This window comes from Brevundimonas sp., assembly GCF_035627055.1.
GTDB lineage: Bacteria > Pseudomonadota > Alphaproteobacteria > Caulobacterales > Caulobacteraceae > Brevundimonas.
Genome location: NZ_DASPMM010000014.1, coordinates 1 through 112348 on the forward strand (window position 1 = coordinate 1; position 112348 = coordinate 112348).

108 protein-coding genes and 1 tRNA gene (1 of these 109 cut by a window edge) are annotated in these 112348 nt (G+C 70.0%); 56 read left to right on the top strand and 53 right to left on the bottom strand.

Annotation, left to right across the window (positions count from 1 at the left end):
• Positions 1-223: 223 nt before the first annotated feature.
• Positions 224-315 (bottom strand) — tRNA-Ser (locus VEA98_RS06055).
• Positions 316-460: 145 nt separating this feature from the next.
• Here VEA98_RS06055 and VEA98_RS06060 point away from each other — a divergent pair.
• From VEA98_RS06060 to VEA98_RS06075, 4 genes are read left to right on the top strand one after another with little or no spacing between them, the layout of a single operon-like run.
• Complete coding sequence (locus VEA98_RS06060; protein ID WP_324811774.1) at positions 461-2029, top strand: exopolysaccharide biosynthesis polyprenyl glycosylphosphotransferase; 1569 nt, start codon at positions 461-463, stop codon at positions 2027-2029.
• A 13-nt stretch (positions 2030-2042) separates the two neighbouring features.
• Positions 2043-3494, top strand: a complete 1452-nt coding sequence (locus VEA98_RS06065; RefSeq protein WP_324811776.1) for a lipopolysaccharide biosynthesis protein — start codon at positions 2043-2045, stop codon at positions 3492-3494.
• Positions 3491-4429, top strand: coding sequence for a glycosyltransferase family A protein (locus tag VEA98_RS06070; RefSeq protein WP_324811778.1), 939 nt, complete (start codon positions 3491-3493; stop codon positions 4427-4429). Before VEA98_RS06065 ends, VEA98_RS06070 begins: the two co-directional genes overlap by 4 nt.
• Positions 4429-5370 carry a glycosyltransferase family 2 protein gene (locus VEA98_RS06075; protein WP_324811780.1) on the top strand — a complete coding sequence of 314 codons (942 nt, stop codon included), beginning with the start codon at positions 4429-4431 and terminating at the stop codon, positions 5368-5370. Before VEA98_RS06070 ends, VEA98_RS06075 begins: the two co-directional genes overlap by 1 nt.
• A 78-nt stretch (positions 5371-5448) precedes the next feature.
• Here VEA98_RS06075 and VEA98_RS06080 read toward each other — a convergent pair whose 3' ends face one another.
• Positions 5449-6150, bottom strand: a complete 702-nt coding sequence (locus VEA98_RS06080) for a hfsB (protein ID WP_324811785.1) — start codon at positions 6148-6150, stop codon at positions 5449-5451.
• A 61-nt stretch (positions 6151-6211) separates the two neighbouring features.
• Positions 6212-7654, bottom strand: coding sequence for a chain-length determining protein (locus VEA98_RS06085; RefSeq protein ID WP_324811787.1), 1443 nt, complete (start codon positions 7652-7654; stop codon positions 6212-6214).
• 123 nt (positions 7655-7777) lie between these two features.
• Between VEA98_RS06085 and VEA98_RS06090 the strand changes: the two genes are divergently transcribed.
• Positions 7778-8536, top strand: a complete 759-nt coding sequence (locus tag VEA98_RS06090) for a polysaccharide biosynthesis/export family protein (protein ID WP_324811790.1) — start codon at positions 7778-7780, stop codon at positions 8534-8536.
• On the opposite strand, the gene VEA98_RS06095 is transcribed toward VEA98_RS06090, so the two are convergent.
• On the bottom strand, positions 8533-8835 hold the full coding sequence (locus tag VEA98_RS06095; protein WP_324811793.1) for a sel1 repeat family protein: 303 nt from the start codon (positions 8833-8835) through the stop codon (positions 8533-8535). The two genes, VEA98_RS06090 and VEA98_RS06095, sit on opposite strands and share 4 nt — an antisense overlap.
• Before the next feature lie 379 nt (positions 8836-9214).
• Here VEA98_RS06095 and VEA98_RS06100 point away from each other — a divergent pair, with 379 nt between their 5' ends.
• From VEA98_RS06100 to VEA98_RS06115, 4 genes are all read left to right on the top strand, one after another.
• Entirely contained in the window at positions 9215-9838 is a 624-nt protein-coding gene (locus VEA98_RS06100) for an RcnB family protein (protein WP_324811797.1), read from the top strand.
• Between the two features lie 162 nt (positions 9839-10000).
• On the top strand, positions 10001-10906 hold the full coding sequence (locus VEA98_RS06105) for an RcnB family protein (RefSeq protein WP_324811800.1): 906 nt from the start codon (positions 10001-10003) through the stop codon (positions 10904-10906).
• Positions 10907-11011: 105 nt separating this feature from the next.
• Entirely contained in the window at positions 11012-13234 is a 2223-nt protein-coding gene (locus tag VEA98_RS06110; RefSeq protein WP_324811803.1) for an RNA degradosome polyphosphate kinase, read from the top strand.
• On the top strand, positions 13234-14742 hold the full coding sequence (locus VEA98_RS06115; protein WP_324811806.1) for a Ppx/GppA phosphatase family protein: 1509 nt from the start codon (positions 13234-13236) through the stop codon (positions 14740-14742). The genes VEA98_RS06110 and VEA98_RS06115 overlap by 1 nt, the downstream gene beginning before the upstream one ends.
• 4 nt (positions 14743-14746) lie before the next feature.
• On the opposite strand, the gene VEA98_RS06120 is transcribed toward VEA98_RS06115, so the two are convergent.
• Positions 14747-15304: a hypothetical protein gene (locus tag VEA98_RS06120; RefSeq protein ID WP_324811808.1), complete on the bottom strand. Its 558-nt coding sequence runs from the start codon at positions 15302-15304 to the stop codon at positions 14747-14749.
• A 22-nt stretch (positions 15305-15326) separates the two neighbouring features.
• Complete coding sequence (locus tag VEA98_RS06125; protein WP_324811810.1) at positions 15327-16286, bottom strand: M28 family peptidase; 960 nt, start codon at positions 16284-16286, stop codon at positions 15327-15329.
• Positions 16287-16437: 151 nt separating this feature from the next.
• Here VEA98_RS06125 and ligA point away from each other — a divergent pair, with 151 nt between their 5' ends.
• Complete coding sequence (ligA, locus tag VEA98_RS06130; protein WP_324811813.1) at positions 16438-18777, top strand: NAD-dependent DNA ligase LigA; 2340 nt, start codon at positions 16438-16440, stop codon at positions 18775-18777.
• Here ligA and VEA98_RS06135 read toward each other — a convergent pair whose 3' ends face one another.
• From VEA98_RS06135 to VEA98_RS06160, 6 genes are all read right to left on the bottom strand, one after another.
• Positions 18778-20583 (bottom strand): aspartyl protease family protein, encoded by a 1806-nt coding sequence (locus VEA98_RS06135; protein ID WP_324811815.1) that lies wholly within the window; start codon positions 20581-20583, stop codon positions 18778-18780.
• Positions 20580-21446 carry a TrmB family transcriptional regulator gene (locus VEA98_RS06140; protein WP_324811817.1) on the bottom strand — a complete coding sequence of 289 codons (867 nt, stop codon included), beginning with the start codon at positions 21444-21446 and terminating at the stop codon, positions 20580-20582. The genes VEA98_RS06135 and VEA98_RS06140 overlap by 4 nt, the downstream gene beginning before the upstream one ends.
• A gap of 54 nt (positions 21447-21500) precedes the next feature.
• A complete protein-coding gene (locus tag VEA98_RS06145) occupies positions 21501-22490 on the bottom strand; it encodes an aldo/keto reductase (RefSeq protein ID WP_324811820.1) in 990 nt (329 codons plus the stop codon).
• Positions 22491-22554: 64 nt separating this feature from the next.
• The gene (locus tag VEA98_RS06150; protein ID WP_324811822.1) at positions 22555-24366 is read right to left on the bottom strand and encodes an aminopeptidase P family protein; all 1812 of its coding nucleotides are present in this window, start codon (positions 24364-24366) and stop codon (positions 22555-22557) included.
• Positions 24367-24580: 214 nt separating this feature from the next.
• Positions 24581-25087 (bottom strand): hypothetical protein, encoded by a 507-nt coding sequence (locus VEA98_RS06155; protein WP_324811825.1) that lies wholly within the window; start codon positions 25085-25087, stop codon positions 24581-24583.
• Positions 25088-25142: 55 nt separating this feature from the next.
• The gene (locus VEA98_RS06160) at positions 25143-26012 is read right to left on the bottom strand and encodes a 50S ribosomal protein L11 methyltransferase (RefSeq protein ID WP_324811827.1); all 870 of its coding nucleotides are present in this window, start codon (positions 26010-26012) and stop codon (positions 25143-25145) included.
• A gap of 94 nt (positions 26013-26106) precedes the next feature.
• Here VEA98_RS06160 and VEA98_RS06165 point away from each other — a divergent pair, with 94 nt between their 5' ends.
• Positions 26107-26577 (top strand): hypothetical protein, encoded by a 471-nt coding sequence (locus tag VEA98_RS06165; protein ID WP_324811830.1) that lies wholly within the window; start codon positions 26107-26109, stop codon positions 26575-26577.
• Between the two features lie 88 nt (positions 26578-26665).
• On the opposite strand, the gene VEA98_RS06170 is transcribed toward VEA98_RS06165, so the two are convergent.
• The 3 genes from VEA98_RS06170 to VEA98_RS06180 form a co-directional block, all read right to left on the bottom strand.
• Positions 26666-26878 (bottom strand): DUF3126 family protein, encoded by a 213-nt coding sequence (locus tag VEA98_RS06170; RefSeq protein ID WP_324777196.1) that lies wholly within the window; start codon positions 26876-26878, stop codon positions 26666-26668.
• Between the two features lie 75 nt (positions 26879-26953).
• Positions 26954-27775 carry a serine O-acetyltransferase gene (gene cysE / locus VEA98_RS06175; RefSeq protein ID WP_324811831.1) on the bottom strand — a complete coding sequence of 274 codons (822 nt, stop codon included), beginning with the start codon at positions 27773-27775 and terminating at the stop codon, positions 26954-26956.
• Between the two features lie 20 nt (positions 27776-27795).
• Positions 27796-28446, bottom strand: coding sequence for an NUDIX hydrolase (locus VEA98_RS06180; protein WP_324811833.1), 651 nt, complete (start codon positions 28444-28446; stop codon positions 27796-27798).
• A 45-nt stretch (positions 28447-28491) separates the two neighbouring features.
• Between VEA98_RS06180 and VEA98_RS06185 the strand changes: the two genes are divergently transcribed.
• On the top strand, positions 28492-29094 hold the full coding sequence (locus VEA98_RS06185; RefSeq protein WP_324811836.1) for a nitroreductase: 603 nt from the start codon (positions 28492-28494) through the stop codon (positions 29092-29094).
• A 3-nt stretch (positions 29095-29097) separates the two neighbouring features.
• Here the strand turns inward: VEA98_RS06185 and hutI are convergent, their stop codons facing one another.
• Positions 29098-30300, bottom strand: a complete 1203-nt coding sequence (gene hutI / locus VEA98_RS06190) for an imidazolonepropionase (protein ID WP_324811838.1) — start codon at positions 30298-30300, stop codon at positions 29098-29100.
• A complete protein-coding gene (locus tag VEA98_RS06195; protein ID WP_324811840.1) occupies positions 30297-31184 on the bottom strand; it encodes an agmatinase family protein in 888 nt (295 codons plus the stop codon). The genes hutI and VEA98_RS06195 overlap by 4 nt, the downstream gene beginning before the upstream one ends.
• Positions 31185-31365: 181 nt before the next feature.
• Here VEA98_RS06195 and hutU point away from each other — a divergent pair, with 181 nt between their 5' ends.
• Together hutU and hutH are read left to right on the top strand one after the other, a co-directional pair.
• Positions 31366-33033: a urocanate hydratase gene (hutU, locus tag VEA98_RS06200; protein WP_324811841.1), complete on the top strand. Its 1668-nt coding sequence runs from the start codon at positions 31366-31368 to the stop codon at positions 33031-33033.
• Positions 33034-33035: 2 nt separating this feature from the next.
• Positions 33036-34562 (top strand): histidine ammonia-lyase, encoded by a 1527-nt coding sequence (gene hutH, locus VEA98_RS06205; protein ID WP_324811844.1) that lies wholly within the window; start codon positions 33036-33038, stop codon positions 34560-34562.
• 177 nt (positions 34563-34739) lie between these two features.
• On the opposite strand, the gene fni is transcribed toward hutH, so the two are convergent.
• Together fni and VEA98_RS06215 are read right to left on the bottom strand one after the other, a co-directional pair.
• Positions 34740-35762 (bottom strand): type 2 isopentenyl-diphosphate Delta-isomerase, encoded by a 1023-nt coding sequence (gene fni / locus VEA98_RS06210; RefSeq protein WP_324811847.1) that lies wholly within the window; start codon positions 35760-35762, stop codon positions 34740-34742.
• Between the two features lie 26 nt (positions 35763-35788).
• Entirely contained in the window at positions 35789-37624 is a 1836-nt protein-coding gene (locus tag VEA98_RS06215; RefSeq protein WP_324811850.1) for a PPC domain-containing protein, read from the bottom strand.
• A 95-nt stretch (positions 37625-37719) separates the two neighbouring features.
• On the opposite strand from VEA98_RS06215, the gene folD reads away from it, so the two are divergent.
• The 5 genes from folD to VEA98_RS06240 all read left to right on the top strand — a co-directional run bounded on the left by folD (position 37720) and on the right by VEA98_RS06240 (position 41709).
• On the top strand, positions 37720-38643 hold the full coding sequence (gene folD, locus VEA98_RS06220; RefSeq protein WP_324811852.1) for a bifunctional methylenetetrahydrofolate dehydrogenase/methenyltetrahydrofolate cyclohydrolase FolD: 924 nt from the start codon (positions 37720-37722) through the stop codon (positions 38641-38643).
• A 61-nt stretch (positions 38644-38704) separates the two neighbouring features.
• Complete coding sequence (locus VEA98_RS06225) at positions 38705-39376, top strand: LemA family protein (RefSeq protein ID WP_324811854.1); 672 nt, start codon at positions 38705-38707, stop codon at positions 39374-39376.
• Complete coding sequence (locus VEA98_RS06230) at positions 39373-40194, top strand: TPM domain-containing protein (protein ID WP_324811856.1); 822 nt, start codon at positions 39373-39375, stop codon at positions 40192-40194. Before VEA98_RS06225 ends, VEA98_RS06230 begins: the two co-directional genes overlap by 4 nt.
• Positions 40194-40880, top strand: coding sequence for a TPM domain-containing protein (locus tag VEA98_RS06235; RefSeq protein ID WP_324811858.1), 687 nt, complete (start codon positions 40194-40196; stop codon positions 40878-40880). The genes VEA98_RS06230 and VEA98_RS06235 overlap by 1 nt, the downstream gene beginning before the upstream one ends.
• Positions 40881-40974: 94 nt before the next feature.
• Positions 40975-41709, top strand: a complete 735-nt coding sequence (locus tag VEA98_RS06240; RefSeq protein WP_324811861.1) for an endonuclease/exonuclease/phosphatase family protein — start codon at positions 40975-40977, stop codon at positions 41707-41709.
• On the opposite strand, the gene VEA98_RS06245 is transcribed toward VEA98_RS06240, so the two are convergent.
• Complete coding sequence (locus VEA98_RS06245; RefSeq protein ID WP_324811864.1) at positions 41699-43162, bottom strand: phospholipase D-like domain-containing protein; 1464 nt, start codon at positions 43160-43162, stop codon at positions 41699-41701. The genes VEA98_RS06240 and VEA98_RS06245 overlap by 11 nt on opposite strands.
• Positions 43163-43370: 208 nt before the next feature.
• Between VEA98_RS06245 and VEA98_RS06250 the strand changes: the two genes are divergently transcribed.
• A complete protein-coding gene (locus tag VEA98_RS06250) occupies positions 43371-43556 on the top strand; it encodes a hypothetical protein (RefSeq protein WP_324811866.1) in 186 nt (61 codons plus the stop codon).
• A 116-nt stretch (positions 43557-43672) separates the two neighbouring features.
• Positions 43673-46213, top strand: coding sequence for a tipN (locus VEA98_RS06255; RefSeq protein ID WP_324811869.1), 2541 nt, complete (start codon positions 43673-43675; stop codon positions 46211-46213).
• Positions 46214-46226: 13 nt separating this feature from the next.
• Here the strand turns inward: VEA98_RS06255 and VEA98_RS06260 are convergent, their stop codons facing one another.
• Positions 46227-47384, bottom strand: a complete 1158-nt coding sequence (locus tag VEA98_RS06260; protein ID WP_324811872.1) for an MFS transporter — start codon at positions 47382-47384, stop codon at positions 46227-46229.
• Positions 47385-47433: 49 nt separating this feature from the next.
• Between VEA98_RS06260 and VEA98_RS06265 the strand changes: the two genes are divergently transcribed.
• On the top strand, positions 47434-47805 hold the full coding sequence (locus VEA98_RS06265) for a DUF423 domain-containing protein (protein ID WP_324811876.1): 372 nt from the start codon (positions 47434-47436) through the stop codon (positions 47803-47805).
• Between the two features lie 29 nt (positions 47806-47834).
• On the top strand, positions 47835-48809 hold the full coding sequence (pip, locus tag VEA98_RS06270; protein WP_324811878.1) for a prolyl aminopeptidase: 975 nt from the start codon (positions 47835-47837) through the stop codon (positions 48807-48809).
• A 101-nt stretch (positions 48810-48910) separates the two neighbouring features.
• Here pip and VEA98_RS06275 read toward each other — a convergent pair whose 3' ends face one another.
• The 7 genes from VEA98_RS06275 to VEA98_RS06305 all read right to left on the bottom strand — a co-directional run bounded on the left by VEA98_RS06275 (position 48911) and on the right by VEA98_RS06305 (position 56346).
• Positions 48911-49375: a DUF6173 family protein gene (locus VEA98_RS06275; protein WP_324811880.1), complete on the bottom strand. Its 465-nt coding sequence runs from the start codon at positions 49373-49375 to the stop codon at positions 48911-48913.
• 29 nt (positions 49376-49404) lie between these two features.
• Positions 49405-50556: a rod shape-determining protein RodA gene (rodA, locus tag VEA98_RS06280; RefSeq protein ID WP_324811883.1), complete on the bottom strand. Its 1152-nt coding sequence runs from the start codon at positions 50554-50556 to the stop codon at positions 49405-49407.
• Positions 50553-52619 carry a penicillin-binding protein 2 gene (gene mrdA / locus VEA98_RS06285; protein ID WP_324811886.1) on the bottom strand — a complete coding sequence of 689 codons (2067 nt, stop codon included), beginning with the start codon at positions 52617-52619 and terminating at the stop codon, positions 50553-50555. The genes rodA and mrdA overlap by 4 nt, the downstream gene beginning before the upstream one ends.
• Complete coding sequence (locus VEA98_RS06290) at positions 52616-53134, bottom strand: hypothetical protein (RefSeq protein WP_324811889.1); 519 nt, start codon at positions 53132-53134, stop codon at positions 52616-52618. Before VEA98_RS06290 ends, mrdA begins: the two co-directional genes overlap by 4 nt.
• Positions 53131-54201, bottom strand: a complete 1071-nt coding sequence (gene mreC, locus VEA98_RS06295) for a rod shape-determining protein MreC (RefSeq protein ID WP_324811892.1) — start codon at positions 54199-54201, stop codon at positions 53131-53133. Before mreC ends, VEA98_RS06290 begins: the two co-directional genes overlap by 4 nt.
• A 149-nt stretch (positions 54202-54350) precedes the next feature.
• On the bottom strand, positions 54351-55391 hold the full coding sequence (locus tag VEA98_RS06300; RefSeq protein WP_168048822.1) for a rod shape-determining protein: 1041 nt from the start codon (positions 55389-55391) through the stop codon (positions 54351-54353).
• Positions 55392-55626: 235 nt separating this feature from the next.
• Positions 55627-56346 carry a TVP38/TMEM64 family protein gene (locus VEA98_RS06305; RefSeq protein ID WP_324811897.1) on the bottom strand — a complete coding sequence of 240 codons (720 nt, stop codon included), beginning with the start codon at positions 56344-56346 and terminating at the stop codon, positions 55627-55629.
• A 144-nt stretch (positions 56347-56490) separates the two neighbouring features.
• On the opposite strand from VEA98_RS06305, the gene VEA98_RS06310 reads away from it, so the two are divergent.
• The 6 genes from VEA98_RS06310 (at position 56491) to VEA98_RS06335 (ending at position 61843) form a co-directional block, all read left to right on the top strand.
• The gene (locus VEA98_RS06310) at positions 56491-57174 is read left to right on the top strand and encodes a hypothetical protein (protein WP_324811900.1); all 684 of its coding nucleotides are present in this window, start codon (positions 56491-56493) and stop codon (positions 57172-57174) included.
• Positions 57167-57376, top strand: coding sequence for a helix-turn-helix transcriptional regulator (locus tag VEA98_RS06315; RefSeq protein ID WP_324811902.1), 210 nt, complete (start codon positions 57167-57169; stop codon positions 57374-57376). The genes VEA98_RS06310 and VEA98_RS06315 overlap by 8 nt, the downstream gene beginning before the upstream one ends.
• Before the next feature lie 112 nt (positions 57377-57488).
• Complete coding sequence (locus VEA98_RS06320) at positions 57489-58112, top strand: DUF305 domain-containing protein (RefSeq protein WP_324811904.1); 624 nt, start codon at positions 57489-57491, stop codon at positions 58110-58112.
• 25 nt (positions 58113-58137) lie between these two features.
• Positions 58138-59994, top strand: coding sequence for a hypothetical protein (locus tag VEA98_RS06325; RefSeq protein ID WP_324811907.1), 1857 nt, complete (start codon positions 58138-58140; stop codon positions 59992-59994).
• Positions 59995-60004: 10 nt separating this feature from the next.
• Positions 60005-60565 carry a hypothetical protein gene (locus tag VEA98_RS06330; RefSeq protein WP_324811909.1) on the top strand — a complete coding sequence of 187 codons (561 nt, stop codon included), beginning with the start codon at positions 60005-60007 and terminating at the stop codon, positions 60563-60565.
• A gap of 72 nt (positions 60566-60637) precedes the next feature.
• Positions 60638-61843, top strand: coding sequence for a pyridoxal phosphate-dependent aminotransferase (locus VEA98_RS06335; RefSeq protein WP_324811912.1), 1206 nt, complete (start codon positions 60638-60640; stop codon positions 61841-61843).
• Here the strand turns inward: VEA98_RS06335 and VEA98_RS06340 are convergent.
• Positions 61840-62856, bottom strand: coding sequence for a polyprenyl synthetase family protein (locus tag VEA98_RS06340; RefSeq protein ID WP_414642152.1), 1017 nt, complete (start codon positions 62854-62856; stop codon positions 61840-61842). The two genes, VEA98_RS06335 and VEA98_RS06340, sit on opposite strands and share 4 nt — an antisense overlap.
• 114 nt (positions 62857-62970) lie before the next feature.
• On the opposite strand from VEA98_RS06340, the gene VEA98_RS06345 reads away from it, so the two are divergent.
• The 6 genes from VEA98_RS06345 to VEA98_RS06370 all read left to right on the top strand — a co-directional run bounded on the left by VEA98_RS06345 (position 62971) and on the right by VEA98_RS06370 (position 68632).
• Positions 62971-63729: a tRNA1(Val) (adenine(37)-N6)-methyltransferase gene (locus tag VEA98_RS06345; protein WP_324811914.1), complete on the top strand. Its 759-nt coding sequence runs from the start codon at positions 62971-62973 to the stop codon at positions 63727-63729.
• A 29-nt stretch (positions 63730-63758) separates the two neighbouring features.
• Positions 63759-64370 (top strand): TIGR02466 family protein, encoded by a 612-nt coding sequence (locus VEA98_RS06350; protein WP_324811916.1) that lies wholly within the window; start codon positions 63759-63761, stop codon positions 64368-64370.
• Between the two features lie 100 nt (positions 64371-64470).
• Complete coding sequence (locus tag VEA98_RS06355) at positions 64471-64812, top strand: hypothetical protein (protein WP_324811919.1); 342 nt, start codon at positions 64471-64473, stop codon at positions 64810-64812.
• 113 nt (positions 64813-64925) lie between these two features.
• Entirely contained in the window at positions 64926-66593 is a 1668-nt protein-coding gene (ettA, locus tag VEA98_RS06360; RefSeq protein ID WP_324811922.1) for an energy-dependent translational throttle protein EttA, read from the top strand.
• A 141-nt stretch (positions 66594-66734) separates the two neighbouring features.
• Positions 66735-67670 (top strand): 2-hydroxyacid dehydrogenase, encoded by a 936-nt coding sequence (locus VEA98_RS06365; protein ID WP_324811925.1) that lies wholly within the window; start codon positions 66735-66737, stop codon positions 67668-67670.
• Between the two features lie 125 nt (positions 67671-67795).
• Positions 67796-68632 carry a DUF6065 family protein gene (locus tag VEA98_RS06370; RefSeq protein WP_324812039.1) on the top strand — a complete coding sequence of 279 codons (837 nt, stop codon included), beginning with the start codon at positions 67796-67798 and terminating at the stop codon, positions 68630-68632.
• On the opposite strand, the gene VEA98_RS06375 is transcribed toward VEA98_RS06370, so the two are convergent.
• Positions 68633-69109 carry a hypothetical protein gene (locus VEA98_RS06375; RefSeq protein WP_324811927.1) on the bottom strand — a complete coding sequence of 159 codons (477 nt, stop codon included), beginning with the start codon at positions 69107-69109 and terminating at the stop codon, positions 68633-68635.
• A gap of 110 nt (positions 69110-69219) precedes the next feature.
• On the opposite strand from VEA98_RS06375, the gene VEA98_RS06380 reads away from it, so the two are divergent.
• From VEA98_RS06380 to metH, 5 genes are read left to right on the top strand one after another with little or no spacing between them, the layout of a single operon-like run.
• Positions 69220-70182 (top strand): metalloregulator ArsR/SmtB family transcription factor, encoded by a 963-nt coding sequence (locus VEA98_RS06380; protein ID WP_324811929.1) that lies wholly within the window; start codon positions 69220-69222, stop codon positions 70180-70182.
• A 35-nt stretch (positions 70183-70217) separates the two neighbouring features.
• Complete coding sequence (metF, locus tag VEA98_RS06385; RefSeq protein ID WP_324812042.1) at positions 70218-71132, top strand: methylenetetrahydrofolate reductase [NAD(P)H]; 915 nt, start codon at positions 70218-70220, stop codon at positions 71130-71132.
• Positions 71129-72196 carry a homocysteine S-methyltransferase family protein gene (locus tag VEA98_RS06390; RefSeq protein WP_324811931.1) on the top strand — a complete coding sequence of 356 codons (1068 nt, stop codon included), beginning with the start codon at positions 71129-71131 and terminating at the stop codon, positions 72194-72196. Before metF ends, VEA98_RS06390 begins: the two co-directional genes overlap by 4 nt.
• Complete coding sequence (locus VEA98_RS06395; RefSeq protein ID WP_324811934.1) at positions 72193-72882, top strand: class I SAM-dependent methyltransferase; 690 nt, start codon at positions 72193-72195, stop codon at positions 72880-72882. Before VEA98_RS06390 ends, VEA98_RS06395 begins: the two co-directional genes overlap by 4 nt.
• On the top strand, positions 72879-75536 hold the full coding sequence (gene metH, locus VEA98_RS06400) for a methionine synthase (protein WP_324811938.1): 2658 nt from the start codon (positions 72879-72881) through the stop codon (positions 75534-75536). The genes VEA98_RS06395 and metH overlap by 4 nt, the downstream gene beginning before the upstream one ends.
• A 137-nt stretch (positions 75537-75673) precedes the next feature.
• Here the strand turns inward: metH and VEA98_RS06405 are convergent, their stop codons facing one another.
• Complete coding sequence (locus VEA98_RS06405; RefSeq protein WP_324811940.1) at positions 75674-76243, bottom strand: hypothetical protein; 570 nt, start codon at positions 76241-76243, stop codon at positions 75674-75676.
• A 164-nt stretch (positions 76244-76407) separates the two neighbouring features.
• Positions 76408-79551 carry a TonB-dependent receptor gene (locus VEA98_RS06410; RefSeq protein WP_324811943.1) on the bottom strand — a complete coding sequence of 1048 codons (3144 nt, stop codon included), beginning with the start codon at positions 79549-79551 and terminating at the stop codon, positions 76408-76410.
• 211 nt (positions 79552-79762) lie between these two features.
• Between VEA98_RS06410 and VEA98_RS06415 the strand changes: the two genes are divergently transcribed.
• Positions 79763-80185, top strand: coding sequence for a TIGR01244 family sulfur transferase (locus VEA98_RS06415; protein WP_324811945.1), 423 nt, complete (start codon positions 79763-79765; stop codon positions 80183-80185).
• Positions 80186-80189: 4 nt separating this feature from the next.
• On the opposite strand, the gene VEA98_RS06420 is transcribed toward VEA98_RS06415, so the two are convergent.
• Positions 80190-80336, bottom strand: coding sequence for a hypothetical protein (locus VEA98_RS06420; RefSeq protein ID WP_324811948.1), 147 nt, complete (start codon positions 80334-80336; stop codon positions 80190-80192).
• A gap of 69 nt (positions 80337-80405) precedes the next feature.
• On the opposite strand from VEA98_RS06420, the gene VEA98_RS06425 reads away from it, so the two are divergent.
• Positions 80406-81308 carry an MBL fold metallo-hydrolase gene (locus VEA98_RS06425; protein WP_324811951.1) on the top strand — a complete coding sequence of 301 codons (903 nt, stop codon included), beginning with the start codon at positions 80406-80408 and terminating at the stop codon, positions 81306-81308.
• Positions 81309-81310: 2 nt separating this feature from the next.
• Here VEA98_RS06425 and VEA98_RS06430 read toward each other — a convergent pair whose 3' ends face one another.
• Both VEA98_RS06430 and VEA98_RS06435 read right to left on the bottom strand, forming a co-directional pair.
• Positions 81311-81967 (bottom strand): DUF1499 domain-containing protein, encoded by a 657-nt coding sequence (locus VEA98_RS06430; RefSeq protein ID WP_324811953.1) that lies wholly within the window; start codon positions 81965-81967, stop codon positions 81311-81313.
• 41 nt (positions 81968-82008) lie between these two features.
• On the bottom strand, positions 82009-83640 hold the full coding sequence (locus VEA98_RS06435; RefSeq protein WP_324811955.1) for a long-chain-fatty-acid--CoA ligase: 1632 nt from the start codon (positions 83638-83640) through the stop codon (positions 82009-82011).
• A gap of 134 nt (positions 83641-83774) precedes the next feature.
• On the opposite strand from VEA98_RS06435, the gene udk reads away from it, so the two are divergent.
• The gene (udk, locus tag VEA98_RS06440; RefSeq protein ID WP_324811958.1) at positions 83775-84422 is read left to right on the top strand and encodes a uridine kinase; all 648 of its coding nucleotides are present in this window, start codon (positions 83775-83777) and stop codon (positions 84420-84422) included.
• Positions 84423-84501: 79 nt separating this feature from the next.
• Positions 84502-85128, top strand: a complete 627-nt coding sequence (locus VEA98_RS06445) for a TetR/AcrR family transcriptional regulator (protein WP_324811961.1) — start codon at positions 84502-84504, stop codon at positions 85126-85128.
• 3 nt (positions 85129-85131) lie between these two features.
• On the opposite strand, the gene pdxH is transcribed toward VEA98_RS06445, so the two are convergent.
• Positions 85132-85806, bottom strand: a complete 675-nt coding sequence (pdxH, locus tag VEA98_RS06450) for a pyridoxamine 5'-phosphate oxidase (protein WP_324811964.1) — start codon at positions 85804-85806, stop codon at positions 85132-85134.
• Between the two features lie 86 nt (positions 85807-85892).
• Here pdxH and VEA98_RS06455 point away from each other — a divergent pair, with 86 nt between their 5' ends.
• From VEA98_RS06455 to VEA98_RS06470, 4 genes are all read left to right on the top strand, one after another.
• Positions 85893-86621, top strand: a complete 729-nt coding sequence (locus tag VEA98_RS06455; RefSeq protein WP_324811966.1) for a DnaJ C-terminal domain-containing protein — start codon at positions 85893-85895, stop codon at positions 86619-86621.
• 12 nt (positions 86622-86633) lie between these two features.
• On the top strand, positions 86634-87719 hold the full coding sequence (aroC, locus tag VEA98_RS06460; RefSeq protein ID WP_324811969.1) for a chorismate synthase: 1086 nt from the start codon (positions 86634-86636) through the stop codon (positions 87717-87719).
• Positions 87716-88111 carry a hypothetical protein gene (locus tag VEA98_RS06465; RefSeq protein WP_324811971.1) on the top strand — a complete coding sequence of 132 codons (396 nt, stop codon included), beginning with the start codon at positions 87716-87718 and terminating at the stop codon, positions 88109-88111. Before aroC ends, VEA98_RS06465 begins: the two co-directional genes overlap by 4 nt.
• A gap of 66 nt (positions 88112-88177) precedes the next feature.
• On the top strand, positions 88178-88873 hold the full coding sequence (locus VEA98_RS06470) for a pirin family protein (protein ID WP_324811973.1): 696 nt from the start codon (positions 88178-88180) through the stop codon (positions 88871-88873).
• A 72-nt stretch (positions 88874-88945) separates the two neighbouring features.
• Here the strand turns inward: VEA98_RS06470 and lon are convergent, their stop codons facing one another.
• Together lon and clpX are read right to left on the bottom strand one after the other, a co-directional pair.
• Positions 88946-91342, bottom strand: coding sequence for an endopeptidase La (lon, locus tag VEA98_RS06475; RefSeq protein ID WP_324811976.1), 2397 nt, complete (start codon positions 91340-91342; stop codon positions 88946-88948).
• 357 nt (positions 91343-91699) lie between these two features.
• The gene (gene clpX / locus VEA98_RS06480; protein WP_324811978.1) at positions 91700-92968 is read right to left on the bottom strand and encodes an ATP-dependent Clp protease ATP-binding subunit ClpX; all 1269 of its coding nucleotides are present in this window, start codon (positions 92966-92968) and stop codon (positions 91700-91702) included.
• 188 nt (positions 92969-93156) lie between these two features.
• Here clpX and VEA98_RS06485 point away from each other — a divergent pair, with 188 nt between their 5' ends.
• Positions 93157-93810: an HAD-IB family hydrolase gene (locus tag VEA98_RS06485; RefSeq protein WP_414642153.1), complete on the top strand. Its 654-nt coding sequence runs from the start codon at positions 93157-93159 to the stop codon at positions 93808-93810.
• 1 nt (position 93811) lies between these two features.
• On the opposite strand, the gene VEA98_RS06490 is transcribed toward VEA98_RS06485, so the two are convergent.
• The 6 genes from VEA98_RS06490 to tig all read right to left on the bottom strand — a co-directional run bounded on the left by VEA98_RS06490 (position 93812) and on the right by tig (position 99400).
• Complete coding sequence (locus VEA98_RS06490; protein ID WP_324811982.1) at positions 93812-94729, bottom strand: hypothetical protein; 918 nt, start codon at positions 94727-94729, stop codon at positions 93812-93814.
• 83 nt (positions 94730-94812) lie between these two features.
• Positions 94813-95130 carry a hypothetical protein gene (locus VEA98_RS06495; RefSeq protein ID WP_324811984.1) on the bottom strand — a complete coding sequence of 106 codons (318 nt, stop codon included), beginning with the start codon at positions 95128-95130 and terminating at the stop codon, positions 94813-94815.
• A 75-nt stretch (positions 95131-95205) separates the two neighbouring features.
• Positions 95206-95853 carry an ATP-dependent Clp protease proteolytic subunit gene (locus VEA98_RS06500; protein WP_324811987.1) on the bottom strand — a complete coding sequence of 216 codons (648 nt, stop codon included), beginning with the start codon at positions 95851-95853 and terminating at the stop codon, positions 95206-95208.
• Between the two features lie 197 nt (positions 95854-96050).
• A complete protein-coding gene (locus tag VEA98_RS06505; RefSeq protein WP_324811989.1) occupies positions 96051-97010 on the bottom strand; it encodes a hypothetical protein in 960 nt (319 codons plus the stop codon).
• Entirely contained in the window at positions 97007-97912 is a 906-nt protein-coding gene (locus tag VEA98_RS06510) for a hypothetical protein (RefSeq protein ID WP_324811991.1), read from the bottom strand. Before VEA98_RS06510 ends, VEA98_RS06505 begins: the two co-directional genes overlap by 4 nt.
• A gap of 144 nt (positions 97913-98056) precedes the next feature.
• Positions 98057-99400, bottom strand: coding sequence for a trigger factor (gene tig / locus VEA98_RS06515; RefSeq protein WP_324811994.1), 1344 nt, complete (start codon positions 99398-99400; stop codon positions 98057-98059).
• A 192-nt stretch (positions 99401-99592) separates the two neighbouring features.
• Between tig and VEA98_RS06520 the strand changes: the two genes are divergently transcribed.
• Positions 99593-100294 (top strand): MBL fold metallo-hydrolase, encoded by a 702-nt coding sequence (locus VEA98_RS06520; protein WP_324811996.1) that lies wholly within the window; start codon positions 99593-99595, stop codon positions 100292-100294.
• Here the strand turns inward: VEA98_RS06520 and VEA98_RS06525 are convergent, their stop codons facing one another.
• Positions 100295-100582, bottom strand: coding sequence for a hypothetical protein (locus VEA98_RS06525; protein ID WP_324811999.1), 288 nt, complete (start codon positions 100580-100582; stop codon positions 100295-100297).
• Between the two features lie 127 nt (positions 100583-100709).
• Here VEA98_RS06525 and VEA98_RS06530 point away from each other — a divergent pair, with 127 nt between their 5' ends.
• Together VEA98_RS06530 and VEA98_RS06535 are read left to right on the top strand one after the other, a co-directional pair.
• Positions 100710-100880 (top strand): hypothetical protein, encoded by a 171-nt coding sequence (locus tag VEA98_RS06530; protein ID WP_324812002.1) that lies wholly within the window; start codon positions 100710-100712, stop codon positions 100878-100880.
• Positions 100881-100994: 114 nt separating this feature from the next.
• Entirely contained in the window at positions 100995-101216 is a 222-nt protein-coding gene (locus VEA98_RS06535) for a general stress protein (protein WP_324776476.1), read from the top strand.
• Positions 101217-101273: 57 nt separating this feature from the next.
• Here VEA98_RS06535 and egtB read toward each other — a convergent pair whose 3' ends face one another.
• Positions 101274-103433 (bottom strand): ergothioneine biosynthesis protein EgtB, encoded by a 2160-nt coding sequence (gene egtB, locus VEA98_RS06540; RefSeq protein ID WP_324812004.1) that lies wholly within the window; start codon positions 103431-103433, stop codon positions 101274-101276.
• Between the two features lie 164 nt (positions 103434-103597).
• On the opposite strand from egtB, the gene VEA98_RS06545 reads away from it, so the two are divergent.
• Positions 103598-104158: a sigma-70 family RNA polymerase sigma factor gene (locus VEA98_RS06545; protein ID WP_324812006.1), complete on the top strand. Its 561-nt coding sequence runs from the start codon at positions 103598-103600 to the stop codon at positions 104156-104158.
• A gap of 3 nt (positions 104159-104161) precedes the next feature.
• Here the strand turns inward: VEA98_RS06545 and VEA98_RS06550 are convergent, their stop codons facing one another.
• From VEA98_RS06550 to VEA98_RS06580, 7 genes are all read right to left on the bottom strand, one after another.
• Positions 104162-104317, bottom strand: coding sequence for a hypothetical protein (locus tag VEA98_RS06550; protein ID WP_324812008.1), 156 nt, complete (start codon positions 104315-104317; stop codon positions 104162-104164).
• 69 nt (positions 104318-104386) lie between these two features.
• A complete protein-coding gene (locus VEA98_RS06555) occupies positions 104387-105400 on the bottom strand; it encodes a threonine aldolase family protein (RefSeq protein WP_324812010.1) in 1014 nt (337 codons plus the stop codon).
• 3 nt (positions 105401-105403) lie between these two features.
• Positions 105404-106369: a mechanosensitive ion channel family protein gene (locus VEA98_RS06560; RefSeq protein WP_324812012.1), complete on the bottom strand. Its 966-nt coding sequence runs from the start codon at positions 106367-106369 to the stop codon at positions 105404-105406.
• Between the two features lie 53 nt (positions 106370-106422).
• Positions 106423-108117 (bottom strand): cisplatin damage response ATP-dependent DNA ligase, encoded by a 1695-nt coding sequence (locus tag VEA98_RS06565; protein WP_324812015.1) that lies wholly within the window; start codon positions 108115-108117, stop codon positions 106423-106425.
• A gap of 76 nt (positions 108118-108193) precedes the next feature.
• Positions 108194-108700 carry an RcnB family protein gene (locus VEA98_RS06570; RefSeq protein ID WP_324812018.1) on the bottom strand — a complete coding sequence of 169 codons (507 nt, stop codon included), beginning with the start codon at positions 108698-108700 and terminating at the stop codon, positions 108194-108196.
• Positions 108701-108836: 136 nt separating this feature from the next.
• The gene (locus VEA98_RS06575) at positions 108837-110654 is read right to left on the bottom strand and encodes an ATP-binding protein (protein ID WP_324812021.1); all 1818 of its coding nucleotides are present in this window, start codon (positions 110652-110654) and stop codon (positions 108837-108839) included.
• A gap of 104 nt (positions 110655-110758) precedes the next feature.
• A complete protein-coding gene (locus tag VEA98_RS06580; RefSeq protein WP_324812023.1) occupies positions 110759-111061 on the bottom strand; it encodes a BolA family protein in 303 nt (100 codons plus the stop codon).
• A 45-nt stretch (positions 111062-111106) separates the two neighbouring features.
• Between VEA98_RS06580 and VEA98_RS06585 the strand changes: the two genes are divergently transcribed.
• The 3 genes in view from VEA98_RS06585 to VEA98_RS06595 are tightly spaced (at most 52 nt apart) and all read left to right on the top strand, a layout consistent with a single transcriptional unit that may run on beyond the window.
• The gene (locus VEA98_RS06585) at positions 111107-111778 is read left to right on the top strand and encodes a J domain-containing protein (RefSeq protein ID WP_324812025.1); all 672 of its coding nucleotides are present in this window, start codon (positions 111107-111109) and stop codon (positions 111776-111778) included.
• A gap of 52 nt (positions 111779-111830) precedes the next feature.
• A complete protein-coding gene (locus tag VEA98_RS06590) occupies positions 111831-112259 on the top strand; it encodes an organic hydroperoxide resistance protein (RefSeq protein WP_324812028.1) in 429 nt (142 codons plus the stop codon).
• Between the two features lie 9 nt (positions 112260-112268).
• Positions 112269-112348, top strand: the 5' portion of a protein-coding gene (locus VEA98_RS06595) for an FAD-dependent oxidoreductase (RefSeq protein WP_324812031.1). 1030 nt of this gene lie beyond the right edge of the window; only the first 80 of its 1110 coding nucleotides appear in the window; it begins with the start codon at positions 112269-112271; the stop codon falls past the right edge of the window.

The following is a 112348-nucleotide window of genomic DNA, read 5'->3' on the forward strand; positions in this document are numbered from 1 at the left end:
CGATGATATACTTGATCAATGTCACATATATACTTGAGCAAGGCACATGTCGTTACATCAAGCGCCGAATATTACATTGTGGATATTGTATTAGGCGCAATACTTCCTTACGCCGGACGTGTCCCCGCCAGATGGGCTGTCCATGAAGCGCTTGGTCGCACCACGCGGGTCACAGGATGTCGCTGACCTTGGGGGGGCAGCGTTGAGCATCTTGGGAAGGTGATGGCGGAGACGGAGGGATTCGAACCCTCGGTACCCCTTACAGGGTACGACGATTTAGCAAACCGTTGCCTTCAGCCACTCGGCCACGTCTCCGGCAGGCGGCGTGGATAGCGGAGCGCGCGGGCGGGCGCAACGGGTCTTGCAAGGCGCCGTGGCGGGATCGCGGGGCTCCACTGTTAACACGACAGTGAGAGGGGCCGTGCAAGGTGGCGGAGAACCCCGTCCGTGCGAGCCGATATTGACCGACGCCGCGAGCCGCCTTTCGTTCGATGCCGATCCGGGCCTGGCCGGCGGTCTCGACGTGCCCGGGCTGCAGGCGCTCGCGCAATCGATGTCCGTCGACCGGGATGGCGCGGCCGCCGCGCGCCGCGGCCCGTTCCGCCCCGAGGTCTGGCTGAACGCCCGGCAGCGGCACGCGTCACGGCTGGCGGCGCACTATTTCCGGGCCTTCGACGTGATCGCGGTGACGGCGGTGACCCTGCTTTGCGCCTGGGCGTCCAGTCCGGGGCCGCTGTTGCACGCGGACGTCTCCCAGTTGGCGCCGTTCGCCCTGGGCGGCCTGACCGTACTGGCCCTGATGCGGTCGCTGGGCCGGTACCGTTTCGCCCGTGGACAGAAGACATCGCTGCACCTGGCGTCAGTGGCCGGGATCGTTGCGGCCGGCGCCGTCGTCGCCATGGCCGCGGGCTGGGCGCTGCAGGGCGCCGCCGCCCAGTGGTCGGCCTGGCTGATCTGGAGCGGCCTGGTTCTGATCAGCCTGTACGCCCTGCACATGGGTTGGAGCGACACGGTCGGGCGTTGGCGGGCATCGGGCGCGCTGACCCCCAACATCGTGCTGGTCGGCGCAACGCGGCGGGCGGAAAGCCTGATCCGCGAGGCGCTGAAGCGGCGCGACCTGAATGTGCTGGGCATCTTCGACGACCGGCTGGCGCGCTCGCCGCGCGCCATCGAGGGCGTTCCGGTGCTCGGCACCGCCGACGACCTGCTGACCCACAAGATGACGCCCTACGTCGACCGGGTGGTGCTGGCCATCGACCCCAAGGCCGAGGCCCGGGTGCGCGAGCTGAACGCGCGGCTGCGGACCCTGCCCAACGAGGTCACCCTGCTGGTCGAGCCGAACGGCGAGGCCGAGACCCGGTCGGCGCTGGACCGGCTGGCGGCGGCCCCGCTGGCCGATGTCTCCGGGCCCGTGGACCACGACCGCCGCGCCTTCAACAAGCGGCTGCAGGATCTGGTGATGGGGCTGATCGCCCTGGTGCTCCTGGCGCCCGTGATGGCGCTGATCGCCCTTGCCATCCGCCTTGACAGTCCGGGCCCGATCTTCTTCCGCCAGCGCCGGCACGGCTTCAACCACGAGGAGATCGTGGTGTGGAAATTCCGCTCCATGAAGCAGGAGGCCGCCGACGCCACGGCCAGCCGGCAGGTCACCCACGACGACGACCGGGTCACCCGCGTCGGCCGGTTCATCCGCAAGACCAGCCTCGACGAACTGCCGCAGCTGCTCAATGTGATCACCGGCGAGATGTCGCTGGTCGGGCCCAGGCCGCACGCCATCGGCATGAAGACCGGCCACGTCGAGAGCGCCCGCCTGGTCGCGGAATACGCCCATCGGCACCGGATCAAGCCCGGCATGACCGGCTGGGCCGCGGTCAATGGCTCCCGCGGCCCGCTGCATACAGCCCAGGACGTCCGCACGCGGGTCCGGCTGGATATCGAGTATGTCGAGCGGCAGTCGCTGTGGCTGGACCTGTGGATCATGGCCGTCACCGTGCCGGTCCTGCTCGGCGACCGGGCCTCGGTACGATGATCCGGAGGCGCTGATGTTCTGGCGCGGCGTCTGGGGCTATCTGCCGGCCAATATCGTCCAGGGGGTGGTCGGCTTCCTGTCGATCGTGCTGTTCACGCGGCTGCTCAGCCCCGAGGATTTCGGCCGCTACGCCCTCGCCTTCTCGGTCATGACCCTCGCCCATGTGGCGGTGTTCAGCTGGCTGGAGGCGGCGATGGCCCGCTTCTGGGCGGCCCAGCAGCCGGGGGCGGCGACCCAGGGTCATTTCGCGTCCCTCTACCGCACAGCCTTTGTGCTGAGCCTCGCCTTCCTCGTGGTCGCGGGCGTCGCGGTCTGGCTCTGGCCGACCGATTCCCTGTTCAAGATCGCCCTGGCGGCGGGACTCGCCGGCGCGCCGGCGCGAAGCCTGGTCAAGCTGGCCCAGGAACGGTTCCGCGCCGCTGGCGAGGTGGCCAAGGCGGCGTGGCTGGATATCACCGTCACCATCGGCGGCCTGGCCATCGGGGTCGGCTTCGCCCTGACCGGCTGGGGCGGCGCCGCGCCCTTGCTGGGCCTCGGGCTCGCGCCGCTGGCCGCCCTGCCATTCGTCCTGCCGGGGGAGCTGCGCCAGGCGCGCGGCGGCGGCTTCGAGCCGGATCGGGTGCGCAGCTATGCGGTGTACGGCTATCCGATCGCCGCGTCCCTGGCCCTGACCGTGGTCCTGTCCTCGACCGACCGGTTCCTGCTCGCCGCCTTCATGGACGAGGCGGCGGTGGGCGCCTATCACGCCGGCTATTCGATCGCCAACCGGACCCTGGACGTGCTGTTCCTGTGGCTGGGCTCCGCCGGACAGCCGGCCCTGGTGATGGCGCTGGAGCGCGGCGGGGCGGACCGGCTGAAGGCCGCGGCGCGCGAACAGCTGTCGACCTTCCTGCTGATCGGCCTGCCGGCGGCCGCGGGTGTGGCGCTGGTGGCCCGCCCGTTGGCCGAGGTGCTGATCGGCGAGGACCTGAGGAGTGCGGCGGCGAGCATTACGCCATGGATCGCCCTGTCGGCCCTGCTCTACGGGCTGACCGCCTATTATTTCGGTCAGGCCTTCACCCTCGGCAAGAAGACGAAGCATCTGCTGGCCGCCATGGCCATTCCGGCCGGGATGAACGTGGTGCTGAACCTGATCCTCGTACCGCGCTTCGGCCTGATGGGCGCCGCCTGGGCGACGGCCGCGAGCTTCGGTCTCGGCCTGCTGGCGACGCAGATGATCGGGCGACGCGTGATGGCGCTGCCGATCCCGTGGGACAGTCTGGTGCGCTGCTCGGTGGCCACCGGCGTCATGGCTCTGGTCGTGGCGCGGCTGCCGGCGATCGGCGGCCTGTCGGAGCTGATGCTGGACGCCACGGTCGGGGGCGTGGTCTACGCCGCCGCCGCCCTGACCCTGAACGCCGCCGGCGTGCGCGACGTGGCGATGCGATTGCTGGCGCAGGCGCGCGAGCGGAGGGCGACGGCGTGAGCGCCCGGGCCAAGGTCATCGACAACGCCGCCTGGAAGCGCGCCCGGCCGGCCCTGTCGGTGCTGACGCCGTTCCTGCGCGACGACCCGTCCGTACTTCTCGCCCTGCTCGACGAGGAGGCGGCCTCGGTCGGCGGCGCGGTCGAGGTCATCGTGCTGGACGACGGCACCCGGGACGCGGCCCTGACGGCGCGGCTGAGCGATCAGATCAGGGCAATGGCCCTGCCCGCCCGGCTGATCACCCTGCCCGCCAACGAGGGACGTTCGATCGGCCGCAACCGGTTGGCGGCGGCGGCGCGCGGCGGCAGCCTGCTGTTTCTCGACAGCGACATGCGGCCCGACCACCGGCGTTTCCTGCGCGACTGGGCCGAGCTGGTGGCGCGGGAGGATCCGGCCGTGGCCTTCGGCGGATTCTCCTTGTTGCAGGCCCCGACCGACGCCCGCTTCGCCGTTCACCGGGCCATGGCGGCCAGGTCCGAATGCGTGCCGTATATCGAGCGGGCGCGGCAGCCCGAGAAATACGTCTACACCTCCAACCTGCTGGTCCGCCGCGACGTGTTCGAGGCCGAGGCCTTTGACGCGGGCTTCACCGGCTGGGGCTGGGAGGACGTGGAGTGGGCGATGCGCGTGTCGCGCCGCTTCCGCGTCGTGCACCTCGACAATGCGGCGACGCATATGGGGCTGGACACGGTGGCCTCGCTGGCCGGCAAATACGAGCAGTCAGCCCCGAATTTCGCCCGTATGGCCGCCCGGCATCCGGAGATCGTCGCCGGCTACCCAAGCTACAGGGCGGCGAAGCTGCTGAAGCGCCTGCCCGGCCTTCCCTGGCTGCGCCGACGGATGCGCCGGACAGCAGAGACGGGGTGGCTGCCTGTGGCCGCGAGGGCCTTTTCGCTGCGGCTCTATCGCGCCGCCCTCTATGCGGACGCAGTGTGATGGCCGACGTTGCGATCATCGTCCCGACCCTGCGTCGGCCGGAAAGCCTCGAGCGGGCGCTCCGCTCGCTGTTCGCCCAGACCGGCGTCGCGGACAGACTGTCGGAGATCGTGGTGGTGGATAACGACCCGGCGGGCTCCGCAGCCCCGGGCGTCGAAGCGCTGCGCCGGTTGGCGCCGTGGCCGCTGGTCTATGTCCACGCCGCGCGGCCGGGCGTGGCCACGGCGCGCAATGCCGGATTGGCCGCCACCCGCGCCCCGCTGATCGCCTTCCTTGATGACGACGAGGCGGCCTCGAGCGGATGGCTGGCGGCTCTTCTGAAGGCGCGGGAGATCACCGGCGCCGATGCGGTGTTCGGGCCGATCACGGGCCGCGCGCCGGAGGCCGTTCCGTGGCTCAAACCCTACCTGGAGCGGTTCTTCGGACGGGAAGGCCCCGCGAGCACCGGTCTGATCGACACCCCGTACGGCTGCGGCAATTCGCTGATGCTGCGGGCCACCGCCCTCCCCGGCCCCGCCCCGTTCGACGCCGCCTCCGACCAGGCCGGCGGCGAGGACGATGTCCTGTTCGCGGCGCTACAGTCTCGCGGCGGCCGCTTCGGCTGGGCCGCCGAGGCCAGGGTGGAGGAGTTCGCGCCCGCCCACCGCGCGACGCTGAAATACGCCCTCGCCCGCGCCTTCGCCTATGGGCAGGGCCCAAGCCAGACGGCGGCGGCGAGCCGCGACTGGCCGGCGGTGCTGCGCTGGATGATCATCGGCGCCGGCCAAGCGGTCGTCTGGGGCGCCGGCGCGGCGGTGCTGGCGCTGATCCGCAGCCCGAAGCGTGCAGACCTCTACGACCGCACGGCGCGCGGCGTCGGCAAGCTGCTCTGGATGAAGGGCTTGGAACCGCATTTCTACGGCGCGCGGGAGCTGGCCAGGCTGGAGGCCGTGAAGGCCTAGGCCCCGGAACGGCGGCGCGGTTGGCGCCCCGGGTTCAAGGACCCCGCCACGGCCGCCCCGCCGGGAACGCCTTCCGAGCTAGCCCGTCAGACGCTTCAGGAACGCCGGCGGCCTGTAGGTCGAGCGGTTGACCACCACGCCGGCGATCTTGCCGCCCGCCGCCTCGATCTCGTCGCGCAGGATCAGCGGGTCGCCCGCCGCCGTGCTCTCGGCCGCCACCACCAGCACGGTGGCGTCGACGAACGGGGCCAGGGTGATGGCCATCGAATTGCGATCCGCGGCGGGGCTGTCGATCACCACCGTGTCGGCGTGCCTGCGCAGCGCGTCCCAGTAGCGGGGGTCGGCCAGCGCCTCGGCCCGCTGGCCGGACCGCAGGTGCTCCGCCGCGAAGCGGGTCACCCACAATCGGCCGCCGAGGCAGGGGCGCGCCGTCAGCAGCCGCGCCGGATGCACCGGCTTACCGGTCCGGTCGGTGATCCGGGGCGTGACCGCGAAAAAAGTCGAGCCGTCGGGCGTGGCCATCGCCGCCTTGCCCAGCGCGCCGAAACGGTCGGCTTCGCCCGCGACCGCCTCCAGCTGCCCCTGCTGCGCCAGGTCGGCGTCGATCAGCCAGACCGGGCGACGGGCGCGAACCGCCGAGAGGCGGGCGTATTCGCGCGCCACGGTCGAGACCCCCTCGCCCGAATTGGCGGCGGCGATCTGGATCACGCGTCCGCGATGGCCCGGCGCCGGACCCAGCGCCGCCCAGAGGGCGGCCATTTCGGATGTCAGATCGACCATCGAATCGCTACGCGCCCGGCTACAGGCCCCTACGCTACCATGACGGGCGCGGGCGCGCGCATCACCGGGCCTTCATCGGCGCGACGGCGAGCACGGGCATCTCCAGCGTGCGGCCCGTCGAGGCGGGTGTGACGTAGCCGCGGCGGGTAAACACTCTCAGGAGGCCAACGCACAGGGCGGTGAATCCGGCGAACAGGAAGACCAGCGCCAACAGCGGGGCCTTCAGGCTGGTGCCCCTGGTCGGCGCCTCCGCGCGCTCGATGACGGTGACGTTGTCCGCGCCGGCGGCGACGAGGGCGCTGTCGGCCTGGGCGGCGGTCTCGCGCTGCTGGAATTCGCGGATGTAGTTGGTCAGGACTTCCCGGTTGCCGAACAGGTTGGCGTTGGTCGACTCCAGCCGGGTCAGTTCGCCCAGCCGGTCCCGGGTCTGCGCCAGCTGCCGCTCCGCGACAGCCAGACGGGCGGCCAGCCCGTCCCGGTCGGCGGCGGCGTTGATGCGGGCCGTCTCGATCTCGGTGAAGATGGTGCTCGGCCCGGTGCGCACTTCCTTGGCGCCCACGGTCGTGCCTGTGGCCACAAAGGCCTGCAGATCGGCGATCTGCTGCTCGATGTCCTTCACTGGCTGGGCGTCGGGCGTGTAGCGCGACAGCAGCGCCTCGCGCTGGGTGCGCAGTTGCAGGATCTGGTCCTGGGCCGAGACGTTGAGGTCCTGCTGCAGCACGACCTCGGCCGGCTGGCGGGCGAGCTGGGCCTCAAGCGTGCTCAGCCGCTGCGTCGCCTGATTCAGCTGGGCCCGCAGCGACAGCACCTCGGTCAAGGTGGTCTGGTAGACGGCCGCCTGCGCCGCCTTGGCCGTGGCGAAATCGCCGATGTCGTTGGAGGCGATGAAGGCGTTGTACGTGGCGTCGGCCTCCGCGAGTTCGCCCTCGAATGCTTCCCGCTGGGCGGCGATCGCCGGCGTGGTGCGGTCGCGGAAGACCGTGCGGCGCTGAACCAGATACTGGTCGATGATCGTGTTGAGAATCTGCGCCGCCTTCACCGGATCGTCCGCGGCGTAGGACACCGAGATGATGGCGCTGCCGGCCGTGGTGCCGACGCCGAGGCTGCTGTCGAGCACCTTGAGGGCGGCGGCCTCCTTCGCGGCGGTCGTGCCCGTCGCGTCGGGGCCGAGGATCGCGTCGGCCCCGAGGGCCCTCACCGCCCTGCGCTTGACCTCGAGGCTGCCGAGGATCTGCGCCTCGGACAGGGCCACGGCGTCGGCTTCGAGAGGCTGGCCCCGTTCGCTCGTCCCCACGCGCGGCTGGTAGACGTATTCCTGGCCCGCGCCCGCATAGACGCTGGCGTTGGCCGTGTAGGACTTCTTGAGAGTCAGCACGGCGGCCGTCCCGAGCGCGAACACCAGCAGGAAGATGACCACCATCAGCAGCAGCTCGCGGAACAGCAGGCCCACGACATCGACGAAGCCGTAGCGCGGGCGGACTGTCGTGTAGGCCGTCGTGCGCATGCGGGCGGGCTGATTCCATCAACTGGACTGAACAGGACCAGCCTTGGGCCAGCGGCGTTAACCATCGGTTACGCATAAGCGGCGACGCTGGCTTGAGACCTCGATTCTGGGAACGCGTCCGCCATGTCCATCGACCGCCGCCTGCTGCTACTGGGCCTCGCCGGCGCCGGCGGGGCGCTGGTCGCCGGCTGTGGCGGTGGGGACTACGGCTCGCGCATGCCCCGGCCGATGGCGTCTGGCGCCGATCGGGTCCGCGAGGTCGGTCGGACCTCCTTTCCCGAGATCGGCTTCGCCGACTGGACCGAAATGGAACCGGAGTACGTCCTCTACCCCGGGGACGAGATCGAGATCGCCACGCCGACGGCGGTGGAGCTGACCCGCACCCAGAGAATCGGGCCCGACGGCCGCATCTCGCTGCCGTTGGTCGGACAGATCATGGCCGCGGACCGCACCATCGCCGAGGTCGAGGCCGACGCCGCCGCGGCCTTCGCCAGCCAGTTGCGCCGCCCCGTCGTCGAGGTGACGCTGAAGACCGCGGGGCCGATCCGGGTCTGGGTCGGCGGCGAGGTGCGGACGCCGGGCATGATCGAGATGAATGGGGATCTGGACGCCTATCAGGCCATCATCCAGGCCGGCGACTTCCTGCCCACGGCGCGGCCGCAGGAGGTGGCGCTGATCCGGCGCGGTCCCGGCGGCGTGCGCATGATGCGAGCGGTCGATCTGCGGCCCCGGCGCGGCGAGGTCGTGGCTCTCAGGCGCGGCGACATCATCTTCGTGCCGCGCTCGAACCTGGGCGAGGTGGCGAACTTCGTCTCACTGTTCCGCAACGCCCTGCCGATCGGCTTCAGCTACGCGATCGGCGGGCAGTACCAGCAGTTCTAGGCCGCGAGCCGGACCACGCCGGCGTCGATCCAGCGGCGGGCCGCCTTCTGGGCCTCGGCGATCTCGTCCTGCTCCATTTCCTGGCTCATCTCGCGGCGATACACGCGCGCCTCGATGGAGCCCTTCATGGCAGCCAGGTTGAAGATCATGTGGGCCGAGACGCGGTCCATCGGGCAACCGCCCTGGCCGCTCGAATACATCATGCCCAGACGGAACAGGTCGTCTCCGCTCATGTCGGCCGTCGGCAGGGGCAGGCCCTGCTCTTCGTTGGTCGTCGGCGCGGTTTCTTGCGCGATCATCACCGTATCTCCCGAACCGGAGCCTTTCTGGCCCCGCCCTCTGACACGAATGAAATACCCGCGGTTTGAAGTTAAAGTTAACAGCAACGGCCCGAAAGCGGCCTTTTCGGCCAGGATCGAGAGAATAACCTCGGGCGTAAAGACCTATGAAATCTCTTGGAAATCTCTGATTCAGGTGCGCTAACGAAGAGTCACCGCCGAGCTTACGAAAGGTTACCTTGCCGGCCCGGCGCTCACGGCAGGGCGCACTGCCCAGGGTCCCCTCAAACTCCAAAGCTGACAGAGGCGTTCAGGCGCAGTTCATCACCGTGGCGGGACGGTGGCCCATGCTTAACGGGCCGGTTTCGCTTTCCGTCCCGCCTTGTGGATGGAGAACACAATGAACCGCTTGACCCGGGCCGCGATTATCGGCCTGGCCCTGGCCACGACGGCGGCCCCGCTCGCCGCCGAGGCCCAGAGCCGCCGCGATCGCCAGGAACGCCGCGACGACCGTCGGGAGCACCGACAGGATCGCCGGGAGGATCGCCGCGAGTACCGTCAGGAACGCCGTGACGATCGCCGTGACTGGCGCCAGGGCGACTACGACAGCCCGCGGGACTATCGCCAGGACAGGCGCCAGGATCGGCGGGAGTTCAGAGAGGAGCGGCGCGACGACCGCCGCGACTTCCGCCAGGATCGACGGCAGGATCGCCGCTGGGATCGCAGCAATCGCGACTGGTGGCGCGGCCGCGACGACTTCCGCGACTATCGGGGCGCCCGCAACGGCTACTGGTACGCGCCGAGCTACGGCTACTACCGCGTCGAGCCACGCTACTACGGCTACCGCTGGGAGCGGGGCGGCTACCTGCCGTCGTCCTACCGCGGCTATTATGTGCGGGATCCCTATGTCTATGGCCTGGGCCCGGCCCCGCGCGGCTACCGCTACGTCCATGCGGGCGGCGACATCGTGATGATCGCCATCGCCACCGGTCTGATCGCGAGCGTCCTGCACGACGTGTTCTAGATCGGTCCGCATGGCTGCACGCAGACGCCCCGCTGGTCCGCCGGCGGGGCGTTTTCGTGTCGGATCGCCGCCTTGGCCGCATTTCGTTCAGTCACGGTTCATGATCCGGACGCGACCTTGCAGGCAAGCCGTCTGACAGGGGCGTGCAGGAAGAAAACGAGAATGAAACGCTCATTGATGGTCGCCGCGGCTCTCGCGGCTTTCGTCGTGCCGGCGGCCTCGCCGCTGACCGCCCTGGCCCAGGACCAGGTGTTGCAACCGTCCCGGCAACGGGGGGAAGCCCGCCAGGAGCGGCGCGAGAGCCGCGCCGAGTCCCGGACGGAACGCACGACTCCCCCGGCGCCGCGGACAGAAGCCCCCGCGCGCCCGGATCGCCCCCAGGACCGGCAGGAGCGGCGTGAGCAGCGTCGCGACGACCGACAGGAGCGGCGCGAGACGCGGCCCGATCGGCCGGCCCGTCCCGAGGTCCGGCAGGACCGCCGCGAGGACCGGCAGGAGCGCCGGGAAGATCGCCGTGACGACCGTCGCGAGCGCAGGCAGGATCGGCGCGACGACCGCCCGAACCGTCCCGACCGGCCGCAGGACCGGCAGGATCGTCGGGAAGATCGCCGCGACAATCGCCAGGAGCGTCGGGAAGACCGCCGTGAGAACCGTCAGGATCGACGGGAGGACCGTCAGGAACGCCGGCAGGATCGGCGCGAGTACCGCGAGTTCCGCCAGCGCTTCAACGGCGACAACTGGCGGCGCGACTGGCAGCGCCGTCACGGCCGCGACTGGTGGCGCAATGATCGGCGCTGGCGCGGCTATAGCGGCCTTCGCATCGGTTTCTATTTCGCGCCGGGCTACGGCTACTACAATGTCCCGCGCAACTACTGGGGCCAGCGCTGGCATGTCGGCGAGTACCTGCCGTCGATCTTCTGGCGCTACAGCCTCGACGACTGGCGCACCTACGGCCTCGGTTATCCGCCCGAAGGCACCCGCTGGGTGCTGGTCGACAACAACATCTATCTGATCGACCAGTTCGACGGCTACATCATCGACGTCATCTACGACGCCTGGAGCTGGTAAGCCGGCTGCGGATGGATGAAGCGCCGGCCGATCATCCGATCGGCCGGCGTTTTGCCGTTCGCGACCGAGGTTGCGGCGGCGTCCCCGGCGCGTCAGAACCGGGGCATGAGCGACGCGGCGATCAATGACACGACCCGGGGCGAGGAGGTCCCGTCCTCGCGTGCGCCGCAGCTTGGGCTGTCCGAGGCCCTGCTCGCCTCACCGTCCCGCTTCTTCAATCGCGAGATTTCCTGGCTGAAGTTCAATGGCCGCGTGCTCGAGGAAGCCGCCAACCCCGCCCATCCGCTGCTTGAGCGCCTGCGCTTCCTGTCGATCTCGGCCAATAATCTGGACGAATTCTTCATGACCCGCGTCGCCGGCCTCAAAGGCCAGGTGCGCGAGCGGGTCCGGGTGCTTTCGGCCGACGGCCTGACGCCGGCGGAGCAACTTGAGCGGGTCAGCGTCGCCGCCGGCAGGCTGATGGACGAGCAGCAGCGGCGCTGGCGCAAGCTACGCAAGGAACTGACGGCCGCCGGGATCGAGGTGGTCGATCCGGCGAAGATCACCCGCACCGAACGGGAGCGGCTGGAGCCGGAGTTCCTGAGCCAGCTGTTCGCCATCCTGACGCCGATGGCGATCGACCCGGCCCATCCCTTTCCCTTCCTGCCCAATCTCGGTTTCTCGCTGGCCCTGAAGCTGAGGCGGCGTTCGGACAACCGGACCCTCTACGACCTCGTGCCGGTGCCGACGCAGGTGAAGCGGTTCTGGCCCCTTGCGACCGACGGCCGTTCGACGCCTGGGCGCAAGCGCTATGTGGCGCTTGAGAGCCTGCTGATGCTCTTCATCGACCATCTCTTCCCCGGCTGCGATGTCCTGGAGCGCGGGGTGTTCCGGCTGATCCGGGACAGCGACATCGAGATCGAGGAAGAGGCCGAGGATCTGGTTATGGAGTTTGAGGAGGCGCTGAAGCAGCGCCGCCTCGGCTCGGTGGTCCGCATCAAGATCGAGGCCTCGATGCCCGACGACCTGCGCACCTTCATCACCAACGAGCTGGACGCCGCGCCGCAGGACATCGTGCTGGTCGACGGCATGCTCGGCCTGGCCAAGGTTTCCGACCTGATCCCCACCGGACATCCGGACCTCAAATTCTCCGGCTACGAGCCGCGCTACCCCGAGCGAGTCCGCGACAACGGCGGCGACATCTTCGCAGCCGTGCGGGAGAAGGACATGCTGATCCACCATCCGTTCGAGAGCTTCGACGTGGTGGTGCAGTTCCTGCGGCAGGCGGCGCGCGACCCGCACGTGATCGCCATCAAACAGACCCTCTACCGGACCTCGCGCGACAGCCCGATCGTGGCCGCCCTGATCGAGGCGGCGGAAAACGGCAAGAACGTCACCGCCCTGGTCGAGATCAAGGCCCGCTTCGACGAGGAGGCCAACCTGAGATGGGCCCGGGCCATGGAGCGGGCCGGCGTCCACGTCGTCTTCGGCTTCGTCGAGTACAAGACCCACGCCAAGCTCAGCGTCGTCGTCCGGCGCGAGGGCGAGGCCCTGAAGACCTACTGCCACTTCGGCACCGGCAACTACCACCCGGTGACCGCGCGGGTTTACACCGACCTGAGCCTGTTCACCTGCAATCCGGTTCTGGGCCGCGACGCCTCGCGCGTGTTCAACTACATCACCGGCTACGCCACGCCGGACGAGCTGGAGGCGCTGGTCGTCTCGCCTCTGAACATGAAGGAGACCCTGATCGACCTGATCGGCCACGAGATGGCCGCGGCGGCCAAGGGCAAGCCGGCCGCGATCTGGGCCAAGCTGAACTCGCTGGTCGACCCGGGAGTCATCGACGCACTGTACCGGGCGAGCCAGTGGGGCGTGCGCATCGAACTGATCGTGCGGGGCATCTGCTGCCTGCGCCCGGGAGTGCCGGGCCTGTCCGAGAATATCCGGGTCAAGTCGATCGTCGGCCGCTTCCTGGAGCACGCGCGGATCGTCGCCTTCGCCAACGGCCGAGACCTGCCGCACGACAAGGCGAAGCTGTTCATCTCCTCCGCCGACTGGATGACGCGCAACCTCGATCGCCGGGTGGAGCTGATGACCCCGGTTCTCAACGCCACGGTGCACGACCAGGTGCTGGATCAGATCATGGTGGCGAACCTGAAGGACGACGCCCAGAGCTGGGTGCTGGACGCCGACGGCGACTATCGTCGCGTCACGCCCGCCGATCCCGAACGGCCGTTCTCGGCGCACAAATATTTCATGACCAACCCCAGCCTGTCGGGCCGCGGACGCAAGGTGAAGACCCTGCCCGGCCACCTGAGCTACGAGCCGTCGCGGAAGAAGCGTTGATGCCCGAGGCACTCGTCGCCGCTCTCGGCACGCCCCGCGAATTCGCCGCCATCGACATCGGCTCCAACTCGGTGCGGATGGTCCTGTATCGGCTGGAGGGCCGAGCCGTCTGGACCGTCTTCAACGAAAAGGTGCTGGCCGGTCTCGGCCGCGACCTCGCCTCGACCGGCCGCCTGTCGGAAGACGGCGCGGCGCAGGCGCTGACGGCGCTGAAGCGCTTCGCCGCGGTGATCGACGGGGTCCGGCCGGCCCGCACCTTCGTCGCAGCCACGGCTGCCGTGCGGGACGCCGCCGACGGCCAAGCCTTCTGCGAACGGGTGGCGGCGGAGACCGGCCTGGTCATCCGGGTGCTCTCGGGCGAGGAGGAGGCCCGTTACGCCGCCCTGGGCGTCATCGGCGGCATGCCGGAGGCGCGCGGGGTCGCCGCCGATCTCGGCGGGGCCAGCCTGGAGCTGGTCCGGATCGGCGACGGGGGAGTCGGGCGCGGCGTGACCCTGCCGCTCGGGCCGTTCTCGCTCACCCGCGATAAACCCTTCGACGTCGACGCGCTGCGCGAGGTCATCGCCAAACGGCTCAAGCCTGCCGGCGAATTCACGACCGACACCCTCTACGCCGTCGGCGGCGCGTGGCGGACGCTGGCGCAGGTGCACATGGGCCATGTCCGTTATCCGCTCCACATCGTGCACCAGTATGTCATGGAGGCCGGAGAGGCGCGCGACATCGCCCGCCTCGTCGCCCGGTCGTCGAAAGCCTCGCTGGAGAGCTGGAAGGGGCTGTCCAAGAAGCGGGCCGAGACCCTCCCGCACGCAGCCCTGGTGCTGGAAGGGCTGATCGACCGCCTTGGGCTGGAGCGGATCGTGCTGTCGGCCTGGGGCGTACGCGAGGGCCTTCTCTATGAGGCGCTCGATCAAGAGACCGTGGCCGCCGACCCGCTGCTGGCGGGATGCACGGCTCTCGGCGCGCGGCAGGGCATTTCACCGGGGCTGCCGGGCGCCCTGTTCGGCTGGATCCAGCCCGTCGTCGCCGCCCTGCCTCGGTCTTTCGGCCGGGAGCGGGATCTGACGTTGGCCGACGCCGCCTGCCGGCTGGCCGACCTCGGGGCGCGGCTGCACCCCGACCACCGGGTCGAACTGGCCTTCGACCAGGTCCTGCGGGCGCCGATCCCCGGCCAGACCCATGCCGAACGGGCTTGGCTCGCCACCGCCGTCAACGCCCGCTACGGCGGCGGCGCGGCCACGCCGGAGCCTGACACCGTCGTGCGGCTGCTGACGGAGGAGCAGCGCACCACGGGGCGCGCGCTGGGTCTCGCCATTCGCCTGGCCTGCGACCTGTCGGGCCGTTCGCCGCAGTTGCTGGTCAATGCCCATCTGGCCGTGACGGACGGCGTGCTCGTCCTGACCGCCTCGGAAGGGTACGCCGATGTCCTGCTGGGCGAGCAGACCCGCCGGCGCGGCAAGGCGCTGGCCGAGGCCATGGGCCTGAAGCTGGATATCCGCAGCGGCGGCTGAGACGTCAGTCGCCCATCCACCAGGTCATGCGGACGCCGTCGAGGGTCTGGCCGCCCGCCCTGAGGCGCCCCGTCATGACCACGCCGTCGCCGCCGAGGTTACGCCGCGCCGTGGCCAGCGCCCCCGGGTCGAGGCGGCCTTCAAAGCTCACCCGCCCCAGCTCCGGCGACTGTCCCGAGAAGCTGACGGCGGTGTCGCTGACCGCGTAGGAGGTCGGCAGCACCCGGGCGGTGACGCTGCGCGCCTCGCCGAGTTCGGTCTGGACCATCGCGCTCGTCGTATCCTCGAACTCCAGCATAAGGGGAGCGAAGGTGGCGCTGCGCGTCCCGCCCTCCCAGTCCTGGAAATCCGCCGTCTGGCCGACGAACAGGTGATGCAACCGCCATTTGCCGGCGGCCGCCTCGCCGACCGGCAAATAGTAGCCGGACAGGTCCGAGGTCATGGCATGGGCGAAGCCGGGCGCCGGCGGGGACGGGGCGTCGCCGGGCGGCGTCGGAGGTTCGCAGGCGGCGACGGCCAGGGCAGAGAGCGCCGCGACGATGGTCAGATGTCTGATGCGCATTCGGGCCCTCCCCCTATCCGTCCTAACGGTCGAGCGCCCGGTCGAGGGCCCGGAATGAGGCGATCGACAGTTCCGTGGCGCTGATGAACACGGACGGGGTGATCCGCTCGAAGTCATCCGAGGGCCGGTGGTAATCCGGGTGGTAGTTCACGCCGAGGTACAGGAACGGAACCTGGGCGTGATGGAAGGCTGCGTGGTCGGAGGCGTCGACCCAGTTGTCCTCGCCGGTGTCCTGCGGCGTGTCCTTGCCGAAGGCCAGGGCGACCGCGCCATTGGCCGGGACCGACTCGAGGATCGGCCGGAAGGTCGGATTCTGGTAGGTCCCGGTGACCCACAGCTTGCCGTCCGTCTCGGCGCGGGCGGTCATGTCGAAATTCAGGTTCATCGAGACGGACGTCAGCGGCACCGGCGGCGCCTCGACGAAATGCCGGGCCCCCAGCAGGCCGCGTTCCTCGCCGTCGAGGGCGACGATCAGCACGCTATGTTCGGGGGCCTGGCGCTTCAGGTCGGCGGCGAGGGCCAGCATGGTCGCGACGCCCGAGGCGTTGTCGTCCGCGCCGTTGAAGATCTGGGCGTCGTTGACGCCGACGTGGTCGTAGTGGGCGGTGACCACGATGTATCGGTCGGTCACCCGCGTGCCCGGAATGACACCGATGACGTTGACTCCGTTGAAGGTCTTCGGCCCTTCGCGGGTGCGGCCCTGCATCTCCCACGGCTGTTCGCGGCCCATCGGCGGCGCGGCGACGCCCAGCGCCTCGAGCCGGCCGATGATGTAGGCGCGCGCCATCGCGCCGCCCGGCGCGCCGGTGTCGCGGCCCTGCATGTCGTCGGCCGCCAGGATGCGGACATCCTCGAGCAGCTGGGCGTGCATGACGGACGGTTCGGGCGCGGCGACCGTGACCTCCGGCGCGGTGCTCGAGCAGGCGCTGAGCAGCAGGGCGGCGGCGAAGGGCGAAAGGATGGCGAGGCGAAGGTGGCGCATGGAGATTCCCTTGGAGCGGCCACAGGCTAGCAGGCCAGACCGGCGGCGTCAGGTTAAGCTCGTGTCATGACGCGGGAAACGGACGGCGCCCTCGCGGCGTTCGCCCCGGATGCTAGAAGTCGGCCGAAATGATGGAGCGAATGCGATTCCCATGGCCGACACCGCCGTCGATCAGCTGACCGAAGCGCAGGCCCGGGAGGAGTTCACCCGGCTGACGGCCGAGCTGGCGCGCCACGACGCCCTCTACCACGGCCATGACGCCCCGGAGATTTCGGACGCGGCGTATGACACCCTGAAGCGGCGGGCGCTGGAGATCGAGAGCCGCTTCCCCGAATTGACCATGGCCGACTCGCCGTCGCAGGTGGTCGGAGCGGCGGTATCGAGTCAGTTCGCGCCGGTGCGGCACGGGGTGCCGATGCTGTCGCTGGACAACGCCTTTGATGAGGCGGAGGTCAGGGACTTCGCGGCCCGCATCCGCCGCTTCCTGAAACTGCCGGGCGACGAACAGATCGCCTTCGTCGCCGAGCCCAAGATCGACGGGCTGTCCGCCAGCCTGCGCTACGAGAACGGCGTGCTGGCCCGCGGCGCCACCCGGGGCGATGGCAAGACCGGCGAGGACGTCACGGCCAATCTTCGCACCATCGCCGATATCCCCGAGCGCTTGGCCGGCTCCGGGTGGCCCGCCGTGGTCGAGGTGCGCGGCGAGGTCTATGCGCCGAACGACGCCTTCGACGCCTTCAACCGCGCCGCCGAGGCGGCTGGGTCGCGGACCTACGCCAACCCGCGCAATTTCGCCGCCGGATCGCTGCGCCAGAAGGATGCGGCGATGACGGCGCAGCGGCCGTTGCGGTTCTTCGCCTACGCTTGGGGCGAGATGTCGGAGCCATTCGCGCAGACCCAGTGGGAGGCGCTTCAGGCGCTTCAGTCGTGGGGCTTCCCGGTGAATGACCGGTCGCGACGAGTCGAGGACGCGGCGGGGCTGATCGCCCTCTACGACGGCCTGCAGGCCGACCGGGCTTCGCTCGGCTATGACATCGACGGGGTGGTCTACAAGATCGATCGGCTGGACTGGCAGGAGCGGCTCGGCTTCGTCGCACGGACCCCGCGCTGGGCCATCGCCCACAAGTTTCCGGCGCAGCAGGCGCAGACCGTCCTGGAGGGCATCGACATCCAGGTCGGGCGGACCGGGTCGCACACGCCGGTGGCGCGGCTGCATCCGGTGACGGTCGGCGGCGTGGTGGTGCGCAATGCGACGCTGCACAACGCCGACGAGATCGAGCGGCTGGACGTGCGCATCGGCGATACTGTGATGCTGCAGAGGGCCGGAGACGTGATCCCGCAGATCCTCGGCGTGGTGGATGCGAACCGGCCGGGTCGGGGCGAGCCGTATGCGTTCCCCCACATCTGCGTCTGTCCGCTGAGGACGGCGCTGGTGAAGGAGACGACCGCGTCGGGCGTGGAGTCGGTGGTGCGGCGCTGCACCGGGGAACTGGCCTGTCCGTTCCAGCGGATCGAGCATCTGAAACATTTCGTCAGCCGCCGGGCCTTCGACATCGAGGGGTTGGGCGAAAAGCAGCTTGTCGCCTTCCATGAGCGGGGCTGGATCAGCCAGCCGGCGGACATCTTCCGGCTGGCCCGCGACGAGGCCAAGCTGGACGCGCTGCGGGCCGAGGACGGCTACGGCGAGACCAGCGTGCGCAACCTGGTGGCGGGGATCGACGCGCGGCGGACCATCGCGCTGGACCGGTTCATCTACGGCCTCGGGGTGCGGGACATCGGCGAGCAGACCTCGATCGTGCTGGCGCGGGCGTTCGAGACCTGGGCCGCATTCGAGGCGGCCTGCCTCGCGGCGGCCGAGGGCTTGCCGAGCGAGGACTGGGTGCGGCTGTCGGAGACCCATGCGGTGTCGCCGCGGGTGATCGCCCAGCTGGCGGAGGCTTCGCCGCCGGCGGAGGATCCGTGGCCGGAGGCGCCGCTGGACCAGAAGATCGCCCTCGCCTTCCCCGGTCTGGCGGCGCCGGCGCGGCGAGGGCTCGGGACGCTGGCGGAGGACTGGGCCGGGCTGGCAAGGCTGGCGGAGGTGGCGCGGAGTGAGGGGCCGTCCGAGGGGCTGGGGCAGATCGCCGGGGTTTCGGGCGTCGGGCCGGTGGCGGCGCGGGCGTTGGCGCTGTTCTTCAGGGAGACCCACAACCGGGCGATGGTCGAGGCGCTGGTGGCCGAACTGGACCGGATCGAGGACGCGGAGAAGCCCAAATCCGACACGGCGGTAGCCGGCAAGACGGTGGTCTTCACCGGCGCGCTGGAGCGGTTCACGCGGGACGAGGCCAAGGCCAGGGCCGAGACCCTGGGGGCCAAGGTGTCCGGCTCGGTCTCGAAGAAGACCGACTACCTCGTGGCGGGTCCCGGCGCCGGCTCCAAGCTGGCGGAGGCGCAGAAGCACGGCGTTCAGGTGCTGACCGAGGACGAGTGGCTGGCCCTGACCGGCGGCTGATCAGTAGAAATCCCGGCTTTCGAGGGTGCGGCTCTCGCCGCCCTCGAGCGTCAGGCGCACGGCGCGGCCGGCCGGCCCTGTGACCACGGCCCGCAGCGCCGGCGCGTCGAGATCGGCGGCCGCCACACCGTCGATGGCGGCGATCCGTTCGCCGCCCGTCCAGCCGGCCGCCGCGGCCGGCGAGCTCGGCGACACCCGCTGGACGACGATGACCCCGCCCTCCTTGCGCAGGCTCAGGCCAAGCCGGTCTCGCGCGAAGGGTTGCGTCAGGCTGGCGGAATCCGCGCCCAGCCAGATCCGGCCGCCGCCGAAGTCGGTGACCAGCCGAAAGCGGCCGAGCACGCCCATGCCGACATTGCCAGCGGCGCGGTCGCTGTCCACCGCCGAGGGGCCCGCGGGCGGAAAGACGGTCGGTACGTCGCGAATCTCGAACCCGGCAAGTTCGATCGTGCCGAGGGTGGCGATGCCGCTCTCGCGCATGCCGCCCACGGCGCCGGACATGACGGTCGAGGCGGGACGGCCCTCCAGCAGGCCTTCAGCCGCGGCATAGGCCGGATAGACGATCAGCGAGCCTCCGTTGCCCGTGTCGAAATCAAACAGCGCCGGGGGCCGGCCCTCGACGGACAGGGGTACGGCGCGGATCGCGCCGGTCGAGACCAGCGGGACCTCGACCAGGCCTTCCGGCGCGGCGAACCCCTCGCGCTCATGGAAGGCGATCAGGCGGCCGGGAAAATCGATGTCGATGATCAGGCCGTTGAAGGCGTCCTTGCCGAGCACGACCGGCAGCGGACGGCCGATCGCCTGGCCGACGGCGGCGAGGTCGATCACGGCCACGGTCCGGTCCGGGAAGGTGATCCCGTTCAGATCGATGGTCACTCCCTGGGCGAATTGGGCGGAGCCGACGCCGCCGGTGCCGACCGCCGCGACCTCACCGCTGGCGGCGAGTCCGAGCTGTTCGGCGAAGGCCTTGTCGAGCACGGTCATCTCGGCGCCGCTGTCGAGCAGCACCTCGGTCTCGACGCCGTTGATGGTGGCGGGGATGTAGATGCGGACGCCGGCGAACAGGTCGAAGGGCATGAAGCCGCTGGAGGCGTCGCCACCGTCGATGACATGGGCCGCGGCGTGGCCGGGGCGGGCGAAAGCGTCGTCGGGCAGGTCTGGATTGGCGTCGACGGTCGTCCAGCGGATGGCGCCTTCCGCGCCGTCGGCGGAAATCTCCGCGAACGGCATCCGCACGCCCTCGACCATGCGCCAGTCCTCGAAGCGAACGAAGGCCTCGCGCCGGTCGCGGACCCGTCTCAGGCCGTAGAGGGCGCCGGTCGCGGGTTCGATGTAGAGCTCGTGGACGTCGTCATCGCCGAAATCGACGGCGACCACGGCGTATGTCCTCCCGTCGCGGGTGCCGTCCGGCTTGCGGTCGAGCCGGGAAGGGTCGTCCAGCACCGCCTCGAACATCAGCAGGGCGTCGCGGCGCAGATCCTCGGCCGTGGCGGCGGCGATGTCCTCGATCTGGCCGGCGGGGGTCAGGGTCCATCCCTCTGCGCCTCGGCGGGCGCTGGCGGTGCGGACGACGCCCAGGTCGATGTCGCGGCGCAGGTCGCCTTGGGCGGTGGCGATCTGTTCGATCGTGCCTTCCAGGCCGGAGCCGGCCAGGACGCCCACGGCGCGAACGGCGCTCAGCTGCTCGAAGGCCGCCCCGCCGCGCCAGGCGCGATAGCGGTCGAGCACGGCGGTCGGGTCGTCGGCCCAGGCGCTCACCGGGAAGGCGAGCAGGATCAGGGCGGCGGCGAAGGGGGCGCGTCTCATGCGGAGACCTCGTGACTGTCGAGCGAGAGGGAGAGTGGTTCGGGGCCGATCAGGGCGCGGAGGCCGCGGGGGGCGGCGCGCAGCAGCGACAGCCCGGCCAGCGGCTCCAGGGCGTCCGAGGCGACGCCGGTGAGGCGAATCTCGGCCGAGAGGCCGCTGTGCTGCAGGCAGCTGAGGTAGGCGCTGTCGCTCCAGATGGCGCGACGCACGCCGTCCATGGCGGGGGTCATCAGGGCGACCAGATGCTCAGCGGCGTCGACCACGAGGCTGAGCTGCGCCCCCGGCCATCGGTCGCGGGCGACGCCTTCGCCGGCCGCCCGGCGGGCGATGACGCCGGCGATCGACTCGACCGGGCCGTAAACCAGGCCGGCGACGGTGACGCCGCGGGCCGCAGTGGCTTCGAGCGGTTCGCGCAGGGCGGCCAAGGGGGCGTCGAAGAGGTCGAAGAGGACAATGTCCTTCGCCGCGGCGAGCATGGCCCGGGCCCGTTCGAGGACCTGGTCGGGATCGGCGATCTGGTAGAGGCGGTCGTCGGCGGGGGCGACGGCGAGATTGGCCAGCCGGCGTTCCGCCTCGGCCTGGCGGTGAGCGAAGGATCCGCCGAGGACGGCGAGCAGTTCGGCGGGGCGGGCGGCGCGCCAGGTGCGAGGCTCGGTCTCGTCGACCAGCACCGCGGCCTTGCGGCCGAGGGCGGCGAGGGCCTGATAGACGTTGGGCGGGGCCTTGCCGACGAGTTTGGCGAGGCGGTAGCCGGTGGCGGGCCCGCTGGCCAGCAGGGCGCAATAGACCCGGGCCTCCAGGTCGGTGAAGCCCAAGGCCGTCAGGGCCTGTTCCGCCTCGTTCTGGTCCGATGTTATTTGCATTTGCAAATACTATCGCCGGCGGGAGGCGGCGGGCCAGTTAAATCGCGGTAAGGCTCAGCGGTTCAGCGCCCCCCGGGCCGCTTCGGCGTAGCGGTGGCCGGAGGCGGCGCCCTTGGGGAAGACCGCGTCGATGCGGGCGAGGTCTTCCGGCGTCAGGGTCAGGTCGACGGCGGCGGCGTTCTCTTCCAGCGTGCGGATGCGGCGGGTGCCGGGGATGGGGACGAGGTGGTCGCCTTGCGCCAGCACCCAGGCGAGGGCCAGCTGCGCGGCGGTGACGCCCTTGTCGGCGGCGATGTCCTGCACCGCCGAGACGAGGTCGAGGTTCTTCTGAAAATTCTCGCCCATGAAACGGGGATTGGAGCGGCGGAAATCGTCGGGCGCGAGATCGTCGATCGATTTGATCTCGCCGGAGAGGAAGCCGCGGCCGAGCGGGCTGTAGGGGACGAAGCCGATGCCGAGTTCGTCGCAAGCGGCCAGCAGCTCGTCTTCGGGCTCGCGGCTCCACAGGGAGTATTCGGTCTGCAGCGCGGTGATCGGATGGGTTGCATGACCGCGGCGCAGGGTCTCGGGCGCGGCTTCGGACAGGCCAAGGAAGCGGACCTTGCCCTCGCTCACCAGTTCGCCCATCGCGCCGACAGTCTCCTCGATCGGCGTGTTCGGGTCGACGCGGTGGAGGTAGTAGAGGTCGACGTGGTCGACGTTGAGCCGCTTGAGGCTGCCCTCGATGGCGCGGCGGACGTTGGCGGGCGATCCGTCGACGGCCAGGGCGGTGCGGTCGGCGTTGTAGCCGATGCCGAATTTGGTGGCGATGAAGGCCTCGTCGCGCCGGCCGGCCAGCGCCTTGCCGACCTGAATCTCATTGGTGTGCGGGCCGTACATCTCGGCCGTGTCGAAGAAGGTGACGCCGAGGTCGAGGGCGCGGTGGATCACCGCCGTCGCCTGCCCCTCGTCCGAGGCCTGGCCGTAGAAGGCCGCCATGCCCATGCAGCCGAGGCCGATGGCGGAGACCTCGGGGCCGGCCTTGCCGAGACGACGGGTTTTCATGAAGGCGCTCCTGCGGTCTGCAGCGCTTCAGGTCGTGGCCCCCGGCCCGTTTCGCAAGGCCCTGTCAGAGCGGCGCGGCCGCCGCCTTCAGCCAGTCCAGCGCCTGCCCATCCAGCAGCGGCCCGACCTTGGCCAGCGTCTCGGCGTGGTAGGCGTCGACGTAGGCGCGTTCGTCGGGGGTCAGCAGGGCGACGTCGATCAGCCTGCGGTCCAGCGGGGCGAAGGTCAGCTGTTCGAAGCCGTGCATGGGGCGTTCGCCGCCGGGGATGGGCGCGGGCGGGGTGACGACCTGCAGGGTCTCGATGCGGATGCCCCAATGGCCCTCGCGGTAGTAGCCGGGCTCGTTGGAGACGATCATGCCGGTCAGCAGGGGCTGGGTGTTGGCCATCTTGGCGATGCGTTGCGGACCCTCGTGGACGCCGAGATAGGAGCCGACGCCGTGGCCGGTGCCGTGGTCGTAGTCGAGGCCGGCCATCCACATGGGCAGGCGCGCCAGGGCGTCGAGCTGGTGGCCGGTCGTGCCCTCGGGGAAGCGCACCACGGCCATGGCGATATGGCCCTTGAGCACGAGGGTGAACATGCGGCGCTGGTCGGCGGTCGGGTCGCCGACGGCCATGGTGCGGGTCACGTCGGTGGTGCCGTCCAGATACTGGCCGCCGCCGTCGACCAGCAGCAGGCTGCCCTTTTCGATGCGGCGGATCTTGTCGCCGACCGGCTTGTAGTGCGGCAGGGCGCCGTTGGGGCCGGCCCCGGCGATGGTGTCGAACGACAGGTCCTTCAGGGCGCCGGTGGCCTCGCGGAAGCCTTCCAGAGCCTCGGCGATCTCGCGCTCGGTGGGGAGGGCCTGCTGGGCGACCGTGTCGACCCAGTGCAGGAAGCGGGTCAGGGCGGCGCCGTCGCGGATGTGGGCCTGACGGCTGCCCTCGATCTCGACCAGATTCTTGCAGGCGCGCGGCAGGGTGCAGGGGTCCATGGCGCGGACAATGGTCGCGCCGGCGGCCTGGAGGCGATCGAAATACCAGGCGGAGGACTGGCCCGGATCGATCAGGACCGGCTGGTCGGACAGGGCGTCCAGCGCCTGCGGCAGGGCCTCGGGGGCTTCAAGGGTGACGGAGTCGCCGAGCCAGCCGGGCAGTTCATTGGTGACCTTGCGCGGGTCCATGAACAGCCGCGCCGTTCCGTCGCCGCGGACGACGGCCTGCGACAGCGGCAGCGGGGTGCGGATGACGTCGCCGCCCCGGATATTGAACAGCCAGGCGATGGAGGCGGGAGCGGTCAGGACGGCGGCTTCGGCGCCGGCGTCGCGGATGGCCGCGCCGATGCGGGCGCGCTTGGAAGCGCTGGTCTCGCCGGTGTAGCGGTCGTCGTGCGGGACCACGGGGGCGGCCGGCTGGGCCGGGCGATCGTCGCCCCAGGCGAGGTCGAGGGGATTCGGCTCGACGGGCTTCAGGGTGGCGCCGGCCTTGTCGGCGGCGCGCCTCAGGGCCGCGAGGGAGTCCGGGCTGTGCAGGCGCGGATCGTAGCCGATGACGGCGCCCCTCGGGGCGGTCTCGAGCCAGGCGGCGACGCCGTTGTTCTCGAGCGAGCGGATTTCGAACTGCGCCGGATCGACCTGGGCGCGGACCTGCACCGTGTAGCGGCCATCGGCGAAGACGGCGGCGCGGTCCTTGAGCACCACGCCCGCGCCGGCCGAGCCGGTGAAGCCGGTGAGCCAGGCCAGCCGGTCGTTGGCCTCGGGCAGGTATTCGTTCTGGTGCTCGTCTTCGTGCGGGACCAGCAGGCCGTCGAGGCCCTGCTCGGCCATCTTCGCCCGGACGAGGGGCAGGTGTTTCGCCCCGAAGGACGGGTCGGTGGTGTCATCGAAGGACTGGCGCATGGGCGGTAGATAGCCTTGGCGCCCACGATTGGGAAAGGGTGACGGCAGGCACGACATCCGAAGCAGCGACCAGGAGGGGCGGCGGCGGCAGAGGCGGGTTTGCGCCGGACTGCCTGACCGCCTGCGCCGCCCCCTCCTGATGGTCGCTGGCGCGCCAATCCGTCTTCCCCTTTCGCCTGACGCGAATGGGGAGGTGAACCCGGTCCGCGGCTTCTCAGTTTTGCGGCGAGGTCGGGGAGACGACCGGCGTGTCCGGCGACGACGAAGGCGCCGGGACGGGCACGGGGACGGGGACCTCGCGCTCGATGATGACGGGATCGGCGGCGCGGGCCTGGGCGGCGCGGGCCTCGGCGGCGGCGACGGCGGCGTTGGCGTTGGCGCGGGCGATATCGACGCTGGCCTGGGCGCCGGCGACCTGACCGGCGACCAGCGCCTGATCGGCCTGGGCCTGGGCCTCGGCCGCGTCGAGGCGGGCGTCGAGCAGGGCTTCCTCGGTATCGGGCGCGCCGCCGCGGGCGAACAGGATCCACAGCACCGCCAGCAGCACCAGGCCGCCGAGAATGCCGGCGATCCACCAGCCGGTGTTGGAGTCGCGGACCACGACCCGCTCGACCGTCTCGGTCACCACGCCCGGGCCGGTGACGACGGTCTCCACGGTTTCGAGGTGGTCGCCCGGATCGACGGGACGGCGCGGATCGAGGTTCGGATCGTACTGGGTCACGGGCAGTCCTCCATTGGACTGGCGCAACGGCTGCGGTTGCGGTCCGTTCCGCCCGTTAACCCACCCTGCGCAGGACCAGCGCGCTCCAGGCGTCGCGGCGAATACGGCGCTCCAGCACGAAGCCGCGCGACAGGTAGGCGGCGGTGACGCGGCGTTCCTGGGTGCGGAGCAGGCCGGACAGGATGGCCACCCCGCCGAGCGCCAGCGCCTCGCGGATGTCCTGCGACAGGCTGACCAGCGGCGGGGCGAGGATGTTGGCGAAGACGAGGTCGTAGGGCCCCTGCCCGCGCACCTTGCGGTCGTTGAGGCCAGAGGCGTGGACGAAGCGGGCGTTGGCGTGATTGAGCTTCGCGTTCTCGTTGGCGATGCGCACTGAAGGGGCGTCGATGTCGGTGCCCAGCGCCACCCTTGACCCGGTCCGGGCGGCCGCGATGGCCAGCACGCCGGTGCCGCAGCCGACGTCCAGCACCCGTTCGAAGCGTTCGCGCTTGAGCAGTTCGTCGAAGGCCAGCAGGCAGCCGACGGTGGTGCCGTGGTGGCCGGTGCCGAAGGCGGCGCCGGCGTCGATCTTCAGATTGACGGTGTTCTTCGGCACCACGCCCTGGTCGTGGGCGCCGTAGATGAAGAAGCGCCCGGCGCGCACCGGCGGCAGGCCCGACAGGGACATGGCCAGCCAGTCGGCGTCGGCCAGCTTCTCGACCAGGACGGTCAGGCCGTCGTGGGTGCGCAGCCGCGTCTCGATGCCCCGCGCATCGTCTTCATCATTGGGAAAGGCGTCGATCCGCCATATGCCCCGGTCCTCGTCTTCCTCGAGGATCGAATAGGTGGCGCCCTCCAGCAACGGGTCTGAATCCAGAGAGGCGGCGGCGGCCTCCGCGATCGCGCGCGGACCCCTCGCTATTATTTGAACTGCGGACTCGGACATTTCTCAAACACCGCTATCATGACGAATCGAGACACGCGCTGGCGTGCGCTCCACCGCCAGCATCAACCAACTGAACCGAGGGGTCGGGGAAACCATGGCTAAAGCACCGTCCAAGCCGAGCACCGCCAAACCGAAGGCGGCGACCGCCGCTTCCAAGCCGAAACCGGCGGCAAAGTCGAGCGCCGCGAAGCCGACGGCCGCGAAGGCTCCGGCCAAGACCGCCGCGCCGAAGGCCGCCGCCAAGCCGGCCGTCGCCAAGAAGCCGGCCGCCAAGTCGGCTCCGAAGGCGGCCCCGAAGGCTGCCCCGAAGACCGCCGCTCCCAAGGCCGCCGTGAAGAAGCCGGCCGCCAAGGCCGCCGCGCCGAAGGCCGCGCCCAAGGCCGCCGCTCCCAAGGCCGCTGCTCCGAAGGCGGCGCCGGCGGCCAGGCCCGCCGCCGTTCCGGCCGCCGCCCCGGCTCCGAAGCCCGCCGCCGCTGTTCCGGCCCCGGCGACCGCGGCCAAGCCGGCCGAGAAGAAGGGCTTCCTGACCGGGCTGCTCGACGCGATCTTCGGCAAGACCAACTGATCCCCGGCTGAAAACCGGACCTGAAACGACGAAGCGCCGGAGGATCGCTCCTCCGGCGCTTTTTCGTGCGCGCTCGTTGTCGGGCGGCTCAGGCGTCCGGCAGGTCTTCCGCCAGGATGGCCATCTCGAACATGAAGCTGCCGGCCTCGTCCTCGTCCTCGAAGACGACGCCGATGAATTCGTCGCCGACATAGACCTCGGCCGAGTCGCTGGGCTTGCCGCGCGGCTTCAGGATGATGCCGCCCGTGTTGAAGGTGCGCTTCAGGTGCGTCTCGACGCGCTTCATGTCGGCGGTGTTCATGCTCGGCCTCAGGTCTGTCTTGAGCGGCGGACCCTAGAGAAAGGGCCGCGGGAGGGGAAGGCCTCGCGGCCCCGCCTAGATGACGAAGTCGTAGACGATGTCGGCCAGGGTGTGGTCCATGGTCCGGGCAGGGGCGGCCTCGGTCGGGCAGTTGACCAGACGCGCGGGGACGCCGGCGACGGTGCAGCCCGCGGGGACCGGCTTGAGCACCACCGAGCCGGAGGCGACCTTGGCGTAGTCGCCAACCGTGATGTTCCCCAGCACCTTGGCTCCGGCGCCGAGCAGGACGCCCTTGCCGATCTTGGGGTGGCGGTCGCCGCGCTGGGCTCCGGTGCCGCCGAGGGTGACGGCGTGCAGCATGGAAACGTCGTCGCCGACGACCGCCGTCTCGCCGATGACGATGCCGGTGCCGTGGTCGAGGAACAGGCCGGCGCCGAGGCGGGCGGCCGGGTGAATGTCGACTTGGAAAAGCTCGGACATGCGGCTCTGGAAATGGAAGGCCAAGGCGTCGCGGCCCTGGTTCCACAGCCAGTGGGCGACGCGGTGGCCCTGCAGGGCCTGGAAGCCCTTGAAGTAGAGGAAGGGCTGCAGCAGCGACTTGATGGCCGGGTCGCGCTCGGCGACGGCGCGCAGGTCGGCCTCGGCCGCGGCGACGATGGACGGGTCGGCTTCGAAGGCGTCGCGGCAGATCTCGCGCACCGACATGGCGCCCAGTTCGGCGTCGCCCAGCTTGCGGGCGATCTGGAAGCCGAGGGCGGCGGCGAGGTCGCCGTGCGACAGGATCACCGCGTTCATCTGCGAGGCTAGGTGCGGTTCCGCGCGGGCGGTTTCGTCGGCCGCGGCGCGCAGCTGCGCCCAGGTGTCCGGGCGCGCGGCGACGACTTCGAGCTGGGGCATCCGGGTCTCCTTCGCGGGCATCATACGCTCGCCAGCATGGCCTTCGCCAGTTCGGGCGGCAGTTCGCCCTCGCGGGCCATATGGTAGGCGCGCAAGGTCGTGGCCACGGTGAACATGTCACGGATCGAACCGCGGCCGATCTCGCGCAGCAGATCGCCAAAGGGGACGCGGGCGACGCGGATGACCTCGGTCGGGTCGGGAGCCAGGGGGGCGGGCTGGAAGTCCCAGGCGATCCAGGCGATGGCGCGCTCGTCGGTGATGGAGTTGGCCATCTCGACCTTCAGGGCTTCGCGCCAATGGGCGGCCTTGAGCCCCGCCTCCTCGGCCAGCTCGCGGCGCGCGCCCTCCAGCGGGTCCTCGTCGAAGGGGGCGCCGCCCTCGGGCATCTCCCATGACCAGTTCATCAGGGCGAAGCGCTGCTGGCCGACAAGCGTCACCGCGCCGTCTTCGTGGACCGGCAGGACGCCGACCGACAGGTTGCGCGGGCGCATGACGACATAGTCGGACTGGTGGCCGGTCGGAGCGGTGGCCGGATGGCGGGTCAGGCGCATCCACGGGTTCTCGAAGATCAGGCTTTCGCCGGCGCTGCGCCACGGCGGCGGGCGGTCGTCGGGGTCGTCCCAGCCGGGGGTCGGGCGGTCGGCGTCGAAGGCGTCGCGGGAATCTGTCATGGCCCGGATATGGCGCACGGGGACGCGGACGACTAGCTAGACCGCATGTCCGATGACGATCTGGGCCAGGCCCTCCCCCTCCCCGTTCCTTCGCCCGAGATGGAGGCCCGGCTGGCGGCGCGCCGCTCGGCGCCCGCCCAGGCGCTGACGGGCCCGGGCCCCTCGCCGGCCGAGGTGAAGCGCATTCTGACGCTGGGAGCGCGATCGCCGGATCACGGCAAGCTGTTCCCGTGGCGGTTCACGGTCATGGGGCCCGAGAGCCGGGCGGCGCTGGCGGAGCAGTTGCGGCCGCTGGCGGAACGGCAGGCGGACCCCGGCAAGGCGGCCAAGGTCCTGTCGAAGCTGACGGCGCCGCCTGTGAGCATTCTCGTCGTTTCAACGCCGGTCGAGGGCCACAAGGTGCCGGTGTGGGAGCAGCAGCTGTCGGCGGGGGCGGTGTGCATGAACCTGGAGCATGCGGCGAACGCGCTGGGATATTCGGCGAGCTGGATCACGGACTGGTACAGCTATGACCCGCAGGCGCTTGAAATGCTGGACGTTCAGGCGGGCGAGCAGGTCGCTGGCTTCATCCACATCGGCACGCTGCCGGAGGCGCCGCTGGAGCGGCCGCGGCCGGATCTGGCGGCGAAGGTCGTCTGGCGCGCCTGAGGCTCAGGCGGCAACGCCGCCGAGATAGCGGCGGTGCAGCAGGGGCTTGCCGAGCCAGTAGCAGAGCTCGGCGGGGCGCTCGATGTCCCAGACCGCGAGATCGGCGGCCTTGCCGGGTTCGAGGGTTCCGGTCTCGTGTTGCAGGCCCAGCGCCCTGGCGGCGTGGCGGGTGGCGCCGGCGAGGGCCTCTTCGGGCGTCAGGCGGAACTGGACGCATGCGAGGTTGAGCGCCGCGGTCATGGAGGCCACCGGCGAGGTGCCGGGGTTGCAGTCGGTGGCGACGGCCATGGCCACGCCGTGGCGGCGCAGCAGATCGAGCGGCGGCGGGGTTGTCTCGCGCAGCATCAGATAGGCCCCGGGCAGGAGAACGGCGACGACGCCGGCCTCGGCCATGGCGCGGATGCCGGGCTCTGTGGTGTGCTCGATGTGGTCGGCGGACAGGGCGCTGTATTTCGCCGCCAGGGCGGCGCCGCCCCCGTCGGACAGCTGGTCGGCGTGCAGCTTGACCGGCAGGCCGAGGGCGCGGGCCCGGTCGAACAGGCGGGCGACCTCGTCGGTGGAGAAGGCGATGGGCTCGCAATAGGCGTCGACGGCGTCAACGAGGCCCTCGGCGTGGGCGGCGGGGAGGATTTCATCCACAGCCTTGTCCACATAGGCGGCACGGACGGCGCGATGCTCGGGCGGGACGGCGTGGAGGCCGAGGTAGCTGGTGCGGACGCGCACGCCGGCCTCGCGGCCGAGGCGGCGGGCGACGCGCAGCATCTTCAGCTCGGTGTCATGGTCGAGGCCGTAGCCGGACTTGATCTCGACGGTGGTGACGCCGGTGGCCTTGAGGCCCGCGAGCCGGGTCAGGGCGGAGGCGTAGAGGTCGTCCTCCGAGGCGGCGCGGGTGGCGGCGACGGAGAAGACGATGCCGCCGCCGGCGCGGGCGATCTGCTCATAGGTGGCGCCGCCGAGCCGCTGCTCGAACTCGCCGGAGCGGTCGCCGCCGAAGACCAGGTGGGTGTGGCAGTCAATCAGGCCGGGCGTGACCCAGCGGCCGTCGAGGCGGTGAGTTTCCACAGCGTTGTGCACAGGCAGGTCGGCGCGGGGCCCGGCCCAGACGATGCGGCCGCCCTCGATCAGCAGGGCGCCGTCGTCGATGACGCCGTAGGGCTGGCCGCCCTCCACCATGGTGGCGAGGCGGCAATCGGTAATGAGGATCATCGCGTCTCGAACCCGGCGAGCAGTTCGCAGAACCAGCGGCCGGCGGTCAGGGAGCCGAGGTCGCCGAGCTCGAGCGAGGGGTCGTATTCGGTGAGGTCGACGGCGCGGACCTTCGGATGGGCGCCGATGAGGCGGGCGGCGTCGAAGAAGTCGTGGACGGAGACGCCGCCGGGGCGGGCGCCGGGCGAGGCGGGCCACTGGCTGCGGTCGATGACGTCGATGTCGAAATCGACGTAGATCGCATCGCACAGGGCCGAGAGGCGATTGAGTTCGGCGGCGACGACGGCGGCGAGGCCCTGCTCGCGGCAATCGCGGGCGGTGCGGACGGAGATGCCGGCGGCCCTGGCCTTGTCGTGGGCGCGGCGGGTGTTGGCGAAAGGGGCGAGGCCGACCTGGCTGATGCGGCGGCCGTCGAGACCGTCTTCCAGCACGGCCTGGACCGGATTGCCGTTGGTCAGGCCATGATCGGTGTCGCGCAGGTCGAAATGGGCGTCGAGGGTGAGCAGGCCGACGCGGTCGAGGCCGAGGGCGTGGACGCCCGGACGGGTGATGGCGTTGTTGCCGCCGATCAGAACGGTCAGGGCGCGCGCCCCCTGCCCCGCCACGGCGGCGCGGACGGGTTCGAAGGCGTCTGCGGGGGAGACCGCCTTCAGCGGCACATCGCCGGCGTCGTGGACGCGGGTGGCGAGCTCGGCGCCGGTCTCGACGTCATAGGTCGAGAAGCGCGGCAGGACGGCGCGGAAGGCCCTGGGACCGAGGTCGCAGCGCCCGGGCGTCAGGGAGCGCTCGTTGAGGCCGGCGCCGATCAGGGCGACGGGGGCGTCGGGGTGATTTCCGAGCAGGTCCGCAATGGAGCGCCAGCCGAGGGCGTCTGAGTCGGTCATCCATCCACATAACCCCTTCTCCCCTTGCGGGAGAAGGTGGCAGCCGAAGGCTGGCGGATGAGGGGTCGCACCGGAGGCGGCCTCGTCGACGGAAACGCCCATCCGGCGGAGAGACCCCTCATCCGACCTCGCTGCGCTCGGCCACCTTCTCCCGCAAGGGGAGAAGGGGCTAAGAGGAGCCATGACGACTCAACAGAACACCCGCGTCATCCGCAGCCCGCGCGGCCCCGAGATGACGGCGAAGACCTGGGCCGCCGAGGCGGCGCTGCGGATGCTGATGAACAACCTCGATCCGGAGGTGGCCGAGCGGCCGGAGGACCTGGTGGTCTATGGCGGGATCGGCAAGGCGGCGCGGGACTGGGCGTCCTTCGACCGGATCGTCGACGAGCTGCGCGCGCTGGAGGCGGACCAGACGCTGCTGGTGCAGTCGGGCAAGCCAGTCGGGGTGTTCCGCACCCATGCGGATGCTCCAAGGGTGCTGATCGCCAACTCCAATCTGGTTCCGAAATGGGCGACCTGGGAGCATTTCAACGAGCTCGATCGCAAGGGGCTGATGATGTACGGCCAGATGACGGCCGGCTCCTGGATCTACATCGGCACCCAAGGCATCGTTCAGGGCACCTACGAGACCTTCATGGAGGCCGGACGCCAGCACCACGGCGGCGACTGGGCCGGCAAATGGATCCTGACGGCGGGGCTGGGCGGCATGGGCGGGGCCCAGCCTCTGGCGGCGACCATGGCGGGGGCCTCCTGCCTCGCCATCGAATGCCAGCGCAGCCGGATCGAGATGCGGCTGAAGACGCGCTACCTCGGTGTCATGGCCGAGACGCTGGACGAGGCGCTGGCGCTGCTGAATGAGTCACTGGAATCGGAAAAACCGATATCCATCGGGCTGTTGGGAAATGCCGCTGACTTGTTGCCTGAGCTCGTGAAGCGCGGCGTGCGGCCCGATCTGGTGACCGACCAGACCTCGGCGCATGACCCGGTCAACGGCTATCTGCCGGCGGGCTGGAGCGTGGCCGAGTGGGAGACGAGGCGGCAGAGCGATCCGGCGACGGTCGAGGCCGCGGCGCGCAAGTCGATGGCGGTGCATGTGCAGGCCATGCTGGATTTCCATGCCCAGGGCGTGCCCACCACCGACTACGGCAACAACATCCGCCAGGTGGCCTTCGACGAGGGCGTCGAGAACGCCTTCGACTTCCCCGGCTTCGTGCCGGCCTATATCCGGCCGCTGTTCTGTCGGGGCATCGGCCCCTTCCGCTGGGCGTCGCTGACGGGCGACCCGGAGGACATCCGCAAGACCGACGAAGCCATGAAGCGGCTGTTCCCGGACAATGCGGGCCTGCACCGCTGGCTGGACATGGCGGGCGAGCGGATCGCCTTCCAGGGGCTGCCGGCGCGCATCTGCTGGATCGGGCTGGGCGACCGGCACCGGGCGGGGCTGATGTTCAACGACATGGTGGCGTCGGGCGAGCTGTCGGGACCGATCGTGATTGGGCGGGACCACCTCGACTCTGGGTCGGTGGCGAGCCCGAACCGCGAGACCGAGGCGATGATGGACGGGTCGGACGCGGTGTCGGACTGGCCGTTGCTGAACGCCCTGCTGAACACGGCCTCGGGGGCGAGCTGGGTGTCGCTGCACCACGGCGGCGGGGTCGGCATGGGCTATTCCCAGCACTCGGGCGTGGTGATCGTGGCGGACGGCACGCCGGAAGCGGCGAAGCGGCTGGAGCGGGTGCTGTGGAACGACCCCGCGACGGGGGTGATGCGCCATGCCGACGCGGGCTATGAGATCGCCAAGGACGCCGCGCGGGCCAACGGCCTCAACCTGCCGAGCCTGAAGGCCTGACGATGAAACTCACGATAGGCCAATCCCCCCTCACCCTCGCCCAGCTGCGGGCGGTCCTTGAAGGGCCCTGCACGGTCGAGCTCGCGCCCGCCGCCTGGACCGCCGTCGAGCGCGGCGCCGCCGTGGTCGCGGCCATCGTGGCCGAGGGGCGGACCGTCTACGGCGTCAACACCGGCTTCGGCCTGCTGGCCAACACCTCCATCGCCACCGACGACCTCGAGACGCTGCAGAAGAACCTGGTGCTGAGCCACGCCTGCGGGGTCGGGCCGCTGTTGGACGACGCGGTGGTGCGGCTGCTGATGGTGCTGAAGATCGCCTCCCTGTCGAAGGGCGCATCGGGCATCCGGCGCGAGACGCTGGAAACGCTGATCACCATGGTCAACGGCGGGGTCATGCCGTGCGTTCCATCGAAGGGCTCGGTGGGCGCCTCGGGGGACCTGGCCCCGCTGGCGCACATGAGCTGCGTGCTGATCGGAGTCGGCGAGGCGCGGGTGAACGGCGAGACGATGCCCGCCGAGGCGGCGCTGGCCACGGTCGGGCTGAAGCCCATCGTGCTGGGGCCGAAGGAAGGGCTGGCGCTGCTGAACGGGACGCAGTGCTCGACGGCGCTGGCGCTGGCCGGGCTGTTCGCGGCCGAGGCGGCCTTCGCGGCCGCGGTGGCCGCCGGGGCGCTGTCGGTCGACGCGCTGAAGGGCTCGGACGCGCCGTTCGACGCGCGTATCCATGCGCTGCGCGGCCAGCCGGGTCAGATCGCGGTAGCGGCGCGGCTGCGCGAGCTGATGAGCGGCTCGGCCATCCGGGAGAGCCACCGCGAGGGCTGCCACAAGGTGCAGGACCCCTACTCCCTGCGCTGCCAGCCGCAGGTGATGGGAGCCGTGCTGGACGTGCTGAAGAGCGCCGCCGCGACGCTGGAGCGCGAGGCCAATGCCGTGACCGACAACCCGCTGGTCTTCATCGACGAGGGCGACGTAATCTCCGGCGGGAACTTCCATGCTGAACCCGTTGCTTTCGCGGCGGATCAGATCGCCATGGCCTTGTGCGAGATCGGCAATATCTCCGAGCGGCGGACATCCATTCTCGTCGATCCGAAGATGAGCGACCTGCCCGCCTTCCTCGTGCGCGAGAGCGGTCTGAACTCGGGTTTCATGATCGCCCAGGTGACGGCGGCGGCGCTGGTGGCCGAGAACCGGATGGTCGCCCATCCGTGCAGCATCGACACCGTGCCGACCAGCGCCAATCAGGAAGACCACGTCTCGATGGCGACGCACGGGGCGCGGCGGCTGCTGGACATGGCCGAGAACACCGCGACGGTCGTGGCCATCGAGCTGCTGGCCGCGGCGCAGGGGATCGAGTTCCACCGCCCGCTGACCTCGTCTGCGGCGCTGGAGCGGGTGTTCGGGATCGTGCGGGAGGCGGCGGCGGCCTATGGGTCGGATCACTATTTCGCGCCGGACATCGCGCGGGCGACGGACGGAGTCCGGGCGGGCCGGTATCGGGCGTTCGCGGGGGATCTGCTGCCGTCGGCGTGATCCACACCGCTATCGTCATCCTCCGACGAGCGAAGCGAGATCGGGAGACCCAGCGGCGCGCGAGAGCGCGAAACTGTCGCGGACAGCCTGCCTGAACAGATCGCCTTCGGCGCCGCTGGGTCCCCCGGTCTGCGCGGCTACGCCGCTTGCCGGGGGATGACGAAAGCAATGAGGGGCTCACCCCTGCAGCGGGGCCTTGCGCAGGGCGGTGAGGTTGGCCGAGCCGGTGCAGAAGCAGACGGTGCGCAGCTGGCGGATGACGGTCTGGAAATGCTCGACCACCGCCTCGGTCGAGACGGTGGCGGCGGCGAGGACGCCGGCGGCCTGAGCGACCATGTCCGCGCCGAGGCGGATCGCCTTCGCGGCCTGCACGCCGTCGGCGATCCCGCCCGAGCCGATGATCAGCGTCTTCGGGCAGGCGGCGCGGACCTCGGCGATGGCGCGAGCGGTGGGGATGCCCCAGTCGGCGAAGACGGCGGCGTGGGCCTTGTCGCCGGGGTCCGTCGCCCGCTCGCCCTCGACCGTGGCCCAGTTGGAGCCCCCTGCCCCGGCCACGTCGATGCCCGCCACGCCCATCTCCGCCAGACGTTTCGCGGTGGCCGCCGAGATTCCCGCGCCCGTCTCCTTGACCAGCACGGGCGCGTCGAGCGCCTTGACCAGGGCCTGAAGCGCCGCGCCGACGCCCCACCAGTCGCGGTCGCCTTCGGGCTGGCAGGCCTCCTGCAGGGGGTTGAGGTGCACGATCAGGGCGTCGGCGGCGACCATGTCGAGGACCCGCCGCGCCTCGTCGACGCCGAAGCCACGGGTCAGCTGGGCGGCGCCGATATTGGCGAGGATGGGCGTGTCGGGGGCCTTGAGGCGCAGGGCCATGTCGAGGCCGGGGGTCGGACCTTCGGCTTCGAGGGCGGCGCGCTGGGAGCCGACGGCGAGGGCGATGCCGAGATGTTGCGCCGCCTCGGCGAGGCGGGCGTTGATGGCTTCGGCCCGGCTGGGCCCGCCCGTCATCGAGCTGATCAGCAGGGGCGTCTTCAGCCGGCGGCCGAGGAAGTCGACGCCGAGGTCGATCTTGCCGTGGTCGAGATCCGGCAGGGCCTCGTGCACGAAGCGGACGCCGGCGAAGCCGCTGTCGAGGCCGTGCCGGGCCTTTCCGGCGAGGATGACGTCGAGGTGCTGGTCCTTGCGGGCGGTGATGTCGGTCAAACGCTTACTCCGCCGCTGGCCGCGGCTCAGGGCTGCTGCTTCTCGACGGCCAGGGCGTAGGCGCCCGTCTGGCCCTGCTGATAGGCCCCGGCCCGGACCTCGAAGGTCCCGTCCTCCGGCGCGGTCCACTCCAGTTTGGCGTGGGTGTCGGACAGGCCGTCGTCGTCGGAGCCGAGGACCTCGAATTCGCCGTCGCCCTTGTCGCGGCCGATGGCCACGAAGCTGTCGAGGTCGTTCGAGACCATGGTGATGAGCAGTTTCTCGTCCTTGCGCAGGGTGATGCGGTAGGCGTCGTAGAAACTGTTGGTCTCGGTGGTGGCGTCGGTCTCAGTCAGGGCGCCCCAGGCGGTCGAGCCGAGCAGGATGCTGCCGGGCTGGGGCTGGGGACCGCGATCGATCAGTTCGAGCGCGTAGAGGCCCTTGCCCTCGGAGCCGAGCGGCAGGGCCCGCAGCACATAGTCGCCGTCCTCAGGCAGGGTGAAGCTGAGGCGCGAGTCGGTGCCCTCCATCAGGCCGTCGTCGTCCGAGGCCAGGGCGCTGAACTCGCCGTCGGCCTTGCCAACCTGCAGGAAGGTGTCGAAGTCGCCGGACCGCATAATGGCCTGGATTCTCTGGCCCTCGCGGCCCGAGAAGGCGAAGGCGTCATAGCCGCGGTCGTCGTCGTCACGCGGATCGCCCTCGCCGATTTCGCCCTGCAGCGTGGCCCCGAAGGCGATCGCCTCGGGCGCGCGATCCGGCTCGACCTCGGCGATCGACAGGCTGTAGGCGCCGGTGGCCTCGGAGAAGGCCCGCGCCTCGATGATGTAGGCCCCTGTGCGCGGCAGGGTGAAGATCAGGCGCGAATTGGTGTCCTCGGGCCCGCCGTCGTCGTCCTGGTCGAGGCTGACCCGGTTCTCGTCGAACAGTTCGAGGTAGGTGTCGAAGTCCGTGGAGGTCATGTCGATGCGCACGCGCTGGCCCTCGCGGCCCTCGAAGCGCCAAGCATCGGTGAGGATGCCGTTCGCGTTCTTGCCGTCGCCCTCGGCGAGCTGGCCTTGGGCGGTGGCGCCGATGGCGATCGGATCGGCCGCGACGGGCGGCGGACCCTCCTGCAGCGCGAGGCTGTAGGCGCCCACGGCCGAAGCGTTCAGCGGCGTGACGCGGACCAGGTAGTCGCCGTCGTCGGGGGCCGTGAAGACGAGGCGTGAGTTGAGGCCGCTGTCGGGCCCGTCGTCGTTCTGGGCCAGTTCGACGAAGGCGCCGCCCTCCATGCGGCCGACGCGGACGACCGGATCGAAGGCCTCGCTGTCCAACGCCACAGCGAAGCGCTCGCCCTGACGGGCGCGGAAGCTGAAGGCGTCGTAGGGCAGGCCGTCGTCGGCTTCCGGGTCGCGCCCCGACAGCTCGCCGCGGACGGTCTGTCCGAGGCGGAGGCTTGAGGGTCGCGGGGGGCGGGCCGCAGGCGGGCGTTCGATCAGGCTGAGCGTATAGGCGCCGCCCTCCAGCCCCGACAGCGGGCGGGCGCGCAGGACGTAGGTTCCCGTGGCCGGCGCGGTGAAGCGCAGGCGCGAGTCCGTGCCCTCGCCGAGGCCGTCGTCGTCCGTGCCGAGGGCGTCGGCCTCGGGATCTTCCGGAAAGACCTCTAGGAAGGCGTCGAACTCGCCCGACCGCAGCACGGCCTCCAGCCGCTGGCCGGCGCGGGCGCTGACGGCGTAGTCGTCGTAGCGGTAGGAGTCCTCGACCGCGGTCAGGTCGCCATCGCCGATCGAGCCCTCGACCGTGGCCCCGACGGCCAGCGGCTCGGCCGACTGCGCCAGCACCGGGCCGGCGGCCAGGACGAGGGCCAGGCTGCTGGCGGCGGCGAGAATGGTCTGACGGCGCATGCGGTCCCCCTGATTGCGGCTCGATCATAGACGCCGAACCGCGCCGTCTGTAAATCGCGCACACCGCACGATTCCTGACGACCGGAGCCGAAACCATGACGGCCGATCCCGCCCGCGCGACCCTGATCGACGGCAAGGCCTTCGCGGCCGGGCTGGTGGAGCGCGTGGCGGCGGCCTCGGCCCGGCTGGAGGCGGCGCACGGCGTCAAGCCGGGTCTGGCCGTGGTGATCGTCGGCGAGGATCCGGCCAGCCAGATCTATGTCCGCAACAAGGGCGAGACCACGGCCCGGGCCGGAATGCGGTCGGATACGCACCGCCTGCCCGCCGAGACGGACCAGGACTCCCTGCTGGCGCTGATCGCCGCGCTGAATGCGGACGCCGGCATCCACGGCATCCTCGTGCAGCTGCCCCTGCCCCGTCACATCGATTCGGCGGCGGTGCTGGGCGCGATTGATCCGGACAAGGACGTGGACGGGTTTCATGTGGTCAACGCCGGGCGGCTGGCGGTGGGCCTGCCGGGACTGGTCCCGTGCACGCCGCTGGGCTGCCTGATGCTGCTGAAGTCCGAACTGGGCGATCTGTCGGGACTGAACGCGGTGATCGTCGGGCGTTCCAACATCGTCGGCAAGCCGATGGCGCAGCTGCTGCTGGGCGAGAGCTGCACCGTGACCATCGCCCATTCGCGCACACGCGACCTGCCGGCGCTGTGCCGGACAGCCGACATCCTCGTCGCCGCCGTAGGACGGGCGGAGATGATCCGCGGCGACTGGATCAGACCGGGCGCGACGGTGATCGACGTGGGCATCAACCGGGTCCCGTCGCGCGATCCGATGAAGGCGGCGCAGGGCAAGACGCGCGTGGTGGGCGACGTGGCCTTCGACGAGGCGGCGGGGATCGCCGGACGGCTCACGCCGGTGCCCGGCGGGGTGGGGCCGATGACCATCGCCTGCCTCCTTGCCAACACCTATACGGCCGCCTGCCGCGCGGCTGATGTTGCGCCCGAAGCGCTGGACGCTTGAACGGCGAACCCTAACCTCCGATAGTCGTTCGTCCGGGTCTGCACCCAGTCAGGAGACGACGATGAATCCCTTGAGCTCACGGGCCGCGGCTCTCGCCGTCGTGGTGGTCCTGGCGCCGGCGGCCGCCGGATGCGGCATCAACTCGATCCCGACCAAGGAGGAGGCCGCCAAGGCCCGCTGGGCCGACGTGCAGTCGCAGTACCAGCGGCGCTCGGACCTGATCCCCAACCTCGTCGCCACCGTCCAGGGCGCGGCGATCGCCGAACGCACCACCCTGACCCAGGTCATCGAGGCCCGGGCCCGCGCGACCGGAGTGACGGTGACGCCCGAAACCCTGACCGACCCCGCCGCCTTCCAGCGCTACCAGGCGGCGCAGGGCCAGCTGAGCCAGGCGCTGTCGCGACTGATGCTGGTCGTCGAACGCTATCCGGAAGTCCGCTCCAACCAGAATTTCATCGCCCTGCAGTCGCAGCTGGAAGGCACCGAGAACCGCATCTCGGTGGCCCGGCGCGACTACAATGAGGCCGTGCGCGACTACAACACCTCGCTGCGCACCTTCCCGACGGTGATCTGGGCCAAGACCATCCATGGCGGGTCCGAGCCGATGCAGCTGTTCACCGCCACCGAGGCGGCGCAGACCGCGCCGACGGTGAATTTCGACGCTCTGAACCCCGCCCAGCCGGGCGGGGGCGCCGCCCCCGTGACGCCCGGCGCGGCGCCGCCCGCCCGGTGAGTTCATCCCCGATCCGCTGGCCTGACCGCCTGCCCGCCCTGCTGGTCGCGCTGCTGACCGGACTCTGGCTGGCCTGCGCGCCGGCCGCTCTCGCCCAGACGAACGCACCGCGCTTCCCCGCCCTGAGCGGACGGGTGGTCGACCAGGCCAGGCTGCTGACGCCGGAGAAGGAAGCCGCGCTGACAGCCAGGCTGGAGGCGCTTGAGCGTGACACCTCCGACCAGCTGGTGGTCGTCACCGTCGAGAGCCTGCAGGGGCTGGAGATCGAGGACTACGGCTATCAGCTTGGTCGGGCCTGGGGCATCGGCCAGGCCGAGAAGAACAACGGCGTCCTGCTGCTGGTCGCGCCCGCGGAGCGCAAGGTCCGGATCGAGGTCGGCTACGGCCTCGAAGGGGTGCTGACCGACGCCCTGTCGGCGCTGATCATCCACGACGAGATCCTGCCCTCCTTCCGCGAGGGCTATTTCGAGCAGGGCATCGAGAAGGGTGTGGACGCGATCGACAAGCAGCTGCGGCTCGATCCGGCCGAGGCCCAGGCAAGGGCGGCGGCGGCGGCGAAGCCCAAGGCGACCGTGCCGGTCGGTCCGCTGATCATGATCACCATGATCCTCGGACTGATGTTCATCTCGATGATCGGCGGACTGGCGCGGGGCGGCCGGCGGCGGCGCGGCTCGGGCGTGGGGCCGATCCTGATCTGGGCCGCGTCCGAGGCGCTGCGCAACAGCGGCCGGGGCGGCGGAGGCGGCTTCGGCGGCGGCGGCGGATTCGGCGGCGGCGGCGGGAGCTTCGGCGGCGGCGGGGCGTCGGGCGGATGGTGATGAAACTGACGACACAGGCCCAGGAGCGGATCGCGGCGGCCATCGCGGCGGCCGAGGCGCGCACCTCGGGCGAAATCTTTTGCGTGCTGGCCCGACGGGTGTCGTCGTACCGCGACGTGTCGCTGGGCTGGGCCGCGGCGGCGGCGCTGATCCTGCCGCTGGGCCTGATCCCTCTCGGCCTGGAAGCGGCCTGGATCCCGGGCATGGCGGACAGCTGGGAGGCGGCGCAGCTGGCGGCGCGCGACGTCTCCATCGGCCACGCGCTGAGCGCCTACGCCGTGATCCAGGCCGTGGTCTTTCTGGTCACCTATCTGATCACCCGGCTGCCGCCGGTGACGCGCTGGGTCACCCCGCGCGCCGTGCGCCGGGCGCGGGTTCGGGACGCCGCCGTGCAGCAGTTCCTCGCCCATGGGCTGCACGTCACCAAAGCGCGCACGGGGGTGCTGATCCTCGCGGCCCTGTCCGACCATCAGGTCGAGGTCGTCGCCGACGAAGGCATCCACGGCAAGGTCGCCCCCTCGGTCTGGGGAGACGCCGTCGAGGTCCTGTCGCAGGGGCTGAGGCGCGGCGATCCCGCGGCCGGGTTCGAGGCGGCGGTGGAGTTGTGCGGCGGGGTGCTGGCGGCGCATTTCCCGCCCGGCGCCGGCAATCCCAACGAGGTTCCGGACCGGCTGGTGGTGATCTGAAGGCGGGCCGGAACGCGGCCTGCCGGGGTCGCATTCCTCTCTGAAATGGCCTAGCCCGAGCTGACAGAGCGTTTCGGCCCGTTTCCAGGACTTCATGCCCCGCCTGCTGACCTACAATGTGCATCGCTGCGTCGGCGTCGACCGCAGGCTGGATGTCGCGCGCATCGCGGCGGTGATCGCCGAGCATGAACCGGACGTCGTCTGCCTGCAGGAACTGGACGTCGGGCGCGTTCGGACCGGCCTCGTGGACCAGGCCGGCGCGATCGCCGATCGTCTGGCCATGACCTTCCACTTTCATGCGGCGATGAAGGTCGAGGCCGAACAGTATGGCGACGCCATTCTGACCTTGCGGCCCGAACGGCTGGTGAAATCGGGCGCCCTGCCGACGATCCGGGGCGTGCCCGGGCTGGAACCGCGCGGCGCGCTGTGGGCGGCGATCGATTTTGACGGCGCCACGCTCAACGTCATCAACACCCATCTGGGCCTGGTCCCGCGGGAACAGCGGCTGCAGGCCGCCGCCCTGCTCGGCGAGGGATGGCTGAGCCATCCGTCCTGCACCGGACCGACCCTGCTGACCGGCGATTTCAACGCCACCTCGATCACCCGCCCCTATCAGGCGCTGGCGCGGCGCCTGTCCGACTGCCAGCGCAGCCTCGGCTTGCGACCGTCGGTGAAGACCTTCCCGTCCAGCTTCCCGGCGATCCGCATCGACCATTGCTTCACCAGCCCGGAGGTGGTGGTGACCGGGGTCACCGCGCCGTTCTCGCCGCTGGCCAGGATGGCGTCTGACCATCTGCCGCTGGTCGTGGATTTCGAGATCAGGCGCTGATCCGCGGCCGGTTGCGCTGCGATGGGCTGCGCCGCTTCCACGGGCGGAACGCGTCCCCCGGGGCGGTAGGGTCGCCGAGCTGGAATTCGGCGATGAACCGCTCGACAGCCGACGGCGGCTCCGCGCCCAGCGTCTGCATCCGGCCGGTGTCGAAGCGCTGGATGGCCTCGCCGACCGAGCCGACAAGAGCCTCGGCCGCGGCGAACTCGTCGGCGCTCTCGCCGATCCAGTGGCCGATGGTGCGGTGACGGAAGCGCCGGATGGCCGCGCGCCCCTCCGGCGTGGCAGGCGCGGCGGCGACGTCGCACTCGGTGTCGAAGCCGAACGAGCGGTTGTTCAGATTGGTCGATCCGATGCGGAGCACCTCGTCGTCGTAGATTGAGACCTTGGCGTGGACGATGATCCGTTCGCCGCCCGTGGTGTGGGGCGCGAAGGCGAAGAAGCGGTTGTTGCGATCGGCCTGTTCGAGCCGGAACAGGACCTCGGAGCGGGCGGTGTCCATGGTCATCTGGTCGAACCAGCTGGGGCTGCCGCCGGTCGAGACCAGCACGACTTCGGGGCCGTCCGGCTCCGCCAGGCGGGCGGCCAAGGCCTCGGCGATCTTCGGCGAGGTGAAATACTGGTTCTCGAGGTAGATCAGCCGGCGCGCCCGGCGGATGGCGTCGAGGTGCAGGCGCTCGTTCTCGCGCACCTCGGTCCGCGCCGCCCAGGCGGGCTCGGTGCGGGCGATGCCGACGGGGGTGTCGAACAGATCGGGCTCGACGCCGTCCGGCCACGGATCCTCGGCCGTCTCCGCCGCGACCGTCCGTTCGGAGGTGGCGCGGAACCAGCGCTCCCGCGCCAGGTCGCCGAGGGCCCGAGCCGCCGGGCCATCCATGACGCACATCACCTCGTGGCGCGGCGGCGGGATCAGGCCCGAGGGCTGGCAGCGCCGCGGATCGCCGTCCAGATGCTCGGCGGAGTCCCAGCGGTCGGTGCTGATGTCGCCGCCCCCGCAGAAGGCCACCGCGTCGTCGATGATCACGACCTTCTGGTGATGGCAGGCCCCGAGGGGGCCCGGGCGGTCGAGGCGGAACTCCACCATCCGCTTGCGGAACCAGCGCTGGGCCCGATGCGGGAAGAAGCCCTGCGAGGCGGCGATGACCAGCGGCGACTTCCAGATCAGCAGCCGGACGTCGAGGTCGGGCCGGGCCTTGACCAGCATGCGCAGCCGGTGGCCGATCTGGGCGTGGTGGTCGTCGGGCAGGGTCTCGGGGTCGAGGCGGGTGCGCGGATCGAACTGCCAGCCCAGCACCACGACGGAGCGCCGCGCCTTCTCCAGCGCCGAGTGAAGCGCTTCGAAATAGGCGGCGTTCTCCATCAGCACCGCGAACCGCCCGGCGGTCTCGACCCGCCAGCAGTTCCGGCCGGGCGTCAGCCAGGACTCGTTCTGTTCGTCCGCCGAAAGGCTCATGGAGGCAGCCTGACCGATTCGCATGACGGCGGCGCGCGCCCAAGCTCTACAGGACGCATGCCGGCCGGTTCCGTTCCATCATGGGCCGCCGGCGGTCAATCCCGCGCGGTCGTCGTCTCCCCGGCGCCCGGGGCCGTTCATCGCGACCGATTGCCGGAACGACGGTTTCAGGGCATAAGTCGCTCTCAATCTGACGGGGAGGTCGGCGATGCAGGCGCTGATCGAAATGATCATCGGCTTCATCGCCATGCTGGCCGCTGCGGCCCTGTCGCAGTTCGGCCTGCAGCTGGACGCCCCGAACAAGCCCCAGCGCGAGGTTCACCGGGTGCGCGACTGCAACGACAAGCCCCCGGCCGCCCTCCTCGCCGCCGCCGAACGCCAACAGGACTGCTGACGCCCGCACCGGATTTGTCGGCGCTCGCCTTTGCGCGCCGCGAATGAGCCGCTAGGGTTCCGCCGGGTCGCGCGCCCCGGCTGCGCGACGTCGCAGCCTGACGAGATCGCCGCCTTATGAAGTCGCCCCGCCAACGGCCGCCGTTGAACCTCACCGAGCCCGATCCTGAGGTCGCGGCCGTGGCCGAATTCGAGGCCCCGCCCGAGCCGGCCCCCGCCCCGGAGCCGTCGCACGAGGCGGTGACGGAGCGGCCGATGTCGGAACGCCGGCGCCGCCGCCTCGCCGAGGAGCAGCGCCAGGCCGAACAGAGGGCGGCGGAGGCCGCTGCGCGCGAGACCGCGGCCGCCGGCCCAACGGCCACGGCGGAACTGGCCCAGTCGGCCGACGCCCCGCCGGTGGCCTATGAGCCGCCCGCCTCGCCCGCTCCGCCGGCGCGACGGGCCGAGGCCGCCCCCTCCGGACGGCACGCCTATCTGCTCGCCGGCGTGTCCGCGGCCCTCTGGATCGGAGGCGTGGCCGCCTGGCTGGCCTTCGAGATCGGTTCGGGCGCGGCCGAACTGGAGCCCCTGCGGCTGGCCGTCTACGCCCTGATCGCCCTCGCGCCGGCCGGACTGGCCATCATGCTGGCCCATGCGGTGCGGCAGGGCGGGGGGCTGGCGGCCGAGACGCGCCGGGCGCGGCAACTGTCCGAGGCGCTGATCGCCCCCACCGCGCTGGCCGCCCAGCAGACCGGCGAGGTTCTGCAGACGCTGCGCAACGACATCGATCAGGCGTCGCTGGCCGCCGAGCGCGCACGCCACGACATGACCCTGCTGCGCGAGGCGCTGGCGCAGGAGACGGCGCGACTCAACGAAGCGGCCGAGACCGCCGGCCGCACCGCGCGCCGGCTGGCCGAACAGCTCGGCCACGAGCGGGACCAGATGCAGACGCTCGGCGTGCAGCTGGACAGCCAGGCCACGGGCGTGATCGACGCCGTGGAACGGCAGTCGCGCATGGTCGTCGACGCCTCCGACCTGGCCCAGACGCAGTTGCGCGAGGCGGAGGCCGCGCTGGCCGCCCGCGCCGCCGATCTCGCCGCCGCCGCCGGCGAGGCGCAGGACGCCGCCCGCGTCGCCGCCGACGACCTGGCCCGGCAGACCCTGCGGCTGGAGAACGCCGGCTCGGGCGTGGCGGAACAGATCCAGTCGGTGGAGGAAGGCCTCGGCCAGCAGCGCGCGGCGCTCGTCACCGCCGCCTATGCGCTTCGCACCGATCAGGAGGATTTCTCGGCCCAGGTCGAGAGCCAGCGGGCCCAGCTGACCGAACAGCTGTCCGCCACCCGCGCCGTCACGGACGAACTTGGCCAGACCTCGGCCCGGACGACCGAGAGCATCAAGGACCTCGTCGAGGCCGCGACCGATCAGTTCCGCGCCCTCGTCGAGATGTCGCAACGCGAGGCCGACGGCTTCGACAGCGCGACCAAGCTGGCGCTCGACAAGTTCGAGGCGCTGGCGGCAGAGGCGCGCGACGCGCTGGTGGAGGAGACGCGACGGGCGCTGGCGGCCCTGCAGGCCACGGCCGAGGACTCGCGACTGGCCGCCGAGGAGGCCGCCGAACAGGCGCAGGTCCGCGCCGACCGCCTGGGCGAGGCGCTGTTCGAGGCCGCGCAGAAGGCCGACCAGGCCGCCGACGCCCGGGTCGACAGCGCTCGCCGGATCGTCACCGAGACCAGCGGACTGGTGGACGAGGCCGGCCAGCGGGCGCTGGAGCAGCTCGAGGCCACGGTGGAGCGGATGAACACCGCCCTCGCGCGGGTCGAGGAGGCGATGGGCGAGCTGGACGAACGCGCCGCCCGCCTGCCGGAGGAGGCGCAGAAGCGGGTCGACGCGGTGCGCGCCACGGTCGAGGAAGGGCTCGCCGCCCTGTCCGCCGCCTCGCAGAAGGCGGCCGCCGACACCGAGGCGCTCGACGCCGGCTTCCAGGAGCGGGTGCGGCGCAACTACGACATGCTCACCGAGGCGGTCCGGCTGATGGGCGTGGTCTCCGGCGACAGCCCCGGCGGCCGCCGCCGCGAGGCCGCGCCGCCGGCGCCCTCCCCCGATCTGGAGACGCCGGAGCGCGCCCGGCCTGAACGGCCCGAGCGCAGCGAGGCGCCGCGCGGCTTCGGCCTTCGTGGACGGCTGAAGCTGGAGCCGATGCCCGGCGCGGCGCAGCCGAACCAGCCGGAGAAGGATCGGCTGGGGTGGAGCGATCTGGTCGACGAGGGCGGGCCGGGCGACCCGCCGCTGGACCTCGACACCCCGGTCATGCCGGCCGCCGACGGCGAGGCGCTGGGCGAGCGGATCACCAGCGCCATTCGCCGCATGGGCGTCGATCCGAACGCCCTGCTGCCCCGCTCGCGCGTCGAGGAAGCCGCCCAGGCGGTGGCCGCCGGCGATCCCGACCGGGCCCGGCAGATCGTCCGCCGGGTCGCCCCGGCGGCGGTGCGCAGCGTGTCGCGGCGGGTGCTGACCGACGCCGACCTGCGCGCCGACGCCGAGGCCTATGTGCGGAGCTTCGCTCGCGACCTGACGGCCCGGGCGGCCGCAAACGACGGGCCGGGCGTGCTGGGCCGTCTGACTTCCGACGGCGGGCGGGCCTTCATGCTGCTGGACGCGGCGATCGGCGACCTGTCCTGAGCCCCCTGCCCGCTCAGACCGCCAGTCGGCGCCTCAGAGAGGCGGCGGCGATCAGGCCGGCGACCGACATCGCCGCCATGGCCGCGTAGCCGCCGGCCCCGAACCGATCGTAGAGCGGGCCGGAGGCGGCCGTGGCGAGGCCGATCAGCACCCCGGCCGACAGGACCGAACTGAGCGTCTGGGCGGCCGTGTGGCTGTCGGGCGGCGACAGCCGTTCGACGATCTGAACCCCGGCCAGGAAGGTGGCGGCGAAGGTCAGGGCGTGCAGCGCCTGCAGCGGCCACAGCAGCCACAGCGGCGGGGCGAAGGCCATGGCGCTCCAGCGCACCACGGCGGCGGCGGAACCGACCATCAGCAGGCTCCACGGGCCGAGACCGACGCGGCGTCGCCACGGCTCGAACAGCCACATCAGGGCGATCTCGACGACGACGCCGAAGGCCCAGAGCCAGCCGGTTACGGCCTCGCTTATCCCTTGGGTTTTCCACAGCAGGGCCGAAAAGGCGTACTGGAAGGCGTGGGCCGCCTGGACCGCGCCGATGGCGAAGATGGCGGTCATGAACACCCGGTCGGCCATCAGTCGACCGAGGCCGCGGAAGCGTTCCAGTCCGGCCACGGGCGCGCCATCCGCGACCCGCTCCGGCGGCAGGGTCAAGGCGGCGACGGCGGCGAGGCCGAGGGACGCCGCCACCAGCCAGACGATGACGCCATCGGCCGGCCAGTGCAGCAGCAGGGCTCCCATGCCGATGTTGGCGACGACGAAGGCGGCCGAGCCCGCGCCGCGCGGCAGGGAGAAGCTGAATCCGAGCCGCCCCGCCAGTCTGAGCGTCATGACATCGGTCAGCGGCACCAGCACGCCCATGGCCGTGGCCCCGATGAACCAGCCCAGCGCGCGGACGGCGTAGATGTCGGACACTCCGGCGAGGCCGTAGCCCGCCGCCATGACCAGACCCATCAGGGCGATCGGCGTACGACGGTAGCGGAAGCCGTCGGCCCAGACCGCGAGCAGCGGGCCGGTCACCGCCCGGGCCAGCATCGGGGCGGCCAGCAGCGTGCCGATCTGGGCGCCGCTCAACCCCTGCGAGCGCATCCACAGGCCTGCAAACGGAAGGGACACGCCGGTGGCGCCGAAGAGCAACACATATTGCAAAGCCATGCGCTGGGCGGCGGTCATGGCGGCCGAATAGCAGACGGCGGCGCTTCTGTCGGCTAGCGTTCACAGCATGACAGTCGATCGCAGTCTTGCGGTGTTCGCCGCCCTGAACGGTGCGCTCGCCGTGGCGCTGGGCGCCTTCGCGGCGCACGGCGCGGGGCCGCAGGTGAAGTCCCTGCTGGCGACCGGCGCGCACTACCAGTTGGCGCATGCCGTTCTGGCCCTCGTCTGCGCCATCTGGCCGGCCCGAAACCGGGTTGTCACGGTCGCCGGATGGCTGGCCGCCGCCGGGGGGCTGGTGTTCGGCCTCGCCCTGTCCGCCGTGGCCCTGCTGAGCCTCCGCGCCATGGGCGCTGTGGCCCCGATCGGAGGCCTGCTGATGATCGCGGCTTGGCTTTTGATCGCCTATGCCGCATTGCGGACACAAATCGACCGCGCCTGATCCACCACGAAAAGAGACCGAGTACCCGTATGGCCTTTCCCGCGCCCGAAACGCCGCGCCGAGACCTGTTCCCCGAGATCGAACCCTACGCCACCGGCTTCATGCCGACCGACGGCGTGCACGAGATCTATTACGAGGAGTGCGGCAATCCCCAGGGCCTGCCGGTCGTGGTGCTGCACGGCGGGCCCGGCGGCGCGGTCAATCCGGGCATGCGCCGCTATTTCGACCCGTCGAAATACCGCATCGTGCTGTTCGACCAGCGCGGCTGCGGCAACAGCCGGCCGAACGCCTCGCTGGAGGACAACACCACCTGGACGCTGATCGAGGACATCGAGCGCCTGCGCGAGCTGCTGGGCATCGACAAATGGGTGGTGTTCGGCGGCAGCTGGGGTTCGACCCTGTCGATGGCCTATGCGATCACCCATCCCGAACGGGCGGCGGCGCTGGTCCTGCGCGGCATCTTCCTGCTGACCAAGCCGGAGCTGCACTGGTTCTATCAGGAGGGGGCGTCGCACCTCTTCCCCGACGCCTGGGAGCGGTTCATCGCCCCGATCCCCGAGGCCGAGCGTCACGACCTGATGGGCGCCTATTACAAGCGGCTGGTCGGCGATGACCGGGCCGAGCGGGAACGCTGCGCCGTGGCCTGGTCGAGCTGGGAGGGCGAGACGGTCAGCGTCGAGGGGCCCGAGGCGCGCCCCGACAAATTCGCGGAGCCGGACTTCGCGGTCGCCTTCGCCCGCATCGAGAACTGGTATTTCACCAACGGCGGCTTCTTCCCGGAGGAGGGCTGGCTGCTGAAGAACATCGGCCGCATCCGTCACATCCCCTGCTGGATCGCACAGGGCCGGTTCGACGTGGTCACCCCGATGACCAGCGCCTGGGCGCTGCATCGGGCCTGGCCGGAAGCGAAGCTGGATGTCGTCAGGGACGCGGGCCACGCCTCGACCGAGCCGGGCATCGTCGACAGCCTGGTGAGAGCGACGGATTGGGCGGCTTCCCTCTAGGCAGCAGGCAGCAGGCAGCAGGAAACGATACCTGGGCGTGCCCCGCTCCTCCTAACCCATAGTCCCCAGGCCCTGTTCCTGCTGCCTGATGCCTGACCCCCTCACTTCGGGTTCGTCTTCTCGACCATCTCCGACAGCTGGAAGCCGATGCGGCGGGCGGGGCGTTCGTCGGGCTTCTTGCGGACGTCGAGGAAGACGTTGATCTGGGCGTAGTGCTGGATCAGGCGCACCGGCTTGCCGTCGGCGTTCTTGCCCAGGAACATGATGAAGTCCGGGCCCCAGAAGCCGACGTCGTCGATCGACATGGTGCCGTCGCCGGGCAGGCCGACGATGCGGGCGCCGACCTCCTCGTCCCGGTCGAGGCCCTTCTCAAAGTCCTCGATCAGCTTGGACAGGCGAACGAAGGCCCATTCCGCGGGGTTCTCGCGCATGCGCACGCCGTCGGTCAGGGCCGCGGTCTGCTCGGCCGTAGCGGCCGGCAGCACCGGTTCCGGGCATGGGGCGTCGCCGCAGTCGGAGACGAACAGGGGCGTGGCGGCGGCGGAATCGGCTTTGGCTTGGGTCATGACCCGAACCTAACGCGCGAAAACGCGGATCAGAACAGGCCGTGTCCCTTGGGCAGTTCGGCGTAGCGGTGGACGCGGGTGGCCAGCACCATGCCGAAGCCGATCATCACCGTCAGCATCACCGTGCCGCCGTACGACAGCAGCGGCATCGGCACGCCGACCACCGGCGCAAGGCCCATGACCATGGCCCCGTTGATCAGGACGTAGAGCGCGAAGGTGGCGGTCATGCCCGCCGCGCCGAGGCGGCCGAAATGGCTGTGCGACAGCGAGGCGATGCGCAGGGCGATCAGGATGATGGCGATATAGCAGGCCAGCACTGTGAAGGAGCCGACGAAGCCGAACTCCTCCGACACCGCGGCGAAGATGAAGTCGGTGTGCTTCTCGGGCAGGAATTCCAGCTGGCTCTGGCTGCCCAGCCCATAGCCCTTGCCGAGCAGCCCGCCGGAGCCGAGCGCGATCTTGGACTGCATGATGTGGTAGCCGGTGCCGGACGGATCGCCCTCCGGATTGAGGAAGGTGAGGACCCGGTTGCGCTGGTAGTCGTGCATGCCGAACATGATGTACGGCGGCACCGTGACCGCGGCGAGCACGCCGCCGGCGGCGATGATCTTCCAGCTGAGCCCGGCCATGAACATGATGGCGGCGCCCGTCAGCCCGATCAGCATGGCCGAGCCGAGATCGGGCTGGTGCGCCACCAGCAGGAACGGCATGCCGATCATCAGGGCCGGCACGATCAGCTTCCAATGGAAGCTGGCCTCGCGGGCCGTCGAGCCGTGATACCAGCGCGCCAGGGCCAGGACGAGACCGATCTTCATGATCTCGGACGGCTGGATGCGGGTCACTCCGAGGTCCAGCCAGCGCGTCGCGCCCATGGCCGTGTAGCCGAACAGCTCGACGCAGACCAACAAGAACAGGGCCAGGCCGTAGAGCGGATAGGCGAGGCGGAACCACCATTTCAGATGGATCAGCGACAGAACCAGCATGGCGACCAGAAGGACGCCGAAACGGATCAGATGGTTGGCGGCCCACGGCGTCCAGCTGCCCTTTGCGACGGAATAGAGCATCAGGCCCCCGACGCCGGCGACCACGCACAGCAGGGCGGTGAAGCGCCAGTCGATCTGGGTCAGCTTGACGGTGAGCCGTTCGCGCTCGCCGGGACGGGTCAGGGCGGAAGCGGTCATCGGCGCGGCTCGGACAGATAGGGGCGCGGGCCCGAGGTGGCCGTCGGCGCCTGGCGCGGCGCGGGTTCGGCGGCGGCCGGGGCGGCCACAACGCCGTCCGGATCGTCGGGCGCGGCGCCGAAGGTGTCTTCGTCCGCAGCCGGCCCCTCAGGCGCGGGGGGCAGCGGACGCTGGATGCGCTCAAGCATCTCGGGATCCTTGAGCAGGGTCGTTCGCATGATCTCGCGAGCCCGCGGCGCGGCGGCCGTGGCCCCGCCCTTGCCGCCGTGCTCGATGATCACGGCGACGGCGTAGCGCGGCTCGTCGACCGGGGCGAAGGCGACGAACAGGTTGTGGTCCTTCAGCGCCCAGACATTGCTCTTGCGGGAGCCGGTCCCGTAGCTGCGGACCTGGGCCGTGCCGGTCTTGCCGGCCATCTGGATGTCGCCGAGGCCCAGCTGGCTTTGGCGGTAGGCGCCGCCGGTGACGTCGTTGGCCACGGCCACCATGCCCTGACGGACGATCTCGAGATGCTCGCGCGAGAAGGGCAGGTCCGGCACCTCGGCGCCGCTGGGCTGGTCAACGCCGCCGACCGACTTGACCAACCGAGGCAGGATCGCCTTGCGGGCGTTGGCGAAGCGCGCGGTCGTGACGGCCAGTTGCAGGGCGGTGACGTTGACGTCCCCCTGCCCGATCGCCACGGACAGGGTTTCGCCGGGAAACCACACCCGGGATTCCGGATTGGGATTGTTGCGGTTGTAGTGAGCCTTCCAGGCCCGGCTGGGGACGGTCCCCGCCTTCTGGTTGCCGACCCCGATGTCGTAGGTCTGCATGAAGCCGATCTTCTTGGCGACCTCCTGGATCTTGTCGACCCCAGCGCGGTTGCACATATGATAGAAATACACGTCGCACGAGTTCTTGATGGCGTCGTGCATCGTCTGGGGGCCATGGCCGCCGGCGTCCCAGCAGCGGAACACCCGGTTGCCGTAGCGGTAGCCGCCGGTGCAGACCACCCGCTCGGTCGGATCGACGCCCGACTCCAGCAGGGCCAGGGCGGTGGTCAGCTTGAAGGTCGAGCCGGGGTGGAAGACGCCGTTGATGGTCTTGTCCAGCAGCGGCTTTCTCTCGTAGTCGGCAAGGGCGCGGTAGATGCTGGACGGCACGCCCCCGACAAACAGGTTCGGATCGAACGACGGGGCCGACATCATGCAGAGGATGTCGCCGTTGCGGACGTCCATGACCACGCAGCCGCCGGACTCCTCGCCATAGACCTCCAGCGCCCGGTTCTGCACATCGGCGTCCAGGGTGAGGACGATGTCCTTGCCGGGAACCGCCGGGCGCGAGCCGCCGACGTCCTCGGCCACGACCCTTCCGCGGGCGTTGACCTCGACCCGGTTGCCGCCGGCCTCGCCGCGCAGGTCCGCGTCGAAAGACTTCTCCACGCCCTGGCGCCCGATGCGGAATCCCGGATTGTAGAGAATCTCCGGGACCTTCTCGCCGCGCGCCTCGATCGCCTTGATATCGCGGTCGTTGGGCTTGGCGACATAGCCGATGACATGGGCGAAGGCCCCGCCGAACGGGTAGTAGCGGGCCTCGTTCATGTCGGCCATCACGCCCGGCAGCTCGTTGGCGTAGAGATTGACCTTGGCGAACTCCTCCCAGGTCAGGTCGCTCTTGACCGGCACGGGCGAGAACCGCGGCGCGGCGTTGACGTCGCGGATGATGGCGCGGCGGCGCTCCAGGGTGTCGGGCAGCAGGCGGCCGAGCAGGTCGAGGGTCTGGTCGAGGTCCTTGGTCTCGTCGCGGACCACCAGCACGCGGAAGCTGGGGCGGTTGCCGGCGATGACCACGCCGTTGCGGTCGAGGATGCGGCCCCGCGGCGGCGGCACGAGGCGGAAGTTGAACTGGTTGTTGGAGGCCAGGGTGGCGTATTCGCCGGCCTGAAAGACCTGGAGCTGGGCCAGACGGCCGGTCAGGGCGACCCCGGCGAGCGTGGTCAGCCCGCCCAGCACGAAGGTGCGGCGCAGGAACGACCCCTGCCGCTCGTTGGCGTCGGAGAAGAAGATCGACGGTTCCGAGCTCATCGGAATCTCACGTCGCCGTCCTCGAACCGTTCGATCAGCCGGTGCGCAAAGGGAAACAGCAGCAGCGTCGGAACGAACTGCAGGACCACGGAGATCAGGCTGGCGGGCGTCGGGGCGATCACAGCCATGACCAGATAGGCCAGGACGAAGGCGAGAAGGCAGCAGGCGGCGTACCAGACGAACAGCACCGCTGTGTCCTGACCGGCGAGAAAGCTGCGCGACGCCAGCACCACGCTGTAGATGGCGAGGAAGGTCAGGCCCCAGAGCCCGAGCGGGCTGTAGGTCAGGACGTCGAGCAGCAGGCCGAGGGCCATCAGCATCAGCGGTGCGAGGACCGACGGCCGGATCAGCGGCCAGGCGAAGGCCAGCACCATGGGGATCACCGGCTCCGGCAGGTGCAGCCCGAACAGCTCGACCGGGGTCTGCAGGACGATGGCGGCCGCGACGGTGATCAACGCCGGATAGACGATCCACTGCATCGGGCCGACGACGCGGACCGCGACGGGGCGTCTCATTCGGTCCCTCCGGGAGTCGCGGCGGCGGGGGGAGCGGCGGCCTGGGCCGGCGGCGTCGCGGCGGGGCGGGCCGGCGGGACCTGCGCCGGGACCGGGCCTTGCGCGGTTTCGCGGGCGGCGGCGCGGCGCGCGGCCGAGTCGGTGATCGCGGTGGTCTGGGCGATCGTGGCCTCGGCCAGGGTGTCGAGCGCGGCCAGGGGCGGAGCGATCAGGTCGTCCGGTCCGATCAGCTGGCCGAAGTCCTCGAACAGCATGACCCGGACGTAGTCGATGGCGCCGCGGTCGCTGAACAGCTTGACCCGCCAGGACCCGTCGATGCCCTTGGCGGCCACGCCGATCGGCACGCCGCGAGGGAAGCCGCCGCCGTCGCCGGAAGACAGGATGCGATCGCCGGCCTGGACCGAGCCGACGCCGCGCACGAACTCCAGCCGGGGATTGCCCGAGCCGTCGCCGGTCAGCAGGGCGCGGGCGTCGGTGCGGTCGACCAGCACCGGCGTGCGGCTGGCCACATCGGTGAGCAGCAGCATGCGGCTGATATTGGGCGAGGTCCCGACGACCCGACCGACGAGGCCGTGCTCGTTGATCACCGGATTGCCGACCTTGACCCCCTTGGCCGAGCCGACGTCGATCAGGCGGGCGTTGGAGAACGGGCCGCGTGTGTCGGAGATGGAGCGGGCCGTGCGCATCTGCACCGGCGGCTCGGGGCGGATGCCGAGCATGGCCTCGTAGCGGGCGTTGACGTTCTTGAGGGCGATCGCCTGGTCACGCCACGGCTGCAATTCCGCGAGTTCGCGCTTGAGACGGCGATTCTCCGAGACCGCGAAGAAATAGCCGCCGACATAGTCGCTGGCGTGGCCGAACCAGCGCACGGGGGCCGCGAACACGCCGCCGACCGGGCCTGACACGCTTTCGACGCCGGCGCGCACCGGCTGGTAGGGCGAATTCTGGGCCCGGGCGTCGCTGATCAGCAGCAGGACGCAGCCCACGGCGGCGACCACGACGGCGACCGCCGCGGTCCAGACCAGCGGCACCTTGATGTTTTCGAACGGTCCGTCGCGAAACGCCACGGCGCGCCTTCCTCAGAAAAAGGGAATCAGCGGGACGCCCCCCGCCGATCTGCCGAGCCTATCGCAAAAACCGGGCCGTTTGGAAACCGCCGCAACCCCGATGCCGTCAAGGATGACAGGGATTTGAGGCGGCGTTTCGACTGCAGCCCTCAGAGGGCCGAGTCGAGCACGCCCTTCATCCAGCGCGGATGCTCAAGCACCCGGCCGCAGCCGATGGCGACGCAGGACAGCGGATCGTCGGCCACGGAGACCGGCAGGCCCGTGTGGTCGCGAATCTCGGCGTCCAGGCCGCGCAGCAGGGCGCCGCCGCCGGTCAGCATGATGCCCTTGTCGGCGATGTCGGCGGCCAGCTCCGGCGGGGTGGCTTCCAGAGCGACCTTCACGGCCTCGACGATCTGGGTGACCGGCTCGGCGAGGGCTTCCGCCGCCTGACGCTCGGAGATGCGGACCTCGCGGGGCACGCCCTGCATCAGGTCGCGGCCCTTGACGTCGATCGACAGGCCTTCGCCGTCGGCCGGGATACGGGCCGTGCCGATGTCCTTCTTGATGCGCTCGGCGGTGGTTTCGCCGATCAGAAGGTTATGGTTGCGGCGCATGTAGCTGATGATCGCCTCGTCCATCTTGTCGCCGCCGACGCGGACCGAGCGCGAATAGACGATGCCCGACAGCGACAGCACGGCCACCTCGGTGGTGCCGCCGCCGATGTCGACGACCATCGAGCCGGTCGGCTCGTGGATCGGCAGGCCGGCGCCGATCGCGGCGGCCATCGGCTCGTCGATCAGGCCGACGCGGCGAGCCGAGGCGTTGAGGCAGGAATCGTTGATGGCGCGGCGCTCGACGGCGGTGGCGCCCGACGGCACGCAGACGATGACCTTGGGGTTCACGAAGCCCTTGCGGTTATGAACCTTGCGGATGAAGTGCTTGATCATCTCCTCGGCGACTTCGAAGTCGGCGATGACCCCGTCGCGCATGGGACGGATGGCTTCCATGTGGCCCGGGGTGCGGCCCAGCATCTGCTTGGCCTCAATGCCCACGGCGTGGACGATCTTGCGGCCGCCGACGTTGCGGAGCGCGACCACCGAGGGCTCGTTCAGCACGATGCCCTTGCCCTTCATGTAGATCAGGGTGTTGGCGGTGCCGAGGTCGATGGCGATGTCGTTGGAGATCGCGCCGAAAATGCTGTTGAACATGGATCCGGGATACCGTTCGTTCGGGCCTTGATTAGGGCGTTCGCAGTCTCGATCCGCTTCGGCGACGCCCCGGCCGCGCGCATCCCCATCCGCGCCGCCTCCTGATCGTTACGCCTGACCGACCGAAGGCCCGTTTGGCAGTGTGCGAAGGCGATTACAACCCCCATGCAGCCTATCCGGCGCACCCGGCGCGGCTATGCCCACCTTGGCCGTTCACGTTCGCGTCAGCCAAGCTTCAGTCGGGCGCGCCGGCGGCCCGCTCGCGCCGCTTGACCAGCTCGCGCACGCCCAGCATCAGCCCCAGCCAGACCACCGCCACGCCGGCCAGGATCGCCGAGGTCCAGATACCGTCGCCGGACACCGCCGACACCACCGCTCCACCGAAGAAGGCCACCAGCGCGGTCTTGGGCAGCACCCCGAGGGCGCAGCCGAGCAGATAGGCGGGGAAGGAGGCGCGGGTGGCCCCGAACGCCATGTTGACGACGATGAACGGGGCCGAGGGCACGTTGCGGATCATGAAGCTGGCGTAGAAGGCGTTCTTGCCGACGAAGCCCTTGAGCCGGTTCAGGGTGCGGCCGCCGAAGCGGTCGAGCATCCGGGCCGTCGGACCCCGCCCCAGCCAATAGGTCACGCCGGCCGAAACGATGGTCGCGATCCAGCTGTAGAGAAAACCGAACCACGGCCCGAACGCGACGACGCAGGCGGCGATCAAGATGAACTGGGGCGCGCCGATGAAGGCGGCGGCGATGAACAGGATCACCGTGGCCGCAAAGGCCCACGGGCTCCCGGCGTAGCCCTGCAGCCAGGCCTCGAGTTTTTCCTCGGCCGCCAGCCCGAGCTGGCTCTTGCCGACCATCAGCAGGGCTACCGTCGCGCCCAGCAGCAGGGCCGTCGCCAGCGCTGCCCGCCAGCGGCGGCCTTCCATGTTGAGGATGAAGTCGAGGAGCGCGCGCATGCAGCCGCGGGAATAGCATCGGCTGACGCCGGGAGCGAGAACCCTGGGGCCCGGCCCGCAACGACCGCAATGACAGCGCTCTTGAAACTTGTAACCCATAGGTGACATGTAACCCCAAGGTGACATGACTTGGAGGGACCAAACGTGGACGAGCAGGAGCTGGCGAGAACGCGGCGCGAACGGGCGCGAAAATTCTACGGCGGCCTCGCACTGGCCTTCGTGGGGCTGGCGGCCGTCGCGGTCGGTTGGGTCGTCGCCCAAGGGAAGAGCGGCGACGCTGCGACAGGCCCGGGTTTCGCGGTCGGACTCGGAGCCGCCTTCGTACTGGGCGGCGCCCTCGTGGCCTGGACGGCCCGGCCGGGAAACAGAGGCTGGATGTCCCAGGGCTCCCAGGGCAAGCGGGAGCGGCTGCAGGGGCAGCGGTCGCGGCAACTGTTCCTGTTCCCGCTCGTGGCCCTGATCTTCACCGGTCTGGCGATCGAGCCGGCGAACGAGATCGTCTCCGGAGCCGGCGGATTGCGCGACTACCTGTCGGTGACCCTGCCCGTACTCTACGCCTGGCTGACCGCCGCCATCGCCATGGGATGGGACGGACAGTCCCGGCGGAACCGCCGGTTCCTGGAGGACGAGCTGACCCTTGCGATTCGCGCGCGCGCCATGACGGCGGCCTTCCTGGTCCTGATGATCGGCGCCACGGCGGCCCTGGGCCTGGCCCTGGCCCGACCGCAGCTCGGAGCGGTGGCGTTGTTGGTCGCGCTGGCGGCCGCAGGCGCGACAGCGGGCGTGCGCTTCGCCTGGCTCGATCGCGAGGCCGGCCAGGATGGGTGATCCGCGGCTGGCGTCCCGTTTGAAGGAGGCGCGAACGGCGGCGGGGCTGACCCAGGCCGAACTGGCCGAGAAGGCCGGGGTGTCGCGCAAGACGGTGAATACGGTCGAGAACGGGGTCTTCATTCCATCGACGATCCTCGCGCTCTCGCTGGCCCGGGCGCTGGACGCGCGCGTCGAGGACCTGTTCTGGCTGCAGGACTGAGCCGCTCGCCATTTCCGCCTTGCCCCCGCGGGACCCGGCCCCCTAGTCTCCCGCCAGCCGTCGCTTCGACCGGCCGGAGTCCGAGAGTTTGAGCCTGACGCTGACAGGGATCATGGCGGGTCTGATCGTCGGCCTGACGCCGCAGACGCCGCCGATCTTCAACCCCGGCGCTCCGGGGGCCCCCTCACGGGTGATCAGCGCGGCCGAGGCGGTGGAGCTGAGCCGGACCGGCTACGTCGAGGCCGACGTCCGCTTCATGCAGCATATGATCATCCACCATCGGCAGGCAGTCGAGATGGTGGAGCTGATGCGCACGCGCGCCGCGTCGGACACGGTCCGGCGACTGGGAGAGCGGATCGGCCAGAGCCAGGCGGCCGAATTGGCGCTGATGCAGGAATGGCTGACGAGCCGCGGTCTATCGACGGCACCCGAGAATCTGCACGCTGGTCACCACGGCCACATGGGCGGCGCGCGCGATCCGCAGGTTCCGCTGATGCCGGGCATGCTGTCGCCGGCCCGGATGGAGGCGCTCGCCGCGGCCCGCGGACCCGCATTCGACCGCCTGTTCCTCGAAGGCATGATCCAGCACCATCAGGGCGCCCTCGACATGGTCAGGGCCCTGCTGGACGATCCCGACGCCGGAGAGGATCCGACGCTGTCCGACTTCAGCACTTCCGTCACGGCCGATCAGTCGGCCGAAATCCTGCGCATGCAGTCCGTACTGTCCGAGTTCTAGATTCCCATTCATCCGAGGGGCGACCATGATCATCCGCAGTCTTCTGTTGGGCACCGCCGCGGCGGCGAGCCTCCTGTTCGGGGCGGCCTCGGCCCAGACGCAGGCGCCGGCGGTGGGCGTGGACGCCCGCTCCACCCTGTCTCCGGGCCTGCGAGACGCCGGCCAGGTCGCCTCAAATCTGACGCTGGAATATTCGGTTGCGCCCGCGCCCGGCTTCTTCGATCCGGACTCGCTGTGGGGCCCGCCCACGCCTGAGGAAGCCGCCGCGGCGCGCGCCCACGCGGCGGCGGTCGAGGCCGGCACGGCCCAGCCCCTGCCCGCTCCGAAATACAGCCCGCTGGCGCTGGCCAACAGCGACATCGCCCTGTCGAACGGACGGCTGTTCGTCGGCAGCTTCCATGGCTTCAACGCCTATGACGTGACCCGCGGGGCGCCAGAGCTGGTGCTGTCCGTGGTCTGTCCCGGCGGTCAGGGCGACGTGTCGATCCGCGGGAACCTGCTGTTCATGTCGGTCGAGCAGAACCGCGCCCGCCTGGACTGCGGGGTTCGGGACGCCGAGGGCGAGGTCAACGCCGAGCGCTTCCGCGGCATCCGCATCTTCGACATCAGCGATCTGAGCGCGCCGCGCCAGATCGCGGCCGTGCAGACCTGCCGGGGATCGCACACCCACACCCAGGTGCCGCACCCGACCGATCCCAACGTCCTGTACATCTACGTCTCGGGCACGGCGGACGTGCGCAAAAGCGACGAACTGTCGATCTGCCAGGGGGGCGAGCCGGGCGTGAGCCCCGAGACGGCCCTGTATTCGATCGATGTGATCAAGGTGCCGCTGAACGCGCCGGAGCAGGCGGCCATCGTCAGCCGCCCGCGCATCTTCGCCGACCGGGAGACGGGCGAGATCGCCGGCCTGTGGAAGGGCGGCCGCTTCGGCGTCGCCGGCCAGGAGACGGCCCAGACCAACCAGTGTCACGACATCACCGCCTATCCGGAGATCGGGCTGGCGGCGGGGGCCTGCAGCGGCAACGGCATCCTGCTGGACATTTCGGACCCGGAGCACCCGTCGCGGGTCTCCGAGCTGTTCGACCCGGACATGGCCTACTGGCATTCGGCGACCTTCAACGCCGCCGGAGACAAGGTGCTGTTCACCGATGAATGGGGCGGCGGCGTCGCCGCGCGCTGCCAGGCGGGGGATCCCGCCACCTGGGGCGCCGACCTGATCGCCACGATCGAGGACGGCCGTCTGGTCGGGAAGAATTTCTTCAAACTGCCCTCGGTCCAGACCGCGTCCGAGAACTGCGTCGCCCACAACGGCAATCTGATCCCGGTGCCCGGCCGCGACCTGATGGTCCAGGCCTGGTACCAGGGCGGGGTGTCGATCGTCGACTTCACCGATCCGGCCAGGCCGTTCGAGATCGCGTATTTCGATCGCGGGCCGATCGACCCCGAGCACCTGTATGTCGGCGGCCACTGGTCGGCCTACTGGATGAACGGCCGCATCTACGCCAGCGAGATCGCCCGCGGCCTCGACGTCCTGCGGCTCCAGCCCAGCGAGCAGCTGTCGGCGGCCGAGATCGCCGCCGCCGAACGGGTGATGGCCGAAACGATCAACCCGCAGACCCAGACCCGTCCGGTCTGGGAAGACAGCCCCGACGTCGCCCAGGCCTATCTGGACCAGCTGGCGCGGTCGGACGGGATCGAGGCCCGACTGGCCGAACGGGCCCGGACGCTGGTCGAGCAGTGGCGCGGCGGGCGGGCCGACCGGGCGAGCGCCGCCCGACTGTCCCAAGCGCTGGCCGTCATTCCCGAAGAGACGGCCAAAGCCGACGCCACGCGTCTGAAGGCGCTGTCCGACCTGTTCGGCCGCCTCGGCGGCCAGGGCTGAGGGGCCGGTAATGCGTCTGGCGATCCTGACCACGGGCGCCGTCCTGGCTCTGGCCTGCGCCGCTCCGGCGGCCGCGCAGACCCCGCCGGCCCTGGCGGCGGCGACGTCGGCCGCGCAAGCCGCGGACGTGGCCTCGCCCGAGGCCATCGTGACCGCTCTGTACGACGTAATCTCCGGCGACGCCGGCGTTGAGCGGGACTGGGACCGTTTCCGGTCCCTGTTCCATCCGACGGCGCGGCTGATGCCGTCGGGCGTCAACGCCCAGGGCGTCGGCGTCGCCCGCTCGATCACGCCGGACGAATACATCGAGCGCAGCAATCCGCTGCTGGTCGGCGACGGCTTCCACGAGCGGGAGATCGCCCGGCGCGCCGAGCGGTTCGGCCACATGATGCATGTGTGGTCCACCTATGAGAGCCTGCACAGCCTGTCGGACGCGGCGCCGTTCGCGCGCGGGATCAACAGCATCCAGCTGTTCCACGACGGAACGCGCTGGTGGATCCTGAGCGTCTACTGGCTGGGCGAAACGCCGGAGACGCCCTTGCCCGCCGAGTATCTGCCGCCTGCGGCCTGAGGCGGGCCGGCCCCGGCATTTGATCGGCCTTTCGCGACTGCGTAAGGAATGGGCGCCGTTTCCGGAGTCGCCATGTCCACCCTGCAGTCCGCCGCCCTCGCCCGCGTCAAGCCCTCCGCCACCCTGGCGGTGACCGCGCGGGCGCGGGAGCTGAAGCGCGAGGGGCGTGACGTCATCGGGCTCGGGGCGGGCGAGCCGGACTTCGACACCCCCGACAACATCAAGGAAGCCGCCATCGCGGCCATCCGTCGCGGCGAGACCAAATACACCGACGTCGACGGCATCCCCGAGCTGAAGATGGCGGTGGCGGCGAAGTTCAAGCGCGAGAACGGCCTGTCGTACGGGACCGACCAGATCCATGTCGCGCCGGGCGGCAAGACGGTGATCTACAACGCCCTGGTCGCCACCCTGTCTCCCGGCGACGAGGTGATCGTGCCGGCGCCCTACTGGGTGTCCTATCCGGACATGGTGCTGCTGGCCGGCGGCGAGCCGGTGACCGTGGTCGGGCATGAGGCGGACGGGTTCAAGCTGAGGCCGGAGGCGCTGGAGGCGGCGGTCACCCCCCGGACGAAGTGGCTGATCCTCAACTCGCCGTCGAACCCGACCGGCGCGGCTTACACCGGCGAGGAGCTGGAAGGGCTGGCTGCCGTGCTGCGCCGCCATCCGCAGGTCTGGGTGCTGACCGACGACATGTACGAGCACCTGATCTACGGCGACTTCGACTACCGCACGATGGCCCAGGTGGCGCCTGACCTGACGGGCCGCACGCTGACGGTGAACGGGGTCAGCAAGGCCTACGCCATGACCGGCTGGCGCATCGGCTACGGCGGGGGGCCCAGGCCGCTGATCGACCTGATGCGCAAGGTCGCGGGTCAGACCACCACCAACCCCTCGGCGATCAGCCAATGGGCGGCGGTCGAGGCTCTGAACGGCCCGCAGGACTTCATCGCCGAGCGGGCCAAGCATTTCGAGGCCCGCCGCGACCTGGTGGTGTCGATGCTCAACCAGGCGACCGGCATCCGCTGCGCCACGCCGGAGGGGGCCTTCTACGTCTATCCGTCGATCGAGGGCCTGGTTGGCAAGAAGACCGAGGGCGGAACGACGATCGACGGCGACGATACGTTCGCCGCCGAACTGCTGGACGCCGAGGGCGTGGCGGTCGTGCAGGGTTCGGCCTTCGGCCTGAGCCCCTATTTCCGCATCAGCTATGCGACGTCGGAGAGCGTGCTGGAGGAGGCCTGCCGGCGCATCCAGCGGTTCTGCGCCACCCTGCGCTAGGACGCCCGGCTGACGGCGAAATCCGCCAGCTGTTCCAGCGCGTCTCGCCATTCACCGGCGGGGAGCGGCTTCAACGCCTCCTGGGCTGCGGCGGCGTAATCCCAAGCGGTGTCGAGCGTGCCGCCGATGGCTCCCGTGCCGACGATTAGCTCGCGGGCGCGACGGAAGTCGTCTTCGGTGCGCTCGCCCTTGTTGATGGTGCGTTCCCAGAAGGCGTCCTCGCGGCCGCGCGTGCGGGCCGCGGCGAGCAGCAGGGGCATGGTCACCTTGCCCTCGTGGAAGTCGTCGCCGGCGTTCTTGCCCAGCACCTCGGACGTGCCGCCGTAGTCGAGGGCGTCATCGGCGAGCTGGAAGGCCAGGCCGAGATTCAGGCCGTAGGCGCGCAGGGCCTGCACCGCCGTCTCGTCGGCCATGGCCCCGACCGCGCCGGCCTCGGCGGCGGCGGCGAACAGTTCGGCGGTCTTGGCGGAGATGATGCGCAGATAGGTGTCCTGATCGAGGTTCAGGTCATGGGCGCGCGTGAGCTGCAGCACCTCGCCCTCGGAGATCACGCTGGAGGCGGTGGCGAGGATGCCCAGGGCGCGCATCTGGCCAGTCTCGACCATCAGCTCGAAGGCCCGGGCGAACAGGAAGTCGCCGACCAGCACGCTGGACGGCGCGCCCCAGATCAGGTGTGCGGCGGTCTTGCCGCGCCGCAGGTTGGAGCCATCGACCACGTCGTCGTGCAGCAGGGTGGCGGTGTGGATGAACTCGACGGCGGCCGCGAGCTTGCGGGAGGAATCGATGTCGTCCGACGCGCCCGACGCCCGCGCGGCCGCCACGGTCAGCAGGGGACGCAGGCGCTTGCCGCCCGCCGAGACCAGGTGCTCGGCCAGCAATGGAATCACCGGCACCTGCGATTGCATCCGCTCGACGATCAGGGCGTCGACGGCGGCCATGTCGCGCATCGCCAGCCGCACCAGCGGCTCAACGTCTCCCTTGGGGCGGGACTGGGCGACGGTGACAGCGTCCAACGGAGAACTCATGGGCACGGCGCGGGGGGAGGATCGCGCCTGAAAATCCGGTCCCCGCTTGCAGGGCGGCGACGCGGCGCACAATGGTGATCGGGCCATGAAGGGTCAAGCCGCGTGACCGTCGCACCGTTCGTTCCGCAAGGCGGAGACATCGTCGAGGACGCCCTGCTGGGCGGCCGCGTCCGGCTGCGCCAGCCGGCCAGGGGCTATCGCGCCGGCATGGACGCGGCGCTGCTGGCCGCCGCGGCCGGCCCGAAGGCGGGCGAGCGGGTGCTGGAGGCCGGCTGCGGCGCCGGCGCGGTGCTGATGCAGGTCGCCGCCCGGACGGCGGGCGTCAGGCTGGCGGGACTCGAGCGCGATCCGGCCATGGCCGAACTGGCGCGGGAGAACGCGGCGCTGAACGGGGCCGAGGCGACGATCCTTGAAGGCGACGTGGCCGCGGGGTTCCGGGTGCTGGGGCTGGAGCCGTTCGACCGGGCCATCAGCAACCCGCCGTTCTTCGACGATCCGGGGGCGTTGCGAGCGCCATCCCCCGGCAAGTCCGGGGCGTGGATGGCCGACGACGGGCTGGCGGCGTGGACGCGGTTCCTGCTCAAGGCGGTGCGCGAGGGCGGCCGCATCGTGATCATCCACCGCGCCGACCGGCTGGCCGACCTCCTGGCGCTGCTCGGCGAGACGGCCGGCTCTTTCTCGGTGCGGCCGGTTCACCCCTTTGCCGATGAGCCGGCCAAGCGGGTGCTGGTGCAGGCGATCAAGACCGGCAAGGCGCCGCTGCGGATCCTGCCGCCACTGGTGCTGCACGACCGCTCCGGCGGCAAGCATACGGCGGAGGCCGAGGCGATCCTGCGCGGCGAGGCGGCCCTGCCCTTCTGATCCCCCTCCCCTTGCGCTAGACAGCCGCCATGTCCCTGCGCCCGCTGTTCGTCACCCAGATCTATGAAGCGTCGTTGGCCGCGGCTCCGGGCTTCCCGGCCTTCAATGGGGCGCTGGCCGACGCCTGCCGCATGCTGGCGACGGAGGATCAGGCGGGACGCATGTGGTGCCGCGAACACGGCTACCGCGGCTACACCTCCTATGGCTCGCTCAGCGACCTGCCGCAGCGCCTGCCCGAGTTCGCGGAACTGAAGCGGCATCTGGACCGGCACGCCGGAGCCTATGCGAAGGCGCTGAACTTCAGCCTCGCCCGGAAGCCGCGGCTGGACAGCCTGTGGGTCAACATCCTCAAGCCAGGGGGCGGGCACAGCGGTCACATCCATCCGCACGCCTTCCTGAGCGGCACGGTCTATGTCGAAGTGCCGGACGGCGCCTCGGCCCTGAAGCTGGAGGACCCGCGCCTGCCGATGATGATGGCCCGTCCGGCCGTTCACGCCGACGCGCCGGAGGCGGAAAGGCCCTTCGTCTACCTGGCCCCGCAAGCGGGCACGGTGCTGATGTGGGAAAGCTGGCTGCGCCACGAGGTGCCGCCCAACGCGGCCAGGGCCGAGCGGATTTCCATCAGCTTCAACTACGCCTGAGCGCGCCGACGTTAACGCTGCCGGTTAATCGGACTCCAACGATGATCGGCGAGGATCAGCCGCGCCTGATTTCGGGCTGAACCCGTGCGACGAACCCGTCATGTTCCTGCCCCGCGCCACCGGCGTGCTCCTGCTGCTCTACAGCGGCTTCCACATGACCCTGGGGCTCTGGGTGCCCCAATTCCCCTGGTTGCTCACCGGGATTCTGCTGATCGTCGGGGCGGTGGCGCTGCTCGCCTGCCGTCGGTGGTCGCGGGTCGTGGTCTATGCAGCCGCGGCGGCGGCGGCGGCCGTGGGCCTCATCGGGCAGGTCGCGGCGGCGGGGACGGCCCATACCGACATTCCGCTGGCGGTGGTGATCTGGACCTTGTGGACATCGCTGTGGCTCGCCGTGGCCTATGTCGGCAGCCGGTATCTGCCGGACCCGAATTCGGCCTTCTAGAGCGCCATCAAAGCGCCCTGCCCTCGCGCTAGACATTTGCCCTGACGGCGCGCGGTCGCTACACCCCGCGCCAACCTCTCCCCATTCCCGGACGACAAGGCGCACCGCACCTCATGGCGCAGCAATTTATCTTTCAGATGCAGGGTCTGACCAAGACCTTTCCCGGCGGCAAGAAGATCTTCGAAAACATCTGGTTGAGCTTCTACAACGACGCCAAGATCGGCGTCGTGGGCGTCAACGGCTCGGGCAAGTCCACCCTGCTGAAGATCATGGCCGGGCTGGACAACGAGTTCACCGGCGAGGCCAGGGCCGCCGACGGCGTCAAGCGCGGTTATCTGGAGCAGGAGCCGCAGCTCGATCCGGCTCTGAACGTGCGCGAGAACGTCGAGGCCTGGTGCGAGGAGAAGCAGTGGGTCAGCCGCTTCAACGCCATCGCCATGGAGATGGCCGAGAACTACTCCGACGAGCTGATGGAGGAGATGACCGCCCTCCAGGAGAAGATCGACGCCGGCGACGTCTGGGACATCGACAGCCGCATCGAGATGGCCATGGACGCCCTGCGCTGCCCGCCGGACGACTGGGAGGTGACCAACCTCTCGGGGGGTGAAAAGCGCCGCGTGGCCCTGGCCCGGCTGCTGCTGAGCAAGCCCGACATGCTGCTGCTCGACGAACCCACCAACCACCTCGACGCCGAGTCGGTGGCCTGGCTGCAGCACCACCTCGAGAACTTCCCCGGCTGCGTCATCCTGGTGACCCACGACCGCTACTTCCTGGATCTGGTGACCAAGTGGACGCTGGAGCTGGACCGCGGCAAGGGCCACCCGCACGAGGGCAACTACTCCAGCTGGCTGGAGGCCAAGACCAAGCGCGTCGTGCAGGAGCAATCGGAATCCGAAGCCCGTCAGCGCGCCCTGACCCGCGAGCTGGAATGGGTCCGCTCCGGCGCCAAGGCCCGCCAGGCCAAGTCCAAGGCCCGTCTGGCCGCCTATGAGCGGATGGTCGACGAGCAGGAGAGCATGCGCGGCGCCCAGACCCACGCGGTCATCCAGATCCCGCCCGGCCCGCGCCTCGGCAATGTCGTGCTGGAGTGCGAGGGGCTGGAGAAGTCCTACGGCGACAAGCTGCTGTTCAAGGACCTGACCTTCAAGCTGCCGCCCAACGGCATCGTCGGCGTCATCGGCCCCAACGGCGCCGGCAAGTCGACCCTGTTCCGCCTGATCACCGGCCAGGAACAGCCCGACGCCGGCTCGATCCGCGTCGGCGAGACGGTCAAGCTGGCTTATGTCGACCAGTCGCGCGACGACCTCAAGCCGGAGGAGACCATCTGGCAGGCCATCAGCGGCGGCACCGACGTGATGATGGTCGGCAAGCGCGAGATCAACACCCGCGCCTATGTCGGCAGCTTCAACTTCAAGGGCGGCGACCAGCAGAAGAAGGTCGGACAGCTGTCGGGCGGTGAGCGCAACCGCGTGCACCTGGCCAAGACCCTGGCCACCGGCGGCAACCTGATCCTGCTCGACGAACCGACCAACGACCTGGATATCGAGACGCTGCAGAACCTCGAGGAGGCGCTGGAAGGCTTCGCCGGCTGCGCCGTGGTCATCTCCCACGACCGCTGGTTCCTCGACCGTCTGGCCACCCACATCCTCGCCTTCGAGGGCGACAGCCACGTCGAATGGTTCGAAGGCAACTTCGAGGCCTATGAGGAAGACAAGAAGCGGCGGCTGGGCGTCGAGAGCCTGATCCCGCACCGGATCAAGTTCCAGAAATTCGGGCGGTAGCCCGGGGCCGGTCATCCGGCCGAAGCGACGCGGAAAGCCGGGACGGGAGGGTTGACGGCTCAGCCGGTGAGCCCTCCCCCTCCCCGGGCGGGGCGGCGGGCCCTCTCCCCTTTCGCCCCTGCCCGCGCTAGCCTGCGGCCCATGCCACAGCGTCCCGCCCTGTTGATCATGCAGCGTCACCTGGCGCCGCTGACGGCGTTTCTGGAGGGCGCCTACGATGTCTATCGGTTCTGGGAAGGGCCGCCGGTCGAGGCGGCGCACGATATCGGGGCCTTGGTCGTGGCGGGCGAGTTTCCACTCGACAAACACCTGATCGAAAGCCTGCCCAAGCTTCAGCTCGTCGCCTGTTTCACCTCCGGCTACGACCGCATCGACGTCGAGTGGTGCCGGGCGCGGGGGCTGGCGGTGACGCATGCGCCGGCGGTCAACCACGAGGACGTCGCCGATCATGCCCTGGGGCTGATCCTGGCGGCGCGGCGCCAGATCGCGGCGGGCGACCGGGCCCTGCGGGCCGGCGACTGGACCGTCGAGTCCAAGATGATCACCCCGTCGCTGAACGGGCAGAGGCTGGGCGTGGTCGGGCTGGGCCATATCGGCGAGGCGGTGGCGCGGCGCGGCGAGGCGCTTCGCATGGCCGTCAAATGGTGGGGGCCGCGGGACAAGCCCGGGGCGGCCTGGCCGCGGGCCGGGTCGCTGCTGGAGCTGGCCCGGGACAGCGACATCCTGGTGGTCGCCTGCAAGGCAGACGACGGCAATGTCGGGCTGGTCTCGCGCGAGGTGATCGAGGCGCTGGGGCCGACGGGGCTGCTGGTCAATGTGGCGCGCGGTCAGCTGGTCGACGAGGACGCCCTGATCGCGGCGCTGAAGGACGGGCGGCTGGGCCAGGCGGCGCTGGACGTGTTCGAGGAGGAGCCGACGCAGGCGGCGCGCTGGGCCGGGGTTCCGAACACGATGCTGACCCCGCACACCGGCGGGGCGACCACCGAGGCGGTGCAGGGCATGCTGGCCCTGCTGATCCAGAACCTCGCGGCTGCCTTCGCGGGCGAGCCGCTGAAGACGCCGGTGCCGGAGGGGTAAGGGGCTCTGGCGCAAACCGGGGGCCGTGGCATAGTCGCGGCCGTCCTGCAGTCGCGAGTCTGGTCTTGTCCGAAACCGTCCTGTCCGCCGAGCCCGCCGTTCCCTCAGAGGCCGAAGGGCCGGTCCTGACGCTGGAATGCTTCCCGACCCGGCCTTCGCCGCCGGCGCTGGTCCCCGGACGGCCCGACCGCGACTGGATGGACGCCTTCACGGCGCGGCATCCCTACCGCTGCCTGCCGCTGAGCATGGCCAATACGACGGGCTGGGAGCTGCTGTGCCCGTTCGGCTTCGAGGCCGAGTGGGACGGCGGCCTGGGGGCCGAGGCGATCCGCTTCACCCCGGACGCCGACGCCACCCTGTTCGACCATTTCGCCCAGTCGCATTTCACCCACGGGATCATCACCTTCCACACCGGCTGGCTGTTCCGCACGCCGCCGGGCTGGGCGCTGCGGGCCTCGGGCGTGCCGAACCGGTTCAAGCACGGGCTGGCCGCACTGGAAGGGCTGGTCGAGACCGACTGGTTGCCCTACCCGTTCACGATGAACTGGGCCTTCACGGCGCCCGGCAAGGTGCGGTTCGAGAAGGACGAGCCGTTCTGCTTCATTCAGCCGGTCGAGCACCGCCGCATCGAGGCGTTCGAGCCGGTGCGCACCTCGCTGGACGCCGACGCCGACCTGGCCCGCCAGTACGAGACCTGGAAGGAGACCCGGACGCTGTTCAACAACAGCATGGCGGCGGGGGATCCGGAGGCGATCAAGCAGGCCTGGCAGCGCTACTATTTCCGCGGCGAGTATCCCGACAAGGCCCAGCCGCGGCCGGACAGCCACGTCAACAAGCGCCGGCTGGCCCCGCTGCCGGATGCGCCGCCGGAGGTTGCGCCGGCGCCGACGGGCGCGCGGGTGGATTTCAAGGCCTGGTCGGCGGTCGGGGCCCTCGGCCGCAAGGGGCCGGCTGAAGACTGATCAGCCGCCGGGCATGTCCGGCATCGTCATCGGTTCCGGTTCCGGCTCTGGCAGCGGGATCGAGGGCGCACGCGGCGGCGCAGCCGGGCGGGGCAGCTCGTCGTCCGACAGCCGACCGTCGCCGTCGGCGTCCATGCGGCGGAACATCCGCTCGGCCCCGGCGGTCAGCTCCTCGCGCGAGATGCGGCCGTCGTTGCTGGCGTCCGACTGGCCGATCATGCGGCGCAACCGCCCGCCGCCCATGGCCGCGGCAGGGCCGCTGCTGAGCACCGCCAGCTCGTCGCCGGTCAGCGCCCCGTCCTGGTTGGCGTCGAGGCGGCCGAACAGGCGGTCGGTCCAGGCCGGGACGTCGGCGAGGCTGCGGGCCGGCCCCATGCCGCCGCCCGGCATGGCGGCCGGCGCGGTCTGGGCCAGGGCCGGAGTGGACAGGAACAGGACGGCGGCCGAAGCCGCCAGGGCGTGGGCGCGAGGAGTCATGGTCAGGGTTCCGAACGGCGGCGCCGGTGGCCGCAGATTGTGCCTGAACGAGGCCTCTGGCCAGCGGTTTCCACTTGCATAATCATATAAGGATATCCTTATATGATCTCATGTCACTGACCGCAGACCATACCGTCGAGGCCCTGCGCGCGGCGGGCGAGCCGACCCGCCTGCGGGTGCTGTCGCTGCTGGCCGGCGAGGAACTGTCGGTGATGGAGCTGTCGCGCATCCTCGACCAGAGCCAGCCACGGGTATCGCGCCACCTCAAGCTGATGACCGACGCCGGTCTGATCGAGCGCTTCCCGGACGGGGCGCGGGTGTTCTACCGCCTGACCTCCGACGCGCCCGCGCGTCGGCTGATCGACACCGTGCTGGACCTGCTCGACAGCGCCGCCGGCGACGCTGACGACCGCCGGCTGGAGGAGGTGCGGCGCGACCGCGAAGTCGCCGCCGGGGCCTATTTCGAGCGGATCGCGCCGCAGTGGGACCGCATCCGCTCCCTCTATGTGTGCGAGACGGCGGTCGAGGCGGCGATCGTCAGGGCGGCGGGCGACGGCCCGTTCGAGCGGGTCGTGGATCTCGGCACCGGCTCGGGCCGGATGCTGACCCTTCTGGGCAAGAAGGCGAGGATGTCGCTGGGCCTCGACCTCAGCCAGAACATGCTCAACATCGCCCGCGCCAATGTCACCAGGGCCGGGCTGGACAAGGTCGAACTGCGCCACGGCGACATCTTCGCCACCCGCCTGCCGCAGCAGAGCGCCGATCTGGTGCTGGTCCACCAGGTGCTGCACTACCTCGCCGATCCGGCCGCGGCGGTGGGCGAGGCGGCGCGGCTGGTCATGCCGGGCGGGCGGCTGCTGATCGTGGACTTCGCCCCGCACACGCTGGAGCACCTGCGCGAGGAGCACCAGCACCGCCGCCTCGGCTTCTCCGACGAGGAGATGCGGCGTTGGCTGGGCGAGGCGGGGCTGACCGTCTCCGCCACGATCGCCCTGCCCCCAGACACGGACGGCCTGACCGTGGTGATCTGGACCGCCGAACGGACGTCCGGACAGAAGGCCAAGGTAGCGTGACCGCGCCCGCACTCAGTCTCGCCGAGGCGCGCGCCCTGCTGCTGTCGCCGCTGGGCCCGGTGGCGCGCGCCGGTCAGGACGCCTCGCGCCCGCGCGTGTCGTTCGAATTCTTCCCGCCCAAGTCGGACGAGGCCGAGGCCAGCCTGTGGAAGGCCGTCACCCGCCTGGCCCCGCTGAAGCCGGACTTCGTGTCGGTGACCTACGGGGCCGGCGGCTCAACCCGGGAACGCACCCACCGCACGGTGCAGCGCATCCTCGCCGAGACCGATCTGACCCCCGCCGCCCACCTGACCTGCGTCGAGGCCAGCCGCGACGAGGTCGATGCGGTGATCGACGGCTATCGCGACGCCGGGGTGCGCCACATCGTGGCGCTGCGCGGCGACCCGCCGGGCGGCGCGGGACTCGGCGGCGCCTACGTCCCGCGCGCCGACGGCTATGCCAACGCCACCGAACTGGCCGCCGCCGTGGCGCGGCGTGGCGATTTCGAGATCAGCGTCGGCTGCTATCCGGAAGGCCATCCCGAAAGCCCCTCGTCGGTTCACGACATTCATGTGCTGAAGGCCAAGGTCGACGCCGGGGCGACCCGGGCGATCAGCCAGTTCTTCTTCGACATCGACGCCTTCCTGAGATTCCGCGACCGGGTGCGGGCGGCGGGGCTCAGCGTCCCGATCATCCCGGGCATCATGCCGGTGTCCAACTTCGCCGGGCTGAAGCGGATGTGCGGCAGTTGCGGGACCGCCATCCCAGACTGGCTGGCGGCCCATTTCGACGGCCTCGATGACGATCCGGAGACCCGCAAGCTGATCGCCGCCTCGGTGGCCGCCGAGATGTGCGCCCGGCTGCAGGAGGAAGGCTTCGCCGACTTCCACTTCTACACCCTGAACCGCGCCGACCTGGTCTACGCCATCTGCCGGGTGCTGGGCGTGCGCGAGCAGAGGGCCGAGGCATGAGCCGCGCCGACCGCATCGCCGCCCTGCATGCCGCCGCGAAGGAGCGCATCCTCGTCCTCGACGGCAGCTGGGGCGTGATGATCCAGCGGCGCGAGCTGTCCGAGGCCGAGTTCCGCGGCGAACGCTTCGCCGGCCACAACGGCCAGATGAAGGGCAACAACGACATCCTGTGTCTCACCCGTCCCGATGTCATCTCTGACCTGCACGATCAGTATTTCGCCGCCGGCGCCGACATCACCGAGACCAATACCTTCTCGGCGACGACCATCGCCCAGGACGACTACGGGCTGGACCAGCAGGCGGTGTGGGACATCAACCTGGAAGGCGCGAAGCTGGCGCGGGCGGTCGCGGACCGCTGGACCGCGAGGACTCCCGACAAGCCGCGCTTCGTGGCTGGCTCGATCGGGCCGTTGAACAAGATGCTGTCGATGTCGTCGGACGTGAACGATCCCGGCGCGCGGCTGGTCACCTTCGACCAGGTCTATGACGCCTACCGCCAGCAGGTGAAGGCGCTGCACGCCGGCGGCGTCGACCTGTTCCTGATCGAGACGATCACCGACACGCTCAACTGCAAGGCGGCGATCAAGGCCATCCTCGACCTCGCCGACGAGGGGCTTGAGTCGCTGCCGATCTGGATTTCCGGCACCATCGTCGACCGGTCGGGCCGCACCCTGAGCGGCCAGACGGCCGAGGCCTTCTGGCACAGCGTCAGGCATGCGAAGCCGTTCGCGGTCGGCTTCAACTGCGCCCTGGGCGGCGAGCTGATGCGGCCGTTCATCGCCGAGCTGTCGCGGGTGGCCGACACCCTCGTCGCCGCCTACCCCAACGCCGGCCTGCCCAACGCCATGGGCGAATACGACGAGCAGCCGCACGAGACGGCCCATTTCATCGAGGAGTGGGCGCGGTCGGGTCTGGTCAACATCGTCGGCGGCTGCTGCGGCACCACGCCGGAGCATATCCGCCATGTCGCCGACGAGGTCGCCGGCGTGATGCCCCGCGCGATACCCGAGCGGCCGGTGGCGATGCGGCTTTCGGGCTTGGAACCGTTCGAGCTGGTGGCGTGAACACCTTGAGCGCCCAACCCTTTTCTGAGCGCACGGCGCTGGCGAGCTATACGCAGAACGCCCGCCGGACGGTGCCGGGCTTCGACTCCATGCATCTCATGGCCTCCGTCCTTCTGGCCCAGCGCGCGCCGCAGGGCGGCAGGATCCTTGTGCTGGGAGCGGGCGGCGGCATGGAGCTGCGCCTCCTGGCCGAGGCACGGCCTGACTGGTCGTTGGACGGAGTCGACCCCTCGGAGCCGATGCTCGACCTCGCCCGTGAAACACTCGGCGACCATGCAGGGCGGGCCACCCTTCACCTCGGCTATATCGACGACGCCCCGACCGGGCCGTTCGACGGAGCGGTCTGCATCCTCACCCTTCATTTTCTGCCAGCGGCAGAGCGCCTTCGCACCCTGCGGCAGGTCCACCAGCGGCTGGCCCCCGGCGCGCCCTTCGTCGTCGCCCATTGCAGCTTTCCGCAGCAGCCTGCTGAAGAGCGGAGCCGGTGGCGCGACCTCGAAGAGGCCTACATCGTCGCGTCCGGCGGCACGCCTGAGATGGCGCGGAAACGCCGCAAGGGCGTCGAGGAAGGCCTGCCCGTGCTGAGCCCGGAAGACGACGAGCGGCTGTTGCATGAGGCCGGCTTTGGAGCCGTGACGCCGTTCTATGTCGGGTTCACCTTCCGGGGCTGGGTAGCCAGCGCATGAGGCCGACCTTCATCAACGTCGGCGAGCGGACCAACGTCACCGGCTCGGCCAAATTCCGGAAGCTGGTGGTCGAGGGCGATTACGCCGGGGCGCTGGCGGTGGCGCGGCAGCAGGTCGAGGCGGGGGCCTCGGTCATCGACGTCAATATGGACGAGGGGCTGCTGGACGGCGTCGTGGCCATGCGCACCTTCCTGAACCTGATCGCGGCCGAGCCCGACATCGCCCGCGTGCCGGTGATGATCGACAGCTCGAAATGGGAGGTGATCGAGGCCGGGCTGAAATGCGTCCAGGGCAAGCCGATCGTCAATTCCATCTCGATGAAGGCGGGCGAGGCCGAGTTCCGCGAGCAGGCGGTGAAATGCCTGCGCTACGGGGCCGCCGTGGTGGTCATGGCCTTCGACGAACAGGGCCAGGCCGACACGGCGGCGCGCAAGATCGAGATCTGCACCCGCGCCTATCGCATCCTCGTGGACGAGGTCGGCTTCCCGCCCGAGGACATCATCTTCGATCCCAACATCTTCGCCGTCGCGACGGGGATCGAGGAGCACGACAACTACGCCGTCGACTTCATCGAGGCGACGCGGGTGATCAAGGCCACCCTGCCCTACGCGCGGGTGTCGGGCGGGGTCTCGAACGTGTCGTTCAGCTTCCGTGGCAACGAGCCGGTCCGCCGGGCGATCCACTCGGTCTTCCTGTACCACGCCATCCAGGCGGGCATGGACATGGGCATCGTCAACGCCGGCGACCTGCCCGTCTATGACGACATCGACCCGGTGCTGCGCGAGGCGGTCGAGGACGTGATCCTGAACCAGCCGCCGCGGACAAACGTCTCGAACACCGAGCGGCTGGTCGAACTGGCGCCGTCGTACAAGGGCGACAAGGGGGCGGCGCGGGTCGTCGACCTGAAGTGGCGCGATCAGCCGGTGGCCAAGCGGATCGAGCACGCCCTGGTGCACGGCATCACCGACTGGATCGAGCAGGACACGGAGGAGGCGCGGCTGCAGGCGGAGCGGCCGCTGCACGTCATCGAAGGGCCGCTGATGGACGGGATGAACGTGGTCGGCGACCTGTTCGGCTCGGGCAAGATGTTCCTGCCGCAGGTGGTCAAGTCGGCGCGGGTCATGAAGCAGGCGGTGGCCTGGCTGGAACCGTTCATGGAGGCGGAGAAGTCGGGCCAGCCGCGTCAGCAGGCCGGCAAGATCCTGATGGCGACGGTCAAGGGCGACGTCCACGACATCGGCAAGAACATCGTCGGCGTCGTGCTCCAGTGCAACAATTACGAGGTCATCGACCTGGGAGTGATGGTTCCGGCCGACCGCATCCTCGACGCGGCGATCGAGCACAAGGTCGACATCATCGGCCTGTCCGGGCTGATCACGCCGAGCCTCGACGAGATGGTCTTCGTGGCGCGCGAGATGGAACGGCGGGGTTTCGACATCCCGCTGCTGATCGGCGGGGCGACGACCAGCCGGACCCATACGGCGGTGAAGGTGGAGCCGGGCTACAGGCGCGGCTCGACCACCTATGTCATCGACGCCTCGCGGGCGGTGGGCGTGGTCTCGGGCCTGCTGTCGCCGACGGAGAAGGCGAAGAACGAACGGGCGACGCGCGAGGAATATGTCCGCATCCGCGAGCAGTTCGCACGCGGGCGAGAGGTCAAGGCGCGGGCGGCGCTGCCGGCGGCGCGGGCCAACCGCTTCCGGCCGCAATCCCCCGCCCTGCCCCCGAGGCCGTCGTTCCTCGGGGGCAGGGCGTTCGACGGCTGGGATCTGCAAGACCTGGCCGACCACATCGACTGGACGCCGTTCTTCGCCAGCTGGGAGCTGATCGGCCGCTATCCGCTGATCCTCGAGGACGAGATCGTCGGCGAGGCGGCGCGCGACCTGTTCCGGGATGCGCAGGCGATGCTGAAGCGGATCGTCGAGGAGCGCTGGTACACGGCGCGGGGCGTGGTCGGCTTCTGGCCCGCCAATGCGCGCGGCGACGACGTCGTGGTGTGGAGCGACGAGAGCCGCACGACGGAGCTGGCGCGTTTCCACGGCCTGCGCCAGCAGATGGCCAAGACCAACGGCAAGCCGAACCTGTGCCTGTCCGACTTCGTGGCCGAGAACGGCGAGGACTGGATCGGGGCCTTCGCGGTCACGGCGGGGCACGGCGAACTGGAGCGGGCGGCCGCGTTCAAGGCGGCCGGGGACGACTATTCGGCGATCATGGCCACGGCCCTGGCCGACCGGCTGGCGGAGGCCTTCGCCGAGCGGCTGCACAAGGAGGTCCGCACCCGGCTGTGGGGCTATGCGCCGGACGAGGCGACCTCGGTCGATGATCTGATCGCCGAGTCCTACCAGGGCATCCGCCCGGCCCCGGGTTATCCGGCCCAGCCAGACCACACCGAAAAGGCGACGCTGTTCAAGCTTTTGCAGGCGGAAGCGAAGGCGGAGATTCACCTGACCGAGAGCTTCGCCATGACTCCGACGGCGGCGGTCTCGGGCCTGTATTTCGGTCACCCGGAGAGCCACTATTTCGGCGTCGGCAAGATCGACCGCGACCAGGTCGAAGACTACGCCCGCCGCAAGGGCTGGGACATGGCGACGGCCGAACGCTGGCTGGGCCCCATCCTGAACTACGACCCGGGGGCGGAGGCGGCGGCGGCGTAAGGGGAGTGGCTGGTGGCTGGTGGCCGGTGGCTAGTCGCCAGTGGCTGCTGATTTGAGTAGGCCTCCTCCCGGCCAAGACCGAGCTCCCGATACTACCCACTAGCCACCAGCCACCAGCCACCAGCCACTCTCCCGCCCTACTCCAGCCCGACCTCTTCCGGGGTCGCCGGCGGCGTCGTGATGTTCTCGCGCAGGCGGCGGGCGGCGTGTTCGCAACGACCGGGCAGGCCGAAGAACAGGCCGAAGGCCTGGCTGCGCACCGCCTCGTCCTGGCCCGCCAGGGGAGCCCATTTGGCGGCGGCCTCGGCCGCGGCGGCCTGGGCGGCGGCGCGGCTGGCGGGCGTCTGGCGCGGTTCGGCGGCCTGCAGGGCCGAATGGAAGTCGGCGGCCTCGAGCCGGCCGAGCCGGATGATGTCCCGGTCCAGCGGATCGGCGTCTGTCAGGGTCTCTCCCAGGGCCACGTGGCCGTTCACCAGCGCCTCGCACCAGGCGACCAGCGGATAGTCCTGCTCCGGCGCGCCGCGCGGCAGGGGGTTGGCGTAGGCGACCGCCTCACGAATGCGCAGGGCCTCGACCGTCTCGCCCGTCGCGGGCGCGGCGGTGGCCACCGGGCCGTCCTGGGCGGCGGTGACGACGGGCCCGTCCTGGGCGTCCGCGGGCGGGACCTGGATCAGGAGGGCGGCGGCGAAGGCGAGGCTGGCGATCATGAAGGCTCCGGAAATCTGACCGTCGGACGAGGTTCGGATGCCGCAACGCTTGAGACGCGGCAATGGTTTTTAGATGACGGCCCCTCCGCAACGAAAAATCGGGGCAAAGAAAAAGCGGCGGGCCCGGGGGCCCGCCGCTCATCCTTTTGGTTCCGAACGGCGCCTTAGAAGGCCCAGTCGAAGCCGATCCGCACCGAGCGCGGGGCCTGGAAGGCCGTCGGGGCCTGGTAGTCGGCTTCCGGCTGGCCATCGTCGCCCTCGCCGAACTCGTTCGCCTGGATGGACGAGTCGAGATCGAAGACGTTGAAGATGTCAGCCCGCAGAACCAGGTTGCCCGGGACCATTTCGTCCAGGCTGTAGCGGAACGACAGGTCGAAGCGGGTCACCCAATCCGTCGCGAAGACGGAACCGCGGTCCACAACCAGGTTGTTGCAGAAGCGGGCGGCCGCGCCGTACGAGTCGTTGGCCACCTGGCCTTCGCCGCCGGCGTAGTCGTTCGGAGCCAGGCCGATGCAGCCGTAGCGGCGGGGCGAGGTGACCGACAGGTTGGCGCCGACCAGCAGCTCCGGAGTCGCCTGCCAGGACCCAAAGGCCTTGAACTGGTGACCGCGGTGGTTCGGCAGCAGGCCGTAGGCGCCCGGGATGAACGACAGGAAGTCGAAGTCCTGGACGATGCCGGCGTCGGTCTGACCGATGTCGGACTTGACCGCGCCTTCGTAGTTGCCTTCCGAGCGGGACAGCACATACGAGCCTTGCAGGCCCCACACGCCGTCGAAGGCGCGTTCGAAGGTGAACTCGAGGGCCGTGTACTCACGCGTGGCCTTCGGGATGCCGAGGTCTTCGGCCGACAGGGTGATGGTCCGCGGACCCGTTTCGCCGTCGAAGGTGACCGGCAGGGTCACTTCCGTGTCGAAGCCCGGGTTGATGATCAGATAGTAGCTCTGACCCGGGAACAGCTCGGCGCAGCCCTCGGCGGCGCCGGCCAGCACCAGGGGGATGCCCTCGCGTTGGCAGTAGCCGATCACGCCCTGGTCGAGCAGGGCGTCTTCGACGACCCGGCCCAGCTTGCGGTAGGTGGCGTTGACGCCGACGGTCCAGAGGTCCGTCATGCGGTATTCGAAGCCGAGGCGGAACTCGTCCTCGAAGGTCGAGGCCAGGTTGCGGGCCGAGATCAGTTCCGGCGGCGTCGAGGTGCCGTCGTCACGGAGCGAGCAGGCCGTGGCGCCGGGCGACGTAGCGCCGATGCCGGCCGGGCAGTTCTGCAGGCTGGTGGCGCCGGTGGCCGAGGTGATCTGCGTGCCGAAGCCGCCGGTCGGGAGACCGGTGACCGGATCCAGCGGGCCGATGTCGCCACCGGGGCCGCTGCCGCGGAAGAACTCGTTGAAGTCGATCGCCGGCGAGGCGATGCGGAACGCCGTGTTCGAGGCCGGCGGCAGGAAGTAGCGGCCGTACGAACCGTAGAAGCGCATCGTGCCGTCGGCCATCGGGTCATAGGCGAAGCCCAGACGCAGAGCCTTCTCACCGTCGAAGTCGATGAAGCTGGTGCCGTTCGGGTCCGCCACCGAGAAGGTGTCGTTCCGGAAGCCGATCTGCAGGTTCAGGTTGTCGTTCACGTCCCACGAGTCGTGGATGTACCAGGCGGTGTTCTCGCCGCCGAAGCCGCCACCCGAGGTGAAGACGCGGGTCTGGATGTACTCGTCGCCCGCGGCGAGGCCCAGGGTGTTGCCGGCGACGGCTTCCCGGTACTCGATGTTGCGGCCGCCGTTGCGGACGGAGCTTTCCGTCAGCAGCGTCTCTTCCTTGTCGTAGCCGAGCCGCACGTGGTGCTGACCCCACATGTCGAAGAAGATATCGGCGTCGGCGCGCCAGAAGGTGCGTTCGGCGATGAACGGCGTGGTCGTCGCGGCCGCCGACTGACGGCTGCGGCGGGTCGTGGTGCCGCCGCGGAAGTCGTTGACCAGGGATTCGCCGATCAGGTTGTTCACGGCCGACTGGTCGGTGGTGCTTTCACCGTAGGCGGCCGAGATGGTCAGCCAGTCGGTGATGGTGCCGGTGTAACGGCCCACCCAGTTCTCGCCGCCCTGTTGCAGGGTGTCGGTGGTGAGCACGTTGCTGTAGTCGACCACGCCCGTCGTGGTGTTGAACGCGTAGTTCTGACGGGTGCGGGTCCGCGACGTGTCGAAGTAGGTGAACTCGAGGCGGTGATCGTCGGTGACGTAGCCGTCCAGCTTGACGCCGTAGAACGGGTCGTCGCTGAAGGTGTCTTCCGAATAGGTGCCGCCCAGGGTGGCGACCTGCGATTCCGTGTCCTGGTAGGCCACGATGCCGTAGGCGAACAGCCGGTCACGGATGATCGGACCGCCCAGTTCGACCGTGAAGGTCTTCTCTTCGAAGCCCGACAGCGCGTTGTAGGCGCCGATGGCGTTCGGCGTGGTCACGCCGTTCGGCGAGTCCTCGCGCAGCGAGTCGGGAGCCCAGGTGCCGTGCAGTTCCAGCACGAAGTCGTTGGTGCCCGACTTGGTGATGGCGTTGATCACGCCGCCCGTGGCGCGGCCGAACTCGGCCGAGTAGCCGCCGGTCTTCACTTCCACCGTCTTGTAGAACTCGAACGGCACCGTGGCGCCGCCGAGGCCGTTGACGAAGTTGGTGATGTTCAGGCCGTTGACGAAGAACGCGTTCTCGGCGGGCGAGGCGCCCGACAGCGACGGCGGAGCCTGGAGCTGGGCGCTGCCGACAGCGAACGAGGTGTCGCCCGCGACGGCGCCGGGCGCCAGCAGGGTGACGGCCGTGATGTTGCGGGCCACCGGGACCTGGTCGACCAGTTCGTCGACGTCCACGGTCACGCCGGTCGCGGTGCGCGACAGGTCGAGCTGGCGGCGAACGCCGGTGACGACGACTTCGCCGACGTCCGTGGCGCCGCCGGCCGAGCCGACGGTGAAGGCGAAGTTCGACACGCCGCCGAGCGTGACGTTCACGCGCTCGGTCAGGGTGTCGCGGCCCGCGGCCTCGACGGTGACGTCGTAGGCGCCGGTCGGGATCAGCGCGATGCGGAAGCTGCCGTCAGCGCCCGTGACCGCCGAGCGGCTGATGCCCTGGGCCGCCGAGCGGACCGTGACAGAGGCGCCGGCGATCGGCTGGCCGTCGTTGCCCTGCACCGTGCCGGCGAGCGTGCCGGTGGTGTAGTCCTGCGCGACCGCGGTGGTCGGCGTCGCGAGCATCACGGCCGGAGCCGCGACCAGCGCCATGAGCGCCGCTCCGCCGATCATCGTCGAATGCAGCAAACGCTGCTTGATGGTTTGGGTCTTCAAAGGGTGGTCCTCCTGAGACCGCCGGGCGCATCCAGGAGGAAGCGAGCATCGACGGCAACCAAACTCCGCGCACCCCAATGCACGCAGATTGCCTTGACCTTAGACTTGGCAACGGCCGAACGCAGCATAATTACGGTCCCGTAACCCAATCGTCGCGGGCCTGTCGCAATCCCGCCACACACAAGGTGACGCTGTTGAAAAGCCTAAGCAAATGACCAGCCCGACCGCTGTTTTTCGGCCCCTCTCCAGCCAGGTGTGGGTCACCGGCCAGGTGACGCCGGGGCAGGTTTCGGACCTGCGGCGAGCCGGGTTCACCTGTTTGGTGAATCACCGTCCCGACGACGAGGAGCCGGGCCAGCCCACCGCCGCCGAGATCGCTCGGGCCGCGGCCGAGGCGGGAATGACGGTCGTGCACGCCCCGGCGCGAGGCCTTCCCGATCCTGCCGCAGTCGCCGCCACCCGCGAGGCCCTCGGGATCCTGGGAGAGGATGGCAAGGCGCTGTTCTTCTGCCGGTCGGGGATGCGGTCGGCGGCCGCCTGGGCGATGGCCGAGCGTGAGGCGGGCGCCGACCCCGAAGACCTGCGCGCGGCGGCGGCGGCCGCAGGCTACGACCTCAGCCGGCTTCCGCTATAAGGGTTCAGCGCGCAACGCCGACCCGCACGGCGTAGGGGGCCGGATCGGGCGTGCAGGACGCCACGGCGAGTTGCGCCGCCATGAGACACAGGAAGGCCGCCGCGATGGGCTGGAGCCGTTTTGATACAGACAGGGCGATGGAAACGGCCATGTCGGGCACTCCGCGGATGAATTACGGGGGTGCGAGGCAAGGGCCGGGCCGCCTCCGCCGCCCCGCCGCATGATCCCCTTCGTTCGAGAACTGGACGTGGCCTACGGCCGGGCCGATCGCGTCTCGCCGCTGATCCGCCGGGTGATCGCGGCCAATCCCGGGCCGTTCACCTTCACCGGCACCGGGACCTACCTGATCGGGCGGGCCGAGCCGGGCGCCGGCGTGGCGGTGCTCGATCCGGGTCCGCCGGACGAGTCCCATCTGGCCGCCCTGCTCAAGGCTGTGGAGGGCCAGACGGTCACCCATGTGCTGGTCACCCATACGCACCGGGACCACTCTCCCCTCGCCCGCCCCTTCGCCGAAGCGGTCGGCGCGCCGGTGCTGGCGGCGCGGCCGCCGGCCCGGGTCGTCCACGTCTCGGCCGCGCTGGACGAGGAAGACGACGAGGCCTTCGCCCCCGATGTCGTGCTGACCGGGGGCGAGATGATCGGGGGGGACGGCTGGACGATCGAAGCCCTGGCCACCCCCGGCCACGCCTCCAACCACCTGGCCTTCGTGCTGCGCGAGGAGAACGCCCTGTTCAGCGGCGACCACGTGATGGGCTGGTCGACCACGGTGGTGGCGCCGCCCGACGGCGACATGACCACCTATATGGCCAGCCTGGACGCAGTGATCGTCCGCGGCTTCTCGACCCTCTGGCCGACCCACGGCGCGCCGATCACCGAACCGGGGCCGTTCCTGGCGGCCTATCGGGCCCATCGGCTGGAGCGGGAAGGGCAGATCGTCAGCCAGCTGACGGCCGGTCCGCGACGGATCGCCGACATGGTTCCGACCCTCTACGCAGCGGTGGATTCGCGCCTGTGGCCGGCCGCGGGTCTGTCGGTCTGGGCCCATCTGATCGCGCTGGAGCGGGCCGGACGCGCCCGGGCCGAGCCGGAGCCCGCGATCGACGCCGTCTGGAGCCTGGCCTGAGCCTATTCGAGGCTGCGCAGCCTGGCGCTGATCTCCGTCACCAGCCGACAGGCCTCGCCGGCGTGCGGATGTCCGTCCCGGGCGGCGACGCGAATGTCCGTCCGACCGGGGCGAATCCGGATCACCGCGTCGTGGGCCGTGCCGAACCAGAAGCCGCGATGGGTCCCCGCCGCACGCGCCACCGTGACGCTTCCTTGCAGGCTGAAGCCCGATTCCTGCAGCGCCCAGGCGGCGGTCTGCGGAGCCACCTGGGTCATCGCCGGAACCGCTCCCGGGCAAGCCTCCGCGCCGCCCGTCTCGGCTGGCCCCGAGCGACCCCGGCGGGCTCCCAGTGGACCGAAGCCCGGGACCTCGGCCAGGTCGGTGCTGATGTCGTCGGGCGGCCCGGAGGCGGTCCGGGTCATATGCCACCAGAGCCCTCCCAGGGTGAGGGCCGAGACGATGACAGCGAGCGCCGCCACCCCGGGCGAGGCCCGGCGACGCAAGGCGGCGACCACTAGCGCCAGGGCGGCCAGCGCCGCCATCGTCGCCAGCACCACGCCGATGCGCATCGTCAGGACATCATGGCCGGTCTCATAGCTCCACAGGCCAAACCGCGTCCCCCCGGCGGCGACGAGGACGAACAGCGGAGCCAGGACGGCGACCGCCAGGAGGCGCATCCCGCCCCCGCCCGGTCCGCGTTTTCCCGTCGCCATCCGCCTCAGCCTCCCGTCGGAAGTCGGTAGTCCTTCATCCGCTCGCGCAGAGTCTTCTTGTCGATCTTGCCGGTTGCGCCGAGCGGGATGTCGTCGACGAAGACGACGTCGTCCGGCATCCACCATTTGGCGATCTTGCCGTGCAGGAAGTCCAGATGCTCCTGCTTGTTCTCGGCCTGGCCGGGCTTGAGCTTGAGGACCAGCACCGGGCGTTCGTCCCATTTGGGATGCGCCGCGCCGATGACGGCGGCCAGATCGACCTTGGGATGGCCGACGGCGATGTTCTCGATCTCGATCGAGCTGATCCACTCGCCGCCCGACTTGATCACGTCCTTGGCGCGGTCGGTGATCTGCATGAAGCCCTGTTCGTCGATGGTGGCCACGTCGCCAGTGTCGAAGAAGCCCTCGTGGTCGAGGATGTCGCCGCCCTCGCCCTTGAAATAGGCCCCGGCGATCGTCGGCCCCTTGATCATCAGCCGCCCGTAGGTGTGCCCGTCGTGGGGCATCTCCTGACCGGCGTAGTTCTTCAGCTTGAGCTCGACGCCCAGCGGCGGCGTGCCCTGCTTGACGCGCCACTTCATCTGCTCGTCGTACGGCAGGGCCTTCAGCTCGGGCGGCAGGTTGGACAGGGTGCCGATCGGCGAGGTTTCGGTCATGCCCCAGCCTTGCAGCACCTCGATGCCGAATTCGTCGTGGAAGGCGCGGATCAGGCTTTCCGGCACGGCCGAGCCGCCGATCAGGACGCGCTTGACGCTGGGGATCTTGAGATTGTTCTCGCGCAGGTGAGTCAGCAGGCCCTGCCACACGGTCGGCACGGCGGCGGAGAAGGTGACGCCCTCGCTCTCGATCAGCTCGTAGATGGCCGCGCCGTCCATGCGGGCGCCGGGCAGGACCAGCTTGGAGCCCGCCGCCGGCCCGCCGAAGGCGATGCCCCAGGCGTTGGCGTGGAACATCGGCACCACCGGCAGGATGACCTCGCTTGGCGTCGCGCCCAGCACCGTGGTCTGCAGGCCCAGCAGCGTATGGATGAAGTTGGAGCGGTGCGAATACAGCACCCCCTTCGGATTGCCGGTCGTGCCCGAGGTGTAGCAGAGGCCGCATGCGGTCTGTTCGTCGAAGCCGCCCCATTCGACGTCTTCGGAGGCGGTCGACAGCAGGGCCTCGTAGCATTCCGCGCCGGGCAGTTTCGTCGCCGGCATGTGCAGTTCGTCGGTCAGGACCACGACCCGCTCGACCGAGGGACAGTGCGGCAGCACCGCCTCCAGCAGGGGGATGAAGGTCAGGTCGACGAAGATGATCTTATCCTCGGCGTGGTTGATGATGTAGGCCAGCTGCTCCGGGAACAGGCGCGGGTTCAGCGTGTGGCAGACCGCGCCGATGCCCATGATGCCGTACCAGGCCTCGATGTGGCGGCCGCTGTTCCAGGCCAGGGTGGCGATGCGGTCGCCGACCCTGACGTCCCAGTCCTTGAGCACGCCCGAGACGCGTTTGGCGCGGGCGTGGATCTCGGCGTAGGTGGTGCGGACGATCGGGCCTTCGACCGAGCGGGTCACGACCTCGCGGTGGCCGTGCCAATTCCTGGCGTGGTCGATGATCCTGTCGACCGTCAGCGGCCAGTCCTGCATCAATCCGAGCATCGATATCCCTCGCCTGCGTCTGCTTATCGAGACGCTTGCCGAAAGGAGTATCGGGGCGGTCAGCGTTAGGCAACGTGACGCCGGGTCAACCGGGGCGCCTTGGCGTTGGCCTCGGCTTGGCCCTAGAAGGCTGCATGCCCATTCTCATCGCCATCACCGGAGGGTCCGGCTCGGGCAAGAGCACCCTGGCCGAGACGCTGGTCGCCGCCCTCCCCTCCGGCGCCGCTGTGCTGGTGCGCGAGGACTCCTACTACCGCGACGCGGCCAGCCTGCCGGGCTTCGACGCCGCCACCTTCGATTTCGACGACGTGGCGGCGCGGGACCATGAGCTGATGATCCGGGATCTCGCCGCGCTCAAGGCCGGCCGGGACATCACCGCGCCGATCTACTCCTTCATCCATCATGGCCGGGAGCCGGGCGGCGAGCGGGTGCGCGCGGCCCAGGTGGTGATCGTCGAGGGCACCCACCTGCTGTGCACGCCCGGGCTGGTCGAGCTGTTCGACATCCGGGTGTTCGTGGACACCCCCGCCGACATCCGCTTCATCCGCCGGCTGTTGCGCGACCAGGCCGAGCGGGGCCGGACCGCCGACTCCGTGATCCACCAGTATCTCACCACCGTCCGGCCGGGCCATGAGCGGCTGACCGAGCCGTCGCGGGTCAACGCCGACTTCATCGTCGCCGACGCCACGGCGGCGGTGCGGCTGGAGGACCCGCAGGCTGTGGTCCGGCTGGCGGCGCCGGTGCTGGCCCACCCGTTGCTCGCGAGCCTCTTCACCGGCTGATCGTCGAACAGCGGTCGGCGACCCCTTGACCGCGCGGTCTGGCGTGCGTCAGCTTGGCGTTCAAGCAGGCGACCCACCCATGCACGGCTCCGTCACCGTTCCGGCCCCGACGCCCGATCCCAAGCGGCAGCTGATCGTGCGGCATGCGCGTCAGCATTTCGTCCGGGAGGGCTATGCGGCGACCAAGATCGAGCCGATCGCGCGCGAGGCCGGGGTGTCGACGGCCACCCTCTACGCCCTGTTCGGCGGCAAGGCGGCGCTGTTCACGGCGGTGATCGACGACGCCGCGGAGGACTTCTCCCGCCAGATGGCCTGCGTCCGCGCCATCGAGGGCGACGCCCGCGCCGCCCTGACCAGTTTCGCCGAGGCCTACGGCGGGTTCATGGGCGACCCGTTCGTGCGCTCGATCTTCCGGCTGGTGATGGCCGAGCGGCCGCGCTTCCAGGCCCTGGCGCTGCGCTTCTTCGAGAAGGGCCGGTCGGAGTTCGGCGCGACCCTGATCGGGATCATCGTCCGGCTGTCCAGGTCGGGCGCCCTGGGGCCGGTCGAGCATCCGTCGTGGGCGGCGGGTCACCTGATGGGGATGATCGAGCACCCGGTCTTCTTCGTGCCGCTGGTCACGGGCGACGAAGTGCGCGTGCGCCGCTCGATCGAGGCCATCGCCGCCGAGGCGGTCGAGACCTTCCTCGCCCGGTACGGCGCCTGAACCTCAGGGCCAGAGCCGCGTCTTCGTCCAGCCGCCCGCAGCCCTGTCAAAACGCAGCCGGTCATGCAGCCGGAATGGCCGGTCCCGCCAGAACTCGATGCTGTCGGGCAAGACGCGCCAGCCGGTCCAGCGTTCGGGCCTCGGCACGTCGCCGTCGGCGAAGCGGGCGGTCTCTCGGGCCACGGCGAGTTCCAGGGTCGCGCGGCTGTCCAGCGGGCGGGACTGGTCCGAGGCCCAGGCCCCGATGCGGCTCTCGCGGGCGCGGCTCGCGAAATAGGCGTCGGCCTCGGCTGCGCTGACCGGTTCGACGGCCCCGCGCACCCGCACCTGCCGCCGCAGCGACTTCCAGTGGAACAGCAGGGCCGCCGCCGGATGCGCCGCCAGCGCCTCGCCCTTGGCGCTCTCGCGGTTCGAATAGAAGGTGAAGCCGCGGGCATCGACGTCCTTGAGCAGGACCATCCGCGCGTCCGGCAGTCCCGCCGCGTCCACCGTGGCCAGGGCCATGGCGTTGGCGTCGTTGGGTTCGCTTGCGCGGGCGTCGGTCAGCCACTCCACGAACAGGGCGATCGGTTCCGGCCGCTCGAAGATGGATTCGTCCCCGTTGGCGGCGAGGGCGGCGGCGTATTGCTCCGCATACTCCTCGCGGGTCGGGCTGGGCGGGATCACGGGCGCGGTCATGACCTCCAGATAGACGCTCCCGACCCCGCTGGGGAGAGGCGTCACGGTTAACCCGACCTTGACCATGATTGCGGCCTTAGTGGCGGATGCGCGCCCGATCGCACTCTGAAGTCGCCTCCCTCGCCGAGGCCCAAGCCCTGCTGGGCCTGACCGGCCCGGCTGACGGCGAGGCGCTGACGGCCGCCTTCCGGGCGGCGGTGAAGGCCGCGCTTCCCTCCGCCCCCGGCGGAGACGCCGACCGCTTCCGGCGGGTGATCGCGGCCTGGCGGCTGATCCAGAGCCACGAGGCGCGGCCGCTGGCGCTGGCCGCCCCGCCGGCGCGCCCACCCTCCCCGCCCGTCGTCGCCATCGGACCGATGGACGCCCTGAACGGCGGCCGCGTCGCCGTCCGGCTCGCCGGACGCACGCTGGACGTCCGCCTGCCCAAGGGGCTTCGCAGCGGCGAGCATCTGCGCCTGCGCGGCGCCGGCGCCGGCGGCGCCGATGTCTACCTGCCGGTGCTGATCCGGGCCGCCGACGGGCTCAGGGTGCTCGGCGACGACCTGTTCATGGAACACCCGATCCCGACGCGCCTGCGCGAGGATGGAGGCCGGCTGGAGATCGACACCCACGCCGGAGCCCGCTCGGCCTGGATCGTAGCCGGCCAGACGCCGCTGCGCCTGCGCCTGAAGGGCCTGGGCCTGCCCGCTCGGGGGCGGCGACCGCAGGGCCATCTGTTCGTCGACCTGAGGCCCTCCGACGACGCGCCCTCGGCAGCCGAGGATCTGCTGATCCGCTTCACCCGCGTCTGGACGCCGGACCGGCTGGCGGCCTAAGCCTGACGGGACATGTCCCACAACACCTTCGGCCATCTGTTTCGCGTGACCACCTGGGGCGAAAGCCACGGACCGGCGATCGGCTGCGTCATCGACGGCTGCCCGCCCCTGATCCCCCTGGGCGAGGCCGACCTGCAACCGTGGCTGGACCGCCGCAAGCCCGGCGGCAGCCGCTTCGTCACCCAGCGGCAGGAGAGCGACACCGCCCGCATCCTGTCCGGCGTGTTCGACGACGGCGCCGGCCCGGTCACCACCGGCACGCCGATCGCCATCGAGATCACCAACGAAGACGCCCGATCGAAGGACTATGGCGACATCGCCCGCGCCTTCCGGCCTGGCCACGCCGACTTCACCTACCAAACCAAATACGGCGTCCGCGACCACCGCGGCGGCGGTCGGTCCTCGGCCCGCGAGACGGCGATGCGGGTCGCGGCGGGGGCCGTGGCGCGCAAGGTTCTCGGCGACGGAGTGCGCATCCGCGCCGGCGTGATTCAGCTGGGGCCGCACCGGATCGCGCCGGAAGCGCTGGATTTCGACGCGGTTTACGACAACGCCCTGTTCGCGGCCTCGGCCGAGGTCGTCCCGGCGTGGGAGGCGTATCTGGACGCTGTCCGCAAGGCGGGCTCTTCGATCGGCGCCGTTGTCGCGCTGGAAGTCACGGGCGTGCCTGCCGGCTGGGGCGCGCCCGTCTACGGGAAGCTCGACGCCGAATTGGCCGCCGCCATGATGTCGATCAATGCGGTCAAGGGCGTCGAGATCGGCGCCGGCTTCGGCGCGGCCGAACTGTCGGGCGAGGACAACGCCGACCAGATGCGCATGGGCGACGATGGCCGGCCGGTGTTCCTGTCGAACCACGCGGGCGGCGTGCTGGGCGGCCTCTCGACCGGCCAACCGGTGACCGCACGGGTCGCCTTCAAGCCGACCTCCTCGATCCTGACGCCACGCCAGACCGTCACCCGCGACGGCGCCGAGACCGATCTGCGCACCAAGGGCCGCCACGATCCCTGCGTGGCGCTGCGCGGCGTGCCGGTGGTCGAGGCGATGGCGGCCTGCGTTCTGGCGGACGCGATGCTGCGGCACCGGGCGCAGATGGGATGAAAAGAGCCACCAGGGACCGACTGCTGCTCCTTTGGGCGGTACGCGGCCCGGACTGGATCTTGCCGTTGATGCTCACGAGCGGCGTCTTGGCCACGGCCGGACTCTTGTGGGCTGGCGTGGCGATCAGCAACCGCGCGCCGATGGGCGATCCCGTCGCCGTTTACGGGACGGTCGATCGCTTCACGATCCAGGTGGGCAGATTCACGCGGGACAGCCTTGTCCAGGTCACCGTCGAAGACCGGACTGAGTACTTCACGCTCTCCATCGCCGCGGATTGCCAGCCAGGCGACCGGATCGAGCTGACGAAACGTTCTCGACCCTTCCGATCGCCTCTACTCTTTCCGGCGTCCGGCCAGCCCTGCCGCAGACCGTCAACCCCTTTCCGCCACTGACACTGTTACCTATATAGCTCCCGACCGGCGCGCCGTAGGCTGCGCGCCCCAAACGGGAGACCCCTCATGATCGACGTCCGCCCCTTCTCCAGCCTCGGCGGCGCGAACCACGGCTGGCTGAACGCCAAACACCACTTCTCCTTCGCCGGCTACCACGACCCGTCGCGCATGGGCTGGGGCCGGCTGCGCGTCTGGAACGACGACGAGATCGCCGCGAAATCGGGCTTTCCGCCCCACCCGCACGCTGACATGGAGATCATCACCTACGTCCGCACCGGCGCCATCACCCACGAGGACTCGATGGGCAACCGGGGCCGCACCCCGGCCGGCGATGTGCAGGTGATGAGCGCCGGCACGGGCGTGCGTCACGCCGAGTTCAACCTCGAGGACGAACTGACCACCCTGTTCCAGATCTGGATCGAGACCGACAAGCCGGGTGCGAAGCCGTCGTGGGGCCAGCGGGAATTCCCCAAGAGCGACCGGACCGGCCAGTTCCAGGTTCTGGCCTCGGGCGACCCGTCCGACGACGCCCTGGCCATCAACGCCGACGCCAGGGTGCTCGGCGCCACGCTGAAGGCCGGCGAGAGCCTCACCTACAGCCTGGCCGAGGGCCGCCGCGCCTATCTGGTCCCCGCCGTCGGCGAGGTCGAGGTCAACGGCGTCAAGCTGAACGCCCGCGACGGCGCGGCCATCAAGGACGAGGCGGCGATCGTCATCACCGCCAGGGCCGACGCCGAACTGGTGATGGTCGACAGCCTCTAGACGTCCATCTCCGACACAACGAAAAACCCCGCCCGGATCGCTCCGGGCGGGGTTCTTTTCATTCAGGCGGGGTCAGTGCGTGGCGGGCACCGTGCCGGGGTCCTGGATCGGCGGCGCGGCGGGAAGCGGCTCGGCGGCCTCGTCCCATTCCACCGGAGTCAGCGATCCGGTCAGGGCCCACTTCAGCGCCTCGTCGGCGGTCTTGATCGGCACGATCTCCAGCGCCGACTTCACATTGTCCGGCACGTCGGCGAGATCCTTCTCGTTCTCTTCCGGGATCAGCACCGTCTTGATGCCCGAGCGGAGCGCCGCGAGCAGCTTCTCCTTCAGGCCGCCGATGGCGGTGACCCGGCCGCGCAGGGTGATCTCGCCGGTCATGGCGATGTCCTTGCGGATCGGCACCCCGGTCAGGACCGAGACCATGGCGACCGTCATCGCCACGCCGGCCGAGGGGCCGTCCTTGGGCGTCGCGCCGTCCGGCACGTGCACGTGGATGTCGGTCTTCTCGAACACCGGCGGCTTGACGCCGAAGTTCAGCGCCCGGGCCCGGACGTAGGAGGCGGCGGCGGAGATCGACTCCTTCATCACCTCCTTCAGGTTGCCGGTCACGGTCATGCGGCCGCGGCCAGGCATCTTGATCGCCTCGATGGTCAGGATGTCGCCGCCGAACTCGGTCCAGGCCAGGCCGGTGACGATGCCGACCTGATCCTCCTCGTCGGTCTCGCCGTAGCGGTACTTCTTGACCCCCGCGTAGTCGGCCAGCTTGGCTTCGTCGACGGTGATCGACAGCGTCTTCTCGCGGGCCATTTCGCGCACCGCCTTGCGGGCCAGACCGCCCAGCGCCCGCTCCAGCGAGCGCACGCCGGCTTCGCGGGTGTAGTAGCGGATCAGGTCGCGGATGGTGTCGTCGGGCACCACGAACTCGGCCGGCTTCAGGCCGTTGTCGGCCGTCACCTTGGGCAGGACGTGGCGCTTGGCGATCTCGACCTTCTCGTCCTCGGTGTAGCCCGACACCCGGATGATCTCCATCCGGTCCATCAGCGGCTGCGGCATGTTCAGGCTGTTGGCCGTGGTCACGAACATGACGTTGCTGAGGTCGTAGTCGACCTCCAGATAGTGGTCGCCGAAGGCGTTGTTCTGGGCCGGGTCCAGCACCTCGAGCAGGGCCGAGGACGGGTCGCCGCGCCAGTCGGCGCCGAGCTTGTCGATCTCGTCCAGCAGGACGAAGGCGTTGGTCGTCTTGGCCTTCTTCATCGACTGGATGATCTTGCCAGGCATGGAGCCGATGTAGGTCCGGCGGTGGCCGCGGATCTCGGCCTCGTCGCGCACGCCGCCCAGCGACATCCGCACGTATTCGCGGCCGGTCGCCTTGGCGATCGACTTGGCCAGCGAGGTCTTGCCGACGCCCGGAGGGCCGACGAGGCACAGGATCGGGCCCTTCAGCGTATTGGTGCGCGCCTGGACGGCCAGATATTCGATGATCCGTTCCTTGACCTTCTCGAGGCCGTAGTGGTCCTCCTCGAGAATGGCCTCGGCCTTGTTCAGGTCGATGGGCTTGGTCTTGGCCTTGCCCCACGGGATCGACAGCAGCCAGTCGAGGTAGTTCCGCACCACCGTCGATTCCGCCGACATCGGGCTCATGTTGCGCAGCTTCTTGACCTCGGCCTCGGCCTTGGTGCGGGCTTCCTTGGACAGGCGCGTCTTACGGATGCGCTTCTCCAGCTCCATGATCTCGTCTCGCGAGTCGTCGGTCTCGCCCAGCTCGCGCTGGATCGCCTTCATCTGCTCGTTGAGATAGTACTCCCGCTGGGTCTTCTCCATCTGGCGCTTCACGCGCGAGCGGATCTTCTTCTCGACCTGCAGGACGCTGATCTCGCCTTCCATCAGGCCGTAGACCTTCTCCAGCCGCGACGGCACGGAGACGGTTTCCAGCAGTCCCTGCTTGTCGGCGATCTTGACCGACAGGTGGGCGGCGACGGAGTCCGCCAGCTTGGACGGATCGGTGATCTGGGGGATGGAGCTGAGGGCCTCGGGCGGCACCTTCTTGTTCAGCTTCACATAGTTTTCGAACTGCTCGATGACCGCGCGCAGCAGGGCTTCCGACTGGGACGGCTCGCCCGGATCGTCGGCGATCTCGACCGCCTCGGCCTCGAAATAGTCAGTGCGCTCGGTGAAGCGGGTCAGGCGCGCGCGGCTCTTGCCCTCGACCAGCACCTTGACGGTGCCGTCGGGCAGTTTGAGCAGCTGCAGCACGGTGGCCAGCACGCCGATCGGATAGATGGCGTCCGCCTGCGGATCGTCGTCGACGCTGTTCTTCTGGGTGGCGAGCAGGATCTGCTTCTCGCCCTTCATGATCTCGTCGAGCGCCTTGACGGACTTCTCGCGCCCCACGAACAGCGGCACGACCATGTGCGGAAAGACCACGATGTCTCTCAGCGGCAGGACGGGCAGTGTTTTGGTCTCTGACATGATGCCTACTTTCCGGGGCTCTCGTTGATCTCGAGCCCGCCGCGCCGGCGTTCGGGGCGACCGTGCCCCGCCGTATCGACTCGGCCCGCCGTTCGGCGGCCTTTGAATGAGTATGTGGTTCGGATCACCCGCCGTTCAAGCGTGACGGGTGGCCGACCGTCCCTTCCATCCACAGCCGTTCCAGGGGCAAACCGCGGGCGCGGGCGCCGGGTTCCCCGCATCCGCTGTGCGCCCTTCACCGCCGCCCCGCAAAACGCCGCCTCGGTCCGCTGTGGCGCCGCGGCCTCACCGGGACCAACGAAAAGGGCGGGCCCGTCGCCGGACCCGCCCCAATTCCGGTCACATGGAGACTTGGCGTCAGGCGGCGCCGTCGGCCGTCTTCTTCTTGGTTTCCGAGTAGATCAGCAGCGGCTGGGCCTTGCCCTCGATCACCTCGGCGTTGACCACGACCTCCTCGACGCCCTCGAAGGTCGGCAGTTCGAACATGGTCTCCAGCAGGATGCCTTCGAGGATCGAACGCAGGCCGCGGGCGCCGGTCTTGCGGGTGATGGCCTTCTTGGCGACGGCGATCAGCGCGTCGTCGGTGAAGGTCAGGTCGACGTTCTCCATCTCGAACAGGCGCTTGTACTGCTTGACCAGGGCGTTCTTCGGCTCGGTCAGGATGGTGACCAGGGCTTCCTCGTCGAGGTCCTCCAGCGTCGCCAGCACGGGCAGGCGGCCGATGAACTCGGGGATCAGGCCGAAGCGCATCAGGTCATCCGGTTCGACGCCCTTGAGGATGTCGCCGGTGCGGCGCTCGTCGATCTCCTTGACCTTGGCGCCGAAGCCGATCGAGGCTCCGTCGCCGCGGGCCGAAATGACCTTCTCGAGGCCGGCGAAGGCGCCGCCGACGATGAACAGGATATTGGCGGTGTCGACCTGCAGGAACTCCTGCTGCGGATGCTTGCGGCCGCCCTGCGGGGGCACGGAGGCGACGGTGCCTTCCATGATCTTCAGCAGGGCCTGCTGCACGCCCTCGCCCGACACGTCGCGGGTGATTGAGGGGTTGTCCGACTTGCGGGAGATCTTGTCGATCTCGTCGATGTAAACGATGCCGCGCTGGGCCCGCTCGACGTTGTAATCCGAGGCCTGCAGCAGCTTGAGGATGATGTTCTCGACGTCCTCGCCGACGTAGCCGGCTTCGGTCAGGGTCGTGGCGTCGGCCATGGTGAAGGGCACATCGATGATGCGCGCCAGCGTCTGGGCCAGCAGCGTCTTGCCCGAGCCGGTCGGCCCGATCAGCATGATGTTCGACTTGGCCAGTTCGACGTCGTTGTTCTTCGTCGCGTGGTTCAGGCGCTTGTAATGGTTGTGGACGGCGACGCTCAGCACCTTCTTGGCGTGGCTCTGGCCGATCACATAGTCGTCGAGGACCTCGCGGATCTCCTTCGGGCTCGGGACGCCGTCCTTGGCCTTGGAGAACGAGATTTTGTGCTCTTCACGGATGATATCCATGCAGAGCTCGACGCATTCATCGCAGATGAACACGGTCGGCCCGGCGATGAGCTTGCGCACCTCATGCTGGCTCTTCCCGCAGAAAGAGCAGTAGAGCGTGCTTTTGGCGTCTGTGCCGGCGGCTTTGGTCATCGACCCTTCTCACTCCCGCGATGGCCCCGATATGAGGCCTAACGCGCTTCCTCCGCGTTGATTCCCGAACAATGGGCGCAAAGGTCTTCAAAAAATGACAATCACCCATCCCCGCGCCCGCCACAACCCCGCGAAAGCGGAGCAGCAGGCGGAAGCGGACGGTTTACTGTTGAGGGTGATCGCGGCGAATGTCTGACATGGGAAGCGACGCTCCATTTCGCCAGCGGCCCCGCAAGGATCAGGCCATCGTCGCCTTCGATTTCGACGGCACCCTGACGATCCGGGACAGTTTCACCGAATTCCTGCGCTGGCGCGCCGGGGCGGGCGGCTGGGCTCTGGGCCTTGTGAGGATGGCGCCGGCGGTGGCGACCTATGCCCGCGACCGGGACCGAGGCCGGATCAAGGCCGCCTCGGTGCGCGAATTCCTCAAGGGTGTGGACCGCGCGACACTGGAGGCCGACGCCGAACGCTTCGCTGACCGGATTTGGCACAGGTTCATGCGCCCGGACGCCCTCGCCGTGTGGAACGCCTGGGGCGAGAAGGGCGCGCACCGGGTGATCGTCACCGCCAGCCCCGAGACCACGGTGGCCCCGTTCGCCCGCCGCCTCGGCGCCGAGGCCCTGCTCGGCACGCCGCTGGTGTTCGACGCCGACGACCGAGTCACCGGCGCCTTCGCCAGCCCCAACTGCCGCGGCGAGGAGAAGGTGCGCCGGCTGCAGGCGGTCTATGGCGGGGATGTGCGGCTTGCGGCCGCCTATGGCGACACCTCGGGGGACACGGAGATGCTGACCATCGCCGACGAGCCGGGCTTCCGTGTCTTCACCGGCAAGGTCGGCCCGTAGCCTAGCGAGGCTCCGCCACCGCGGTGGGGCCGGCCTCCTCCGCACGCAGGACGGACGTCAGCCCTCGCGCCTGGTCGCCTGAAGACAGACGCCGGTCTTCCGGGGCGGCGTACATGGATGTGAGATAGGCCCTGTCCCAGACCGACAGTCCGCCCGGGCTATCCGGTCCCTTGAACAGGTTCAGGATCGAGTCGAACCCGGAGGTGTCGGCCTCGGGGTCCACCTGGGAGAACGCCAGCATGGCGAGATAGCTGCACAGTTGATCGACCGTGACGCCCTCCACCCTGTCGACGTCGACAATGATTGTGATCTGCTGCAGGTCCGCCCGCCGTCGGGGCCACAGCTGCGACTTGGCGATCACATAGGGCTGGTTTCCCCTGCCCACCCTGCCCGTCATCTGGTCGACATACATAGGGGCACTGACGTGCCACCACCGGACCGGAACATCGGCGTCGGTGAACCACTCGAGGGTCGAGGGGCGGCCCACGCCTTGCGAACCATCGCGGTGAAAGGCCCAACCGCGGGTCCTGGCCCATTCCGCGGCCACGGCGCGACTGTCCGTGGCGCCGATGACCAGGACATTCGGCGAGCACGCGCCGTCGTTGATCGGAACGCCCATTTGCCCGCCGATCGTCGCCAGGGAGTCGGCGATATGCTGGGCCGTATCCCGCCGGAAATTCGCGACGCCGATACACACCGGCCCGAACCAGCGCGCCAGACCTCGCCACCTCAGGGTCGGTTGGGCGACTTCGTTCACGAACCGGGTGGACAGCTGCTCAAGGCTGCGGCCGTTGACGATGACGTCCTCGACCTGGGCAGGCTCCTGCTCCACCGGCTCCTGTTCAGGCGGGGATGGGGTCTGGCCGTGGGCCAGGCCGGAGCTTCCAAGCACTATCGCCGTGGCAAGAGCACGGATCACGGGACCCCCTCCATACTACATGGGGCCATATACCATGGTTCTGCGTTTGTCGGGTCACCGCCCCTTCGCAGGGCTGGCGGGCTTCAACGCCCCTCGGCGTCCACGTCGAAGGCCACCGCCTTGCCGCGCGAGGTGGGGTTCCAGCCGGCCTCGATGGCCGCGGCCACGGCGTTGCGCACATGGTCGACGTTGACGAACTGCTTCTCCGTGTCGGGACGGCCGTTCGGACGCAGCGGCGGCGGAAACTGCACCACCGCCTCTCGCTTGAAGTCCTGCAGCCGCAGGGTGACGGCGATGCCTTCCCACTGGCCGCCCGTGGTCGGCCGCGGCTGGCGGCGCAGCTCCCAGTGATAGATGTCGCCGTCGACCTCGACGGTCCCCTTCGTGTCGCGCGTCTGCATGGCGGCCTGATAGCACAAACGAAAAGAGGCGCACCGCCCGGGTGCGCCTCTTCCATTGTCTTTGTCGCGGGGCGGTCAGGATCCCGGCGTCTTGACGCCATCCTCGTCGGCCTGTTCGCGCTTGTCGTAGACGTGGTCGACGATGCCCCAGGCCTTGGACTCCTCGGCGCTCATGAAATGGTCGCGGTCGAGGGTCTTCTCGACCTCCTCATAGGTGCGGCCCGTGTGGTGGACGTAGATCTCGTTCAGACGCCGCTTGGTGTAGCGGATGTCCTCGGCGTGGCGCTCGATGTCCGAGGCCTGGCCGCGGAAGCCGCCCGAGGGCTGGTGCACCATGATGCGGGCGTTGGGCAGGGCTACGCGCTGGCCCGCGGCGCCGGCGGCGAGGATCAGCGAACCGGCCGAGGCGGCCATGCCCATGCACACGGTCGAAACGGGCGAGCGGATGTATTGCATGGTGTCGTAGATCGCGAGCGCCGAGGTCACCTGACCGCCGGGGCTGTTGATGTACATGCTGATTTCCTTCTTCGGGTTCTCCGATTCCAGGAACAGCAGCTGGGCGCAGATCAGCGAGGCCATGCCGTCCTCGAAGGGTCCGGTCAGGAAGATGATCCGCTCGCGCAGCAGGCGCGAAAAGATGTCGAAGGCCCGCTCGCCGCGGCTGGATTGCTCGACCACCATCGGGACGAGGTTCATGTTCATCAGTTCGATGGGATCGCGCATTTGGGCCTTCTCGGGATGCATGGCGCGCGACTCACCGGCCGCCGCCTGTTGAGACAGGATATCGCGTCGCCGGCCGGTTGACGCAAGGCGTGAGGTGGCGCGCGCGCCTCGTTCGGCTCCGGACGAGGTCCGTCGGGTACACGGCCCAGGCGGTGCAGGTCGGTCCCGCGCATTGCCCGGCTGAGGCCCGAGCGGCCTCAGGGAACCGGCGCCGGCTCCGTCTCGTCCGGGAGATCGCGGTAGGCGTCGGCGATCGCGGCCGCCACAGCCTGGACCTGGCTGCGCTGGTTGATGCGGTGCGATTCCGAGCCGGAGCCGTACAGGCCCTCGAGATAGGCCTGGTCCCAGCCGCTCAGCCCGGGCGGGGCCGCGGCGGGATCGTCGAACAGGTTCAGGATGGTGTCGAACTGGCGGGTGTCCGCCTCGGGATTGATCTGGGCCAGCGCCACCATGGCCAGGTAGGCGCCCAGCTGCTGCGCCGTCGCGTTGTTCAGCCGGTCGACGTCGACGATGATGAACACCCGCTTCAGCACATCCACATACTGGCTGCTCAGCCGCGACGGGGAATTGACGTTGGTGATCGGCGCATAGTCCATCACAGAGCCCGCCCCGACCCCGGCCCCGTTGACCTCCCCCGGCATGCGGATGACCGGCATTCCGGTCTGGCTGTCGATCGGCAGGCTGACATGCCACCAGCGCACCGGCCTGTCCTCGGTCATGAAGGCCCGCAGCGCAGACTTGCCCCGGTCCATCCCCGGCGATCCGACGCGGAACAGCACCGGCCGCATGGCGACGAACTCCTCCGCGAAACGGGCCGCATCTGTGGTGGCGATGATCAGGACGCTGGGATGGCAGGGCGGCTCATGCGCCCGCAGGCCGAGGCTCCGCACGACGTCGGAGACCTGGTCGGCCAGCTGCTGCGACAGCGCGTTCTCGAGATTGGCCACGCCCACGCAGACGCCGTCATGCCACCGCGCCAGGCCGCGACGACCGGCGGGGGCGGCGATCAGGTCGACGTATTCCTCCGCCGCGGACTCCAGCCGCCGCGCATCGACGACGACGTCCTCCAGCCGGATCGGCTCCTCCACGGGGGCCGGCGGCGCGGGCGGGACCTGCTGCGCGCTCAGCGCGAGGGCGAGCAATCCGCCGACGATCATGGCCGGGGCTCCGACGTTGCGTTTTCTTCGGCCCTGAGGATCCGGGTGACCGACCGGGCCTGGCCCGACGGATCGATCCGGTCCGGCCGCGACTGGTACAGCCCCTCAAGATAGCTGCGGTCCCAGGCGGTCAGCCCGGCCGGCGCGGTCGAGGCGGCGAACAGGTTCAGGACGGTGTCGTAGCCGGTCATATCGCCGTCAGGGTCGACCTGGGCCAGGCTGACCATCGCCAGGTATTCGGCCAGCTGGTCGCCGTCGACGCCCTCGACCTTCGCCGCATCGACGATGACGATGACCTTGTTGAGCACGTCGGTGATCGGCCGACCGTGATTCACCAGCCCCTCGGCCGGGACGTAGATCGGCCCGAAGTCTCCCGGCATGCGGATCGCGCGTTCCCCGGTCGAGCCGATTACGGGCAGGCTGACGTGCCACCAGCGAACCGGCGCGTCCGACTGCCGGAACCGCTCCAGCGCCACCTTGCCGCGGTCGAGTCCGCCGACGCCGAGGTGAAACAGCGGACGTTCCGCCTCGACCACGGCGTCCGCCATGGCCTGGCCGTCGTCGGCGAAGATCACCACCACATTGGGCCGGCAGCCGGGCCCCGCCAGACGCACGCCGTATTCGTCCGCGACCGTCGAGAGGCGGTCGATCAGCGACTGCGCCTGGACCGCCTGCAGATTGACCACGCCGAAGCAGACCCGGTCCCACCACCGGGCAATGCCCCGCCGCCGGGGCGGCGCGGCCACCTCATCGACGAAGGCGCGGACCCGCTCTTCCAGTCGTCGTCCATCGACCAGGACGTCATCGACCACCGCCGGGGCCTGGAGAGGGTCCTGCGGCGCGGGCGCCTGTTGCGACGCCAGCGTCAGAGCCATGGCGCCGATCAGCGGTGCGAGAAACATGGCGTGCCGTCAGGTTGCGCTCCGGCTCAGGCCGGAGTTGAACCCTGTTCCCGAAAGGCGCGGTCGTCAATCAGGCGTCCTGAAACGCAAACCCCGCTCCGGCGTCCGGAACGGGGGCTGCAGATCAACGCGATGGACGACGGATCAGATGTCGTCGTCTTCCTTGAGCAGCTCTTCCTTGGTGATCTTCGTATCGGTCACCTTGGCCTGGTCGAAGATCAGGTCGCAGACCTTCTCCTCATAGATCGGGGCGCGCATCTGGGCGGCGGCGTTGGGGTTCTGGCGGTAGAAATCCAGCACCTGACGCTCCTGCCCCGGATAGTTGCGGGCCTCGTTCATGATGGCGTTGTTAAGCTCCTGGTCGGTGATCTGGACGTTGTTGGCGCGGCCGATCTCAGCCAGCACCAAGCCCAGCCGCACGCGGCGCTCGGCGATCTTGCGGTACTCGTCCTTGAGCTTCTTCTCGGACTTCTTGGCGTCCTCTTCCGGCAGGCGGCCGGCGTCCTTGTCGGCCTGAACCTGACCCCAGATGCCGTCGAACTCGGCGTCGACCATCTTGGGCGGCAGCGGGAAGTCGTGGGCCTTGTCCAGCTCGTCGAGCAGGGCGCGCTTCAGCTTGAAGCGGGCGGCGCCCTTGTACTGCTGGTTCAGGTTGTCGCGCAGCAGCTCCTTGAGCTTGTCCAGCGACTCCAGGCCGATGCGCTTGGCGAAGTCCTCGTCGACCTTGGCCGGAACCTCGGCCTTGATGGCCTTCACCTTGACGTCGAACGTCACGGCTTTGCCGGCGAGATGCTTGGCTTGGTAGTCCTCGGGGAAGGTCACGTTGAGGACCTTCTCCTCGCCGACCTTGGCGCCCTTCAGTTGTTCTTCGAAGCCCGGGATGAAGCGGTTGGAGCCGATCACCAGCTGGGTGTCCTCGGCGGCGCCGCCTTCGAACGGTTCGCCGTCCAGCTTGCCCAGGAAGTCGATGGTGACCTCGTCGCCCTCGGCGGCCTTGACGGTCTTGCCCGTCTTTTCCTCGTACGACTTGGCCTGCCCTGCCAGTTCGTTGAGGGCCTCGTCGAGGTCGGCGTCCGTGGCTTCGTAGGTCGGGCGCTTCAGCTTCAGCGTCTTGACGTCGACCGGGGTGAAGTCCGGCATCACTTCCAGCGACATCTCGTAGGCGAGGTCCTCGCCGCCGGTCAGGACCTTGTCCATGTCCGAGGTCAGCTTCATCTCGGCCGGGGCGGCGGGGCGCACCTTGGCCTCGTCGAGGGCCTTCTGGCTGGAGGTGTTCAGCGCTTCGTTGACGATCTCGCCCATCAGGTCGCGGCCGAAGGTCTTGCGCACATGCGACGTCGGGACCTTGCCGGGACGGAAGCCCTTGAGCTTCATCTGCGGCGCGACTTCCTTCAGTTTCGCGTCCAGCTTCTGGTTCAGCTCCTCGGCCGGAATGGTCACCGCGATCACGCGGCTGAGGCCTTCGTTGGACTTTTCGACGACTTGCATGGTCGGGATTCTGACGCTCTGGGGCGGCGCCTTCGAGGCTGGCGCTGCGCGGTGTGGGTAAAGCAACAAGGGCCGCCCTTTCGAGGCGGCGCCTTTGAAGCCCGCCCTTATGTCGATGACCGCCTCAAAGGTCAACGTGAACCCGCACCGGTCCGGGTTTCAGCCTGACGTCCGAGCCGCTATCTGGACGCCATGGACCAGCCCCCTCCCCCGATCGGCGTCGCCGTCTTCCCGGTCACCCCGCTGCAGCAGAACTGCACCCTCGTCTGGTGCCGCAAGACCCTGAAGGCCGCCATCATCGATCCCGGCGCCTCGGTCGACGGCCTGCTCGGCGCTGTGGCGAAGCAGGGGCTGACGCTGGACGCCATCTGGATCACCCACGGCCATCTCGACCACGCCGGCGGTGCGGCCGAGATGCAGGAGAAGACCGGCCTCGACATCATCGGCCCGCACCCGGACGACCAGTTCTGGATCGACGGCATCCCGCAACAGGGGCAGCTGTACGGCCTGCCCGAAGCGCGCAGCTTCACCCCGACCCGCTGGCTGGCCGACGGCGACGTGCTGACGCTGGGAGAGACGACCTGGGAGGTCTACCACTGCCCCGGGCATACCCCCGGCCACGTGATCTTCTTCAACCGCGAGGCCCGCTTCGCCCAGGTCGGCGATGTGCTGTTCCAGGGCTCGATCGGGCGCACCGACTTCCCCCGCAGCGACCATGGCGCCCTGCTGAACGCCATCGTTACGCGGCTCTGGCCGCTGGGCGACGACGTCACCTTCGTGCCGGGTCACGGTCCCAGCTCGACCTTCGGGGCCGAGCGGCGCAGCAATCCCTTCGTGTCGGATGAAGCGATGAAGCGGGCGCCGATCGCCCGCCCCGCCAGCGGCCCTTCCTGACTAGCGCGCGATCAGCATGCCGATGACGACGCCGAGGCCCAGCGCGTAGAGCGTCGCCTTGACGGGCTCATCCTCGACCGCCCGGCGCAGGCGTTCGGCGCGCGCGCGGCTCCACTCGCCCGCGGCGACAGCGTCCTCGCGCACCGCCTCGTGGATCGGCCGGGGACCGAAGGCCCTGCCCTCCGCCAGGATGGCGTCCGCTTCCTGTTCGAGGCGGGCGGAACCAGCGTCGACGTCATCCACGATGTCCTCGGGCGAGGTCGGGCCGGTGTAGGGGGTGTCGGTCATGACGGGGCTCCTGAAGGGGTCGGGGGTTCGGCTGATCAATCCGCGCGCGCGCCCCGAGTTCCGGCCGTCCCGCTCGTGATTGAACGGGCCCACCCGCCCCGCGTTGAGCCAGGGGAAGGAGGCCGCCATGACCTACATCGAACCCACTCCGCCCGGCACGCCCCAGCCCGACATTCCCCAGCCGGACACGCCCGGGCCCGACTACGATCCCGGCTCCATCCCCGAGGAAATGCCCCCGCCCGACCCCGGCGGCGGCGGCGAGGGCGACTCCCGGCCCTATGGCGGCAACGGCCATTGAGGCAGCGCGAACCCCTCTGATTCGCTCGCGTTTCTGTGAGGTCGGAACCGGAACCGGACGACGGCGCGAGGGTTCAGAGAGCAACCTCGACCGTCGGCGTGAAAGGACACAGCAATGGCTTTAGGTCAGCCCACCCGAGCTTCTGGCGTTTCCAAGCGGGGCTTCGCCTCGATGGACCCCGAGCGACAGCGCGAGATCGCGCGCAAGGGCGGGGCCAGCGTGCCCAGCGAAAAGCGCAGCTTCTCGCAGGACCGCAGCCTGGCCGCCCAGGCGGGGCGCAAGGGCGGCGAGGCCTCGCACGGGTCGCGCACCAAGGAAGCCCGCCGCGCCGAATAGACGCGGCGATCCCGGGTGGATCGACGGGCGGCGCCGTTGGGCGTCGCCCTTTCCGTATCAGGACTCCAGCAGGGCGAGCGCCACCGAGGGCGCCGGTCCGGTCTCGAAGGCCGCGACGGTCCAGCCCGAGGCCGCCGCCAGTTCGCGGACCGAGGCTTCGGTGAATTTGCGCGAATTTTCGGTGTGGATGGTCTCGCCCTTGCGGAAGGCGATCATCCGGCCGTCGATCTCCACCTGCATGTCCCGCGTCGCCTCCAGGTGCATCTCCATGCGCGAGGCGGCCGCGTTCCAGACCGCGCGATGCACGAAGCTGTCGACGTCGAAGCCCGCCTTCAGTTCGCGGTTCGCCCGGATCAGCAGGTTGCGGTTGAAGGCCGCCGTCACCCCCGCCGCGTCGTCGTAGGCGGCGACCAGCACGTCCGGCGACTTGACCAGATCGACGCCGAGGATGAACAGCGCGCCGGCGCCGAGCTGGCGGCGGGCCGCGCTCAGGAAGGCCTCGGCCTCGGCGGGATGCAGGTTGCCGATCGTCGAACCGGGGAAGAAGCCGACCCGCCGCCCCGCACCGATCCCTTCAGGCAGGGCGGCCAGATGCAGAAAGTCGCCGACCAGCGGCGCGACCTTCAGGTCCGGATAGGTGTCGGCGATGCGCCGGGCGGCGGCGTTCAGCGCGTCGGCGCTGATGTCGATCGGCACATAGGCGGCCAGACCGGGCGCGGCGTCCAGCACGATCCGGGTCTTCTCGCTCGCGCCCGAACCGAATTCGACCAGCGTCGCCCCGTCGCCGAACCGCCCCGCCCAGGCCGGAGCGACCTGGCGCAGCAGGGCCGCCTCCTGCCGCGTCGGATAATATTCCGGCAGGCGGGTGATCTCCTCGAACAGGCGTGAGCCCTCGGCGTCGTAGAACCATTTCGGCGACGCCGTCTTCGGCGAGCGGCCCAGCCCGGCGACCAGATCGCGCCGGAAGCGGGCCGCCTCGCCGTCCTGGCCCGCCCGCACGGGCGGGGGCGGCAGGTCCTCGGCCAGTCTCAGTCCCATGAACGCCCACCTCTGATGCGGATAGAAGAAGTTCCGGTAGCTGGCCCGTCCATGCCCCTCAGGCGTCGCCCAGGATGACCCGCGCAGCACCATCTGATTGGCCATGAACTTGCCGTTGTACTCAGACGCGGTTCCTTCGGTCGGTCTGAACCCCCGATATGGGGCGTAGGCGCTCGACGTCCACTGCCAGACCTCGCCAAACGCATTCGTGAACACGTCCGGCCGACAGCGGACCGCGTGCTCCCACTCCGCCTCGGTCGGCAGGCGGCGGCCGGCCCAGCGGGCGTAGGCCTCGGCCTCGTAGAAGCTGACGTGCCGCACCGGCGCGTCCGGATCGACCGGCCGCCGGCCCGCCAGGGTCAGGGTGGTCCAGCCGTCGTCGTCGCGGCGCCAGTACAGCGGGGCGGTCCAGGCCTCGGACTTGACCGTCGCCCAGCCGTCGGAGAGCCACAGCTCCGGCCTGACGTAGCCGCCGTCCTCGATGAAGGCGATCCAGTCGCCGTTGCCGACCAGGTCGTGGTCCAGCCCATAGGGTTCCAGCCACTGCGGATGGGCCGGCCCCTCGTTGTCGAAGGCGAAGCCGCCGCCCTCGTGCCCGATCCGGACAAGGCCGCCCTCGAACCGCGTCATGCCGCCCCGCGAGGGTTGCGCCGGCCGCGGCCTCGGCTCCGCGTCATAGGCGGCGGGGTCCAGCGGCGAGCGGGCCATCAGGTTCAGCAGGTCCATCAGGAACAGCTCCTGATGCTGCTGGTCGTGATGCAGGCCGAGGGTGAACAGATAGGCCTGCCGCGCATCCGGCGCGCCGCCTTCCAGCCACGCCTCCATCCGCCGGTCGACCTCACGCCGGTAGGCCAGCACCTCGTCCAGCGAGGGCCGGGTCATCAGCCCCCGCTCGCGCCGCTCGACCCGTTCGCCCAAGGCTTCGTAATAGCTGTTGAACAGGATCTGGAACCGCGCATCGACGGGGCGGTAGTCCGGCGCGTCCGCCAGGATCATCGCCTCGAAGAACCAGCTGGTATGCGCCAGGTGCCACTTGCCCGGGCTGCAGTCCGCCATCGACTGCGCGGCCAGATCCTCGGGGCTCAGCCCCCAGGCCAGCGCGGGCATGGCCGAGCGGACGCGGCGGAATTCCTCGATCATCGCGCCGGTCGTCGCCAAGGCCCTGTTCAATGCGCTCATGCGTTGGCCCTGCCCCCCGTCCGCGGTTTGCGTCAACCGGGTTCGGTCCCCTTTTGTTCCATGCAGAAGCCGCCCTGTCCAGCGGAACGCTCCCGCCGAGCAGGCGTTGAGATCGCACGTCCCTGATTTAAGGCGACATTCCAGCTATCGAGAGCCTTGTCAGCATGTCGCTGCCCAGCGCCCCCCACGAGGGTCACGACTCCGGCCCCGCCCGCTCGGGGGGCATCATCGATCGCACGGACTGGCGTGAGGCGGTCACGGCCCGCATTCCATCCCTTCGCGCCTTCGCCTGGTCCCTGTCGCGCAACGGCGCCGACGCGGACGATCTCGTCCAGGAGACGCTGACCAAGGCCTGGACCTATCGCGACCGGTTCGAGCCGGGCACCAACCTCAGGGCCTGGCTTTTCACCATCCTGCGGAATTCCTGGTACTCCTCGGTGGCCAAGCGCAGCCGGGAGGTCGCCGACGAGGATGGTCACCACGCCGCCCGCCTGACGGCCGAGGGCAGCCAGGAATGGACGGTGGAGCTGAGCGCCCTCAAGGTCGCGCTCGACGACCTCCCCCCCGAGCATCGCGAGGCCATCGTCATGGTCGGCGCCGCCGGCCTCTCCTACGAGGAAGCGGCCGAGATCGCCGGCTGCGCGCTGGGCACGATCAAGAGCCGCGTCAACCGCGCCCGCAACCGGCTGGCCGAGGCCATGGACATGCCCCGCGGCGACGCCTGAGCCTCAGTTCGGCGTCTCGGAGTCGGCAGGACCATCGGTCAGGCGGTCCAGGTGGTCCGCGATGGCAGCCGGAAGCGGCTCGGCCTCGATGGCCTCGAAGGCCTCGCGCAGGGCCCGGTCCGAAGGCGGCATGTCCTGATCTTCCGGTTGCTTCGCCACGCGCCGCCCTCCATCAGCGGCGCGCCGAAGCGCGATACGCTAAAGTCGCATTCCCGACATTGGTTGCTATCAGAGGCGCCGGAAGGCGTCGAGCAGCTCGTCCACGGCCTCGGCGGTCGTGGCCCAGGAGCAGACGAAGCGCACCGAGCCGTCGTCGAACCGGTAGCAGGCCCAGCCCAGGTCGTTGAGCCGGCGGTGGGCCGCCGGCGGCATGCGCACGAACACCGCGTTCGCCTCGACCGGATGGGCCAGGGCGAAGGCCGATCCGGCCAGGATGCCGTCGGCCAGCCGCTGCGCCATCAGATTGGCGTGGGCGGCTCCGTCCTCCCAGGCGTTGCTCTCGAGCAGGCCGAGGAAGGGCGCCGCGAGGTATCGGGCCTTGGACGCGGTCTGCCCCGCCTGCTTCAGCCGGTTGTCGATACGCCGGGCCAGCGACCGGTCGAACATGACGATCGCCTCGGCGCAGTTGGCCCCGGCCTTGGCCCCGCCGAACACCAGCACGTCGACGCCGAGCCGGGCGATCTGGGTCAGGTCGAAGCCCGCCGCCGCCGCATTGGCCAGCCGCGCCCCGTCCATGTGCACCCCACAGCCTTTCAGCTTCACCGGCTCTATCAGGCGCCGCAGCTCCTCCTCCGTGTAGACGGTGCCGTATTCGGTGGACTGGGTCAGGCTCAGCGCCGCCGGCGGCTGGCGGTGACCGACCTCCGGCTCCTCCAGCGCGGCGTCCAGCGCCACCGGATCGATCCGCCCGGAAAACCCCGGCAGGCCGATCAGGCCGACGCCCGAACCGAAGAAGCCCGGCGCGCCCGTCTCGTCGGTGCAGACGTGGGCGGCGTGGTGGGCCAGCACCGCCTCGTGCGGCCAGGCCAGCATCGACAGGGCGATGGCGTTGGCCGCCGTGCCGGAAAAGACGAAGCGGATCTCCGCGTCCGCGTCCAGCCGCCGGCGGATCTGTTCGGCGGCGCGGGCGGTGACTTCGTCGGCCCCATAGGCGCGGGCGTAGCCTTCGTTGGCGTCCACCAGCGCCCGCAAGGCGGCCGGCGCCATCCCCGCGGTGTTATCCGAACCGAAATCGTACCGCATGGCTCAGCCCTGATCCCCGTCCGAAGTCTCGTCCATCCCGTCGTCGCTGCGGCCCTGCGCGGTCCGCACCGTGACCACCGGCATGACGGCCTCGTCGCCATAAGGGACGGCGACCTGATGGGGAAAGGGAATTTCGATGTCCGCCGCGTCCAGAGCCTCCTTGCCGCCCTGGATCAGATCGGACTGGGTCTGCCACCAGTCGTCGACCTTCACCCAGGCCTGCAGGCTGACCTGCACGGCGCTGTCCAGCAGGCCGGTCACGCCCGTCCATGGCGCGGGGTCGGCCAGCACCTTCTCGTGGGCCACGGCGACATCGGCCAGCACCTGTCGCGCCCGGTTCAGGTCGTCGCCGTAGCCGACGGTGAAATTGATCTCGATGCGCCGCGTCCTCTGGCCGGTCAGGTTGACGATGACCTCGTTCAGCACCTTCGAATTCGGCACCACGATCTTGTGATTGTTGGCGTTCGACAGCTGGGTGGTGAACAGGTCCAGCCGTTGCACAGTGCCGGAGGCGCCGCCGACCTCGATGACATGGCCGACCTTGTACGGACGCAGCACCAACAGCAGCACCCCGGCCGCCACATTGGACAAGGTGCCCTGCAGCGCCAGGCCGACGGCCAGCGAGGCGGCGCCCAGCACCGCGATGATCGAGGTGGTCTGGACGCCCAGCCGCTGCAGCACGGCGATGAAGCCGATGATGTAGACCACCACCCGCACCACCTGCACCACGAAGCTGAGCACGGTCGGGTCGTGGCGGAAGCCCCGAACCTTCGACAGCGCACGGCGGGTCAGGCGCGAGGCCCATTTCGCCCCGATGATCGTCGCGACGAGGATCAGCACGGCGATCGACAGGTTGACCGCCAGGTCCCCGGCCATGTCGGTCAGCTTTGCCACCACGGCGGCGTCGAGGCTCACCGCCTCCTGGCCGGCGGCCACGGCGTCATTCAGCGAAGTCGGAAGCGAAAGCATGGGCCGGGTCTAACGCGCCTGTCCGGCTTTGGCACCCCGTGGAGCTGGATTCTTCACGCCCGCGCCACACCGACCCGGCCGCCGCCGCTCTCCAGCGCGTCGAGCAGGTCCATCACGTCATCCAGGGTATTGGCCTCCCGCGCCGGCTTGTCCCAGCGGATGCGGCTGACGCGCGGAAAGCGCATGGCCACGCCGGACTTGTGCCGCGTCGACCGGTTCAGCCCCTCGAAGGCGATCTCCAGCACCAGGCCGAAATCGCGCTCGGCGCGCACCGACCGCACCGGCCCGAACCGCTCCACGGTGTGGTCCCGGACGAATTTGTCGAGCTGTTTCAACTCCTCGTCGGTGAAGCCGAAATAGGCCTTGCCAACCGGGGTCAGCGCCCCCTCCTCCGTCCAGACGCCGAAGGTGTAGTCGGAATAGAAGCTGGACCGCTTGCCATGGCCGCGCTGGGCGTACATCAGGACGGCGTCGATGACGTGCGGGTCGCGTTTCCACTTGAACCACGGCCCCTTCGGCCGGCCCGCGACATAGGGGCTGTCCCAGCGCTTCAGCATCAGACCCTCGGCCGCCGCCCCGACCGGCGGATCGGCGCGCAGCACGGCCAGCTCGTCCCAGTCCGCATAGGCCACGATCGGCGATAGGTGCAGCCGGCCCCCGCCATGCCCCGCTGCCAGCGCCTCCAGTCGGGTCCGTCGCTCGCGCAACGGCAGGAGCCGCAGGTCCTCGCCGTTTTCGGCCAGTAGGTCATAGGCGACGATGGCTGCGGGGAAGGCCGCCATCATCTTCGCGTCGACGCTCTTGCGGTTCAGCCGTTGCTGCAGGTCGCCGAACGGCGCCACGGCTCCGTCACGCCAGACCACCAGTTCCCCGTCCACCGCCCCCTCGAACGCCAGCCCCGCCATGACGTCGGCGAAGGCGCCCGAGATCTCGTCCCCGGTGCGCGAATACAGGCGCGCCACGCCGCCTTCGCGCACGGCCTGCACCCGGATGCCGTCCCATTTCCATTCCGCCGCGTAGTCGGCGGGGTCGAGCCTGGCGAAGTCGATCGCCTCGTCGATCGCGACCGCCAGCATCACCGGCCGGAACCGCCCCGGCGCCTCGGCGTCCGGCCGGTCTCCATGTCCTTCCAGCCAGGCGAACAGGTCGGCGTAGGGCGGGCTGAGCGCGTGCCAGACCTCCTCGATCTCCGAGACATCGATGGGTTCGAGCGCGACCGCCGCCTCTCCCCCGTCCGGATCGGGCGGTTCGCTCACCTGCTCCGGCCGCACCATGGCGGCGGCGGTCTTGGCCAGCCGCGCCGACAGCCCCACCCTCAGACCCCCTGTCATCAGCTTCAGCAGCGCCCATCGGCCCTTTGGCTCCAGCGCGTCGAGCCAACCCTCCAGCAGTCCCGCCACCTCGCCGCGGCCGGCGGTGCGCAGCGCCTCGACCACCTCGCCCAGTTCGGGCTCGCGGTTGGCGCGGTGGTCCGGATCGCGCGGCCAGATCAGCGCCACCGTCTCGGCCAGGTCGCCGACGTAGTCGTACGACCAGCCGAACAGGATCGGGTCGATCCGCGCCTCGACGGCCTTGCGGATCATCGCCGCCTTGGCCGCGTCGAAGGTCAGGTCGCCGGTCAGCGAAGCGAGGGCCCAGCCGCGGTCCGGATCGGGCGTGGTCCGCAGATAGTCCCTCAACAGCACCAGCTTCGCATTGCGCGAGGCCGTCAGCGACAGGCGGTCCAGCAGTTCGGCGAAGGCGCGCATCCGTCCTTCAAACGCGAAAACGCCCCGGAAGTCTCCTTCCGGGGCGTCGCTCGCCTCAATCGAAGCGCATCAGGCCCTAGTTGAACAGGCCCGCGATGACGGCGGTGATCAGGCCGCCGGCGACGGCGGCGAGGACGACGTCATTGCCGCTGCGGACATAGTGGTAGCCGCGGGGCGGGGCGCGCAGGCCGTACTGACCGTAGTTGCTCACCACATACTGGTTCGAGCGGTAGTAGGACGGCATCCGCTGGCCGTAGGACCACTGACGGACGGCGTAGCCGCGCGGCGCGACGTAGCGGCCGGCGTTGTAGCGGCGTTGCGACCGCTGCCATTGGGCGTAGGCCCGCTGGTCCTGGCGCGCCTCGCGGCGATCCTCGCGCTGCTCGTGGCGCCATTCGCGCCGGTCTTCACGGCGGTCCTGACGATGTTCACGACGGTCGTCGCGGCGGTCGTCGCGGCGGTCGTCGCGGCGATCCTGGCGCTGTTCGTGCTGGCCGCGCGACTGGGCCTCGGCGGCGGAAGCGATGCCCAGCGAGCTCATGGCGAGCGTCGCGGCCAGGGCGGCGGTGAGAACTTTCTTCATGGTGTGGCTCCGGGTGCGGCCGAAGGATTTCGACTTGCCCGCACCCTGGGCCCCGGCCCTTGAGCCGGGTCTGAACGGCCGTGCTCACCCGCCGTTCACCCGAGCGTCGGCTTTTGAACGCTATTGCCGCCTGGCGTCAGGCCGCCCGGGCCTTCTCGCCGTCCTCGACCAGCGAGCGCAGCGCGGCCCGGCCGCCGCCGACCCGGTTCATCACCAGCGCCAGGGCGGCGAAGTCGATCGGCTTGTTCAGATAGGCGTCGGCCCCCGCGTCCAGGCCGGCCTCGTGGTCCTCGGTGCGGGCCGAGGCGGACAGGACGACGATGGGAGTCTCGGCATTGGCCCCACCGCCGGCGCGGATGCCGCGCGTGGCGGTCAGGCCGTCCATCACCGGCATGTTCACGTCCATGACGATCAGGTCGAAGCGCTGGCCATTGGCCATGTCGAGCGCGATCTGGCCGTTCTCCGCCGTCGACGAGGTGTGCCCCGCCGAGCTCATCCACGCCTCCAGGATCATCCGGTTGACCGGGTGGTCCTCGACCACCAGCACGTTCAGCGAGCGGCCGTCCTCGACCTCGGCCGCGATCGGCGCCGCGGCCTCCTCGCGCGTCCATTCCACCACCTCGGCCTCGACCGTGAAGGTGAAGATCGAGCCCTCGCCGACCGTCGACACCACCGAGATGTCGCCGCCCATGATGTTGGCCATGCGCCGCGAGATGGTCAGGCCCAGGCCGGTGCCGCCGAAACGCCTCGTCGACGAGGCGTCCACCTGGGTGAAGGGCTGGAACAGCCGGGCCAGATCCTCGGGCGAGATGCCGGCCCCGGAATCCTTGACCGAGAAGTCGAAGCGGACCTTGTCGTCGTCCAGCCGCTCGGACCGCACGGTGTAGGCGACCTCGCCGGCGTCGGTGAATTTCACGGCGTTGGACAGCAGGTTGTGGATCACCTGGCAGACGCGCAGCGGGTCGCCGCGCACCACGGCCGGCGCCTCGCCCTCGAACCGGGCCGAGAAGGTCAGGCCCTTGGCCTCGGCCTGGGCCTGGAACGGGCCGGTGACGCGTTTGTGCAGGTCCTCGACCGAGACGTCGACCATCTCGAAGGTCATCTTGCCCGCCTCGATCTTGGTCATGTCGAGGATGTCGTTGAGCAGGCTCAGCAGGTTGTCGCCCGAATTGCGGATGATCGACAGATACTCCCGCTGCGTCGGCTCCAGCCGGGTCGCGCCCAGCAACTGGGCGGCCCCGAGGACGCCGTTCATCGGCGTGCGCAGCTCGTGCGAGATCACGCCCAGGAAGCTCGACTTGGCCTCGCTGGCCGCATTGGCGCGGTCGCGGGCGGACTCCAGCTCCTCGATCAGATGCGCCTGGTGCTCCTGGAAGGCGCGGATGCGTTCCTCGCGCAGCATGGTCATCAGCACCAGCACGACCAGGCCGGCGGCGGTGAACGGCACCACGCCCATGAAGGCCCAGAACAGGTCGGTGCCCCACAGCGAGGCGGCGATGACGGCGGCGGAAACGCCGTAGGGCGACGAGATCACCACGGCCTGTTTCGGCGAACTGCGCAGCTGGGCGAACACCAGCACATAGCCGGAAACCAGCAGGGTCATGGCCAGCGGCTGGCCGAAGGGATGCCCCGAGAACCACGCCATCAGGGGCGCGGCGGCCCAGGCGGCGGTGGTGCCGGTCGCGACCGCCGGGAAGATCAGGCCCCAGCCGGCGCCGACGCGCTCGCTGATGCGCTTCTCCACCGCGCCGCGCAGGGCGCCGGCGGCGATCGTGCCGAAGAACCACAGGGCCGATCCGACCGGCCCGACGACGGCGAGCAGGCCCACGGCCCAGCTGGCGATGATCAGATAGCGCAGGTATTGCGTCTGCAGAATGGCGCGCAGCGCCTGGGCGGCCTCGCCGGAACCCGGTTCGCCATTGGCTGGCTTGGTGATTCCGTCCGATTCGACCATTGCGCGCGCCCCTCCCAAACAACCCGGGGCGAACGCTATGGGCAAGATTCTAAGACGAGGTGAACGCTGACGCTTGACGGTTTCCGGCTGAATAAGCCGCGGCGTCAGGCGGCCCCCGCCTCCGCCGGCGTCAGGGCGCGGATCGACAGGGCGTGCACCGGCCCCGCCAGTTCCTCGCGCAACAGGGCGTTCACCGCGCGCTGGCGCTGCACCCGTCCCTGCCCCTCGAAGGCGGCCGAGACGACGGTGAGGTTGAAATGGCTCTCGCCCCCGGCGCGGCCGTCGACGCCGCCCTCATGGTGGTGACCGGCGTGCCGCCCGCTGTCGTCCTCGATCTCCAGATGCGTCGGCGACAGGCCCGCCTGCAGTTTTTCGCGGATAATCGACGCAATCGGGCCTTCCGGCATGGGCTTGTCCTTGTTGGTGACCAATTCGACCCTACACTTCGGGCGATGTCATCCGCCTTTCAATACAAGCCGCGCTTCAAGGACATGCGGGTCAAGCCGCCCAAGCCCGAAGAGGAGGCGGCCGAAGCCGACGTGCTGCACCTCAAGCCGGGCGAGAAGCCGTGCCAGTGGCCCGACTGCCGCATGCCCGCGACGGCGCGCGCCCCCAAGTCGCGCGAGCGGCTGAACGACTTCTACGATTTCTGTCAGCGCCACGCCGGCGAGTACAACAAGGGCTGGAATTTCTACGCCGGCATGTCCGAGGGCGAGGTCCGCGCCGCCCAGGAGGACGAGGCCATGACCGGCGGCCGTCCGACCTGGGAGATGAAGGCCGGCAAATTCACCCGCGAGGCCGCCGCCTTCGCCTCGAAATTCGGCACGTCCAACACCACGGGCGCGGGCAGCTGGCGCGACAGCTTCGGCCTGTTCGGCCGGCGCACGAAGGAGCAGGCCGGGCCCGGCGGCGAGGACGACCTGCGCATCGGCAAGCTGGAGCGCGCGGCCCTGGCCGACCTCGGCCTCGACGCCCGTACCGACAAGAAGGCCATCAAGGCCCGCTACCACGAGCTGCTGAAACGTTTCCACCCCGACCTGAACAAGGGCGACCGCGGGGCCGAGGCCAAGCTCCAGAACGTCATCAAGGCCTACAAGACGCTGAAGAAGGCGGGGCTGGCCTAGCGTCCGCGACGGCGGCGCCTAGGTAAGTGGCTCCCATCCAAGGAGCCTCGCCATGGAAGTCCTCTACCGCGCCCACGCTGTCGCCAGCGGCGGCGGCCGCGACGAAGGCCGCTCGGCCACCGACGACGGCAAGATCGACGTCCGCCTCTCGGTCCCCACCGAGATGGGCGGCAAGGGCGGAGACGGGACCAATCCCGAACAGCTGTTCGCCACCGGCTACGCCGCCTGCTACCTCGGCGCCCTGCGACTGGTCGCCGGCAAGGCCGGGACGCCGGTCGGCCCCGACACGAAAGTCGGCGCCGGCATCGGCTTCGGCAACAACACCCGCGGCGAGGGCTTCAACCTCGACGTCGAGTTGACCGTCACCGACCACGGCCTTGACCGGGCGGTCATCGACGACCTGATCCAGAAGGCCCACCAGGTCTGCCCCTACTCCAACGCCACGCGCGGCAATGTGGACGTCAGGCTGACGGCGGCCTAGCGTGGCCGTATGCGCGCCTCGCCGCAGGTCCTGATCGTCGGCGCCGGTCCCGCGGGACTGGCCGCGGCCCTGTTCCTCAGCCGGCGGGG

Coding starts and splice junctions, on each gene's coding strand:
- pdxH (WP_324811964.1), bottom strand. CDS start 85,806: ATGACCGCGCCCGTGATCCCGCCCAGCCCGACCCGCGAGGAGTATGCG.
- VEA98_RS06535 (WP_324776476.1), top strand. CDS start 100,995: ATGGCTTTAGGTCAGCCCACCCGAGCTTCTGGCGTTTCCAAGCGGGGC.
- VEA98_RS06260 (WP_324811872.1), bottom strand. CDS start 47,384: ATGACCGCCGCCCAGCGCATGGCTTTGCAATATGTGTTGCTCTTCGGC.
- ettA (WP_324811922.1), top strand. CDS start 64,926: ATGGCGCAGCAATTTATCTTTCAGATGCAGGGTCTGACCAAGACCTTT.
- VEA98_RS06380 (WP_324811929.1), top strand. CDS start 69,220: ATGTCACTGACCGCAGACCATACCGTCGAGGCCCTGCGCGCGGCGGGC.
- VEA98_RS06290 (WP_324811889.1), bottom strand. CDS start 53,134: ATGAGACGCCCCGTCGCGGTCCGCGTCGTCGGCCCGATGCAGTGGATC.
- VEA98_RS06150 (WP_324811822.1), bottom strand. CDS start 24,366: ATGCGCCAGTCCTTCGATGACACCACCGACCCGTCCTTCGGGGCGAAA.
- VEA98_RS06405 (WP_324811940.1), bottom strand. CDS start 76,243: ATGATCGCCAGCCTCGCCTTCGCCGCCGCCCTCCTGATCCAGGTCCCG.
- VEA98_RS06545 (WP_324812006.1), top strand. CDS start 103,598: ATGTCGCTGCCCAGCGCCCCCCACGAGGGTCACGACTCCGGCCCCGCC.
- VEA98_RS06320 (WP_324811904.1), top strand. CDS start 57,489: ATGGCGGGTCTGATCGTCGGCCTGACGCCGCAGACGCCGCCGATCTTC.
- VEA98_RS06425 (WP_324811951.1), top strand. CDS start 80,406: ATGATCCCCTTCGTTCGAGAACTGGACGTGGCCTACGGCCGGGCCGAT.
- VEA98_RS06390 (WP_324811931.1), top strand. CDS start 71,129: ATGAGCCGCGCCGACCGCATCGCCGCCCTGCATGCCGCCGCGAAGGAG.
- VEA98_RS06430 (WP_324811953.1), bottom strand. CDS start 81,967: ATGCGCCTCCTGGCGGTCGCCGTCCTGGCTCCGCTGTTCGTCCTCGTC.
- VEA98_RS06095 (WP_324811793.1), bottom strand. CDS start 8,835: ATGATCGCGCAAGAAACCGCGCCGACGACCAACGAAGAGCAGGGCCTG.
- VEA98_RS06250 (WP_324811866.1), top strand. CDS start 43,371: ATGCAGGCGCTGATCGAAATGATCATCGGCTTCATCGCCATGCTGGCC.
- VEA98_RS06585 (WP_324812025.1), top strand. CDS start 111,107: ATGTCATCCGCCTTTCAATACAAGCCGCGCTTCAAGGACATGCGGGTC.
- VEA98_RS06125 (WP_324811810.1), bottom strand. CDS start 16,286: ATGCGCCACCTTCGCCTCGCCATCCTTTCGCCCTTCGCCGCCGCCCTG.
- VEA98_RS06185 (WP_324811836.1), top strand. CDS start 28,492: ATGTCCGATGACGATCTGGGCCAGGCCCTCCCCCTCCCCGTTCCTTCG.
- VEA98_RS06500 (WP_324811987.1), bottom strand. CDS start 95,853: ATGCGCGATCCCATCGAACTGATGAACATGAACCTCGTCCCGATGGTG.
- VEA98_RS06120 (WP_324811808.1), bottom strand. CDS start 15,304: ATGCGCATCAGACATCTGACCATCGTCGCGGCGCTCTCTGCCCTGGCC.
- VEA98_RS06195 (WP_324811840.1), bottom strand. CDS start 31,184: ATGACCGACTCAGACGCCCTCGGCTGGCGCTCCATTGCGGACCTGCTC.
- VEA98_RS06355 (WP_324811919.1), top strand. CDS start 64,471: ATGTTCCTGCCCCGCGCCACCGGCGTGCTCCTGCTGCTCTACAGCGGC.
- VEA98_RS06110 (WP_324811803.1), top strand. CDS start 11,012: ATGAGCGACGCGGCGATCAATGACACGACCCGGGGCGAGGAGGTCCCG.
- VEA98_RS06525 (WP_324811999.1), bottom strand. CDS start 100,582: ATGACCGACACCCCCTACACCGGCCCGACCTCGCCCGAGGACATCGTG.
- hutI (WP_324811838.1), bottom strand. CDS start 30,300: ATGATCCTCATTACCGATTGCCGCCTCGCCACCATGGTGGAGGGCGGC.
- VEA98_RS06510 (WP_324811991.1), bottom strand. CDS start 97,912: ATGTTTCTCGCACCGCTGATCGGCGCCATGGCTCTGACGCTGGCGTCG.
- VEA98_RS06245 (WP_324811864.1), bottom strand. CDS start 43,162: ATGAGCCTTTCGGCGGACGAACAGAACGAGTCCTGGCTGACGCCCGGC.
- VEA98_RS06100 (WP_324811797.1), top strand. CDS start 9,215: ATGAACCGCTTGACCCGGGCCGCGATTATCGGCCTGGCCCTGGCCACG.
- VEA98_RS06180 (WP_324811833.1), bottom strand. CDS start 28,446: ATGACAGATTCCCGCGACGCCTTCGACGCCGACCGCCCGACCCCCGGC.
- VEA98_RS06075 (WP_324811780.1), top strand. CDS start 4,429: ATGGCCGACGTTGCGATCATCGTCCCGACCCTGCGTCGGCCGGAAAGC.
- VEA98_RS06435 (WP_324811955.1), bottom strand. CDS start 83,640: ATGCTCGGATTGATGCAGGACTGGCCGCTGACGGTCGACAGGATCATC.
- VEA98_RS06145 (WP_324811820.1), bottom strand. CDS start 22,490: ATGAAAACCCGTCGTCTCGGCAAGGCCGGCCCCGAGGTCTCCGCCATC.
- pip (WP_324811878.1), top strand. CDS start 47,835: ATGGCCTTTCCCGCGCCCGAAACGCCGCGCCGAGACCTGTTCCCCGAG.
- VEA98_RS06225 (WP_324811854.1), top strand. CDS start 38,705: ATGAATCCCTTGAGCTCACGGGCCGCGGCTCTCGCCGTCGTGGTGGTC.
- VEA98_RS06505 (WP_324811989.1), bottom strand. CDS start 97,010: ATGATCGTCGGCGGATTGCTCGCCCTCGCGCTGAGCGCGCAGCAGGTC.
- VEA98_RS06085 (WP_324811787.1), bottom strand. CDS start 7,654: ATGCGCACGACGGCCTACACGACAGTCCGCCCGCGCTACGGCTTCGTC.
- VEA98_RS06115 (WP_324811806.1), top strand. CDS start 13,234: ATGCCCGAGGCACTCGTCGCCGCTCTCGGCACGCCCCGCGAATTCGCC.
- VEA98_RS06555 (WP_324812010.1), bottom strand. CDS start 105,400: ATGCGGTACGATTTCGGTTCGGATAACACCGCGGGGATGGCGCCGGCC.
- ligA (WP_324811813.1), top strand. CDS start 16,438: ATGGCCGACACCGCCGTCGATCAGCTGACCGAAGCGCAGGCCCGGGAG.
- VEA98_RS06275 (WP_324811880.1), bottom strand. CDS start 49,375: ATGACCCAAGCCAAAGCCGATTCCGCCGCCGCCACGCCCCTGTTCGTC.
- VEA98_RS06080 (WP_324811785.1), bottom strand. CDS start 6,150: ATGGTCGATCTGACATCCGAAATGGCCGCCCTCTGGGCGGCGCTGGGT.
- VEA98_RS06580 (WP_324812023.1), bottom strand. CDS start 111,061: ATGCCGGAAGGCCCGATTGCGTCGATTATCCGCGAAAAACTGCAGGCG.
- VEA98_RS06265 (WP_324811876.1), top strand. CDS start 47,434: ATGACAGTCGATCGCAGTCTTGCGGTGTTCGCCGCCCTGAACGGTGCG.
- VEA98_RS06375 (WP_324811927.1), bottom strand. CDS start 69,109: ATGACTCCTCGCGCCCACGCCCTGGCGGCTTCGGCCGCCGTCCTGTTC.
- VEA98_RS06565 (WP_324812015.1), bottom strand. CDS start 108,117: ATGCGCGCCTTCGCCGAACTGCTGGACCGCCTGTCGCTGACGGCCTCG.
- VEA98_RS06160 (WP_324811827.1), bottom strand. CDS start 26,012: ATGTCCGAGTCCGCAGTTCAAATAATAGCGAGGGGTCCGCGCGCGATC.
- VEA98_RS06335 (WP_324811912.1), top strand. CDS start 60,638: ATGTCCACCCTGCAGTCCGCCGCCCTCGCCCGCGTCAAGCCCTCCGCC.
- VEA98_RS06215 (WP_324811850.1), bottom strand. CDS start 37,624: ATGCGCCGTCAGACCATTCTCGCCGCCGCCAGCAGCCTGGCCCTCGTC.
- VEA98_RS06240 (WP_324811861.1), top strand. CDS start 40,975: ATGCCCCGCCTGCTGACCTACAATGTGCATCGCTGCGTCGGCGTCGAC.
- VEA98_RS06165 (WP_324811830.1), top strand. CDS start 26,107: ATGGCTAAAGCACCGTCCAAGCCGAGCACCGCCAAACCGAAGGCGGCG.
- VEA98_RS06140 (WP_324811817.1), bottom strand. CDS start 21,446: ATGCAAATAACATCGGACCAGAACGAGGCGGAACAGGCCCTGACGGCC.
- VEA98_RS06305 (WP_324811897.1), bottom strand. CDS start 56,346: ATGCGCGCGCTCCTCGACTTCATCCTCAACATGGAAGGCCGCCGCTGG.
- udk (WP_324811958.1), top strand. CDS start 83,775: ATGCCCATTCTCATCGCCATCACCGGAGGGTCCGGCTCGGGCAAGAGC.
- VEA98_RS06255 (WP_324811869.1), top strand. CDS start 43,673: ATGAAGTCGCCCCGCCAACGGCCGCCGTTGAACCTCACCGAGCCCGAT.
- VEA98_RS06530 (WP_324812002.1), top strand. CDS start 100,710: ATGACCTACATCGAACCCACTCCGCCCGGCACGCCCCAGCCCGACATT.
- VEA98_RS06470 (WP_324811973.1), top strand. CDS start 88,178: ATGATCGACGTCCGCCCCTTCTCCAGCCTCGGCGGCGCGAACCACGGC.
- VEA98_RS06325 (WP_324811907.1), top strand. CDS start 58,138: ATGATCATCCGCAGTCTTCTGTTGGGCACCGCCGCGGCGGCGAGCCTC.
- VEA98_RS06350 (WP_324811916.1), top strand. CDS start 63,759: ATGTCCCTGCGCCCGCTGTTCGTCACCCAGATCTATGAAGCGTCGTTG.
- VEA98_RS06105 (WP_324811800.1), top strand. CDS start 10,001: ATGAAACGCTCATTGATGGTCGCCGCGGCTCTCGCGGCTTTCGTCGTG.
- hutH (WP_324811844.1), top strand. CDS start 33,036: ATGAAACTCACGATAGGCCAATCCCCCCTCACCCTCGCCCAGCTGCGG.
- VEA98_RS06570 (WP_324812018.1), bottom strand. CDS start 108,700: ATGAAGAAAGTTCTCACCGCCGCCCTGGCCGCGACGCTCGCCATGAGC.
- VEA98_RS06300 (WP_168048822.1), bottom strand. CDS start 55,391: ATGTTCAACAGCATTTTCGGCGCGATCTCCAACGACATCGCCATCGAC.
- VEA98_RS06420 (WP_324811948.1), bottom strand. CDS start 80,336: ATGGCCGTTTCCATCGCCCTGTCTGTATCAAAACGGCTCCAGCCCATC.
- VEA98_RS06330 (WP_324811909.1), top strand. CDS start 60,005: ATGCGTCTGGCGATCCTGACCACGGGCGCCGTCCTGGCTCTGGCCTGC.
- egtB (WP_324812004.1), bottom strand. CDS start 103,433: ATGAGCGCATTGAACAGGGCCTTGGCGACGACCGGCGCGATGATCGAG.
- VEA98_RS06235 (WP_324811858.1), top strand. CDS start 40,194: ATGAAACTGACGACACAGGCCCAGGAGCGGATCGCGGCGGCCATCGCG.
- hutU (WP_324811841.1), top strand. CDS start 31,366: ATGACGACTCAACAGAACACCCGCGTCATCCGCAGCCCGCGCGGCCCC.
- VEA98_RS06575 (WP_324812021.1), bottom strand. CDS start 110,654: ATGGTCGAATCGGACGGAATCACCAAGCCAGCCAATGGCGAACCGGGT.
- VEA98_RS06090 (WP_324811790.1), top strand. CDS start 7,778: ATGTCCATCGACCGCCGCCTGCTGCTACTGGGCCTCGCCGGCGCCGGC.
- VEA98_RS06415 (WP_324811945.1), top strand. CDS start 79,763: ATGACCAGCCCGACCGCTGTTTTTCGGCCCCTCTCCAGCCAGGTGTGG.
- metH (WP_324811938.1), top strand. CDS start 72,879: ATGAGGCCGACCTTCATCAACGTCGGCGAGCGGACCAACGTCACCGGC.
- cysE (WP_324811831.1), bottom strand. CDS start 27,775: ATGCCCCAGCTCGAAGTCGTCGCCGCGCGCCCGGACACCTGGGCGCAG.
- VEA98_RS06455 (WP_324811966.1), top strand. CDS start 85,893: ATGCGCGCCCGATCGCACTCTGAAGTCGCCTCCCTCGCCGAGGCCCAA.
- VEA98_RS06560 (WP_324812012.1), bottom strand. CDS start 106,369: ATGCTTTCGCTTCCGACTTCGCTGAATGACGCCGTGGCCGCCGGCCAG.
- folD (WP_324811852.1), top strand. CDS start 37,720: ATGACGGCCGATCCCGCCCGCGCGACCCTGATCGACGGCAAGGCCTTC.
- clpX (WP_324811978.1), bottom strand. CDS start 92,968: ATGACCAAAGCCGCCGGCACAGACGCCAAAAGCACGCTCTACTGCTCT.
- aroC (WP_324811969.1), top strand. CDS start 86,634: ATGTCCCACAACACCTTCGGCCATCTGTTTCGCGTGACCACCTGGGGC.
- tig (WP_324811994.1), bottom strand. CDS start 99,400: ATGCAAGTCGTCGAAAAGTCCAACGAAGGCCTCAGCCGCGTGATCGCG.
- VEA98_RS06135 (WP_324811815.1), bottom strand. CDS start 20,583: ATGAGACGCGCCCCCTTCGCCGCCGCCCTGATCCTGCTCGCCTTCCCG.
- mrdA (WP_324811886.1), bottom strand. CDS start 52,619: ATGAGCTCGGAACCGTCGATCTTCTTCTCCGACGCCAACGAGCGGCAG.
- VEA98_RS06445 (WP_324811961.1), top strand. CDS start 84,502: ATGCACGGCTCCGTCACCGTTCCGGCCCCGACGCCCGATCCCAAGCGG.
- VEA98_RS06495 (WP_324811984.1), bottom strand. CDS start 95,130: ATGCAGACGCGCGACACGAAGGGGACCGTCGAGGTCGACGGCGACATC.
- lon (WP_324811976.1), bottom strand. CDS start 91,342: ATGTCAGAGACCAAAACACTGCCCGTCCTGCCGCTGAGAGACATCGTG.
- rodA (WP_324811883.1), bottom strand. CDS start 50,556: ATGACCGCTTCCGCCCTGACCCGTCCCGGCGAGCGCGAACGGCTCACC.
- VEA98_RS06315 (WP_324811902.1), top strand. CDS start 57,167: ATGGGTGATCCGCGGCTGGCGTCCCGTTTGAAGGAGGCGCGAACGGCG.
- VEA98_RS06520 (WP_324811996.1), top strand. CDS start 99,593: ATGGACCAGCCCCCTCCCCCGATCGGCGTCGCCGTCTTCCCGGTCACC.
- VEA98_RS06065 (WP_324811776.1), top strand. CDS start 2,043: ATGTTCTGGCGCGGCGTCTGGGGCTATCTGCCGGCCAATATCGTCCAG.
- VEA98_RS06590 (WP_324812028.1), top strand. CDS start 111,831: ATGGAAGTCCTCTACCGCGCCCACGCTGTCGCCAGCGGCGGCGGCCGC.
- VEA98_RS06485 (WP_414642153.1), top strand. CDS start 93,157: ATGTCTGACATGGGAAGCGACGCTCCATTTCGCCAGCGGCCCCGCAAG.
- VEA98_RS06365 (WP_324811925.1), top strand. CDS start 66,735: ATGCCACAGCGTCCCGCCCTGTTGATCATGCAGCGTCACCTGGCGCCG.
- VEA98_RS06170 (WP_324777196.1), bottom strand. CDS start 26,878: ATGAACACCGCCGACATGAAGCGCGTCGAGACGCACCTGAAGCGCACC.
- VEA98_RS06465 (WP_324811971.1), top strand. CDS start 87,716: ATGAAAAGAGCCACCAGGGACCGACTGCTGCTCCTTTGGGCGGTACGC.